Annotated in this window: 106 protein-coding genes and 3 tRNA genes (2 of these 109 only partly in view); 48 read left to right on the top strand and 61 right to left on the bottom strand. The window is 61.1% G+C overall.

What is annotated here, in order from left to right; genetic code table 11:
• Window positions 1-90, top strand: partial view of a cardiolipin synthase gene (gene cls, locus GC1_RS02190; RefSeq protein WP_019297818.1) — the 3' end only. Its footprint begins 1,326 nt before the window's first position; 90 of the gene's 1,416 nt are visible here — the last part of the coding sequence; its start codon lies off the left edge, out of view; its stop codon occupies window positions 88-90.
• Here the strand turns inward: cls and GC1_RS02185 are convergent.
• Window positions 87-536, bottom strand: coding sequence for a potassium channel family protein (locus tag GC1_RS02185; RefSeq protein ID WP_019297819.1), 450 nt, complete (start codon window positions 534-536; stop codon window positions 87-89). The two genes, cls and GC1_RS02185, sit on opposite strands and share 4 nt — an antisense overlap.
• A 195-nt stretch (window positions 537-731) precedes the next feature.
• Here GC1_RS02185 and GC1_RS02180 point away from each other — a divergent pair, with 195 nt between their 5' ends.
• Genes GC1_RS02180 through GC1_RS02170 form a run of 3 tightly spaced genes read left to right on the top strand, consistent with a single transcriptional unit; the run spans window position 732 to window position 4,841 of the window.
• Window positions 732-1,388, top strand: coding sequence for an ABC transporter ATP-binding protein (locus tag GC1_RS02180; protein WP_019297820.1), 657 nt, complete (start codon window positions 732-734; stop codon window positions 1,386-1,388).
• Window positions 1,385-3,802: an ABC transporter permease gene (locus GC1_RS02175; RefSeq protein WP_019297821.1), complete on the top strand. Its 2,418-nt coding sequence runs from the start codon at window positions 1,385-1,387 to the stop codon at window positions 3,800-3,802. Before GC1_RS02180 ends, GC1_RS02175 begins: the two co-directional genes overlap by 4 nt.
• Window positions 3,792-4,841 (top strand): lipocalin-like domain-containing protein, encoded by a 1,050-nt coding sequence (locus tag GC1_RS02170; RefSeq protein ID WP_019297822.1) that lies wholly within the window; start codon window positions 3,792-3,794, stop codon window positions 4,839-4,841. The genes GC1_RS02175 and GC1_RS02170 overlap by 11 nt, the downstream gene beginning before the upstream one ends.
• Window positions 4,842-4,868: 27 nt before the next feature.
• Here the strand turns inward: GC1_RS02170 and GC1_RS02165 are convergent, their stop codons facing one another.
• From GC1_RS02165 to GC1_RS02145, 5 genes are all read right to left on the bottom strand, one after another.
• Entirely contained in the window at window positions 4,869-5,300 is a 432-nt protein-coding gene (locus tag GC1_RS02165; RefSeq protein ID WP_019297823.1) for a universal stress protein, read from the bottom strand.
• Window positions 5,297-7,906 carry a TRAP transporter permease gene (locus GC1_RS02160; protein ID WP_019297824.1) on the bottom strand — a complete coding sequence of 870 codons (2,610 nt, stop codon included), beginning with the start codon at window positions 7,904-7,906 and terminating at the stop codon, window positions 5,297-5,299. Before GC1_RS02160 ends, GC1_RS02165 begins: the two co-directional genes overlap by 4 nt.
• Before the next feature lie 113 nt (window positions 7,907-8,019).
• Window positions 8,020-8,985: a TAXI family TRAP transporter solute-binding subunit gene (locus tag GC1_RS02155; RefSeq protein WP_019297825.1), complete on the bottom strand. Its 966-nt coding sequence runs from the start codon at window positions 8,983-8,985 to the stop codon at window positions 8,020-8,022.
• Window positions 8,986-9,772: 787 nt separating this feature from the next.
• The gene (locus GC1_RS02150) at window positions 9,773-12,898 is read right to left on the bottom strand and encodes an efflux RND transporter permease subunit (protein ID WP_019297826.1); all 3,126 of its coding nucleotides are present in this window, start codon (window positions 12,896-12,898) and stop codon (window positions 9,773-9,775) included.
• 3 nt (window positions 12,899-12,901) lie between these two features.
• Window positions 12,902-14,053 carry an efflux RND transporter periplasmic adaptor subunit gene (locus GC1_RS02145; RefSeq protein WP_019297827.1) on the bottom strand — a complete coding sequence of 384 codons (1,152 nt, stop codon included), beginning with the start codon at window positions 14,051-14,053 and terminating at the stop codon, window positions 12,902-12,904.
• Between the two features lie 313 nt (window positions 14,054-14,366).
• Here GC1_RS02145 and ypfJ point away from each other — a divergent pair, with 313 nt between their 5' ends.
• The 4 genes from ypfJ (at window position 14,367) to GC1_RS02125 (ending at window position 18,215) form a co-directional block, all read left to right on the top strand.
• The gene (gene ypfJ / locus GC1_RS02140; protein WP_029204983.1) at window positions 14,367-15,212 is read left to right on the top strand and encodes a KPN_02809 family neutral zinc metallopeptidase; all 846 of its coding nucleotides are present in this window, start codon (window positions 14,367-14,369) and stop codon (window positions 15,210-15,212) included.
• Window positions 15,213-15,351: 139 nt separating this feature from the next.
• Complete coding sequence (gene mtnA / locus GC1_RS02135; protein WP_019297829.1) at window positions 15,352-16,458, top strand: S-methyl-5-thioribose-1-phosphate isomerase; 1,107 nt, start codon at window positions 15,352-15,354, stop codon at window positions 16,456-16,458.
• A gap of 16 nt (window positions 16,459-16,474) precedes the next feature.
• Entirely contained in the window at window positions 16,475-17,140 is a 666-nt protein-coding gene (locus GC1_RS02130) for a class II aldolase/adducin family protein (protein WP_019297830.1), read from the top strand.
• Between the two features lie 28 nt (window positions 17,141-17,168).
• Window positions 17,169-18,215, top strand: coding sequence for a dipeptidase (locus tag GC1_RS02125; RefSeq protein ID WP_019297831.1), 1,047 nt, complete (start codon window positions 17,169-17,171; stop codon window positions 18,213-18,215).
• A 141-nt stretch (window positions 18,216-18,356) separates the two neighbouring features.
• Here the strand turns inward: GC1_RS02125 and GC1_RS02120 are convergent.
• Window positions 18,357-18,442: transfer RNA gene (locus tag GC1_RS02120), tRNA-Leu, on the bottom strand.
• A 163-nt stretch (window positions 18,443-18,605) separates the two neighbouring features.
• On the opposite strand from GC1_RS02120, the gene GC1_RS02115 reads away from it, so the two are divergent.
• Window positions 18,606-19,184: a YqaA family protein gene (locus tag GC1_RS02115; protein WP_019297832.1), complete on the top strand. Its 579-nt coding sequence runs from the start codon at window positions 18,606-18,608 to the stop codon at window positions 19,182-19,184.
• Window positions 19,185-19,186: 2 nt separating this feature from the next.
• On the top strand, window positions 19,187-19,654 hold the full coding sequence (locus GC1_RS02110) for a disulfide bond formation protein B (RefSeq protein ID WP_019297833.1): 468 nt from the start codon (window positions 19,187-19,189) through the stop codon (window positions 19,652-19,654).
• 60 nt (window positions 19,655-19,714) lie between these two features.
• On the opposite strand, the gene GC1_RS02105 is transcribed toward GC1_RS02110, so the two are convergent.
• Entirely contained in the window at window positions 19,715-20,140 is a 426-nt protein-coding gene (locus GC1_RS02105; RefSeq protein ID WP_019297834.1) for an Lrp/AsnC family transcriptional regulator, read from the bottom strand.
• A gap of 112 nt (window positions 20,141-20,252) precedes the next feature.
• Here GC1_RS02105 and rocF point away from each other — a divergent pair, with 112 nt between their 5' ends.
• From rocF to GC1_RS02090, 3 genes are read left to right on the top strand one after another with little or no spacing between them, the layout of a single operon-like run.
• The gene (gene rocF / locus GC1_RS02100) at window positions 20,253-21,179 is read left to right on the top strand and encodes an arginase (RefSeq protein ID WP_019297835.1); all 927 of its coding nucleotides are present in this window, start codon (window positions 20,253-20,255) and stop codon (window positions 21,177-21,179) included.
• A complete protein-coding gene (gene ctlX / locus GC1_RS02095; protein ID WP_019297836.1) occupies window positions 21,176-22,105 on the top strand; it encodes a citrulline utilization hydrolase CtlX in 930 nt (309 codons plus the stop codon). Before rocF ends, ctlX begins: the two co-directional genes overlap by 4 nt.
• Window positions 22,102-23,148, top strand: coding sequence for an ornithine cyclodeaminase (locus tag GC1_RS02090; RefSeq protein ID WP_019297837.1), 1,047 nt, complete (start codon window positions 22,102-22,104; stop codon window positions 23,146-23,148). Before ctlX ends, GC1_RS02090 begins: the two co-directional genes overlap by 4 nt.
• 191 nt (window positions 23,149-23,339) lie before the next feature.
• On the opposite strand, the gene GC1_RS02085 is transcribed toward GC1_RS02090, so the two are convergent.
• On the bottom strand, window positions 23,340-23,924 hold the full coding sequence (locus tag GC1_RS02085; protein WP_019297838.1) for an HNH endonuclease: 585 nt from the start codon (window positions 23,922-23,924) through the stop codon (window positions 23,340-23,342).
• Between the two features lie 230 nt (window positions 23,925-24,154).
• On the opposite strand from GC1_RS02085, the gene GC1_RS02080 reads away from it, so the two are divergent.
• Entirely contained in the window at window positions 24,155-24,808 is a 654-nt protein-coding gene (locus tag GC1_RS02080; RefSeq protein WP_036762531.1) for a pseudouridine synthase, read from the top strand.
• A 12-nt stretch (window positions 24,809-24,820) separates the two neighbouring features.
• Window positions 24,821-25,243 (top strand): VOC family protein, encoded by a 423-nt coding sequence (locus tag GC1_RS02075; RefSeq protein WP_019297840.1) that lies wholly within the window; start codon window positions 24,821-24,823, stop codon window positions 25,241-25,243.
• Between the two features lie 38 nt (window positions 25,244-25,281).
• Here the strand turns inward: GC1_RS02075 and GC1_RS02070 are convergent, their stop codons facing one another.
• Window positions 25,282-25,947, bottom strand: a complete 666-nt coding sequence (locus GC1_RS02070; RefSeq protein ID WP_019297841.1) for an alpha/beta hydrolase — start codon at window positions 25,945-25,947, stop codon at window positions 25,282-25,284.
• Entirely contained in the window at window positions 25,944-26,690 is a 747-nt protein-coding gene (locus tag GC1_RS02065) for a DNA-3-methyladenine glycosylase family protein (RefSeq protein ID WP_019297842.1), read from the bottom strand. Before GC1_RS02065 ends, GC1_RS02070 begins: the two co-directional genes overlap by 4 nt.
• On the opposite strand from GC1_RS02065, the gene GC1_RS02060 reads away from it, so the two are divergent.
• Window positions 26,691-27,908 (top strand): MFS transporter, encoded by a 1,218-nt coding sequence (locus GC1_RS02060; protein ID WP_019297843.1) that lies wholly within the window; start codon window positions 26,691-26,693, stop codon window positions 27,906-27,908.
• Between the two features lie 70 nt (window positions 27,909-27,978).
• Here the strand turns inward: GC1_RS02060 and GC1_RS02055 are convergent, their stop codons facing one another.
• From GC1_RS02055 to GC1_RS22660, 5 genes are all read right to left on the bottom strand, one after another.
• On the bottom strand, window positions 27,979-28,755 hold the full coding sequence (locus tag GC1_RS02055; protein ID WP_019297844.1) for a squalene/phytoene synthase family protein: 777 nt from the start codon (window positions 28,753-28,755) through the stop codon (window positions 27,979-27,981).
• Window positions 28,745-30,379: a citramalate synthase gene (cimA, locus tag GC1_RS02050; RefSeq protein ID WP_019297845.1), complete on the bottom strand. Its 1,635-nt coding sequence runs from the start codon at window positions 30,377-30,379 to the stop codon at window positions 28,745-28,747. The genes GC1_RS02055 and cimA overlap by 11 nt, the downstream gene beginning before the upstream one ends.
• Window positions 30,379-31,761: a cysteine--tRNA ligase gene (cysS, locus tag GC1_RS02045; RefSeq protein WP_019297846.1), complete on the bottom strand. Its 1,383-nt coding sequence runs from the start codon at window positions 31,759-31,761 to the stop codon at window positions 30,379-30,381. Before cysS ends, cimA begins: the two co-directional genes overlap by 1 nt.
• Before the next feature lie 302 nt (window positions 31,762-32,063).
• Entirely contained in the window at window positions 32,064-32,642 is a 579-nt protein-coding gene (locus tag GC1_RS02040) for an outer membrane protein (protein ID WP_019297847.1), read from the bottom strand.
• Between the two features lie 238 nt (window positions 32,643-32,880).
• Window positions 32,881-33,396 carry a hypothetical protein gene (locus GC1_RS22660; protein ID WP_019297848.1) on the bottom strand — a complete coding sequence of 172 codons (516 nt, stop codon included), beginning with the start codon at window positions 33,394-33,396 and terminating at the stop codon, window positions 32,881-32,883.
• 430 nt (window positions 33,397-33,826) lie between these two features.
• Here GC1_RS22660 and GC1_RS02030 point away from each other — a divergent pair, with 430 nt between their 5' ends.
• Window positions 33,827-35,377, top strand: a complete 1,551-nt coding sequence (locus tag GC1_RS02030) for a trimethylamine methyltransferase family protein (protein WP_019297849.1) — start codon at window positions 33,827-33,829, stop codon at window positions 35,375-35,377.
• 146 nt (window positions 35,378-35,523) lie between these two features.
• On the opposite strand, the gene GC1_RS22300 is transcribed toward GC1_RS02030, so the two are convergent.
• The gene (locus tag GC1_RS22300) at window positions 35,524-35,781 is read right to left on the bottom strand and encodes a hypothetical protein (RefSeq protein WP_152612401.1); all 258 of its coding nucleotides are present in this window, start codon (window positions 35,779-35,781) and stop codon (window positions 35,524-35,526) included.
• 221 nt (window positions 35,782-36,002) lie between these two features.
• Window positions 36,003-37,223, bottom strand: a complete 1,221-nt coding sequence (locus tag GC1_RS02025; RefSeq protein ID WP_019297850.1) for an acyl-CoA dehydrogenase — start codon at window positions 37,221-37,223, stop codon at window positions 36,003-36,005.
• 99 nt (window positions 37,224-37,322) lie between these two features.
• Here GC1_RS02025 and GC1_RS02020 point away from each other — a divergent pair, with 99 nt between their 5' ends.
• Window positions 37,323-38,234: a LysR family transcriptional regulator gene (locus GC1_RS02020; RefSeq protein WP_019297851.1), complete on the top strand. Its 912-nt coding sequence runs from the start codon at window positions 37,323-37,325 to the stop codon at window positions 38,232-38,234.
• Between the two features lie 72 nt (window positions 38,235-38,306).
• Here GC1_RS02020 and phoB read toward each other — a convergent pair whose 3' ends face one another.
• The 10 genes from phoB to GC1_RS01970 all read right to left on the bottom strand — a co-directional run bounded on the left by phoB (window position 38,307) and on the right by GC1_RS01970 (window position 47,968).
• Entirely contained in the window at window positions 38,307-38,996 is a 690-nt protein-coding gene (gene phoB, locus GC1_RS02015) for a phosphate regulon transcriptional regulator PhoB (protein WP_019296321.1), read from the bottom strand.
• A 3-nt stretch (window positions 38,997-38,999) separates the two neighbouring features.
• Window positions 39,000-39,710 (bottom strand): phosphate signaling complex protein PhoU, encoded by a 711-nt coding sequence (gene phoU, locus GC1_RS02010; RefSeq protein WP_019296320.1) that lies wholly within the window; start codon window positions 39,708-39,710, stop codon window positions 39,000-39,002.
• 16 nt (window positions 39,711-39,726) lie between these two features.
• Window positions 39,727-40,524, bottom strand: coding sequence for a phosphate ABC transporter ATP-binding protein PstB (gene pstB / locus GC1_RS02005; protein ID WP_019296319.1), 798 nt, complete (start codon window positions 40,522-40,524; stop codon window positions 39,727-39,729).
• A gap of 15 nt (window positions 40,525-40,539) precedes the next feature.
• On the bottom strand, window positions 40,540-41,904 hold the full coding sequence (pstA, locus tag GC1_RS02000; protein ID WP_019296318.1) for a phosphate ABC transporter permease PstA: 1,365 nt from the start codon (window positions 41,902-41,904) through the stop codon (window positions 40,540-40,542).
• Window positions 41,904-43,376: a phosphate ABC transporter permease subunit PstC gene (gene pstC, locus GC1_RS01995; RefSeq protein WP_019296317.1), complete on the bottom strand. Its 1,473-nt coding sequence runs from the start codon at window positions 43,374-43,376 to the stop codon at window positions 41,904-41,906. The genes pstA and pstC overlap by 1 nt, the downstream gene beginning before the upstream one ends.
• A 114-nt stretch (window positions 43,377-43,490) precedes the next feature.
• Window positions 43,491-44,546 (bottom strand): substrate-binding domain-containing protein, encoded by a 1,056-nt coding sequence (locus GC1_RS01990; protein ID WP_019296316.1) that lies wholly within the window; start codon window positions 44,544-44,546, stop codon window positions 43,491-43,493.
• Window positions 44,547-44,752: 206 nt separating this feature from the next.
• Window positions 44,753-45,793 carry a sensor histidine kinase gene (locus tag GC1_RS01985; protein WP_019296315.1) on the bottom strand — a complete coding sequence of 347 codons (1,041 nt, stop codon included), beginning with the start codon at window positions 45,791-45,793 and terminating at the stop codon, window positions 44,753-44,755.
• A 102-nt stretch (window positions 45,794-45,895) separates the two neighbouring features.
• Window positions 45,896-46,417, bottom strand: a complete 522-nt coding sequence (locus tag GC1_RS01980) for a gamma carbonic anhydrase family protein (protein ID WP_019296314.1) — start codon at window positions 46,415-46,417, stop codon at window positions 45,896-45,898.
• Entirely contained in the window at window positions 46,414-47,055 is a 642-nt protein-coding gene (gene gmk / locus GC1_RS01975) for a guanylate kinase (RefSeq protein WP_019296313.1), read from the bottom strand. Before gmk ends, GC1_RS01980 begins: the two co-directional genes overlap by 4 nt.
• A 16-nt stretch (window positions 47,056-47,071) precedes the next feature.
• Window positions 47,072-47,968, bottom strand: coding sequence for a YicC/YloC family endoribonuclease (locus GC1_RS01970; RefSeq protein ID WP_019296312.1), 897 nt, complete (start codon window positions 47,966-47,968; stop codon window positions 47,072-47,074).
• Window positions 47,969-48,207: 239 nt separating this feature from the next.
• On the opposite strand from GC1_RS01970, the gene GC1_RS01965 reads away from it, so the two are divergent.
• Window positions 48,208-49,023, top strand: a complete 816-nt coding sequence (locus GC1_RS01965) for a PAS domain-containing protein (protein WP_029204826.1) — start codon at window positions 48,208-48,210, stop codon at window positions 49,021-49,023.
• A 124-nt stretch (window positions 49,024-49,147) separates the two neighbouring features.
• Here GC1_RS01965 and GC1_RS01960 read toward each other — a convergent pair whose 3' ends face one another.
• Window positions 49,148-50,518: a class II 3-deoxy-7-phosphoheptulonate synthase gene (locus GC1_RS01960; protein WP_019296310.1), complete on the bottom strand. Its 1,371-nt coding sequence runs from the start codon at window positions 50,516-50,518 to the stop codon at window positions 49,148-49,150.
• 181 nt (window positions 50,519-50,699) lie between these two features.
• Between GC1_RS01960 and GC1_RS01955 the strand changes: the two genes are divergently transcribed.
• Window positions 50,700-51,704 (top strand): GlxA family transcriptional regulator, encoded by a 1,005-nt coding sequence (locus GC1_RS01955; protein ID WP_019296309.1) that lies wholly within the window; start codon window positions 50,700-50,702, stop codon window positions 51,702-51,704.
• 29 nt (window positions 51,705-51,733) lie between these two features.
• On the opposite strand, the gene GC1_RS01950 is transcribed toward GC1_RS01955, so the two are convergent.
• Both GC1_RS01950 and GC1_RS01945 read right to left on the bottom strand, forming a co-directional pair.
• On the bottom strand, window positions 51,734-52,150 hold the full coding sequence (locus GC1_RS01950; RefSeq protein ID WP_019296308.1) for a hypothetical protein: 417 nt from the start codon (window positions 52,148-52,150) through the stop codon (window positions 51,734-51,736).
• A gap of 57 nt (window positions 52,151-52,207) precedes the next feature.
• Window positions 52,208-53,311 (bottom strand): PQQ-dependent sugar dehydrogenase, encoded by a 1,104-nt coding sequence (locus GC1_RS01945; RefSeq protein ID WP_029204825.1) that lies wholly within the window; start codon window positions 53,309-53,311, stop codon window positions 52,208-52,210.
• Window positions 53,312-53,497: 186 nt separating this feature from the next.
• Between GC1_RS01945 and GC1_RS01940 the strand changes: the two genes are divergently transcribed.
• The 7 genes from GC1_RS01940 (at window position 53,498) to GC1_RS01910 (ending at window position 59,569) form a co-directional block, all read left to right on the top strand.
• Entirely contained in the window at window positions 53,498-54,691 is a 1,194-nt protein-coding gene (locus tag GC1_RS01940; protein ID WP_019296306.1) for an ABC transporter substrate-binding protein, read from the top strand.
• 97 nt (window positions 54,692-54,788) lie between these two features.
• Complete coding sequence (locus tag GC1_RS01935) at window positions 54,789-55,577, top strand: ABC transporter ATP-binding protein (protein ID WP_019296305.1); 789 nt, start codon at window positions 54,789-54,791, stop codon at window positions 55,575-55,577.
• Window positions 55,574-56,404: an ABC transporter ATP-binding protein gene (locus tag GC1_RS01930; RefSeq protein ID WP_019296304.1), complete on the top strand. Its 831-nt coding sequence runs from the start codon at window positions 55,574-55,576 to the stop codon at window positions 56,402-56,404. Before GC1_RS01935 ends, GC1_RS01930 begins: the two co-directional genes overlap by 4 nt.
• Before the next feature lie 2 nt (window positions 56,405-56,406).
• Window positions 56,407-56,811, top strand: a complete 405-nt coding sequence (locus GC1_RS01925) for a hypothetical protein (RefSeq protein WP_036761990.1) — start codon at window positions 56,407-56,409, stop codon at window positions 56,809-56,811.
• Window positions 56,811-57,821, top strand: coding sequence for a branched-chain amino acid ABC transporter permease (locus tag GC1_RS01920; RefSeq protein WP_019296303.1), 1,011 nt, complete (start codon window positions 56,811-56,813; stop codon window positions 57,819-57,821). The genes GC1_RS01925 and GC1_RS01920 overlap by 1 nt, the downstream gene beginning before the upstream one ends.
• Entirely contained in the window at window positions 57,818-59,140 is a 1,323-nt protein-coding gene (locus GC1_RS01915; protein ID WP_019296302.1) for a branched-chain amino acid ABC transporter permease, read from the top strand. Before GC1_RS01920 ends, GC1_RS01915 begins: the two co-directional genes overlap by 4 nt.
• A gap of 180 nt (window positions 59,141-59,320) precedes the next feature.
• Window positions 59,321-59,569: a hypothetical protein gene (locus GC1_RS01910; RefSeq protein ID WP_019296301.1), complete on the top strand. Its 249-nt coding sequence runs from the start codon at window positions 59,321-59,323 to the stop codon at window positions 59,567-59,569.
• A 31-nt stretch (window positions 59,570-59,600) separates the two neighbouring features.
• Here the strand turns inward: GC1_RS01910 and GC1_RS01905 are convergent, their stop codons facing one another.
• A complete protein-coding gene (locus GC1_RS01905) occupies window positions 59,601-61,145 on the bottom strand; it encodes a helicase HerA-like domain-containing protein (RefSeq protein ID WP_019296300.1) in 1,545 nt (514 codons plus the stop codon).
• 497 nt (window positions 61,146-61,642) lie between these two features.
• Between GC1_RS01905 and GC1_RS01900 the strand changes: the two genes are divergently transcribed.
• Window positions 61,643-62,299 carry an invasion associated locus B family protein gene (locus GC1_RS01900; protein ID WP_019296299.1) on the top strand — a complete coding sequence of 219 codons (657 nt, stop codon included), beginning with the start codon at window positions 61,643-61,645 and terminating at the stop codon, window positions 62,297-62,299.
• A 68-nt stretch (window positions 62,300-62,367) separates the two neighbouring features.
• Here the strand turns inward: GC1_RS01900 and GC1_RS01895 are convergent, their stop codons facing one another.
• The 4 genes from GC1_RS01895 to GC1_RS01880 are packed head-to-tail and all read right to left on the bottom strand — an operon-like array spanning window position 62,368 to window position 66,630.
• Window positions 62,368-63,576, bottom strand: a complete 1,209-nt coding sequence (locus GC1_RS01895) for a beta-ketoacyl-[acyl-carrier-protein] synthase family protein (protein WP_019296298.1) — start codon at window positions 63,574-63,576, stop codon at window positions 62,368-62,370.
• Between the two features lie 6 nt (window positions 63,577-63,582).
• A complete protein-coding gene (locus GC1_RS01890) occupies window positions 63,583-63,840 on the bottom strand; it encodes an acyl carrier protein (protein ID WP_019296297.1) in 258 nt (85 codons plus the stop codon).
• Window positions 63,841-63,888: 48 nt separating this feature from the next.
• Window positions 63,889-64,962, bottom strand: coding sequence for a UDP-3-O-(3-hydroxymyristoyl)glucosamine N-acyltransferase (gene lpxD / locus GC1_RS01885; protein WP_019296296.1), 1,074 nt, complete (start codon window positions 64,960-64,962; stop codon window positions 63,889-63,891).
• Window positions 64,963-65,001: 39 nt separating this feature from the next.
• A complete protein-coding gene (locus tag GC1_RS01880; protein ID WP_019296295.1) occupies window positions 65,002-66,630 on the bottom strand; it encodes a L,D-transpeptidase family protein in 1,629 nt (542 codons plus the stop codon).
• Between the two features lie 348 nt (window positions 66,631-66,978).
• On the opposite strand from GC1_RS01880, the gene GC1_RS01875 reads away from it, so the two are divergent.
• The 3 genes from GC1_RS01875 (at window position 66,979) to GC1_RS01865 (ending at window position 68,226) form a co-directional block, all read left to right on the top strand.
• Window positions 66,979-67,548, top strand: coding sequence for a YcbK family protein (locus GC1_RS01875; RefSeq protein WP_029204823.1), 570 nt, complete (start codon window positions 66,979-66,981; stop codon window positions 67,546-67,548).
• 166 nt (window positions 67,549-67,714) lie between these two features.
• Window positions 67,715-67,791, top strand: a tRNA-Arg gene (locus GC1_RS01870).
• A gap of 102 nt (window positions 67,792-67,893) precedes the next feature.
• The gene (locus tag GC1_RS01865) at window positions 67,894-68,226 is read left to right on the top strand and encodes a PilZ domain-containing protein (RefSeq protein ID WP_082020140.1); all 333 of its coding nucleotides are present in this window, start codon (window positions 67,894-67,896) and stop codon (window positions 68,224-68,226) included.
• A 14-nt stretch (window positions 68,227-68,240) separates the two neighbouring features.
• On the opposite strand, the gene GC1_RS01860 is transcribed toward GC1_RS01865, so the two are convergent.
• Window positions 68,241-69,119 carry a LysR family transcriptional regulator gene (locus tag GC1_RS01860; protein WP_019296292.1) on the bottom strand — a complete coding sequence of 293 codons (879 nt, stop codon included), beginning with the start codon at window positions 69,117-69,119 and terminating at the stop codon, window positions 68,241-68,243.
• A 99-nt stretch (window positions 69,120-69,218) separates the two neighbouring features.
• Here GC1_RS01860 and tmpA point away from each other — a divergent pair, with 99 nt between their 5' ends.
• From tmpA to GC1_RS01845, 3 genes are read left to right on the top strand one after another with little or no spacing between them, the layout of a single operon-like run.
• Entirely contained in the window at window positions 69,219-70,352 is a 1,134-nt protein-coding gene (gene tmpA, locus GC1_RS01855; RefSeq protein WP_019296291.1) for a 2-trimethylaminoethylphosphonate dioxygenase, read from the top strand.
• Window positions 70,353-70,355: 3 nt separating this feature from the next.
• Window positions 70,356-70,961: a (R)-1-hydroxy-2-trimethylaminoethylphosphonate oxygenase gene (tmpB, locus tag GC1_RS01850; protein ID WP_019296290.1), complete on the top strand. Its 606-nt coding sequence runs from the start codon at window positions 70,356-70,358 to the stop codon at window positions 70,959-70,961.
• A complete protein-coding gene (locus tag GC1_RS01845; protein WP_019296289.1) occupies window positions 70,958-71,623 on the top strand; it encodes an ureidoglycolate lyase in 666 nt (221 codons plus the stop codon). The genes tmpB and GC1_RS01845 overlap by 4 nt, the downstream gene beginning before the upstream one ends.
• Before the next feature lie 68 nt (window positions 71,624-71,691).
• Here the strand turns inward: GC1_RS01845 and GC1_RS01840 are convergent, their stop codons facing one another.
• The 10 genes from GC1_RS01840 to GC1_RS01795 form a co-directional block, all read right to left on the bottom strand.
• Window positions 71,692-72,912 carry a cysteine desulfurase gene (locus GC1_RS01840; RefSeq protein WP_019296288.1) on the bottom strand — a complete coding sequence of 407 codons (1,221 nt, stop codon included), beginning with the start codon at window positions 72,910-72,912 and terminating at the stop codon, window positions 71,692-71,694.
• The gene (locus GC1_RS01835; protein ID WP_019296287.1) at window positions 72,905-73,489 is read right to left on the bottom strand and encodes a YIP1 family protein; all 585 of its coding nucleotides are present in this window, start codon (window positions 73,487-73,489) and stop codon (window positions 72,905-72,907) included. Before GC1_RS01835 ends, GC1_RS01840 begins: the two co-directional genes overlap by 8 nt.
• A complete protein-coding gene (locus GC1_RS01830; protein WP_019296286.1) occupies window positions 73,486-73,971 on the bottom strand; it encodes a YIP1 family protein in 486 nt (161 codons plus the stop codon). The genes GC1_RS01835 and GC1_RS01830 overlap by 4 nt, the downstream gene beginning before the upstream one ends.
• A complete protein-coding gene (locus GC1_RS01825) occupies window positions 73,971-75,251 on the bottom strand; it encodes a SufB/SufD family protein (RefSeq protein ID WP_019296285.1) in 1,281 nt (426 codons plus the stop codon). The genes GC1_RS01830 and GC1_RS01825 overlap by 1 nt, the downstream gene beginning before the upstream one ends.
• On the bottom strand, window positions 75,252-76,007 hold the full coding sequence (sufC, locus tag GC1_RS01820) for a Fe-S cluster assembly ATPase SufC (RefSeq protein ID WP_019296284.1): 756 nt from the start codon (window positions 76,005-76,007) through the stop codon (window positions 75,252-75,254).
• A gap of 74 nt (window positions 76,008-76,081) precedes the next feature.
• Window positions 76,082-76,396, bottom strand: coding sequence for a heavy metal-binding domain-containing protein (locus GC1_RS01815; protein ID WP_008560327.1), 315 nt, complete (start codon window positions 76,394-76,396; stop codon window positions 76,082-76,084).
• Entirely contained in the window at window positions 76,393-76,725 is a 333-nt protein-coding gene (locus tag GC1_RS01810) for a hypothetical protein (RefSeq protein ID WP_019296283.1), read from the bottom strand. Before GC1_RS01810 ends, GC1_RS01815 begins: the two co-directional genes overlap by 4 nt.
• 3 nt (window positions 76,726-76,728) lie before the next feature.
• Window positions 76,729-78,252 carry a Fe-S cluster assembly protein SufB gene (gene sufB, locus GC1_RS01805; protein ID WP_019296282.1) on the bottom strand — a complete coding sequence of 508 codons (1,524 nt, stop codon included), beginning with the start codon at window positions 78,250-78,252 and terminating at the stop codon, window positions 76,729-76,731.
• Between the two features lie 14 nt (window positions 78,253-78,266).
• Window positions 78,267-79,310: a cysteine desulfurase family protein gene (locus GC1_RS01800; RefSeq protein ID WP_019296281.1), complete on the bottom strand. Its 1,044-nt coding sequence runs from the start codon at window positions 79,308-79,310 to the stop codon at window positions 78,267-78,269.
• Between the two features lie 129 nt (window positions 79,311-79,439).
• On the bottom strand, window positions 79,440-79,898 hold the full coding sequence (locus GC1_RS01795; protein WP_019296280.1) for an Rrf2 family transcriptional regulator: 459 nt from the start codon (window positions 79,896-79,898) through the stop codon (window positions 79,440-79,442).
• A 186-nt stretch (window positions 79,899-80,084) separates the two neighbouring features.
• Between GC1_RS01795 and GC1_RS01790 the strand changes: the two genes are divergently transcribed.
• Genes GC1_RS01790 through GC1_RS01780 form a run of 3 tightly spaced genes read left to right on the top strand, consistent with a single transcriptional unit; the run spans window position 80,085 to window position 82,149 of the window.
• On the top strand, window positions 80,085-80,738 hold the full coding sequence (locus GC1_RS01790; RefSeq protein WP_019296279.1) for an alpha/beta hydrolase: 654 nt from the start codon (window positions 80,085-80,087) through the stop codon (window positions 80,736-80,738).
• Window positions 80,738-80,983, top strand: coding sequence for a hypothetical protein (locus GC1_RS01785; RefSeq protein ID WP_019296278.1), 246 nt, complete (start codon window positions 80,738-80,740; stop codon window positions 80,981-80,983). Before GC1_RS01790 ends, GC1_RS01785 begins: the two co-directional genes overlap by 1 nt.
• Entirely contained in the window at window positions 80,980-82,149 is a 1,170-nt protein-coding gene (locus tag GC1_RS01780) for an HD domain-containing protein (RefSeq protein ID WP_019296277.1), read from the top strand. The genes GC1_RS01785 and GC1_RS01780 overlap by 4 nt, the downstream gene beginning before the upstream one ends.
• A 32-nt stretch (window positions 82,150-82,181) precedes the next feature.
• Here GC1_RS01780 and GC1_RS01775 read toward each other — a convergent pair whose 3' ends face one another.
• A complete protein-coding gene (locus tag GC1_RS01775) occupies window positions 82,182-82,964 on the bottom strand; it encodes a class II glutamine amidotransferase (protein WP_019296276.1) in 783 nt (260 codons plus the stop codon).
• A gap of 251 nt (window positions 82,965-83,215) precedes the next feature.
• On the opposite strand from GC1_RS01775, the gene GC1_RS01770 reads away from it, so the two are divergent.
• Together GC1_RS01770 and typA are read left to right on the top strand one after the other, a co-directional pair.
• Complete coding sequence (locus GC1_RS01770) at window positions 83,216-83,551, top strand: DMT family transporter (protein ID WP_019296275.1); 336 nt, start codon at window positions 83,216-83,218, stop codon at window positions 83,549-83,551.
• A gap of 93 nt (window positions 83,552-83,644) precedes the next feature.
• Window positions 83,645-85,465 carry a translational GTPase TypA gene (typA, locus tag GC1_RS01765; protein ID WP_019296274.1) on the top strand — a complete coding sequence of 607 codons (1,821 nt, stop codon included), beginning with the start codon at window positions 83,645-83,647 and terminating at the stop codon, window positions 85,463-85,465.
• A gap of 42 nt (window positions 85,466-85,507) precedes the next feature.
• Here typA and GC1_RS01760 read toward each other — a convergent pair whose 3' ends face one another.
• The 4 genes from GC1_RS01760 to recA form a co-directional block, all read right to left on the bottom strand.
• A complete protein-coding gene (locus GC1_RS01760) occupies window positions 85,508-85,990 on the bottom strand; it encodes an MOSC domain-containing protein (protein WP_019296273.1) in 483 nt (160 codons plus the stop codon).
• Window positions 85,990-86,277: a DUF1330 domain-containing protein gene (locus GC1_RS01755; protein WP_019296272.1), complete on the bottom strand. Its 288-nt coding sequence runs from the start codon at window positions 86,275-86,277 to the stop codon at window positions 85,990-85,992. The genes GC1_RS01760 and GC1_RS01755 overlap by 1 nt, the downstream gene beginning before the upstream one ends.
• 78 nt (window positions 86,278-86,355) lie before the next feature.
• On the bottom strand, window positions 86,356-89,007 hold the full coding sequence (gene alaS, locus GC1_RS01750; RefSeq protein WP_019296271.1) for an alanine--tRNA ligase: 2,652 nt from the start codon (window positions 89,005-89,007) through the stop codon (window positions 86,356-86,358).
• A 156-nt stretch (window positions 89,008-89,163) separates the two neighbouring features.
• Window positions 89,164-90,231 carry a recombinase RecA gene (recA, locus tag GC1_RS01745; protein ID WP_019296270.1) on the bottom strand — a complete coding sequence of 356 codons (1,068 nt, stop codon included), beginning with the start codon at window positions 90,229-90,231 and terminating at the stop codon, window positions 89,164-89,166.
• 192 nt (window positions 90,232-90,423) lie between these two features.
• Here recA and GC1_RS01740 point away from each other — a divergent pair, with 192 nt between their 5' ends.
• On the top strand, window positions 90,424-91,023 hold the full coding sequence (locus GC1_RS01740) for a hypothetical protein (protein WP_019296269.1): 600 nt from the start codon (window positions 90,424-90,426) through the stop codon (window positions 91,021-91,023).
• Between the two features lie 33 nt (window positions 91,024-91,056).
• Here the strand turns inward: GC1_RS01740 and GC1_RS01735 are convergent, their stop codons facing one another.
• The 3 genes from GC1_RS01735 to guaB form a co-directional block, all read right to left on the bottom strand.
• The gene (locus GC1_RS01735) at window positions 91,057-93,372 is read right to left on the bottom strand and encodes an ATP-binding response regulator (protein WP_019296268.1); all 2,316 of its coding nucleotides are present in this window, start codon (window positions 93,370-93,372) and stop codon (window positions 91,057-91,059) included.
• Window positions 93,373-93,466: 94 nt separating this feature from the next.
• Window positions 93,467-94,639: an RsmB/NOP family class I SAM-dependent RNA methyltransferase gene (locus GC1_RS01730; protein WP_019296267.1), complete on the bottom strand. Its 1,173-nt coding sequence runs from the start codon at window positions 94,637-94,639 to the stop codon at window positions 93,467-93,469.
• A 48-nt stretch (window positions 94,640-94,687) separates the two neighbouring features.
• Entirely contained in the window at window positions 94,688-96,136 is a 1,449-nt protein-coding gene (gene guaB / locus GC1_RS01725) for an IMP dehydrogenase (RefSeq protein ID WP_019296266.1), read from the bottom strand.
• Window positions 96,137-96,322: 186 nt separating this feature from the next.
• Here guaB and GC1_RS01720 point away from each other — a divergent pair, with 186 nt between their 5' ends.
• From GC1_RS01720 to GC1_RS01705, 4 genes are all read left to right on the top strand, one after another.
• The gene (locus GC1_RS01720; protein ID WP_029204822.1) at window positions 96,323-97,489 is read left to right on the top strand and encodes a CaiB/BaiF CoA transferase family protein; all 1,167 of its coding nucleotides are present in this window, start codon (window positions 96,323-96,325) and stop codon (window positions 97,487-97,489) included.
• Window positions 97,490-97,635: 146 nt separating this feature from the next.
• Window positions 97,636-99,681, top strand: coding sequence for an ASKHA domain-containing protein (locus GC1_RS01715; RefSeq protein WP_019296264.1), 2,046 nt, complete (start codon window positions 97,636-97,638; stop codon window positions 99,679-99,681).
• A gap of 73 nt (window positions 99,682-99,754) precedes the next feature.
• Window positions 99,755-99,828 (top strand) — tRNA-Gly (locus GC1_RS01710).
• Window positions 99,829-99,972: 144 nt separating this feature from the next.
• Window positions 99,973-100,455, top strand: a complete 483-nt coding sequence (locus GC1_RS01705) for a hypothetical protein (protein ID WP_019296263.1) — start codon at window positions 99,973-99,975, stop codon at window positions 100,453-100,455.
• A 44-nt stretch (window positions 100,456-100,499) separates the two neighbouring features.
• Here the strand turns inward: GC1_RS01705 and pgi are convergent, their stop codons facing one another.
• From pgi to zwf, 3 genes are read right to left on the bottom strand one after another with little or no spacing between them, the layout of a single operon-like run.
• Window positions 100,500-102,107 (bottom strand): glucose-6-phosphate isomerase, encoded by a 1,608-nt coding sequence (pgi, locus tag GC1_RS01700; protein WP_019296262.1) that lies wholly within the window; start codon window positions 102,105-102,107, stop codon window positions 100,500-100,502.
• Window positions 102,108-102,124: 17 nt separating this feature from the next.
• A complete protein-coding gene (gene pgl, locus GC1_RS01695) occupies window positions 102,125-102,796 on the bottom strand; it encodes a 6-phosphogluconolactonase (RefSeq protein ID WP_019296261.1) in 672 nt (223 codons plus the stop codon).
• Complete coding sequence (gene zwf / locus GC1_RS01690; protein WP_019296260.1) at window positions 102,793-104,268, bottom strand: glucose-6-phosphate dehydrogenase; 1,476 nt, start codon at window positions 104,266-104,268, stop codon at window positions 102,793-102,795. The genes pgl and zwf overlap by 4 nt, the downstream gene beginning before the upstream one ends.
• 140 nt (window positions 104,269-104,408) lie before the next feature.
• On the opposite strand from zwf, the gene GC1_RS01685 reads away from it, so the two are divergent.
• Both GC1_RS01685 and GC1_RS21820 read left to right on the top strand, forming a co-directional pair.
• Window positions 104,409-105,362: a radical SAM protein gene (locus GC1_RS01685; RefSeq protein ID WP_019296259.1), complete on the top strand. Its 954-nt coding sequence runs from the start codon at window positions 104,409-104,411 to the stop codon at window positions 105,360-105,362.
• Window positions 105,363-105,435: 73 nt separating this feature from the next.
• Window positions 105,436-106,989, top strand: coding sequence for a caspase family protein (locus tag GC1_RS21820; protein WP_052265104.1), 1,554 nt, complete (start codon window positions 105,436-105,438; stop codon window positions 106,987-106,989).
• Window positions 106,990-107,021: 32 nt separating this feature from the next.
• On the opposite strand, the gene GC1_RS01675 is transcribed toward GC1_RS21820, so the two are convergent.
• Window positions 107,022-107,291 (bottom strand): usg protein, encoded by a 270-nt coding sequence (locus GC1_RS01675; protein ID WP_019296257.1) that lies wholly within the window; start codon window positions 107,289-107,291, stop codon window positions 107,022-107,024.
• A 224-nt stretch (window positions 107,292-107,515) separates the two neighbouring features.
• Here GC1_RS01675 and gyrA point away from each other — a divergent pair, with 224 nt between their 5' ends.
• Both gyrA and GC1_RS01665 read left to right on the top strand, forming a co-directional pair.
• Window positions 107,516-110,224 carry a DNA gyrase subunit A gene (gene gyrA / locus GC1_RS01670; RefSeq protein ID WP_019296256.1) on the top strand — a complete coding sequence of 903 codons (2,709 nt, stop codon included), beginning with the start codon at window positions 107,516-107,518 and terminating at the stop codon, window positions 110,222-110,224.
• A 138-nt stretch (window positions 110,225-110,362) separates the two neighbouring features.
• Complete coding sequence (locus tag GC1_RS01665; RefSeq protein ID WP_019296255.1) at window positions 110,363-110,713, top strand: DUF6614 family protein; 351 nt, start codon at window positions 110,363-110,365, stop codon at window positions 110,711-110,713.
• A gap of 194 nt (window positions 110,714-110,907) precedes the next feature.
• On the opposite strand, the gene GC1_RS01660 is transcribed toward GC1_RS01665, so the two are convergent.
• Together GC1_RS01660 and ctaA are read right to left on the bottom strand one after the other, a co-directional pair.
• Window positions 110,908-112,377, bottom strand: coding sequence for a carboxypeptidase M32 (locus GC1_RS01660; RefSeq protein WP_019296254.1), 1,470 nt, complete (start codon window positions 112,375-112,377; stop codon window positions 110,908-110,910).
• A 3-nt stretch (window positions 112,378-112,380) separates the two neighbouring features.
• Window positions 112,381-113,343: the 3' portion of a heme A synthase gene (ctaA, locus tag GC1_RS01655; protein WP_019296253.1), read on the bottom strand. 183 nt of this gene lie beyond the right edge of the window; the window shows 963 of its 1,146 coding nt (coding positions 184-1,146); its start codon lies off the right edge, out of view — the gene reads right to left on this strand; its stop codon occupies window positions 112,381-112,383.

The raw sequence follows: 113,343 nt of genomic DNA, 5'->3' as shown, positions 1-113,343 counted from the left end.
GCAAAGGAACTCGCCGTTGGACTCGGCCAGCAAAATCAGCGGATCCGCCTGCTGGCCCCGATGGCCCGCCTGCTGGCACCGGTGCTTTAATCCCTGCCGCCAGTGTGTTGCCCATTAAAGGAAAACAGCCGCCCCATTGCGCTGACAAGGAAGGCGGTGCTTATGCCGAAGCCGAACAGCCCTGTAACCGCAGCAAGGGCAGCAAAAATCCTGAGCGCCGGGCCCAGAACCACATCGCCGTAGCCCAGCGTGGTATAGGTCACCAGCGAAAAATAGACGGACGTATTCCAATCCTCGATCGCGCCAACCATGACAAAGGCCGCGGACCAGATCCAAACCTGAGCGGTGTGGCTGCCAAGAATGATGAATATCGCCACAACGAGCATAAGACCCAATTGCCAGGGCCGGTAGGGTTTGGAAAACCGGCTGGACAACCGGTTCAGAACCGAGGCGCACCAGACCAGTATGGTGATTTCCAGGATCAGGCAAGTGCTGAGGTAGATTGATCCCCACAGTAGCTGGTTCCACAGCGTCACGCCGGACCTCCTGTTGTGAATTCGCTTTGGCAACCCTTGGCCGCACCATAGAAATCCTGCCCGCAATTGGCAATTGCATCATACCAGCCTGAAGCGCTGACCGCGCGGCACGAGCAGCGGTCTGGACATCCTTGGTGCTAGGGTATTGAGTGCCTTAGCAGCATGTGAAGGCCCAAGATGCAGAGGTTGCCGCATATGGTTCTGACAATCCGCAATGTAACCAAATGCTATCCGGGACAAACGGAGGAAACAGCTGTGCTGCGCGGCGTGTCATTGGATCTGGCAGCGGGCAGCAGCCTGGCTTTGACCGGGGAAAGCGGCTCCGGCAAAAGCACCCTTCTGCATCTGGCAGGGGCGCTGGATCAGTTCGACAGCGGAGAGATTGAAATTGCCGGAACCCGCCTGTCCGGGCTGAGCGACAGCCAGCGGGCGGCGCTGCGCCGGAACGATGTTTCTCTTGTTTTTCAGCAATTTAATCTGATACCTTCACTTGACACCGGAAAGAATATCGCGCTGCACGCCCGGCTGGGTGGCACGTGGGACGAGGGCTGGGGGATGCGGCTGACAGACCGCCTGGGCCTGTCCGGTCTTCTGGAACGCTATCCTGAGCAATTGTCCGGCGGACAGCAGCAGCGTGTGGCCATCGCCCGCGCTCTTGCTGTGCGGCCCAGGCTGCTGCTGGCGGATGAACCGACCGGCAATCTGGATGAAGCCGCCAGTGCCGCCGTAATGGAACTGATGCTGGACCTGGTGCGCGAAAGCGGCACCGCACTGTTTCTTGTCACCCATTCTGCAGCCATCGCGCAGTTGCTGGACCGGCGTCTGCATCTGCACCACGGCATGGCCAAATGACAGCCGCGGCGTTTCTGGCCATTCTGTCACATTGGCGGCGCCATCCGCTGCAGCTGGCAACCCTGATCGCTGGCCTGGCGCTTGCGGCTGGCTTATGGTCGGCAGTCCAAGCCATCAACGCCGAAGCCCGCGCGAGCTACGCCCGGGCAGCGGAACAGCTTGGCACCGCGGGTGTCGCCCGGCTGATCCCTGAATCTGGAACCATCTCCGTTGCCCGCTACGCCAGCCTGCGCCGTTCCGGTTGGCAGCTGGCCCCGGTACTGGAAGGCGTTATTAGGTTTGAGCGGCAAAACTTTGATATCATGGGAGTTGATCTTCTGCAGCACCCGCTGGCCCCGGCCCTAACCAAGGCCGCGGAAGCAGAGGCTGTTTCTCCGCTGGAGGCATTGCTGCCGCCCGGACGAATTTTTGCACACCCCGAAACGGCAGTGCATTTGGCCGCATCTCAGAATGTCCACCCGGTCACTGAAACGGAGGCTTTGCCGCCAGGAGTGGCCTTAGCGGATCTCAGCCTTGCCAGCCGGCTGCTGCGGCGCCCCGACAGCCTGAGCTACCTGTTGGTTCTACCGGACCAGGCCCAGGGGCTGAAACCTCTGAGCGACCTGGCGCCCGGCTTGACTCTGGTCCCTGCCAGCACAGCTGCCTCGGAGACGGCGCGGCTGACGGACAGTTTCCATCTGAACCTCACCGCCTTCGGCCTGCTGTCCTTTGCCGTTGGCCTGTTCATCGTCCAGGGCACCATCGCGCTGAGCCTTGAACAGCGTCGCGGTATGATCCGGACGCTGCGAAGCCTTGGAGTACCGATGCGGCTCGTGTCCGGCCTTATTGCTGCGGAACTGGCCTTCCTCGCGCTGGCCGCGGGCATTGCCGGGCTTGCAGGCGGCTATCTGGTGGCAGCCGTATTGCTGCCCGGCGTCAATGCCACCCTGGCCGGGCTGTATGGCGCGCCGGTGGATGGCAGCCTCTCCCTGCGTCCGGGCTGGGTTCTTTCAGGTTTGGCAATGACACTTGGCGGCACATTCCTGGCTGGTGCGCAATCCCTCTTTGCGCTTTGGCGTATGCCGTTGCTAGCAGCCCCCGCAACTCATGCCCGAGGTCAGAATGCCCGCCGTTCGCACTTGGCCGGAGCTGTGTGCGGAGTGGCTTCAATCGCCGGTGGCGTATTGATACTCACAATGTTTCAAGGGCTTATTTCCGGTTTTGCATTTCTTGGCGCCCTCATGCTAGGCGCCGCGTTGCTGCTACCGCTGCTGATTTCAACCGGGCTATCGCTTGGGGCGCGTTTAGCGAAGCGCCCCTTTGCTGAATGGTTATGGGCGGACACCCGGGCGCAGCTGCCCGGTATGTCACTGGCTCTGATGGCACTTCTGCTGGCGCTGGCTGCAAACATTGGCGTTGGCACCATGGTATCCAGTTTTCGTTTAACCTTCACTGGCTGGTTGGATCAGCGCTTGTTTGCAGAGGTCTACGTCACCACCGCAAGTGATGTTCAGGGTACTGAACTGGCGAGGTGGCTGGATGCGCAGGGCATCAAAGCTTTGTCACGCCGTTACCATGACACCCGTTTCAAAGGGGCGCCCTTACGCATTTACGGATTTGAAGACGATACTGCCTACCGCAGCAACTGGCCGCTGCTGGACGCGCTGCCGGACGTATGGGATCAGGCTGTCAGCGGGCAGGCCGTGCTGGTCAACGAACAGCTTGCGCGCCGCCATGGGCTGGCCCCAGGCGACCGCTTTGAACTTGAACCGGGATGGCAGCTGCCCATCGCCGGGGTTTACTCCGATTATGGCAATCCCCACGGGCAGGCAATGGTTTCCATGCCATCTCTTCTGGAGCATGCACCAGACATTCCCAACCGCCAATTCGGACTGCGCGTTGCTTCGCATGACATCTCTGGACTGATCAACTCAATTCGGGAAGAATTTGATATCCCAAGAAAAAACATCACCGATCAGGCCACTGCAAAAGCCCGGTCACTCGCCGTGTTCGACAGGACCTTTGTGATCACCGCTGCGCTGAACTTGTTGACGCTTGGAGTGGCAGGATTTGCGCTTCTGACCAGCCTGCTAACCCTTTGGAACCAGCGCCTGCCGCAGCTCGCGCCGGTCTGGGCGATGGGGCTCACCCGCCGTCAGCTGGCTTCTGCGGAAATCCTGCGCAGCCTGATTCTGGCGGCTTTCACAGCAGTCCTGGCCCTGCCGCTGGGACTGGTGCTGGCCTGGGCCCTCCTGTCGGTTATTAATGTAGAAGCTTTTGGCTGGAAGCTGCCGATGTATCTGTTTCCTCTGGATTGGCTGCGACTGTTCCTGCTGGCGCTTCTCGCTGCAGTGATTGCCGCAGCACTGCCAGCCCGGCGGCTCAGCCGGATCGATCCGGCGGAACTGCTCAGGGTATTTACCAATGAACGCTAGGATTGCCTTGTCTGCGCTGATTTGCGTCTGGGCCACGTCTGCTTTGCCGCAGGGTTATGCCGGGCTGGGAACAGTCGCGGAGGGTTTTGCCTTTCCGCAACAGGAAACCCGGTTGGAATTTCCTCTCGATCACGGCCCCCACCCGGACTTTCGTATTGAGTGGTGGTACTTGACCGCAAACCTTATGGGGGAAGATGGAGCCGACTACGGCATCCAGTGGACGCTGTTCAGATCAGCCTTGGCTCCTGGCGAGGCGGAAAGCTGGCAAAGTCCGCAAATCTGGATGGCGCACGCCGCAGTGACCAGCGAGGATCAGCATTTATTTGCGGAACGCATTGCCCGTGGCGGCGTGGGTCAGGCAGGTGTTCAATCTATGCCTTTTGAAGCCTGGATCGATAACTGGGTGATGCGCTCCTCCGATGAAACGATTGAAAAGATTTCTCTTTCTGCTGACGGGCGGAATTTTTCCTACGATCTGGCTCTTAGCGCTGACGGGCCGCTGATCCTGCATGGAGATCACGGGTACTCGGTCAAATCCGCCAGCGGACAGGCGAGTCATTACTATTCCCAGCCCCACTACCAGGTCTCTGGCACAATTGAGCTGCCCGACGGACCTGTGAAGATCACAGGCCATGGCTGGCTGGACCGGGAATGGTCAAGTCAGCCGCTGGCAGAAGATCAAAGCGGCTGGGACTGGTTCTCGCTCAGCTTTGGCAACGGTGAGAAGTTGATGGGGTTTGTTCTGCGCAGCGAAACCCGCGATTTTACATCCGGCACTTGGATTTCTGCTGACGGCACGGCTGAGCCGCTGACACCGGGATCATTTCAGGCGACCCCCTTGAAAACCAGCCATGTTAAGGGGCGAGAGATTCCCACACGCTGGCAAGTAAGCCTACCTGCCAAGAGGGTTTCCGTTGAAGTACAAGCGCTTAATCCGCAAAGCTGGATGGGTGCCTCGTTTTCCTATTGGGAAGGTCCGGTCACGGTGACAGGCAGCCACAGCGGCAAGGGCTACCTTGAGATGACGGGTTATGAGTAAGGGCGCCCGCAGGCGCCCTTATCTGGTTCAACGGACCACAAAGACCGAACAGTCCGAGTGGCGGATCACCCGGGCCGCGTTTGGCCCAAGCAGGTAATCCTTCAGATCCGGCTTATGCGCGCCGATCACGATCAGCCCGCTGCCTGCAGTTTCCGCGACCTTCAGAATCTCCTGATAAGCCGTCCCGGTCGCCACCAGATGGCGGACCTTGGCATTACGCTCCTTACCCAGAACGCTATCGCACAGGTCGGTCAGCCGTTGCGTGGTGTCCTTGACCGCCTTTTCGTGGTGATGCTCCTCGAAAAAGCCCGAGACCCAGCTCTCGCCAAAGTCAGGCAGCACGTTGACAACATCCAGCTGGGCCCCGTCCAGTTCGGCCAGTCGGGCAGCCTGGGACAGGACCTTTTCGTCCAGATTCTGATCGTTCAGCTCCAGAGCGCAAAGAACGGGTTTGTTCATGCTGTTACTCCTTCCTCTTCACGCGCGCGGCCGCGCTGCATCAGGGCAACCAGCGCCACCAGCAGCAGCGCCGGCAGGAACATCAGCTCCTTCGGCAACTGGCTGGCAGGCGCCTGGATCGCTACGATCTGCACCGGCTCGTCGGCGTAGAAATCAAAGCTTTCCAGGTTTGGCGCTGCCGGGGTGCCGAACATCGGCTCCTCTACCTTGACCACACTGTGCTCCTCCAGCAGCAGCAGGCCATAGGCATCCACCGCCGCCTGCCCGTCCGAACCATCAGCAGTCATGATCATCGTGGTGCTCTTGATTTCAGAGGTATCGAAATCAGGCCCCTCCACGGTGATCCGCAGCTCTGCTCCCGGTTCCACGTCACTCAACGCTTGCGCCAGCTGGGCCGGCGGCACCTGCGCATAGGGCGGCATCACCCGGTCCATGAAGAAGTCCGGCCTGAACAGCGCAAAGGCTGCAAAGATCAGCAGGATGCTTTCATAAATCCGGTTGCGGCTGACGAAATAGCCCATGGTGCCAGCAGTAAAGACCAGGATGGCGATAGTGGCTGATATGGCAACGAGTATGCCTTGCATCCAGTTCACATCAATCAGCAGCAGATCTGTATTGAAGATGAACACAAACGGCAGTGCCACGGTCCGCAAGCTGTAGAAGAAAGCGGTAAAACCGGTGCGGATCGCATCGCCGCCCGACACGGCCGCCGCCGCAAAGCTGGCAAGCCCCACAGGCGGTGTCACATCGGCCATGATCCCGAAGTAGAACACAAACAGGTGCACGGCGATCAGCGGCACGATCAGGCCGGACTGCGCGCCCAGTTCCACCACCACACCGGCCATCAGCGAGCTAACGACGATGTAGTTTGCGGTGGTAGGCAGGCCCATACCCAGAACAAGGGACAAGAGGCCGACCATCACCAGCATCAGGATCAGATTGCCGCCAGATACGAACTCGACCAGATCAGCCATCACCTGTCCCACACCAGTCAGCGTCACGGTGCCTACGATCACGCCTGCGGTGGCGGTTGCCAGCGCAATGCCAATCATGTTGCGGGCACCGTCGATCAGGCCGTTCCAGAGATCATGAACCCCTTCGACAAAGGCGTTTGCCATGTTGCTTTGGCCGCGGAAGATCGCCTTGAGCGGCTTCTGGGTCAGAAGGATCACAAACAGCAGTGCGGTGGCCCAGAAGGCCGACAACCCAGGCGACTTCTGCTCAATCATCAGGAAGTAGACCAGCACGATGATCGGCAGCAGGTAATGCAACCCTGCCTTGTAGATCTCGGCGACAACCGGCAGTTCCACCTCTTGCGCATTTGGGTCATCCGGCACCAGATCATCAACGCCGGAGGCCAGCCACAGCAGGGCAATATAAGCGGCGACAACAAGCGCAGACAGGGTAAGACCGGAGGCGCCCGGCATCGCAGAAACAATCCACTTCACCGGATACTGAACGCCATAGCACAGCGCCGCAAAGCCCGCGAAGAACAGGGCCATGCCGCCGATTGTGCGGCCCATGGAGACGACGCGGTTGCCCAGCGTCGGCATGTTCCGCTTCACCGCTTCCAGATGTACGATATAGACCAGCGCGATGTAGGAAATTGCGGCTGGCAGGAAGGCATGGGTGATCACCTCGACATAGGAGATGCCCACGTATTCTACCATCAGGAAGGCCGCAGCCCCCATCACCGGCGGCATGATCTGGCCGTTCACAGAGGATGCAACCTCGACCGAGCCTGCCTGCTCAGAGGTGAAGCCCACCCGCTTCATCAGCGGGATGGTGAAAGTGCCGGTGGTGACCACGTTGGCGATGGACGAGCCGGAGATCAGGCCGGTTGCGGCAGATCCCACAACAGCCGCCTTGGCCGGGCCGCCGCGCAGGTGGCCAAGTGCGCCAAAGGCCATCTTGATGAAGTAGTTGCCGGCGCCCGCCTTATCCAGCAGCGCGCCGAACAGCACAAAGAGGAAGACGAATTTGGTGGAGACACCCAACGCAATTCCGAACACGCCTTCGGAGGTGATCCACATATGACTCATTGCCTTTTTCAGGCTAGCGCCCTTCCAGCGAATGACTTCCGGGACGTACTCGGAAGAGCCGAAGAATACATAGGCCAGGAAGATCGTCGCGATGATCGCCATTGCCGGACCAAGCGCGCGGCGGGCGGCTTCGAACAGCAGGATCAGGCCAGCGAGGGCAAACCACTTGTCCATGTCGTCGGCAAGGCCGCCGGAATCAACGATTTTCTGATAGAAAATATAGCCGTACATCGCGATTGCAGTTCCGGCCAATGCGAAAATCCAATCCTGGACCGGGATGTAATTCCGCGGGCTGGATTTCAGCGCAGGATAGGCCGCGTAGGCCAGGAAAATAGCAAAGGCCAAATGGATTTGGCGTGAGTTGTTCACCACGCTGCCAGGCAGCAGCAGGTTGGCCACCGGCGAGGCCAGGATGACTTGGAACACGGACCAGATAACGGCGACGATTGCCAGGAACAGCCCCACGCTTCCCACCGGGTTGCGGGCGCCGGCGTCGGAGGACGCGACCAGTTCCTGAAGCTCTTCTTCGCTGAGCGGCCGATTTCCCTGAGCATCGGATGTCATGGATAATCTCCCCTGCGGCCGCCGTTTTCCGGGGCCGGAATAGTCAAGCCCGGGCCTTTGGCCTCAGGCAAAAACGGGGCGCTTGATGCGCCCCGTTCCTGTTGTCTGGCGGATTATTCGATCCAGCCTTTTTCTTTGTAGTACTTCTCTGCGCCCGGATGCAGCGGCGCCGACAGGCCGTCCGCGATCATCTCTTCCGGCTTCAGGTTGGCAAACGCCGGATGCAGCTTCTGGAAGGCTTCAAAGTTTTCGAAGACAGAGCTCACCACTGCATAAACCGCATCCTCAGACACGTCGGCGGAAGTCACGAAGGTCGCACCGACACCAAAGGTGTTGGTGTCATTGTCGGACCCGCGGTACATGCCGCCCGGGATGGTGGCGGTACGGTAGAAGGAGTTGTCGCCCACCAGTTTTTCCACGGCTTCGCCGTCCACGGTCACCAGAACCGAGTCACAGGCGGTGGTGGCTTCCTGGATGGAACCGGACGGGTGGCCAACGGTGTAGATCATCGCGTCGATCTGATTGTCGCACAGCGCTGCGGACTGTTCTGCCGCTTTCAGCTCAGTTGCCAGGGCGAAATCTTCCATGCCCCAGCCCTTGGCTTCCATCAGAACTTCCATGGTGCCGCGCTGGCCGGAGCCCGGGTTGCCGATGTTGACGCGCTTGCCCTTGAGGTCGTCAAAGGTGGAGATGCCTGCATCTGCACGGGCAACAACGGTGAAGGGTTCCGGATGCACGGAGAACACCGCGCGCAGACCTTCGAAGGGACCCGCTTCCTCGAACTTGGAGGACCCGTTGTAGGCATGATACTGCCAGTCGGATTGGGCTACGCCGAACTGCAGCTCGCCCTCGCGGATTGTGTTGATGTTGTAGACCGAGCCACCAGTGGATTCGACGGCGCACTTGAAGCCGTGCTCCTTGCGGCCCTTGTTCACCAGACGGCAGATGGCGCCGCCGGTCGGGTAGTAGACGCCGGTCACGCCGCCGGTGCCGATGGTGATGTATTCCTGAGCAAATGCTGCAGGCGCCGAAAAGGACGCCGCCACCAATGCACCGATAGCCAGCTTGGTGTGTTTCATGATCAAGTCTCTCCCACTTGTCTTATGAATTGCAGCTTGTTCGCGTCCGCCTGAAATACAATTCTGCGGTCGTCCCACAGCCGTTTGTTCTGGCTCGCAAAGCAAGCTGTGTGCGGATTATTTTGCACGCGCAGAAGGGTTCCACTGCCACCGTCGCAAGTCAAGACTGCTATTTATTGACGCACCCTCTTTGGCTCCTTTTTTCCCCTTATTGACGCTAGTTAGAGATTTTTCCCCGCAAACGCATGGCGCTTCATCACGGTCAAAGCGCAAAGTTTTTTCTTGCAGTGAAAGATCAGTTGAGCGCGATTCTTAATTGCCTCCCATTGAACCCGAAGACTTAAAATCGCTTATGCTGAAGTTTCCTGCTGCTTTACCCGCACGTAAAATCAACCGGTGACAAACCGCAGCAAGTTGGCTATGAAACAGCCCATAAAAAAATTTGAGCCACGGTTTAAGAAACGCCGGGGCCGTTACCAGCAATTGACAGGGAGCTTGCAGCTATGCTGCTGAGCCAAGTAATTTTCAGCAATCCGTCCCTGACGGACTTTTGGGCTTTGGAACGATGCGTTTCCGCCCAGGCCCGTCGGCTACCCCGAGAAATCAGCGCCCCGCTGACGTGTGATGTGGAGCCCGAATTCCGGTGCACGCCTCGCAAATGGGAGTTGATTCTCGCCGAAGCGCATGAGCGCGGCCTGAGAGCGCGGCAAGCAGCCTGACACTTCTTTGATCTGTGAAAATCTGAGATGGCGCCCCGGCTACCTGACGGCAGCCGGGGATATTTTGGTTACTCGGCCGCGCTGGTTTGGGACTCACCTTTGATACGCTCACGCATGGCTTGCATCATCGCGTAAAGCACAGGCACAACAATCACGCCGACAACAGTCGCCGCCAGCATGCCACCAAACACGGCAATGCCGATTGCCTTCTGGCTGGCAGCGCCGGCACCCGATGCAATCAGCAGCGGCACCACGCCCAGCAGGAAGGACAATGCAGTCATCATGACAGCGCGGAAGCGCTGCTTGGCTGCTTCATGCGCGGCTTCGCGGATGCTGAGGCCAGCGGCCCTCTGCTCCATAGCGAACTCCACTATCAGGATCGCGTTTTTGGAGGCCAGGCCGATCAGCATGATCATCCCGATTTGGGTGTAGAGGTTGATGTCATTGCCAGCAATCGCCACCGCAGCGACGGCCCCGAAAAGTGCAACAATCACCGACAGCAGAATGGCAACCGGCATCGTCCAGCTTTCGTATTGCCCAACCAGGAACAAGTAGCCGAACAGCACCGCCATCGCCAGGATCACTGTCACCAGCCCAGCCGAGTCCAACTGCTGCTGTGCGGTACCGGTCCACTCAAAAGCATATCCCGGCGGCAGCGCGGTAGCGGCCTCCTCCTGCATCACCCGGATCGCGTCGCCAGTTGACAACCCCGGTGCCGGAACCGCGGTAACGGTCGCTGAGCGGAAGATGTTGTGCCGCTTCAGAAGCACCGGCCCGAGTACGTTCTCTACGTCGATCAAAGTCGACAGCGGCACCATCTCACCCGACTGAGCCCGAACATACAGGCCGCCGATATCCTCGATCTTGTCGCGGTAGGACCCCTCTGCTTGCAGCATCACCTTGTAGACGCGGCCAAACAGGTTGAAGTCGTTGACGTAGTAGGAGCCCAGATGCGCCTGCATGGTTTGGAACACCTCAGCAATCGGCACGTTCAGCGTCTTGGCCTTTTCCCGGTCCAGATCGACGAACACCTGGGGCACATTGGCCCGGAAGGTGGTGTAGGACTGGGCAATCTCAGGCCGTTGGTTGGCTGAATAAACCAGCGAGCCGACCGATTGCGCCAGGTCTTGCGGGGTACCGCCTGCGGTCTGCTGCACCGCCATTTCGACACCGGCCGACATGCCCAGGCCGGAAATCGGCGGCGGGTTGAAGGCAACGATACTGGCCGCGGCCTCGCTGTTGGCAATGCCATAGATCTGGCCGAGTATTGCGTTGGGCTGCAGCGTCTCGTCTTGCCGTTCATCCCAAGGCGACAAGTTGGCGATAATCATCGCACCATTGGCGCTGGCGCCGTTCAGCAGGCTGAAACCGTTCACAAGCACGGTGCCTTGCACGCCAGGGATATCCCGGATCAGCTCGTCGATCCGGCGCGTCACCGTCTCTGTCCGCCCCAGCGCCGCCGCATCAGGCAGCTGAACATCAACAAACAGATAGCCGTTGTCCTCAGCCGGCAGAAAACCCTTGGAGGTCGAATTGAAGACCGCGCCGGTTCCCAAGGCCACCGCAGCGATGATTGCCAGCCCGATCACAGGCAGCCGCAGCAGCCGGGTCACGATGCTGAGGTACCCGCTGCGCACCCCGCCGATTGCATTCTCAAACATCGCCAGCAGACCCTTGGGCGGGCCCGAACGGGGTTTGAGCACAATGGCGCAAAGTGCCGGCGACAAGGTGAGCGCATTGACCGAGGAAATCACCACAGCAACGGAGATCGTCACAGCAAATTGCGAATAGAGCTTGCCGGTGATCCCGGGCATGAAGGTGACCGGCACAAACACCGCCAGCAGCACCAGCGTGGTTGCGATAACCGGGCCGGTGATCTGCCCCATCGCTTTGCGGGTCGCATCAGGCGGTGACAGCCCTTCCTCGGCAATGATGCGCTCGACGTTCTCAACCACCACGATGGCGTCATCCACCACGATGCCGATCGCCAGCACCAGCGCAAACAGCGAGATGGTGTTGAGCGACATGCCAAGCGCCAGCAAGAAGGCAAAGGTGCCGATCAGGGAAACCGGAATCGCCACGGCCGGAATGATCGTGGCGCGGAACGACCCCAGGAAGATGAAAACAACCGAAATCACCAGCACGAAGGTCATCATCAGGGTGGAAATCACATCGTTCAGTGATTGTTCGACGAAATCTGTGGTGTTGAATGGCACCGCGTAAGAAACGTCCTCGGGGAAATCCGCAGACAGGCGTTCCATTTCCGCAAGCACATTCTCCGACACCGCAAGCGCGTTGGCGCCCGGAGCCTGGTAGACCGCCAGAATGGTGGCCGGGACACCGTCAAAGAAGCCCGAAGAGCTGTAGTTCGAAGCGCCCAGTTCCACCTTGGCAATATCCCTCAGCCGCACGGTGCTGCCGCCGTCGCCAGTTCGAATGACGATATCTTCGAACTCGCTGACCTCAGTCAGCCGGCCCTTGGACTTGATCGTGTACTGGAACACCTGATCGCCTGGAACTGGTGGCGCCCCCACCTGCCCTGCCGACACCTCAATGTTCTGCTCCTGCACTGCGCTGACCACATCACCCGGCGAAATGCCCAGGCCTGCCATCTTGTTCGGGTCCAGCCAGACCCGCATGGCGTATTCGAAATTGGTCAGGATATCCGCCTTGCCGACGCCGTTCACACGCGCCAGCGCATCCTTGATGTTGATAGCGGCATAGTTTGACAGGAAGACGCTGTCATAGGACCCGTTGGGTGATGTCAGCGCCGTCACCAGCAGCATGTTGGAGGAGCTTTTCTGAGTGACAACCCCATTGGCGTTGACCTCAGCAGGAAGCGAAGCAGTGGCCTGTGCCACCCGGTTCTGCACGTTGACCGACGCGATATCGGGATCGGTTCCGACCTCGAAGGTTACCGCCAGCGAATAGCTGCCGTTGTCAGCTGAGGTTGAGGACATGTAGAGCATGCCGTCCACGCCATTGACCTGCGCTTCGATCGGCGCGGCGACGCTTTTTTCAACGGTTTCCGCATTGGCCCCGGTGTATGTGGCGGTGACATTCACCACCGGCGGCGTGATTTCCGGGAACTGCGCAACCGGCAGTGCGAAATAGCCGATGACGCCCATGACCGTCAGCACAAGGGAAATGACGATCGCGAACTTCGGCCTTGAGATGAAAGTTGAAGAGAACATTGCTTATTCTCCAGCCTGTGCTGCCATGACCGGATCCACCTCAACACCGGGACGGATCTTTTGCAGGCCTTCGACCACCACGCTCTCGCCTTTGGTCAGCCCGTCCAGCACAATAATTCCAGTGCCTTGCACGTCGCCGGTTGCAATATAGCGCTGCTGCACTTGGTTATTTTCATCCACAACCAGAACAAACGGCCCCTGCTGGTCGCGCTGGATCGCTGCCTGGCTGATAACAATCCGGTCGACGGCCTCTTGCGACTGTAGCCCGACGGTCAAAAAGGCACCGTCCAGAATGAGGCGGTTGTCGTTCTTGAATTCCGCCCGGACAGTAACGGCCCCGGTTGCCGGATCCACCCGGTTGCCTGCAAAGGCAATGCGTCCCTTTTCCTCCAGCTCAGCACCATTTGGCAGAACGACAAAAACTTCTGGCGCGGTTTCTGTGTTGCCGCGATCGATGCCCTCGGCTTCCAGCTCCTGCAGGATTTCTACGAATTGTTTTTCGTTCAGCGAGAAGGACACATAAACTGGTGCTTCACGCACAATATTCACCAGCGGCGATCCGCTGGGGCTGACCACATCCCCGATGCTAACCTCGACACGCCCTACGCGGCCGGAAAACGGTGCATGGATTTCAGTGTAGCTCAGATCCAGCTCTGCCTGCTGGATCGCTGCTGCTGCGGCTCTCACCTGCGCTTCGGCCACCAGTTCATTTGCGCGAGCGGTATCCCGGTCCGCTTCCGGAACCGAACCTCGCTCGAACAGTTCCTGCTTTCGCGCCAAATCCAGCGAGGCCAGCTCCAAATTGGCCTCTGCCTGCGCCAGCTCCGCCCGGCGACTCTCCAGCACAGCCTCATAGGCGCTGCGTTCAATCCGGAACAGAACATCGCCTTTCTCGACCTCGGCACCATCCTTGACCAGGACCTCCTCCAGGTAGCCGTTGACCCGGGCCATGATGTCAGCCTTGTCGATTGCCTCGCCCCTACCGATGAAGGTTGCGGTGTCTTTGATCGGTTTGATTACCGCCTCGGAGACCGACACTTTGGGCGCGGTCCCTTGCTGCTGTGCCAGAGCTGAGCCTGCGGCAGTCAAGCTTACAGCAGTAATAAATGCCAGCCCGGTCCGGCCGGTCAGGCCCCTGTTCCAGAAACACGTCATTCTTGAGCCTTTCAATTAAACAGAAAATTCAGCGCAGCCGCATTCCCGGTCTGCCGCCCTGTATCCAAATCGTTACCCTATTGAATACCTTCCCAGCGCACATCTGCAAGCTGCACACGCCTCGACCGCAAACTTCCGTCGCTGCCGGCCCGGCACGACCGCTTGTTCCGTAACGGAACCACAGGGCGCCGAAAGGCGTTAAAAATATGGAGCCTGCCGTTCAGTCACATCCGGTTCACGTCATTTGATAACCCGGGACGGGCCATTACTTTAACTCAGCAAAACCCTCTGGCTTGCAAGCAAGGAGACTGTCATGCGTTGGAGAGGACGGCGGGGAAGCCGGAACATCGAGGACCGGCAGGGCCGCCGAATGACAGGCAGAACCGCGGGCATAGGCGGCGCCGGGCTTCTGCTGGTCGTGGTCGCGGGTGCCTTTTTCGGGGTGGACCTGACGCCGCTGCTGCAAGGCTCCGCACCGCACAGCAGCAGCCCTGCCCCAATCACAGCAGCCGACCAGGAAGCCGCGGAATTCGTCAGCGTTGCCCTCGCCGATACCGAAGAGGTCTGGACCTCCATTTTTGAGCAGCAGCTCGGACGCCGCTACAGCCCGGCAGTTCTTGTGCTGTACAAAGGCGTCACACAATCGCCTTGCGGCGGGGCAAACGGAGCCACCGGCCCGTTCTATTGCCCGCTGGATGAAAAGGTCTATCTCGACACCTCGTTCTTCACCACACTCAGCCAACGGCTGGGCGCACGGGGGGATTTCGCAGCAGCTTATGTCGTTGCCCATGAGGTCGCCCATCATGTCCAGAACGAGCTTGGCATCCTGGGCGAAACGCAGCGCGTGCGGGCCCGCGTGAGCGACGTGGAGTCCAATGCGATTTCTGTCCGCACAGAACTGCAGGCCGATTGCTTTTCCGGGATCTGGGCCCGCTATGCACAGGACGCCCTGGGCACGCTGGAACCTGGCGACATTGAAGAGGCGATGAACGCAGCCAAGCAGATCGGCGATGATACGCTGCAACGCAATGCCGGGCAGGTACCGCAGCCGCATACGTTTTCCCATGGCACCAGCGCACAGAGGCAAGCTTGGTTTGCACGCGGGTTCCAATCCGGTGATGTGAAATCCTGCGATACGTTTTCGGCCGGTTCTTTGTGACACCTTGAGAACGCAGGCCATTGAAATCTCTTGAGGCTGATGTTTCTGTAGCCGCACAGATATCACCGCACCGGCCTTGCATGGCTGGCCGTTTCCGGCCGCTTGCGCAGTGCCACAGCAACCCAAGGGAGACAGCCTTATGAAAGTTGATGGGACGCACTACCGGTCTCTGTGGTGGGATCACGAGAAGGACGCTCTGCAGATCATCGACCAGCGCTGGCTGCCGCATGAATTTCGCATTCAGCCGGTGGAGACTCTGCAGGAATTTGCCGATGCCATTGTTGAAATGCGGGTCCGCGGCGCGCCCCTGATCGGTGCAACTGCCGCCTACGGCATGGCGCTTGCGATGCGGCTGGATCCGTCCGATACAGCGATGGACCAAGCTTGGAGTTTCCTCAACGCAACCCGCCCAACAGCGGTCAACCTGCGTTGGGCGCTGGACCGCTGCCGCACCCACCTGCGGCCGCTGGCGGAACCGGAACGCGCTGCCGCAGCCCTGCGGCTGGCACATGAAATTGCCGATGAAGACGTAGAAATCAACCGCTGCATCGGTGTGCACGGGCTGGAACTGATCCGGCAGATCGCTGCGGGTAAGCCTGCGGGCGAACCGGTCCGGCTGCTGACCCACTGCAACGCAGGCTGGCTGGCAACCGTGGATTGGGGCACCGCCACCAGCCCGATGTATCACGCGCATGAGGCCGGCATTCCTGTTCATGTCTGGGTCGACGAAACCCGCCCGCGCAACCAGGGCGCATTAACCGCATGGGAGCTGGGCAGCCACGGCATCAGCCACAGCTACATCAGCGACAACGCGGGCGGCCACCTGATGCAGCATGGCCAGGTTGATCTGGTGATCACCGGCACCGACCGCACCACCCGCCGCGGCGACGTCTGCAACAAGATCGGCACCTATCTGAAGGCGCTGGCCGCCAAGGACAACGGTGTGCCCTTCTACGTCGCCCTGCCCTCGCCGACTATCGACTGGACCGTTTCCAACGGTGTTGCCGAAATCCCGATTGAGGAACGCAGCGCGCGTGAGGTCACCCATGTTCAGGGCAAAACCGAAGACGGCGCAATCGGCGTTGTCCAAGTGACGCCGGACGGAACCCCAGGCGGCAACCCGGCATTTGACGTGACACCGAACCGTCTGGTGACCGGCCTGATCACCGAGCGCGGCATCTGCGCCGCATCCGAGGAAGGCCTGGCCGGCCTGTTCCCGGAGATGGCCGCGGCGAAATCCGCCTGATGCCGGACGCCGCGCCGTGAAGCCGCCGTATCACGACTCCACCGAACTCAGGCAGGCGGTGATTGACGCCTGCCTGGAAATGAACGCCGCGGGCATCAATCAGGGCACTTCCGGCAATATCTCAGTGCGGGTGGAAGATCAGATGCTGATCACACCGTCCGGCGTTCCATATGAGACTCTGCTGCCGGATGACCTTGTGCTGATGCCACTGGACTGCAGTCGCGCGCCGAAGGGGCCATTGCAGCCCTCAACTGAATGGCCCTTTCATCAGGCGATCCTTCAGGCAAAACCCGGCGTGAACGCCGTGGTCCACGCTCATCCCATCTATTGCAGTGCGCTGGCGATGAACCGCCAATCAATCCCGGCCTGCCACTACATGGTCGCGGCCTTTGGCGGCAGGGATGTTCCGGTCGCCGGTTACGCCCTGTTCGGAAGCGTGCAACTGTCCGAAAATATTCTACGCGCGCTGCAGCAACGCAGTGCCTGCCTTATGGCCAACCATGGCGCGGTTGCCACCGGCGACAGCCTGCCCCGGGCACTATGGCGCATGGTGGAATTGGAAGCACTGGCAAAGAGTTACGCAGTCAGCCTCACTATAGGTAAACCGCACATCCTGAGTGACGCTGAAATGGCAGAAGCCATTGCAGCTTTTGCTGACTACGGGCTGAAAGATAGCCGTTGATCTTGCGCACTCGCAAATAGGAGCTGAAATGAACTACCCGCTGATCTTTGACGGGCACAACGACCTTCTGCTGCAGATCCAGTCCGGGAATGTTGCCAGCGGCGAGCGCGGCTTTATGGGCTCTGGCGGCAATCATATCGACTTGTCAAAGGCGCAGTCTGGCGGATTTGCAGGCGGGTTCTTCGCGATCTTTGTCCCGGACGCAGGCAGCGCTTCCTTCATGGATGAAATGATGGCGGTCAGCTATGATCTGCCCTTGCCGCCGGCCCTGGATTGGGCCCGTTCGGCTCAGATCGCATTGGCCCAGGCAGCAATCCTGATACAGCTTGAGAAACACGGCGCGCTCAGGATCTGCCGCACCGCGGATGACATCCGCGGCGCCATGCGGGACGGCATCATGGCCGCCGTCATGCATATGGAAGGCGCCGAGGCAATTGACCCGGATTTCCACATGCTGGAGGTTTTGCACGCCGCTGGCCTCCGCTCGCTCGGTCCGGTCTGGAGCCGGCCTACAATCTATGGACACGGTGTTCCGTTCCGCTTTCCCTCCAGCCCGGATACCGGTCCCGGCTTGACAGCAGATGGCATGCGGCTGTTAAAAAAATGCAATGAACTTAAAATCCTGATCGACCTATCTCACCTGAACGAAGCCGGATTCTGGGATGTTGCCCGCCACAGCGGCCACCCCCTGGTCGCCACCCATTCCAATGCCCACGCCCTATGCCCGCACAGCCGCAACCTGACCGACCGGCAACTGCACGCGATCCGTGAAAGCGACGGGCTCGTCGGGCTGAACTTCGCGGTCGCCTTCCTGCGAGAAGATGGCCGGATGGACGCCGACACGCCGGTCAGCCGGATGATTGAACACCTCGACTATCTCATTGCCGAAATTGGCGAAGACGGGGTTGGCCTGGGGTCGGATTTCGACGGTGCAACGGTGCCCGAAGAAATCGGCAATGTCGCGGGACTGCCGCTGCTGCGGGAAGCGATGAAGGCGCACGGCTACGACGACACGCTAATGGCAAAGCTGTGCCACGGAAACTGGTTGCGCGTGTTGGAACGGACTTGGGCGTAACAACGCCAAGGCCAATAGCTGCTGCAAATTTTTTTTGTACGGAATAAGAACGAATTGAGTTTGCGCGCATCACCTCTAGGAGAGGGTCGCCCAAAAAACAAAGGCCTGCAGCAAGAACACACTGCAGGCCTTTGTTTTTATTGGTACCCAAGGCCGGACTCGAACCGGCACGCTGTCACCAGCGGGGGATTTTGAATCCCCTGCGTCTACCATTCCGCCACTTGGGCCACGCCCTTTTCCTAGCCAAGCTATCGGCCAAGGTCCAGAGGCAAAACGGTACTCCGCCGCTGAAAATCCTTCGCACTGCAAAATCAGCCGGCGCGCAGCTTGACGGAGCGACGCACGCATGCCACCTCCCTTGGCAAACGCTGATGAGGACGCAGGGCCAAAATGCTGAAACCGCTTTACGACCGGACGATGGCCCTGGCCGATCATCCCAAGGCGCTATGGTGCCTGGCCGTTGTCGCATTTGTCGAAAGCTCGGTTTTCCCAATCCCGCCGGACGTCCTGATGATCCCGATGATCCTGGCCCGCCCCTCACGCGCATGGCTGGTCGCACTGGTGGCTCTGATCGCCTCGGTGGCCGGCGGCGTTCTGGGGTACGCTATTGGCGCCTTCTTTTATGAAGGCATCGGCCAGCCGGTCTTGGAAGCCATGGGCAAGGGAGATGCCATGGCGGAGTTTAACACCCGCTTCAACGACTTTGGCTTTTGGGCCGTGCTGGGCGCAGGTGTCACACCGTTCCCCTACAAGGTGATCACCATCATGTCGGGCTGGACCGGGATGCCGCTTGGCACTTTCATTGCCACCTCTATCCTTGCACGCGCATTGCGTTTTTTCATCGTAGCGGGTCTTCTTTGGCAATTTGGCGCCCCGGTCCGCGATTTCATTGAACGCCGCTTGGGACTGGTGTTCACCGCATTCATGGTGATCCTGTTCGGCGGTTTCCTGATGGTGAGGTTCATCTGAACATGCACAGGTTTCTGATCGTTTTGGCCGCCGCCGGGTCCGCTGCACTTTTGCTGGGGGCGCTTGGGTTCCAGTACATTGGCGAAATGGCCCCCTGCAAACTCTGCTATTGGCAACGCTACCCCCATGCCGCTGCGGCTGGCATCGGCGTCCTTGCGCTGATCATCCCCGGCGCGCTGCTGCCGTATCTGGGTGCGCTGGCGGCGCTGGCGACCGCCGGAGTCGGCGCCTATCACACCGGGGTCGAGCGCGGCTGGTGGGAAGGCCCCTCCACCTGCACGTCCGGACCTATTGGCGGGCTGTCTCCGGATCAGCTGATGGAGCAGATCATGGCCGCGCCGCTGGTGCGCTGCGACGAGGTTCCCTGGGAAATGCTGTCGCTCTCCATGGCAAGCTGGAACGCCATCGCATCCTTCGGCCTCGCACTGTTGTGGATTGCCGCGGCCAACCACATCCGCAAACAGCGTTAAAGGTTCAGTAAGCTGCAATGCGGCCGCCAACATGCTGGCCGCATTGTAAAGACAGCGGCCTCAGGTATCTTTCTTGGTCGCCAGCAGCAGATTGGTTTCGCTGCTCACGACCCCTTCAAATGTCCGGATTTTGGCCAGGGCGGCATCCAGCGTTTCCAGCGTTTCCGTACCAAGTTCAATAATCAGATCCCAGCGCCCGTTGGTGGTATGAATAGCCCGCACTTCCGGCAGCCCCTGCAGCTGCCTAGTGATCCGGCTGGTGCCGCGGCCTTCGATCCCGATCATCATCAGCCCCCGCACCGGATCGCGCAGGACATCCTCTTTCAGAACGACAGTAAACCCCAGGATATCCCCCCGCGCCTGCAGACGTTCAATCCTTGCCCGAACGGTGGTCCGCGACAGGTTCAGCTCCAGCGCCAGATCCGAAAGCGACGCCCTGGCGTTGTGCCGCAAGGCTGACACCAGCCGCTCATCCGTTTTGTCCATACCTCACCCCGTTTTGATCAATTGCCCCTCATCATGGGCAAATTGAGAGCTGGATTCCATCACGTTTCGGAAGTTTCTAGTATTAAATCTGAATTTTTGGGAGAGCAAAACAGTGACCTCGCAACACTGCATCCTGATTGGCGCGCCGGTAGACAGCGGAAAACGCAGAGCCGGTTGCCTGATGGGCCCCGACGCCTACCGCACCGCGGGCATCACCGAAGCCCTGCAAAGCCTGGGCCACACCGTCGAAGACCTTGGCAACCTGTCTCCGGACACTCACGCCAAGGACACGAACGATGGGGTAGTCTATGCCCGCAACGAAACCATTGGCTGGACCTCCCGCCTGGCGCAGGCCGCCGAAGACGCCTTAGAGTGCGGCATGCCGGTCTTCCTCGGCGGCGACCACTCGCTGTCGCTTGGATCGGTTGCCGGGGCCGCAAACCATGCCGCCAAGGCAGGCCGGCCGCTGTTTGTCCTGTGGCTTGACGCCCACACCGATTTTCACACCCCGCAGACAACAGACAGCGGCAACCTGCACGGCACTCCAGTTGGATACTTCACTGGCCGCAATGGCTTCGATGGCTTTCCTGAAGTGACCAACCCGGTGCCGCAGGAAAACGTCTGCATGATCGGCCTGCGCTCTGTCGACACGCAGGAGCGGCTGGCGCTGGAAGGCAGCAGCATCCTCACCCATGACATGCGCCATATTGACGAAAACGGTATTGCCGGGCCGCTGAACCGTTTCCTGGAGCGGGTGGCAGAGGCCAATGGTATGCTGCATGTCTCGCTGGACGTTGATTTCCTGGACCCCTCGGTGGCCCCTGCGGTCGGCACCACCGTACCCGGCGGTGCCACCGTGCGCGAGGCGCATCTGGTCTGCGAAATCCTGCATGATTCCGGCCTGATGACTTCGCTGGACCTCGTGGAACTAAACCCCTTCCTGGACGAGCGCGGCCGTACCGCACATCTGATGGTGGACCTCTGCGCCTCAGCACTCGGTCGCCGCGTCTTTGACCGCCCGACACGGAGCTACCAGTGAGCAGCCTGCAAGCCCCCTCTGCTGTGGTGATGATCCGGCCCCACCACTTCTGCTCGAATCCGGAAACCAAGGGCGATAACGCCTTTCAAACGCTGGCAAACACCTCGGCTGAAGCAACCTCTGCCCAGGCGCTGACTGAGTTTGACGGCGCCGTGAAAACCCTGCGCGGTGCTGGCGTCACGGTGCATGTGTTCGACGACACCACCACCGAAACGCCAGACAGCGTGTTTCCGAACAACTGGTTCTCCACCCATGCCGGCGGCCACGTTGCGGTTTACCCGATGTACGCCGAAAACCGCCGCAAGGAACGCCGATGGGACGTGATCGAACTTCTGAAGCGCGACTACCGCGTGCAGGACGTGATCGACTATTCCGGCCTGGAACAGGACGGGCTGTCGCTGGAGGGCACCGGCGCCATGGTGCTCGACCACATCGGGCGGATTGCCTACACAGTGAAATCCAACCGCGCCGATCCGGTGCTGCTGGAACGGTTCTGCACCCATTTCAACTTTGAACCCATGGTGTTCGAAGCCAAAGATGACGCAGGCCGCGACGTCTATCACACCAATGTCCTGATGGGCATCGGCACCGAATACGCGCTGATCTGCCTGGACATGATCACCGATCCGGCCCGCCGCGCCGAGCTTGCCGCTCGGCTGGAGGAAACCGGGCGCCGGGTCATTGACCTGACGCCAGCGCAGATCTCCAGTTTTGCAGGCAACGCTTTGGAGCTGACAGGCCGCAAGCGCCTTTTGGCCCTGTCAGCTACTGCATTGCAAGCGCTGCGCCCTGATCAGATCGCCATCATTGAGCAGAGCGCTGAACTGCTTCCACTCACCATTCCCACAATCGAAACCGCCGGCGGGTCGGTGCGCTGCATGCTGGCAGGCATCCACCTCAGCCCCCGTGAAAGGAAAACCGCATGACACAGCCTTCGGATAAGGCCCTGGTGCCTTTTGTCAGCGTCGACAACATGATGCGCCTCGTTCATCACGTTGGCATCGAACAGATGCTGCGCGATCTTGCTGACTATGTGGAAGATGACTTCAAGCGCTGGGAACTGTTCGACAAGACCCCCCGCGTCGCCAGCCATTCCGACGTTGGTGTGATCGAGCTGATGCCAACCTCGGATGGTGAGGCCTACGGCTTCAAATATGTGAACGGCCACCCCAAGAACACTTCCGAAGGGCTGCAGACCGTCACCGCCTTCGGCCTGCTGGCGGATGTTTATACCGGTTACCCGGTGCTGCTGACCGAGATGACCATGCTGACCGCGCTGCGTACTGCTGCAACATCAGCAATGGCTGCCAAGTATCTGGCCCCCAAGGGCGCAACCACCATGGCGATGATCGGCAATGGTGCGCAGTCTGAATTCCAGACACTGGCGATGAAGGCGATTATCGACCTCAAGTCCGTGCGGCTTTATGACAAGGACGCCGCGGCGACCGAGAAATGCGCCCGCAACTTGCAGGGCCTGGGGATTGAGGTCGTCAGCTGCAAGACACCGGAAGAAGCCATTGAAGGCGCACAGATTCTCACCACCTGCACTGCCGACAAACAGTATGCCACTATCCTGACCGACAACATGGTTGGCAGCGGTGTGCATATCAACGCCATCGGCGGCGACTGCCCCGGCAAGACTGAACTGGCCGCGGGCATTCTCAGCCGCTCAGACGTCTTTGTCGAATACCCGCCGCAAACCAGGATCGAAGGCGAGATCCAGCAGATGCCGGAAGATTTTGCCGTGACCGAACTATGGGAAGTCATTGCAGGCAAGAAACAGGGCCGTACCGGCGACCGCCAGATCACCCTGTTCGACAGCGTCGGCTTCGCGATCGAGGATTTCTCGGCGCTGCGCTACATTCGCGACCGCATCAAGGGCACCGATTACTTCATCGACCTGGACATGCTGGCGGATCCGGATGACCCGCGCGATCTGTTCGGTATGCTTCAGCGCGCCAAAAACTGAAACCAGACAAACAGAATGCAAGGCGGTCCGTTGAAATGAGGCCGCCAGCACCTTCGGCCTTTTCACCTGCCCTTATTAACTGGGCTTGCACGCAGCATTCCTGGGGATCGGAACCGCTGCTCTCCCTCAGCGGGACGCCCTTTGCAGGTGGGAAGGCCGAAACTCTCCCGAAAGGCGCAATTCCAACGTTCTCAGGCGTCCAGCTCGGTATCCCAGTACAGGAAGTCCATCCAGCTTTCGTGCAGATGGTTTGGCGGAAATTTCCGGCCCGTATTCCGCAACTCTTCCGCCCCCGGCCGCCGCGGCGGCTTGCGCAGCGACATGCCCGCCCGGTGCAGCGACTTCGATCCTTTTTTAAGGTTGCAGGGACTGCAGGCCGCAACCACGTTTTCCCAGCTGGTCACACCGCCTGCCGCACGCGGCACCACATGGTCAAACGTCAGCTCGCCCTTGCTGCCGCAGTACTGGCAGCAGAATTCGTCACGCAAAAACAAATTAAAGCGCGTGAAGGCCACGCGCTTTTGAGGTTTTACATAATCTTTCAACACCACCACAGACGGTATTCGGATCTCGGTGCTCGGACTGTGCACCACCTCGTCATACTCGGCCACAATGGCCACCCGGTCCAGCCAGGCTGCTTTCACCGCATCCTGCCAAGACCAAAGAGATAAAGGGTAATATGAAAGCGGCCGGTAATCCGCATTCAACACCAGCGCGGGGTGCTGCTTCAGCGCCCCTGGAGATCTGACAAACTCTGCCCTGAAATCGCCATCCATTTTTGAACGTCTTCCTCGCCCTGATCTTCCGTTTCCCGGAACCAGAGCGGGGAACCCGCCCCAGCCTGACTTTGACTATATATCGTGGTTGGCACCTGACAAGCCCCAATGACCCACAATATGTCGCGAGCAAGCTGAGCTGATTCCATGACATGCCCGTGACAGTTATCCACAGGCTGGAACCGGGACATCCTCTTGCCCTGCCGTCACAGTCCGCCTATTTCGCAGCCATGACCCGTCTGATCCGTTTCAACAAACCCTTTGACGTGCTGCCCCAGTTCACCGACCGCGGCAGTTTGGACAGCCCGCGAGCGACCCTTAGCCAGTATATCGATTGCCCCGGCGTCTATGCCGCCGGCCGTCTAGACCGCGACAGCGAAGGGCTGATGCTGCTGACGGACAATGGCCGCCTGCAATCCTGGATCACCGATCCCAAGCACAAGATGGACAAGACCTATTGGGTGCAGGTGGAGGGCATTCCAAGCGCCGAAGCACTCATGCAGCTGGCGGAAGGCGTTGATCTGAAGGACGGAAAAACCCGGCCCGCCAAGGTGCAGGTGATCCAAGAACCGCCCGGGCTTTGGGCACGCACCCCGCCCGTCCGTGTGCGCAAGACGGTTCCCGACAGCTGGATCGCGCTGACCATCCGCGAAGGCCGGAACCGCCAGGTGCGGCGGATGACGGCGGCAGCCGGGCACCCGACCCTTCGGCTGATCCGCTACAGCATCGGCGCCTGGACGCTGGACGGGCTGGCACCGGGCGCCTGGGAGGATCTGGAGCCGCCCCGCGTGCCCGGACCGCCCAAACCTTCCCAGAAGCCGCCGCGCAGGCCAAAAGCCGCATCACCGCGCCCGGCAAATGGTGACAGGCCCCGCCGCCGCTGATAGCCTGCGGGCATGCTGCCCCAAGCCCCTGCCCCGCAAGCCATTCTCGAAGCCGCGCTCTACGTGGATGACCTGGACGCTGCAGAGGATTTCTATGGGCGCATTCTAGGCTTGCAGCGCATTCAGAAAGCGGCAGGCCGCCATGTTTTCTTCCGATGCGGGAGTTCCGTCCTGCTGCTGTTCATTGCGGCGGAAACAGCGAAGCCTCCAGGCAATCCGCGCTTGCCGGTCCCTCCGCACGGTGCACAGGGTCCGGGGCACGTTTGTTTCGCCCAATCCCGCAGCGAGCTGCTGGAGATGCGCGACCGGCTGCACGCAGCCGGTGTCGACATTGAGGCGGAGTTTGATTGGCCGCATGGGCCCCGGTCCATTTACTTCCGGGATCCAGCTGGAAATTCAGTCGAGATTTCCGAGCCGCATTTGTGGTCGTATTAAACCGCGGTCAGACAGAAAATCCATTCAACTGCAACCTGTTACAGGCTCAACTTGTCCCGCATGAAAGCCAAGGCGACACTCAACCCGTCCGGCGCGATGCCGTGGGCAGTGCCCTTTTGGATATGTGCAAACACATCCTGGAAACCGGCTTCCTGCAGCGCTTCGGCGGCCTCCGGCAGTGACTGCACCGGCACCACGTCGTCCTGATCGCCATGCACCAGCAGGACCGGCATCTTGGACACCGCCTCATCCTTCAGCAATTCAGGCGACAGCAGACGGCCGGAGAAGGCCACGATCCCGGCAACCGCATCTTCGCGCCGCGGCGCCACATGCAGGCTCATCATCGTCCCCTGGCTGAAGCCAAACAGAACCACCTGCTCTGGCAGCACGTCCTCGTCGACCATCAGCGCATCCAAAAAGGCGTTCAGATCCTCGACCGCAGCCTGCATTCCGCGCATGCTTTCTTCTTCGGACGAACCGTCAATCCACGGGATCGGGAACCATTGAAAACCAAACGGCGCACCGGCGCAGGCCTCAGGCGCGTCGGGTGCGACAAACAGCGTATCCGGCAGATGTTCGCCCAGCGGATCGGCCAGCCCCAGCAGGTCCGCGCCATTGGCGCCATAGCCATGCAAGAACACCACAACGGAGCGGGTTTCACCGGAGAGCGGCTCTTTGCGGCCGGCATTCAGTACACGAGTCATCGGATTCCTTCCCTGTCCTTCGCCACCCGGTAATAGGCCCACAGAATGCGCGCCGCAACCGACCGCCACGGAGACCAGGCCTCGGCGATTTGCCGCATCTCCCGCTCCTTGGGGCGTGCAGGCAAGTCAAACAACACCCGCGCGGCCTCTTGCAGGGCCAGATCGCCATGGGCAAACACATCCGCACGGCCCAGCGAAAACATCGCGTAAATCTCCGCGGTCCACACACCGATGCCCGGCACCTGAACCAGCGTGGCAATTACCTCCGCATCAGGCGCATTGCGCAACGCCTTGAAATCAATACGCGCCTCAGCCAGCGCCCGGGCATAGCGCATCTTTTGGCGGCTGAGGCCAGCTGCGCGCAGATCATCGTCCGTTGCCCATAGTATCTTGCGCGGTCCTGTCAGCCTTGCGTCCTTCATCCGTTTCCAGATCGCATTCGCAGAGGCCACGCTCACCTGCTGGCTGACAATTGCACTCAGCAACTCGGCGAACCCTTCGGGCTTGCGCCGCAACGGCAGCGGACCTGTCAGTTCCAGTGCACGGGCGAACCGGCTGTCACGCGCTGCCAGCCATTCAGCACCCTCAGTAACGCAATCGCCGCATTGAATGATCCGGCCCGCACCCGGCAGAAACTTTGGCAGATCTGACGCCACGTCACCCCCTTTGGCCGCGGCAAATGGGCCGCCTTCCAGCGTGGCAAGCGCCTTGCCCCGCACCCGGTTCACCGCTACGCATCCCATATGAGCATGACCATGACCACCCCCAGCGACGCGGTCGCCAAGAAAAACGTTGCCATCCTGGTTCTGGCCCAGGCGATCCTCGGCGCGCAGATGCCGATGATCTTTATCATTGGCGGCCTTGCGGGCCAATCGCTGGCGTCCAACCCCTGCTTTGCGACGCTGCCGATCTCGCTGATCGTGGGCGGCTCGATGCTGGCGGCCACGCCGATCTCAGCGATCATGCAGCGCTGGGGCCGCCGCGCCGGTTTCTTCACCGGCGCTGCTTTTGGCGCGCTGGGCGGCCTGGTTGGCGCTTACGGTCTGTATCTCGGCTCCTTTCCGGTCTTCCTGCTCGGCAGCCTGATGACCGGCGTCTACATGAGCGCGCATGGCTTCTACCGGTTCGCGGCGGCTGACACCGCTTCAGAAGCGTTCCGCCCCAAGGCGATTTCCTACGTGATGGCTGGAGGCCTTGCAGCTGCCCTGATCGGCCCACAACTGGTCAAGCTGACCAGCCAAGCCTTTGTAATTCCTTTTCTTGGAACCTACCTGACGGTTATTGCCGTCAACGTGTTCGGCGCCGCGCTGTTCCTGCTTCTGGATATTCCCAAACCACCAGCACCCAGCCATGACAGCCCCAAGGGGCGCAGCCGTCTTGAACTGCTGAAGACGCCGGTTATCGCCGTCTCGGTCATCTGCGCAATGGTTTCCTACGCATTGATGAACCTTGTCATGACATCGACCCCGCTGGCCGTGGTAGGATGCGGCTTCACTCAGGGCAATGCCTCCGATGTGGTGATGTTCCACGTTCTGGCGATGTATGTGCCGTCCTTCTTTACCGGCCATCTGATTGCCCGTTTCGGCGTGGAAAAGATCGTTGCCGCGGGCCTGATTATTCTCGCCGGTGCTGGCGCAGTTGCACTGCAAGGTGTTGAACTGGAAAACTTCTTCATCGCGCTTGTGCTGCTTGGTCTCGGCTGGAACTTCGGGTTCATTGGCGCAACCACCATGCTGGCCGGCGCCCATGACAGCCATGAGAAAGGCCGGATGCAGGGATTGAATGACCTGCTTGTCTTTGGCGGTGTTACCATGGCGTCGCTGGCCTCGGGCGGGTTGATGAACTGCTCTGGTGGCAATCCAGTGGACGGCTGGAACGCGGTCAACATGGCCATGGCACCCTTCCTGGTGCTGGCAGGTGGAGCACTGATGTGGCTGGTGATGCGGCCCAAGGAAGTCTGACCGTTTCCGCTTGAAAGCCAGAGTAATAAAGGCGCCCAGACGGGCGCCTTTATTATTTCACCTGAGTTCTTTACCAGCGCCCGGTGACTGCCCGGAGCATCAGCCCCGACCGGCGCCGGAACTCGCTTTGGCCAAGGGCGCCCTGCGCAACCCTCTCTGGTTCACGGACGGTCTGCTTCAGAACCGCCTCAGCCTGCCATCCCGCCAGCAGAGCAGCTCCGGAAGCTTTTGAAACATTAGCTCTTCGCTCTCGCGCTTTACTCATCTTTTCCAGCCCCTTACGAGCCAAAGCTTGCACGCCTTCCAAGGTTCCGTCCAGCAACGGAATCCGTTTCTGCGCTTCCAGCTCAGGGATTGCCCGCAGCCAATTGGCAACGCCTGCGCCATAGCCGAAATCCCTGACCACAGCCTCATCCGCCTGCCCCAGTGAAGCCGCAGCCATCCACATCAGCGATCCGCTGGTCCGGTCGATATAGCAGTCGAACTCAGCCTGATCCTCAAAGGGATCCTTGTAGATGTCCCAACGCCGCGCCTCGGCCATACCGTCGACACAGGCCGCCAGTTCCGGCTTCAGCAGCTTGGAGAGCGGCGTCGCAACATAGTGGCGGCGGACAGGCTTGCCCTCTGCGATCTCCGCCCCCACATCGCGCCACCATTGCACCCGCATCTCGGCAATCATGCTTTCCTGGCTGGCCCAGGGCGCCCGCGCCAGCTCAATATTGAAGGCATACAGCGCAAACAGCAGCGGCCGCGCCTGGACCGGCGCCGCCATGGTCGACAGAAACCGGGCCGGGTCGCTCTTCTGAACCAGCTCTGCGCAGGCCGTCAGGTCGGCGTCAAACTGCATCCGCCTGCCCGGCCCCGCTGTCATGGATCAGCTTCCAGCGGATGGCGTCCAGCAGCGCCTCGAACGAGGCATCTATTATGTTTGCGCTGACCCCGACGGTGGACCAGCGATGGCCCTGGCTGTCCTCGCTGTCGATGATGACCCGGGTAACAGCCTCGGTGCCGCCCTGGGTGATCCGCACCTTGAAGTCCACCAGCCGCATGTCCTCCAGCTGCGCGGAATAGCGCCCCAGGTCCTTGCTCAGCGCCCGTGCCAGCGCGTTCACCGGGCCGCGGTCGCTGCCGGTCTCATCCAGCGACTCGCTGACCGACAGGCGTTTCTCGCCATCGACCTTCACCACAACCACCGCCTCTGACAGGCTGACCATGCGGTTATACTTGTTCTTGCGCCGTTCGACGGTGACCTTGTAGCGCTTCACCTCAAAGAAATCCGGCAGCTGCCCCAGTTCCTTGCGCGCCAACAGCTCAAATGAGGCCTGCGCGGTATCATAGGAATAGCCTTCAGCCTCGCGCTCCTTGATCCGTTCCAGGATCCGCGCCAGCGCCGGGTTGCCGTTCTCAACGCTCAGCCCCGCATCGGTCAGCCGCTTACGCAGGTTCGACTGCCCGGCCTGGTTCGACATCGGGATCACCCGCGCGTTGCCAACCATGCCCGGCTCGATGTGTTCGTAAGTCGACGGGTCCTTCAGGATCGCACTGGCATGCAACCCAGCCTTATGGGCAAAGGCTGAAGCGCCCACATAGGCCGCCTGACGCACCGGGACCCGGTTCAGGATATCGTCCAGCATCCGGCTGGTCCGGGTCAGCCCCGCAAGCGCGTTCTGGCTCACGCCGGTTTCGAATTTGCTGGCGTAGGGTTCCTTCAGAAGCAGCGTCGGGATCAGCGCGGTCAGGTTCGCATTGCCGCAGCGCTCCCCCAATCCATTCAGCGTGCCCTGGATCTGCCGCGCCCCGGCATCAACCGCCGCGAGGGAGCACGCTACGGCATTTTCCGTGTCGTTATGGGTGTGTATGCCCAGTTTCTCACCCGGAACTCCGGCCGCCACAACTGCACCGACGATCCGGTGAACCTCTGCCGGAAGCGCGCCGCCATTGGTGTCGCAGAGCACAACCCAGCGTGCACCGGCCTCCAGCGCTGCACGGCAAGCCGCCAGCGCGTAGTCCGGGTTGTCCTTGTAGCCATCAAAGAAATGCTCTGCGTCAAACAGCGCCTCGCGCCCCTGTGCCACAATATGGGCCACCGAGGCGCGGATGTTCTCGAGGTTCTCCTCAAGCGTGATCCCCAGCGCATGGGTGACGTGGTAATCGTGGCTCTTGCCGACCAGACAAACCGCCTTGGTGCCTGCGTTCATCACCGCCGCCAGAACATCGTCGTTTTCCGCCGACCGCCCTATCCGCTTGGTCATGCCAAAGGCTGTCATGGTGGCGCCGGTTTGCGGCGCCTCCTCAAAGAACGCACTGTCGGTGGGGTTGGCGCCCGGCCAGCCGCCCTCGATGTAGTCGATACCCAAGGTGTCCAGTGCTGTGGCTATTTGCTTCTTTTCTGCAGTGGAAAACTGCACCCCCTGGGTCTGCTGCCCGTCCCGAAGGGTTGTGTCGTAAAGATAGAGGCGTTCTTTGGCCATCAAAGCGCCTCCAGCTTGGCGGGGTCAAAACCGGCACCCGGCACAAGTTCGACACCGGCCTTGCTCATGCGCACTTCCAGGCCAGCCGCGACAAAGGCCGCTTTCAGCTGATCAACTTCCGAGAAATCCTTGCTTTCCATGGCCTTCTGCCGCGCATCAAACAGCTGCTCTTCGTAGGCAGACAGGTCAATCGAGGGGGCAGACGCCCAGGCGCCCATCTCTTCCGTCAGCAAACCCAGAATCTGCGCCGACGCCAGAAGCCCGGCAGCATCACCCGCTGCGGCCAGCTTGTGCAGCTCAGCAATAGCGCCTGCGGAATTGAGGTCATCCGCCAGCGCGTCCAGGACCGCGGCAGCAGCGCTGGACGCGGGTTCGATGCCCGCGGTCAGCGCCCGCCATTTGCGCAGCGTCGCCTCTGCTTCCTTGGCCTTCTTGTCGGTCCAGTCCATCGGCTTGCGGTAATGGGTCTGCAGGAACACCAGCCGGATCACCTCACCCGGATACCCTTGATCCAGCAGATCGCGCACGGTGAAGAAGTTGCCCAGAGACTTGGACATCTTCTTGCCTTCGACCTGCAGCATCTCGTTGTGCAGCCAGTAGCGTGCAAAGCTGTCATCGCCATTTGCGCAGCAGCTTTGCGCAATTTCGTTTTCGTGGTGCGGGAACATCAGGTCGTTGCCGCCGCCGTGAATGTCAAATGTCTCGCCCAGCAGCTCATAGGACATCGCCGAGCATTCGATATGCCAGCCCGGCCGCCCGCGCCCCCAAGGGCTGTCCCAGCCCGGCAAGTCGTCGCTGGACGGCTTCCACAGCACAAAATCCATCGGATTCTTCTTATAGGGCGCAACCTCAACCCGGGCGCCTGCAATCATGTCATCCACCGAACGGCCTGACAGTTTGCCGTAAAGCTCTTTCCAGCTGTCGACAGCAAACAGCACATGGCCCTCAGCGGCATAGGCGTGCCCTTTGGCGATCAGATCCTCGATCATCGCCACCATCTGCGGAATGTACTGGGTCGCACGCGGCATGTGGTTCGGCTCCAGCGCGCCGAGTTCCCCCATGTCGTCCAGGAACCATTGCGTCGTCTCGGCTGTGATGTCGCCAATCGGCCGTCCGCTTTCCGCCGCGCGGGCGTTTATCTTGTCGTCAACGTCGGTGAAGTTCCGGGCGTAAGTCACTTTTTCTGCGCCATAAACCTCGCGCAGAAGGCGGTAGAGAACATCAAACACCACCACCGGACGGGCATTGCCCAGATGCGCCCGGTCGTAAACCGTGGGGCCGCAGACATACATCCGCACGTTTTCGGCGTCGATCGGCTCAAAGACCTCTTTCTTGCGGGTCTTCGTGTTCTGCAGCTTGATCACTCTGTCCATGGTTCCCATGCCCGGTTCCTTTCGCATGCCCAGCCATTAGCAGCAGGCACTACCCAATGCGCGCAGCGCGGGCTTAGCAACTTGTCAGGGAAATGAAAACGACAGAAACCAGCCCGCTGATATGTCAGCAGGTAATGCAGCAGATAATGGTGGTGCAATTCTGGTTCATGCAGGCTGCTTAGCACGCGCCAGCAGCTCCGCCAAGCTTTTTGGATGCCGGAAACAGCAAAGGCCGCCCGCCTGCCTTGGGTACAGTCCGGGCGGCCAGCGGCGCGGCGGAACAAGCGTGCCGCGCCGGTGTTTGTATCAGCTTAGAATTTGAAGGACGCCCGCAGCGACACAGAGGTAGCATCAGAACCAACGCCCGAGGTGCCGAACTGATCGAAATCATGCTCCAGCACTTCACCGCCGACCTGCCACTGGTCGGTCACCTGGTAGGCTACGCCAACGCCGTAGAAGTCGCCGGTTTCGCTGCCCAGCGAGCTGTCGGCCTCGGCCACACCACCGGTCACATAGGCCAGCACCCGGCCAAAATCATAGCCAGCCTTCAGCTTGGCGCGGGCCACCGAGTCGACGGTTGCGCCGCCGCCCAGATCCAGGTCGGTTGCGTCATAGTCCAGTTCGCCGCCCAGCACGAAACGACCGAAATCATAATTGTAGCCGCCGTGGATACCGTATGCGGCATCATCACCCGAGGCACCGTTGCTGGCATCCGCGTCCAGCTGGCCTACCTGGCCACCCAGATAGAAACCGGTCCAATCGCCGCCCTCATTGACCACAACCGGCGCCGGAGCCGGCGCGGGTTCGACCACCGGCTCAACCAGGTTGCCGGCAAAGGCCGCACTGCCCATTACGGTTGCGATGGCCGTCATAGCTACGAAACGAGTCATTCAGACTTCTCCTTTTGCAGTCCCGGCGCAAGCTGTGCGCCGTTGACGCTTACAAAAGGTCTTTGGCTGGCAGTTTCCAGTGCTGCTCAGCTCACAGCCCCTGAATTGGCGGTGACTGGCCTAAATCCCGTTCCAGCCCGCGCCTTTTTGCCGGAAACCGCAGGCGGAAATCTGCCAACCTATTGAAATCCCGCCCGCTTTGACTAGCGGCGATTAAGCATCCAGCCTCAAAGAACTATTAGAAACGGAAAGCAGCGCTCACAGCCAAGGTTTCACCGCGCGGGCTTGCGCTCCCGTCAGTGGGCCCGGCCTCATGATGCAACAGTTCTCCAGTCAATTGCAGCGCACGGTTCAGGGACACCCGCATCCCAAAGCCAAACAGCGATCCGTGGCGCCGGCCGCTGGATGCCTCGGCCTGAAGCCCGCCTACAGTTACAAAGCCAGTAGCCGGACCAAAGTCGTAACCTGCCTGAAGGCGCAGCTGGTGTGTTTCCTCAGCCTGCAGGGCGCGTGTCAGCGGACCGGTCTGCCCTGTTGACAGGCTGCCGCCGAAAATCAGGCCATCCGCCCCTAATCCGTAGCCGAACTCAATGGTGCGAGCTTCTCCCCCTGTTGTTCCGTGCTCCGCAAGTAAAGAGGTATTGGATTGAAGGCGGCCATATTCTTCAGCAAAGGCAGAATGGCCTTGGACAGCAGTACTGGCGAGCACTACGGCGAGCGTTTGGCAGAGTTTGGTCTTCTGAACCATCGGCATATGGCTGTGCCTTCCTGCAATGCACCATTCAGCGTGCCATCCCCCATGGCCCCAGTATCTGCATTAATGCTTAATATTTCGTTCCCTGACCCAGACTGCCAACAACTAGGCTGTGCGGAAACCGTTAAAAATGCACTCTGCATCATTAAAAATAGTGAAATTTAGTAAACTCCAACGGTGGAAGTCAGCGGCAAGAACACCCGTGAAAAAAGTGTCGCAAATTTCACTGAGGTCGTTATCGTGCTAGAAACTTCGCAAACGCATGCCAAACTGCCGGAAAGTCACAGGAGACCGCATGCAGGAAGAACGCAGCCTTGTCAGCCTCATATACCGCACCATCGGTGCGGCGCGCGGGCGTGCAGCCAGGGGCCGGCCGCACTGAGTTGAATTTTCACACGTTTCAACTCACACTTCCTGAAAGGCTCCCTGAATGAACGACCAAGCCTCCTCCACCCGCGCAGCCCGCAGCGGCGGCCGCAACGCACGCCGTGCCGCCCGTGCCGCAGCCCTGCCGGAACACCTCCGCCCAGTCCGTCCCGGCATGGAATCATCCGCGCTGAAACTGCTCAGCCAAGCAGACATGGAAAAAATCCATGAGGCCGCGCTCACCGCTCTCGAAGAAATCGGTCTGGCCGACGCCCCGCCAAGCGGCGTCGACTATTTGACCGCGGCAGGCTGCATTCTGGGGGATGACGGCCGGATCCGGTTCCCCCGCGCACTGGTTGAGGATACCATCGCCAAGGCGAACCGCTCTGTCACGCTCTTCAGCCGGGATGGCAAGACGGACCTGCAACTGTCCGGAGGCCGCGTGCACTATGGCACCGCTGGCGCTGCAGTCAGCATGGTGGACGTGAATGGCCGTGAATACCGCGACTCCACGGTTCAGGACCTCCATGATGCCGCCCGTATCTGCGATCAGCTGGACAACATCCACTTCGTGCAGCGCCCGATGGTCTGCCGCGACATTCCCGACAACCGCGAAATGGACCTGAACTCCATCTACGCTACCTGTGCCGGGACCACCAAACATGTCGGCGTTTCCTTCACTGAACCTGATTTCGTGAAGCCCGGCCTGGAGCTTTTGCACATGATTGCCGGAGGCGAGGACAAATGGCGCGAACGGCCGTTTGTGTCGAACTCCAACTGCTTCGTCGTTCCGCCGATGAAATTCGCAACCGAATCCTGCGAAGTGATGGAGGAATGCATCAAAGGCGGCATGCCGGTGCTGCTGCTTTCGGCAGGCATGGCGGGTGCTACGGCGCCGTCGAGCATTGCCGGCGCGATCACCCAGGCGGTTGCTGAATGCCTCGCCGGACTGGTTTATGTAAACGCCGTAAAGCCTGGTGCGCCAGCGATTTTCGGCACTTGGCCTTTCGGCTTGGATCTGCGCACCGGCGCGATGACTGTTGGTTCCGGCGAACAGGCCTTGCTGTCCGCTGGCTGCGCGCAGATGCACAAGTTTTACGATCTGCCTGGTGGCGCCGCTGCTGGCGCCTCGGATTCCAAATTGCCGGACATGCAGGCCGGCTGGGAACAGATGTGCTCTGCAGTTATGGCGGGCCTGTCCGGCCTCAACATGGTCTATGAAGCCGCAGGAATGCATGCCTCGCTGCTCGGCTTCTGCCTGGAATCTCTGATCCTCGACAATGATTTGCTGGGCCAGGCGCAACGCTGCGTCCGCGGCATCGAGGTGAACGACGAAACCCTGGCACTGGACCAGATGCGCGCTACCTGTCTGGGCGGACCCGGCCACTACTTGGGCACCGATCAGACCCTCAGCCGGATGCAGGTGGACTATGTCTACCCAGCCCTCGGCGACCGCACCTCCCCAAAGGAATGGGTGGAGCGCGACAAACCCGATCTGATTGCCAAGGCAACCGCGAAGAAGGAAGAAATCCTGTCGCAGCGGTCCGCCGCCCGGTTCGATGCGGAAACGGATATGGCAATCCGCCAGAAGTTCAACATTCACCTGCCCGCCTGAGGCGGCACAGATCAAACTTGCAGCGGGCCGGATACTCCGGCCCGTTTTCTTTTGGAAACCGGCTGCCGGTTCCGGAAAATCCGCCCCCCATGTTTCTGAAAATTTTCTTAACTTCCACCTTGAAGGTTTCAGCCTGTCAAGTTAACCTATTGTAAACAGGCAAATAAATGCAAAGACCTGCGAATGCTCAGGCAATCTGGGCTGCAAAAACACACCTGTAAAGGCGCAATACTGGAATGCAATCCTGCAAAGCTCGCCAACTTTTTCAGAACCATCCAAGGCGCGCTTTGCAATAATGCAGTGCGATGGGTGTGGTTGGCCGCCTTAGTGATGATTTGCGTTTTTGCATGTCGAAAATCAGAAATGATGCGCACAGTCGCCGATACCTGCAAAGCAAAAGACATGCGTTAACTGTCCACCCGGCATCGCAGCGCAGCCAGTTTGACTATTCGAAGCCTCAGGCGGTTGTTACGTTAACCAGGCTTCTGGCGCTTCATCGGCATTCAGCCGAAAGCAGCAGCGCCTTTTTCTTTGCAGAATTCACGGTCCGGCCCCTGAGGGCAATATTGCAAAGCAATCTTGCATAAACGCAGCGCGAAGCGGACTCCGCGCTGCTGCTTGGCATTCAGAAAAAGGCCTGCAATCCCGTCTGAGCCCGGCCCAGGATCAGCGCGTGGACGTCATGGGTGCCCTCATAAGTGTTCACGGTCTCCAAGTTCACCATGTGGCGGATCACGTTGAACTCCAGGCTGATGCCGTTGCCGCCGTGCATGTCGCGCGCCATCCTGGCAATTTCCAGCGCTTTGCCGCAATTGTTTCGCTTGATGATCGAGATCATCTCCGGAGCGGCATTCGCCTCATCCATCAACCGGCCAACACGCAAGGACGCCTGCAGACCCAGGGTGATTTCGGTCTGCATGTTTGCCAGTTTCAGCTGGAACAGCTGCGTGTTCGCCAGCGGTCGGCCGAACTGTGTGCGGTCCAGCCCATATTGGCGGGCAGCGTGCCAGCAGGCCTCCGCCGCGCCCATAGCACCCCAGCTGATACCGTAACGCGCACGGTTCAGACAGCCGAACGGCCCTTTCAGCCCTTCAACATGGGGAAGCAACGCGTCCTCACCGACCTCAACGCCATCCATCACGATCTCACCGGTGATCGACGCCCGCAAAGAAGCTTTGTTTTCGATTTTCGGCGCGCTGAGGCCCTTCGCGCCCTTGTCCAGCACAAAGCCGCGGATCTTGCCGCCATGGGCTTCGGACTTGGCCCAGACCACAAACACATCGGCAATCGGTGCATTGGAGATCCACATCTTGGACCCCTTAAGCCTATAACCGCCATCAATTTTTTCGGCGCGGGTTTTCATGCTTGCAGGGTCGGAGCCGGCATCCGGTTCCGTCAGGCCAAAGCAGCCGATCCACTCACCAGAGGCCAGTTTCGGCAGGTACTTCTGGCGCTGCTCCTCGCTGCCGTATGCGTAGATGGGATACATCACCAGCGAGCTTTGCACCGACATCATCGAGCGGTAGCCGCTGTCCACGCGCTCCACCTCGCGGGCCACCAGGCCATAGGACACATAACCACCGCCAAGCCCGCCGTATTCCTCTGGAATGGTGGTGCCAAGGAGGCCCATCTCGCCCATTTCGCGGAAAATCTCCGGGTCGGTTTCCTCGTTTTCATAGGCACTTAGCACACGCGGCTGAAGTTTTTCCTGAGCATAGGCACGGGCCGAGGCGGAGATCATCCGCTCATCCTCGGTCAGCTGGTCCTCCAGACGCAGGGCGTCTTCCCAGTTAAAACGGCCCAGATCCGGGGCATCCTTGGCGCGCAGGGCAGGTTTGTCGGTCATCTTGTCACCTCAGTGGTTCGCGATTTGGCCAGACCCTAACGGGAGGTGAACGGAAAAAACAGCGAGACTTTGGCAACAAAGCATGACAAACACTCATACATGACAGTGCCTCGCAAGTTCCTGCCCTCGATTTCCTCCCTGCGCGCCTTGGAGGCGCTGGACCGGCTTGGCAGCGCCTCTGCCGCCGCGGATGAGCTGGCGCTGACGCAGGGCGCCGTCAGCCGCCAGCTGCAGACGCTGGAGCGGCAATTGGGGATGGAGCTGGTGCAGCGCGACCAAAAGAGGCTGGCGCTGACAACGGAGGCGCAGGATTACGCTGCGGAGATCCGGCAGGCCTTGAACCAGATCGTGCAATCCACCTTGCGTTTGCAGGCCGCACCGCTGGCCGGGACGCTCAACCTGGCGATCCTGCCAGCCTTCGGGATGCGCTGGCTGATGCCGCGGCTGCCGGAGTTTGCCCGGCTTCATCCGGATGTGACCATCAACATGGCCACCCGTCTGGAACCATTCAATTTTGCTACAGAACCCTTTGATGCCGCGATACATTTCGGAAACGCCGAGTGGCCGGGCACGCAATCTCTGCTTCTGAAGCACGAGCAGCTGCTGCCCGTCTGCGCACCGCAGCTTCTGGAGGGGCGTATAGTAGACGAGCCGAAGGACATTCTGAAGCTGCCTCTGCTGCATATCCAGACGCGGACAACCGCTTGGAAAGACTGGTTTGAGCAGCAAGGCATTGAGGCTGCCGCGGGATTAAGTGGTACAATCTATGATCAATTCGCAACCATCACCCAGGCGGCCCTGCATGGGCTGGGCGTTGCGCTGATGCCGGATTACCTGGTGGAGCAGGACTTGGCGACAGGCCGACTGGTGGCGCTGCATCCAGAGCCGGTTGAGACTGCAGGCGCCTATTACCTGATCTGGCCGGAGCGAAAATCAGACGCACCGGCGCTGATGAAATTCCGCACCTGGCTAGCTGGCAAGGCGCAGCCAGAGGACCCGCTGCCGCGGTAAAAATCAGGGGGTGACATGCGTGCACCCCCTGTACACCCCTTGTGCACCCCCCGGTGCAGTTTCAGCCAGGCTTCAGCCCAAGGCGTAGCCGGCGCCGCGCACAGTGCGGACGGGATCGTCGCCGCCATGCTGGGTCAGAGCCTTGCGCAAACGTCCGATATGAACGTCGACGGTGCGGGTGTCGACATAGATGTCGCGGCCCCAGACCCGGTCCAAGAGCTGTTCCCGGCTCCAGACCCGGCCCGGTTTCTCGATGAAGGTGGAGAGCAGCCGGAATTCGGTTGGCCCTAGCTTGAGCTGGTTGCCGCCCCGGCTGACCTTGTGGGTCTCGGCGTCCAGAACGATGTCGTCGTATTCCAGCCGCACCCCGACTGTGGAGGGCCGGACCCGGCGCAGCTGGCTGCGCACGCGGGCCATCAGTTCCACCACCGAATAGGGTTTCACCACGTAATCATCGGCGCCGGTTTCAAGGCCACGCACCTTGTCCACTTCCTCGGACCGGGCGGACAGCATGATCACCGGGATATTGCGGGTTTCAGCGCGGGTCTTGAGGCGGCGGCAGACCTCGATGCCGCTGAGGTTGGGCATCATCCAGTCAAGGATGATGATATCCGGCATGTCCTCCTCGACCACCAGCAGCGCTTCCTCGCCGTCCTTGGCCTTGAGCACGCGGAAGCCGTCAGCTTCGAGATTGTAAGCCAGCACTTCCCGCTGCGCCATTTCGTCTTCTACAACCAGAACGGTGGGCTGGTCGGCAGCCATCGGTCAGATCTCCTGCGGTGTGGTCGAGGTGGTGTCGGCTTTCTTGCGGTCTTCTTCCGGCTTCTCGCCGGTGACCAGATAGATCACCTGCTCGGCGATCGCAGTCACATGGTCACCCATGCGTTCGGTGTTTTTTGCTATGAAATGCAAGTGCATACAGGCGGAAATGTTGCGCGGGTCCTCCATCATGTGGGTCAGGAATTCGCGGAACAGGGCGTTGTACATCTGATCCACGTCACGGTCGCGCTCGATCACATCGCGGGCCAGTTCCACATCGCGCTGAATATAGGAATCAAGCGCGTCCTTCAGCATCCGCTCCACCTCGCGCGCCATGCGGCGCAGGGCAGAGGTACCCTCGCTGATGTTCGGACCCTGGGCCAGAACACCGGTGCGCTTGGCCATGTTTTTTGCATAGTCGCCAATGCGCTCCAGGTTGACGGCAATCTTCATCACCGACAGCACCAGCCGCAGGTCGGAAGCGGCAGGCGCGCGCAGGGCGATCAGGCGGGCGGTTTCCTCGTTGATCAGCTCTTCCAGCCCGTCGATGGCCTTGTCGCCCTGGCGCACGGTCAGGGCCAGTTCCTCGTCGCGGGTTTCCAAGGCACGCGCGGCTTCGCGGATCGCGTCCTCGACCAGACCGCCCATTTTCATGATCCGGGCTTGAATTGCCTCCAGATCGCGGTCGAATGCAGATGCAATATGCTGTGCAGTCATTTGTTTTTCCTAGAAATCAGCCGATCCGGCCGGTGATATAGCTTTCGGTGCGCGGATCTTCGGGGTTGGTGAAGATCTGGCCGGTGGGGCCGAATTCAACCAGGTTTCCGAGGTGGAAGAAGGCGGTCTTCTGGCTGACCCGCGCGGCCTGCTGCATCGAGTGGGTGACGATCACCACGGAATACTGGCTGCGCAGTTCGTCGATCAGTTCCTCAACCTGCGCAGTGGCAATCGGGTCCAGCGCCGAACAGGGTTCGTCCATCAGCAGCACCTCAGGCTCCGTCGCAACAGCGCGGGCGATGCACAGGCGCTGCTGCTGGCCGCCGGAGAGGCCGGTGCCGGGCGCATCAAGGCGGTCTTTCACCTCATCCCAGATGGCGCCGCGGCGCAGGGATTTTTCCACGATTTCATCCAGTTCCGCCTTGTTCTTGGCCAAACCGTGGATGCGCGGGCCATAGGCCACGTTGTCATAGATCGACTTGGGGAACGGGTTCGGCTTCTGGAACACCATGCCCACCTTGGCGCGCAACTGCACCGGGTCGACGCGCTTGTCGTAGATGTCCTCACCGTCCAGCAGGATGTCACCCTTCACGCGGCAGATGTCGATGGTGTCGTTCATCCGGTTCAGGCAGCGCAGGAAGGTCGACTTGCCGCAGCCGGAGGGGCCGATGAAGGCGGTGACGGTGTTGTCCTCGATCTCGACGTTCACGTCTTTGATCGCGTGGCTGTCGCCGTAATAGACGTTCACGTCCTTGGCGGCGATTTTGATGTTCTGGGTTTCCACGGTCTTATCCATCACGGTCATGTCGTTCATTGCACTATGCCCCTTTTACCAGCGGCGTTCAAAGCGGCGGCGCAGGATCACGGCAAGCGTGTTCATGGTCACCAGGAAGAGAAGAAGGATGATGATGCCGCCCCAGGCGCGTTCGTAGAATGCGGGGTCGGCGCGTTTGGCCCATTCGTAGATCTGGGCAGGCATGGCGGAGTTCGGCGCCAGCAGCCCGTCAGCCAGAGTTTCCGGCGCGTTGGAGGCGATGAAGCCGACCATGCCGATCAGCAGCAGCGGCGCGGTTTCCCCCAGCGCCTGTGCCAGGCCGATGATGGTGCCGGTCAGGATGCCGGGGGCGGCCAGCGGCAGCACATGGTGGAACACCGCCTGCATTTTCGAGGCACCGACGCCCAAGGCCGCGTCGCGGATCGACGGCGGCACCGATTTCAGCGAGGCGCGGGTGGAGATGATGATGGTCGGGAGCGTCATCAGCGTCAGCACCAGGCCGCCCACCAGCGGCGCCGAGGTCGGCAGGTGCATGTAGTTGATGAACACCGCGAGGCCCAGGATGCCGAAGACGATGGAGGGAACGGCTGCGAGGTTGGAGATGTTCACCTCAATCAGGTCCGTCAGCCAGTTCCGCGGCGCGAACTCCTCGAGATAGATCGAGGCGGCGACGCCGATCGGCAGCGCCAGCGCCAGCACCACAAACATCATGAACAGCGAGCCCAGCATGGAGACGCCGATACCAGCTGCCTCCGGGCGGGCGTCGGAGGCATCCGCGCCAAAGATGAAGTCGAGGTTGAAGGTCTTCTCCAGCACCCCGGCAGCGGCCAAGGCGTCAACAAGATCAAGCTGTTCCGCAGAGATGTTCTTGTCGTTGACGATGCTTTCCCGGGTGACGCGGCCCTTCAGGTAGCCATCGACACGGCTGGAGGCGAGGAAGCGGAACTCCACCGTCTGGCCGATCTGGTCCGGGTTGGCGATCACGTAGTCGCGCAGCTGAGCGGCGACGTCCTTGGACAGGATACCAGCCAGGTCCTTGGCCTTGAGGCCGGTTTCGATACCCAGCTCCTCGACCACAGCCGTCATCGCGCCCTTGATGATCGGGGCATAGCCGAAGGTGGTGACCTTCTTGATGTCCTCGATGTTGCGCTCGCCCTTCTTGTCGAGCTTGGCTTCCAGCAGTTCGACATTCAGAGTGACAAAAGTCTGCTGGAAGGCGCCGGTGCCCTTGCCGACGATGGTGGTCACCAGGATCACCAGCATCACCAGGCCTGCGGCGATGGCTGCGATACCGTAGCCGCGGAAGCGCTTTTCAGCAGCGTTACGGCGTTTGGTGCGCGGTGTCTGCTCCAGCAGCGAGCCGCCGTGTTTGCGGGGCTCCGGTGCGGTGCCAGCGGGGGATTGGGTCAGGTCAGTCATTACTCATACTGCTCCCGGTATTTGCGCACGATGTAGAGCGCCAGGACGTTCAGGCCGAGTGTCAGGACAAACAGGGTCAGACCCAGGGCAAAGGCAACCAGCGTTTCGGGGCTGGCAAAGTCGGTGTCGCCGGTCAGCTGGCTGACGATGCGGGTGGTGATGGTGGTCATCGATTCCAGCGGGTTGGCGGAGAACTTGGCAATTGCGCCCGCCCCCATCACCACAATCATGGTCTCGCCAATGGCGCGGGAGGCGGCCAGCAGAACCGCACCGACGATGCCCGGCAGGGCTGCAGGCATCACAACCTGGCGCACGGTCTCGGACTTGGTGGCGCCAAGGCCCAGAGAGCCGTCGCGCATGGCCTGCGGCACTGCGTTGATGATGTCATCGGACAGCGAGGAGACAAAGGGGATCAGCATGATGCCCATCACGAGTCCCGCGGTCAGAACAGAGGTGGCGCCGGCCATCCATTCGACGCCCAGCAGGCCGCCCTTGCCGAAGAGGTCCGCCAGCGCGGGGCCAACAGTCAGCAGCGCAAACAGGCCGTAGACGATGGTGGGAATACCCGCGAGGATTTCCAGCAGAGGCTTGGCAAAGGCACGCACGGCGCCGCTGGCGTATTCCGACAGGTAGATGGCGGCAAACAGGCCAACCGGAACCGCCACCAGCAGGGCGATGAAGGAGATATAGAGCGTGCCCCACAGGAGCGGCAGGATCGACAGCTCACTGCCGCCGCGGAAGTTCGGCGCCCAGGTGGAGCCGAAGAAGAAGTCGGTCCAGCTGTGCAGGCCAAAGAAGTTCTTGGTTTCAAACAGCATCGACAGGACGATGCCAACGGTGGTCAGGATCGCCAGCGAGGCGGCCAGGATCAAGAGCGCCAGCACTGCGCGCTCCACCACGTTGCGGGCGCGGAAATCCTTGTGAGTGCGCGCATAAGCGAAGGCAAAGCCGCCAAGCGCCAGCAGCGCCACAACGGCGGTCATGGCGTTGCGGCCGGTGTGCGACAGGTTGCGGTAGGCCTGGGCGGCCTCCAGCACCTCCGGGCGCACCTTGGAGCCGAGAGCCACGCCAACTTCGCCCATCAGGGCGCGCAGGTCCTGCTCGCCTGCGATGGCATTGCGGGCCTCCCGGGCGGTCAGCAGCCCCTGCTCCACCGCCAAGTCCAGCCCTTCAGCCACCCGGCGCACGTCGCTCATCACCAGACCGATGGAGGAGCTTTCCGGGATCGCCTCTGCCGGGATCATGCCGGAGACGCGGGTCTCGATGAACATCGGCTGGGCCAGCAGCCAGATCGCCAGCGCGCCGATGGCCGGCACAAAGGCAGCAAGAGCCACGTGGTAGCCGTAATATGATGGCAGCGAATGAAGGTCTTTGACATTGCCCGCAGCGGTGGCGATCGCACGGCGGCGGCCGCCGTAGTAACCCGCGGCAGAAAGCGCAAGCAGGAGGGCAACAAGCCAGAAAGTGGGCATGAAAAGCTCCGGTTTTGGCGGTGTCTTTTATGGTGCGGCAGCCCTGCCGCGGAAGAAGCGCCGGGGCGGAGGTAGGCTCCGCCCCGGCAAGGATCAGATCACAGGCAGGACAGCTTAGGAGTTGCCGCCCATCACGGCTTCGTTGGCAACTGCTTCCTGGGTGTCCGCCAGTTCCGGGTCGGCAACCAGACCGTATTCGGCCAGCGGGCCGTCTTCGCCGGCAACTTCGTCTGCGACGAAGAATTCAGCGTATTCCTTCAGGCCCGGGATCACGCCGATGTGGGCTTTCTTCACGTAGAAGAACAGCGGGCGGGAGACCGGGTATTCGCCGGTTGCGATGCTCTCGGTCGAGGGAACGATACCGGACATGGTCGCAACCTGCAGCTTGTCGGTGTTGTTCTCGTAGAACGCCAGGCCAAAGACGCCGATGCCGTCCTTGTTGCTTTCGATGCGGGCCAGGGTCTCAGTGTAGTCGCCGTCGATGTCGACCGATTTGCCGTCGGTGCGCAGGGCGATACAGGCTTTCTCAGCCGCTTTCTTCTTGGCTTTGTCGCTGTCGCCTTCGGCGTGGGCCAGCAGATGCTCAAACGCGCCGGTGGCTTCACAGCCGGCCAGGATGACCTTGTCTTCGAACACTTCGCGGGTGCCGTGCTTGGTGCCCGGAACGAAGGCTTGGATGTCAACGGCCGGGAAGTCGGCGTTCACGTCGGCCCAGGTGGTGTTCGGGTTGTCGACCAGTTCGCCGTCAACCAGAACCTTGTCGGACAGGGCCAGGAACCAGTCGGTCGGGGTGAACTCAAAAGAGTTGGCGCTGCTGTCGGAAGCAAACACGATGCCGTCATAGCCGATGCGGACTTCGATGATGTCGGTCACGCCGTTTTCGGCACAAGCGGCGATTTCCTTGTCCTTGATTTTGCGCGAGGCGTTCGCGACATCGATGGTGTTTTCACCCACGCCTTCGCAGAAACGCTTGAGGCCAGCGGAGGAGCCGCCGGATTCCACAACCGGGGTCGGGAAGTCGAAGTTTTCGCCAAAGGCTTCTGCCACGATGGAGGCGTAGGGCAGAACGGTGGACGAACCGGCAACCTGCACCTGGTCGCGCGCAGCAGCAGCGGTTGCGGAAACGGCGGCGATTGCCAGGGTAGATGCGGTCAGTTTCACAAAGGACATTTGTGTCTCCAAGAGTTTCATAGGTCGATCACCCCCTCGATGATCTTGCCGCCTCTCCTATGGGGTGCTGATGAGGCTTTTGTGACAGGTGTGTAACAGCTGTATGACAAAGCCGGTTTTTGACGAAAAATTTCCGTCACAAATGAAAAACTGCCGGTCATGGGATCGGCAGCGTTCTTTGACGGCATGGTCGACGGCACAGCTGCCTACTCTGGAAGAATGACGGTGAATACAGACCCTTGCCCCAGGTCGCTTTCAACTCGCAGCCTTCCGCGGTGGCGGTTGATGATGTGTTTTACGATCGCCAGGCCAAGTCCGGTGCCGCCCAGTTCGCGGGACCGGTGGCTGTCCGCGCGGTAGAAGCGCTCCGTCAGCCGCGGCAGGTGAACGGGATCGATTCCCGGGCCGTTGTCGATCACCTGGACCCGCGCGGCAGGCGCGCGCACCGACGGGTCGCGGTCAGTATGGGTCAGCACAACACGCACCTGATCGCCGCCGTATTTCACCGCGTTTTCAACCAGGTTGGTGAACACTTGCTGCAGCTGATCCGGGTCGCCGGTGACACAGACCGGGTCCTCCGGTGCCTCAAGTGTCATCGCAGCGCCGCGGGCCTCTGCCACTGGCGCCAGCGTTTTGAGGGTGGAGGCCAGATGCGCGGTCAGATCCACCTGTTCCTTTGGGCGGACCCGTTCTTCGCTTTCCACGCGATTGAGCGACAGAAGGTCCCCGACCAGGCGGTTCATCCGGCTGGCCTCGCCCTCCATGATCGTGAGGAACCGGTCGCGAGCGGCAGCGTCATCCCTGGCCGGGCCGCGCAGGGTTTCGATGAAACCGATCAGCGCCGTCAGCGGCGTGCGCAGTTCATGGCTGACGTTGCCGACGAAATCGCGGCGCATCTGGCTGGCTTGCTCGCGTTCGGTGATGTCGTCGAAACAGGCCAGTACCGCGCCGCCGCCCACCGCGCCGATGCCGGGCACATAGCGGAGTGTCACCGTGTAAGTGGTGTCCTGCGCGCCGTCGTTGGACAGGTGCCGTGCGGTGCGGGGTTGCTTGTCGTGCAGGCAGGCCTCGATCGCGGTGGCAACGCTGGGCTGGCGCAGGATGGTGGCGAAGTGGCGGCCCTGCACGCCCTGCCCCAGCAGCGCCTCCGCACCGCTGTTTACGGCGATGAAACGTTCGGTCTGATCCACCATCACCGCCGGCAGCGGAATGGCCGCCAGAAATCCTTCTATTAGATCAGTCGTCATATGTTCCCCGCTGTTGACCAGTCCGGCCTGCCTACTGCCCCAGTGTGAACCTGTTGTGGCAGCAACCGTTCAAGCAGCGCAAAACCGCCCGGGTTGCGCCGGTTACAGCGGTTTCAGCTCCGCCCGGAAGCGGCGCATGTTGTCCTGATAGAGCAGCGCGCTTTGGGTGAGTTTTTCAGCCAGCGCCGCGTCCACCTCCCGCACTACCTTGCCGGGGCTGCCCATCACCAGGGAGTTGTCGGGAATTTCCTTGTTCTCGGTGATCAAGGCCCCTGCCCCGATCAGGCAGTTCTTGCCGATCTTCGCACCATTCAGAATGGTAGCTCCCATGCCTACCAGGGAATTCTCGCCAATGGTGCAGCCATGCAGCATTGCCTTGTGGCCAATGGTGCAGTTCTTGCCGATGGTCAGCGGGTAGCCTGCATCAATGTGCATCACCACGTTTTCCTGCACGTTGGTGCCCTCGCAGATGCGGATTTCCTCGTGGTCGGCGCGGATGGTGACTCCGAACCAGACTGAGGACCCTGCCTCCATCACCACCTTGCCGATCAGGTTGGCATCGGGGGCGACCCAGGTGTCCTCATCGATTTGCGGCCGGTGAGCGCCAAGAGCAAAAAGGGTCATGACTGTTCCTCGAACTGGGTTTGCAGGGCGCGGACGTGATCCTGCAGCTTCGGCTGCTGGATGCGGCGCATGCGCTCGGCCTCGACGATGGTTTTCAGCTTGGCCTCTGTCTCGTCCAAGTCGTCGTTGACCAGCACGTAGTCATAGTAGCCCCAGTGGCTGATCTCATCCCAGCTTTTCATCATCCGCTTGGAGATCACCTCGTCGCTGTCCTGCGCCCGGGTTTCCAGACGGCGGCGCAGTTCGGTGATCGAGGGCGGCAGGATGAAGATTGACAGCGCGTGCTTGCCCAGATCGGAGTTGCGGATCTGGATCTCACCCTGCCAGTCGACGTCGAACAGCACGTCCTGACCGGCCTCGATGGTGTCCTTCACCGGGCCAGCGGGCGAGCCGTAGAAGTTGCCGAAGACGTGGGCGTGCTCCAGCATGCCGCCCTCAGCCACCTTCTGCTTAAACTCGTCTTCGGACATGAAGTAGTATTCGCGGCCGTGCTCCTCACCCGGGCGCGGGGCGCGGGTGGTGGCGGAGACCGAGAAGGCAAGGCCCGGGTCCCAGGCCATCAGGCGGCGGGCCAGGGTGGATTTACCTGCGCCCGAAGGCGATGAGAGGATGATCAAAAGGCCGCGGCGGTCCGCCATCAAAGCACTCCTTTTCTTATTCTATGTTCTGCACCTGCTCGCGCATCTGGTCGATCACGGTTTTCATCTCAAGCCCAACTGCCGTCAAGCCGGCATGCTGCGCCTTAGAGCAGAGAGTGTTGGCCTCGCGGTTGAACTCCTGCATCAGGAAATCGAGTTTGCGGCCCACAGCGCCGCCCTTCAGCAGCAGATCACGGGCAGCAGCCACATGGGCGCCAAGGCGGTCCAGTTCCTCGGTCACGTCGGCTTTGACCGCAATCAGCGCCAGTTCCTGCGCCACCCGGTCAGGGTCGGCGCCATCGGCGTTATCCATGACACGCGCCAGATTGGCCCGGAGCGTTTCGGCCATCTTGGCCTTGCGCTCTTCGGCGCGCTCTGCCGCTTGCGCGGTCAGCGCGGCGACCTGCTCCAGCTGGGTGTTAAGGATTACGGCAAGCGCCGCGCCCTCGGCCTCGCGCATCTGCACGAATTCCGCCACAAGGGTTTCCAGTTCCTTGGCAAGCGCGGCAACCAGCGGCGCCGGATCATCGTCGCCCGCGGACTGTTCCAGCACGCCTTTGAAGGACAGAAGCTCTGCAGCTGATGCCGGACGCACCTCCACCCGGTTCTGCTTGGCGAGCGACTGCGCCTCTCCCAGTGCCTTCACCACGGATTTCAAAACCGCGGCGTTGACTTGCACCTGCCCGGCGCCGTCCTCAGTCCTAGTGATCCGGAGTGTCAGCGAGACATTGCCCCGCGCCAGAGCTTTGGACAGGGCGGAACGGGTCAGGTTTTCAAGGCCTTCCAGCCAATCCGGAACCCTAAGCCGGATATCCAGCCCCTTGGCATTGACCGACCTGAGCTCCCAGCTCCAGCTGTGCTGATCGGAGCTGCCCTGTGCCGAGGCAAAGGCGGTCATGCTGCGGATGGTCATAAGAAAGCCCCCTGTTCGCTGGTGATTAAACTGCTCTACTGTCTTGAAACTACAGGGTGCAAGCGCAATTGCAAAAACGGGCGCAAGCGAAGGCGTTAACCATTGCTTTAAGATTTAGTCCAAATTTGAATTAGATTGTGTCATCTTAACTTCAGGGTAACCATACCGGCCCTAAGTCTTAAGGCAGCAAGGAGCTGCGCGGGGACCACGGGATGTCCGGTGTTGCAGGGGATAATGAGATGATTTTTGGCAGCCGCAGTGGAGATGGCCTGTCTGACGGACAGGGAAACGTTGTATCCATGAACCGTTTCCGCAAGGGCGGCGCACTGTCGCCGCTGCGTCAGGCGGAAGCCTATTGGACCGCGCTGCGCCGTGGAGACGATGTGCCCAGCCGGTCGCAGATTGATCCGCGCGGTCTGGAAAACATCCTGAGCAACACCTTCATTCTGGAACGGATTGCGCCGGGCATCGCCCGTTTCCGTCTGGCCGGTTCGCTGGTCAATGAAATGGCGGGCATGGAAGTGCGCGGGATGCCGGTCACGGCGTTTTTCACCACAGATGCACGCAAGCAGCTGAGCAATGCGATGGAGCATATGTTCGACACGCCCGCGGTTGTGGAACTGGAGCTGCAGATTGAGGCGCCGCGCCTGAGCAAACCGCGCGAGGCCCGCATGCTGCTCCTGCCGCTGCGCAGTGATCTGGGCGATATCAGCCGGGTGCTGGGGGTTCTGGTGGCAGACGAGGCCGCTTCGGTCACATCGCAGCGGTTCTCGATCACCTCGATCGAAATGCGTGCCGTTGGCAAGCCTTCGGGCGCCGCGGAGTTCAAGGCTAAGCCGCGGGAAGACGCGAAGGAAGACCATGCAGATGTGAACCAGCCCAATCCCGGCTTTGCCGAGGTTCAGGCCCGTTTCAAGCCGGAGCGGTCGCTGCTGGAAGAGGCCAAGGCGCTGCTGGACCGCAGCCGGGCCGGCAAAGCGGCCGAACCGGCGGACCCTGCCGCTGCCAAGCACAAGGGCGCACCGCATCTGCGGCTGGTGGTCAGCCGCGACTGATCCGGTGCCGGCACTGGAAGATTTCTGAATTCAAGTACAAGGTCATAGCTGCTTGAATTGACTGCGCCCCGGAGGAGAACCTCCGGGGCGCCTTTTTGTTTGCCGGCAGCTGTCGCAGGCGGCCTTAGCCCGCTTGGCGCGCAGACTGCTCTGCGCGCAGGGCGGACAATTCCTCTGCCACCAGGAAGGCCAGCTCCAGCGACTGGCTGGCATTCAGGCGCGGATCGCAGGCGGTGTGGTAGCGGTCGCTCAGGTCTTCCTCGGTCACCGCGCGGACGCCGCCGGTGCATTCGGTCACGTCCTGGCCGGTCATTTCGAAATGCACGCCGCCGGGGATGGTGCCCTCAGCCTTGTGAACACCGAAGAAGTCGCGCACTTCGCGCAGCACGCTGTCGAAGGGCCGGGTCTTGTAGCCGGTGGAGGACTTGATGGTGTTGCCATGCATCGGGTCGCAGACCCAGGTGACATTAGCACCCTCTTCCTTCACGGCCTTGACCAGCCGCGGCAGATGCTCCCCTGCCTTACCGGCGCCAAAACGGGCAATCAGGGTCAACTTGCCGGCCTCGTTGTCCGGGTTGAGGCGTGACATCAGCACCTTCAGATCCTCGGCGCTGGTGGTCGGGCCGCACTTGAGGCCGATCGGGTTCAGCACGCCGCGGCAGAATTCCACATGGGCGCCGTCGGGCTGGCGTGTGCGGTCGCCGATCCAGATCATGTGGCCGGAGCCGGCCAGCCATTTGCCGGAGGTCGAATCGAGGCGGGTCAGCGCCTCCTCGTATTCCAGCAGCAGGCCTTCGTGGCTGGTGTAGAATTCCACGGTGGAGAATTCATGGGTGGTGTCGGCGGTGATGCCGGCGGCGCTCATGAAGTCGATGGTGTCCTGAATGCGGGTTGCGATCTCGCTGTACTTCTGGACTTCCTGCTCATCGGTGAAGCCGAGGGTCCAGGAGTGCACCCGGCTCATGTCGGCGAAACCGCCGGTGGAAAAAGCGCGCAGCAGGTTCAGCGTTGCAGCCGCCTGGGTGTAGGCCTGCAGCATCTTCTGCGGGTTCGGGATGCGGGCATCGGGTGTGAACGCCAGTTCATTGATGATGTCGCCGCGATAGCTGGGCAGTTCCACGCCATCAATGGTTTCGGTCGGCGCACTGCGCGGCTTGGCGAACTGGCCCGCCATGCGGCCAACCTTCACCACCGGCACCTTGGCACCATAGGTGAGCACCATGGCCATCTGAAGCATCACCTTGAAAGTGTCGCGGATGCCGTCGGCGCTGAACTGGTCAAAACTCTCGGCGCAATCGCCCCCCTGAAGCAGGAATGCCTCGCCGCGGCCAGCCGCGCCCAGGTGCTGTTTCAGGCGGCGCGCTTCGCCGGCAAAGACCAGCGGCGGATACTTGGACAGCTGAGCCTCGACAGCGTTCAGCGCTGCGGCATCGGTGTAGTCCGGCATCTGCACCCGCGGCTTGTTGCGCCAGTCCGATTTTTGCCATTCGCTCATGACTTTATCTCCGCATCAGAGGTCTTTAGAATATGTTGTGTGCTCTATACAAAATCCGCCGGGGGGAGACCAGTTTAGAATTGCGGAGACTTGACCCCGCGTCCAAGCTGTGAGCACGGTTTTCCGACCTGCCGCGGAGCGTGCTCCCGCGGCCCGACTTGTTTCTTGAAGGACGCCCGCCATGCAGACGCCACGCAAGCCTGCTGTTTCAGGAGTAGCCACCGGCCAGCCGAAAAGGTTTGTCTTTGTGCTCCTCGACAAATTCACCCTGCTTTGCTTTTCGGCCGCCATGGAGTCGCTCCGGATCGCAAACCGGATGGCTGGGAAAGAACTGTATACCTGGTCCGTGGTGGGCGAAGGCGGCGAAACGGTAACCTGCTCCGCGGGCACCGTCTTTCAGCTTGATTCGGATCTGGACGAACTGCAGCGCGACGATACCATCATGCTGTGCGGCGGTATTGATGTGCAGGACGCCTCCACCAAGAAAGTCCTGTCCTGGCTGCGCCGCGAAGCCCGCAAAGGACTGATGGTCGGCGGGTTGTGCACGGCGTCCTACACCCTGGCCAAGGCCGGGCTGCTGGACGGCAAGCGGGCGACCATCCACTGGGAAAATGCCGACAGCTTCAGCGAGGAATTCGATGAGGTGGAGCTGGCGAAATCTGTGTTCGTCATCGACGGCAACCGGTTGTCGACCGCAGGCGGCACCTCCTCCATCGACCTGATGCTCAAGCTGATTGCCAATGACCATGGCGAGGAGCTGGCCAATTCGGTGGCAGATCAGCTGATCTATTCCTCGATCCGGACCGACCAGGATACCCAGCGGCTGTCGATCCCGACCCGCATCGGGGTCCGCCATCCCAAGCTGTCGATGGTTATCCAGATGATGGAAGCCAATATCGAGGAGCCGATCAGCCCGTCGATCCTGGCCCAGGATGTGGGCATGTCCACCCGCCAGCTGGAGCGCCTGTTCCGACGCTACCTTAACCGCTCCCCCAAGCGCTATTACATGGAGCTGAGGCTGCAGAAGGCGCGCAACCTCTTGATGCAGACGGATATGAGCGTGATCAACGTGGCGCTGGCCTGCGGCTTTGCCTCGCCCTCGCATTTCTCTAAATGCTACCGGGCCCATTACGACACCACCCCCTACCGCGAGCGCGGCAGCAAGGCGGCGGCGTATAAGACCTAGGGAGCCTAAGGAACTGGTTCGGGAAGCTTTCAAAGCTTCCCGAAAACAACATCTGAGTTTGTGTTGAGGTCAAATTTCAGCACCACGATGCTATCGCCGCGGTCGTGAATAAAGGCATAATAGTAGCAGTAGTTCAGCACGTCCTCATTCCAATAGATCCGAACCTCCTTCTTGAAGCCGTTCATCAATTCCTTGCGTGCCGCTACGCTGCCGCCGGTAAAGCCGTGCGGGTAAATTGCCGCCAATTGCTGCTGCGCGCTTTGCAATTGCTCGGGGGTGTATTCGTCACGGCCGCCCAGCCGGGTAATCAGCTGTTTGAAGTCACGTTGCTTGATGACTGTATCCACAAAGCGTTCATATGCTTCATACGAACTGAATACGCTGTCCTGCGCCAGAGCGGTAGCTGGAAGCAGCGCAATCAGCGCCGCGGCGAGAAATTTCCTCATATCAATCTTCCTGTTTTAGCTATTTTAAACGTGTGTCTCAGTTTTCGGGTGGCGCGGTTAATTGGAGATGCGAAACACCGCCCCTTCGCTCTCTGATGCGAACCAGATGCTGCCATCGGGCGCTTCCTGAACATCGCGGATGCGCCCGGTTTCGCTGCTGCGTATCTGCTCCACCTCTTTAAGGGGGGATCCGGATAGGCGGGAGATGTAGTCGAACTTGAGAGAGCCGACGAAAATATCGCCCCGCCACTCAGGCCACATCCGCCCGGAATAGATCATCATGCCCGACGGTGCGATGGACGGATCCCAGTACCACGCGGGCTGCTCCATGCCTTGTTTCAACGTGCCCTCGCCGATTTTTGCGCCTGAGTAATGCCGGCCGTAGGAGATCACCGGCCAGCCGTAGTTGGCGCCTTTGCGGACCCGGTTCACCTCATCGCCGCCCTTGGCGCCATGTTCCGCCACCCAAAGACTGCCCTGCAAATCAAGCGCCATTCCCTGCGGGTTGCGGTGGCCGTAGGACCAGATTTCCGGCTGGGCATCCGTGCGGCGGACGAAAGGATTGCTGCCTGGCACGGTGCCCTCCCTGTTGATCCGCACCACTGACCCCTGATGCAGCCGCAGGTTCTGGGCGCTGGGACGGTCGCCGCGCTCGCCCAAAGAAATGAACAACGTGCCATCCCGCGCCTCTACCACGCGGGAACCGAAGTGGCGGCCGCCGGTGGCGCCGGGCGCTGCCTCAAACAGGATGCGCAGGTCCGTCAGAGACCTGTTGTCCGCGCTGAGCCGGCCTGCGGCCAGGGCAGTGCCCGCGCCGCGCCCCTGCCGTTTGGCGAAGGTCAGGAATATCTCCCGGCTGGTTGCAAAATCGCGCGGCACCATCACGTCCAACAGGCCGCCCTGCCCCTCGGCAACAACGGCAGGCGTGCCGCCTATGCGATTCTTTTTTCCGTCCCGCACATGGAAAAGCGCGCCATCCCGTTCCGTCACCAGAACCGCGCCGTCCGGCAGAAACGCAAAGGCCCAGGGCACATCGAAGCCGCCTGCCATCTTCGTCACGCGAAGCTGACCCAGGCTGCTGTTCATCGTATCCGCTTGAACTGTCGGAGAAAACGGCAGCAGCAGAAGCACAGCCGTCAATATGCGTAACCAATGCAACATTTCCGCTTCCCCTTCTGTTACTTTAAGCTTAAATTAAACTCAGCTCCGCACCACATGACCTGATAATAGCGGAGAACAACGGGACGGACTCTTTGCTATCTCACGCCTCAACGGGACTTTTCTTTTCCAAACGGCTTGCCTAGGGTCCGATGTGAACATTTTTGTTCCAACAATGGGAGTTCTCAAATGAAGAAACTGCTGATGGCCACCGCGGCCGCTGCGCTGACGGCTGGCACCGCATATGCCGGCGGCCATGCCAAGGAAGTGAAACTGGGCGTTCTGTTCGGCTTCACCGGTCCGATTGAATCGCTGGCACCGGCCATGGGCGACGGCGCCGAGCTGGCCATGGAAGAAGTCACCAAATCCGGCAAGCTGCTGGACAGCGCCACCGTGACTTCCGTGCGCGCTGACACCGGCTGCATCGACAACGGCCTGGCCGTGGCAAACGGCGAGAAACTGGTAGCCGAAGGCGTGAACGGCATCATCGGCGGCGACTGCTCCGGTGTGACCGGCGCGATCCTGCAGAACGTGGCGATCCCGAACGGCATGGTGATGATCTCGCCCTCCGCAACCTCGCCCGGCCTGTCGACCATGGAAGACAACGGACTGTTCTTCCGCACCTCGCCGTCGGACGCACGCGAAGGCCAGGTGATGGCCGAGATCCTGAAAGAGCGCGGAATCAACTCAATCGCCCTGACCTACACCAACAACGACTACGGCAAGGGCCTGGCGGACGCGATCCAGTCCTCGTTCGAGGAAGTTGGCGGCGAAGTCACCATCGTGACTGCGCATGAAGACGGCAAAGGCGACTACTCCGCGGAAGTCGGCGCGCTGGCCTCCGCTGGCGGCGATATCCTGGTGGTTGCAGGTTACCTGGACCAGGGCGGCCTGGGCATCATCCAGGGATCGCTGGACTCCGGTGCGTTTGACACCTTCGGCCTGCCCGGCGGCATGATCGGCGACAGCCTGCCCGCAAATGTTGGCGCGGACCTCGACGGCTCCTTCGGCCAGATCGCAGGTTCCGACAGCAAGGGCGCGGAAATCTTTGCCGAAATGGCAAAAGAACGCGGCTTTGACGGCACCTCGGCCTATGCGTCTGAATCCTATGACGCGGCAGCGCTGTTCCTGCTGGCGATGCAGGCCGCCAACTCCACCAACCCGGCGGATTACGTCGGCAAGATCCTGGACGTGGCAAACGCCCCGGGCGAGCCGATCAACCCGGGTGAGCTGGGCAAGGCGCTGGAAATCCTCGCCGCTGGCGGTGACATCGATTATCAGGGCGCAACCGGCGTTGAGCTGATCGGCCCGGGTGAGAGCGCAGGCTCCTACCGCGAGATCGAAGTGAAGGACGGCAAGAACGAAACCCTTCGCTTCCGCTGATAAGCATCTGAAAAGCAACCAAGATAGGCCAGCCCGGGTTTTCCCGGGCTGTTCTAAATTAAAAACGCCGCGAAAACGCGGCAGGGGATGAAATGACATGATCGTCGTCGAGGACTTGCACAAGCACTTCGGCGGGTTCCACGCGGTTGACGGCGCCTCGCTGGAAATCGCCAAGGGGTCCATAACCGGTTTGATCGGCCCGAACGGGGCTGGAAAGACCACACTTTTCAACGTTATCGCTGGCGTTCTGGAGCCAACTTCGGGCCGGGTCACCATGGATGGTGAGGATATCACCGGCCTGCCGCCGCATGAGCTGTTCCACAAGGGGCTCTTGCGCACCTTCCAGATTGCGCATGAGTTCTCTTCGATGACGTGCCGGGAAAACCTGATGATGGTGCCGGGCGCGCAATCGGGCGAGACGCTGTGGAACACCTGGTTTGGCCGCAAGCGGATCGCTGACGAGGAACGCGCACTGCGGGCCAAGGCCGACGAGGTGCTGGAGTTCCTGACCATCAGCCACATCGCGGACCTGAAGGCAGGCCAGGTATCGGGCGGCCAGAAGAAGCTGCTGGAACTGGGCCGCACCATGATGGTGGACGCCAAGATCGTCTTCCTCGACGAGGTCGGCGCCGGTGTGAACCGCACCCTGCTATATACCATTGCTGACGCCATCAAGCGCCTCAACGAGGAGCGCGGATACACTTTTGTCGTCATCGAGCACGACATGGAATTCATCGGCCGCCTGTGCGACCCGGTGATCTGCATGGCCGAGGGCAAAAAGCTGGCCGAGGGCACCCTGGACGAAATCAAGGCAAACGAACATGTGATCGAGGCCTATCTGGGCACCGGTCTGAAAAATAAAGACAAACTGGAGGCGGGCGCATGAGCGACAACCCCTACCAGGACGATCATGGCAACAAGGATGCCTCGATCACCAACACGAAAGGCATCGGCACGATGCAGCCCGCCCATCTGAAAAGCGGCCCCACCCACAAGGTCGAGGGCGGCCCGTTCCTGATCGGCGACACCATGACCGGCGGGTACGGCAAGGGTCCGGACATCCTGCATGACTGCACTATCGCCGTCGACAAGGGCGAGATCGCTGTGATCGTCGGCCCCAACGGCGCCGGCAAGTCGACCGCGATGAAGGCTGTGTTCGGGATGCTGAACGTGCGCTCCGGCGCGGTGCGGCTGGACGGCGAGGACATCACCCAGCTGACCCCACAGGACCGGGTGGTCAAGGGCATGGGTTTTGTGCCGCAGACCAGCAACATCTTCACCTCGATGACGGTGGAGGAGAACCTGGAAATGGGCGCCTTCATCCGCACCGATGATTTCCGGGACACGATGGAGCAGGTCTATGATCTGTTCCCGATCCTGCGCGACAAGCGCAACCAGCCCGCCGGCGAGCTGTCCGGCGGCCAGCGCCAGCAGGTGGCTGTGGGCCGCGCGCTAATGACCAAGCCCAAGGTGCTGATGCTGGACGAGCCGACAGCGGGTGTGTCCCCCATCGTGATGGATGAGCTGTTCGACCGCATCATTGAGGTCGCCCGCACCGGGCTGCCGATCCTGATGGTGGAGCAGAACGCCAAGCAAGCGCTTGAGATCGCGGACAAAGGCTATGTTCTGGTGCAGGGGCGCAATGCCTATACCGGCACCGGCAAGGAGCTGCTGGCCGATCCCGAAGTGCGCAAGTCGTTCTTGGGGGGGTAGTCATGGCTGTAAGCTTTTCGAAAGCCTCCCAAGTTGGAAGTCTTGCCGTTACATCGTTGTTGGCCGCGCTTTCCGCATCACCGGCTCTAAGCGCGCCAATACTGGCGAATTGCGATTTCGTAAGGGATTGCGAACCCGTTTCCGGTGTCCGGTTCGAAAACTGCACTTCAAAAGAGATCGAAGTTCAGATTAGGCCAGAACAGAACCGTCTGACTTTTGGCGGAGCCAAGTTCGAACTGGCTAATTCTTCTATCAAGAACGGCGGGGAGCGGAGTTTTCTCGCAACCCGCGGTTCGGAAGAGGTTCTTGTTACCTACGATTCCTCCGGAGCGAACATGTTTTACTGGAAAGACAAACATGAGGACCTGTCCTTCATGCACTATGGCCGCTGCACGGAGGTAAACTAATGGATCTTCTCAACGCCCTCGTGGCGCTTACCAATTTTGTTGTTGTTCCCGGGCTGGCCTATGGCAGCCAGCTTGCGCTCGGCGCGCTGGGGGTGACGCTGATCTACGGGATCCTGCGGTTCTCGAACTTTGCCCATGGCGACACCATGGCGTTTGGCGCGATGGTCACCATCCTGATCACCTGGGCGTTCCAGTCCATGGGGATCAGCGCAGGACCGCTGCCAACCGCACTGCTGGCCCTGCCCTTTGGCATCCTGGGCACCATCGGCCTGGCGCTGCTGACCGACCGGACCGTTTACCGGTTCTACCGCCAGCAGAAGGCAAAGCCGGTGATCTTTGTCATGGTCTCGCTGGGTGTGATGTTCATGATGAATGGCATCGTGCGTTTCATCATCGGCCCCGGCGACCAGCGGTTTGCCGATGGCGAGCGGTTCATCATCAAGGCACGCACCTTCAAGCAGATGACCGGCTTGGACGAAGGCCTGGCAATCAAGACCACGCAAGGCATCACCGTGATCACCGCGATCATCGTGGTGGCGGTGCTGTTCTGGTTCCTGAACAAGACCCGCACCGGCAAATCCATGCGGGCCTATTCTGACAACGAAGATCTGGCGCTACTGTCGGGCATCAACCCGGAGCGCGTGGTGATGTACACCTGGATGATCGTGGCGGCGCTGGCGACCATTGCGGGTGTGCTTTACGGTCTCGACAAGTCGTTCAAGCCGTTCACCTATTTCCAGCTTCTGCTGCCGATCTTTGCCTCCGCCATCGTGGGCGGCCTCGGCAACCCGATCGGGGCCATTGCCGGCGGGTTCATCATCGCCTTCTCCGAGGTGACAATCACCTATGCCTGGAAAAAGGTGCTGACCTACGGCCTGCCGGACAGCCTGGCGCCTGACGGGCTCGTTCAGCTCCTCAGCACAGACTACAAGTTCGCGGTCTCCTTCGCGATCCTGATTGTCGTCCTCCTGTTCAAGCCTACCGGCCTTTTCAAAGGGAAAGCGGTATGACCGAGACCATGAAACATACCCTTCTTTTCGTCTTTGTCGGCGTGATGATCCTCGCAGAAGGCATGACCGACTTCCTGTTCTTCTCTGGCTCCTGGAACTCGGCGCTGGTGATCCTGAACATGGGGTTGATTTCGGCCATCATGGCCATCGGGGTCAACATCCAGTGGGGCTTTGCCGGTCTGTTCAACGTCGGCATCATGGGCTTCACCGCGCTTGGCGGGCTGGCCGTGGTTCTGGTGTCGACCCCAGTGATCCCGGCGGCCTGGTCGTCCGGAGGTGTCAGCATCGTGATGGCATTGGTGATGGGCGCGCTGACAGTTGTGTCGGCGGTGATGATCACCAAGTTCATGCCAGGTGGCAAACTGCGCACCGTTGTTCTGCTCGCTGTGCTCATCGTGGGCTTCTTTGTCTACCGTGCAATCTTTGATCCCGCTGTCGGTTCGGTCGAGGCAATCAACCCGGCGCTGCAGGGCAATATCGGCGGCCTTGGCCTGCCGGTGCTGCTGGCCTGGCCCGCAGGCGGCCTGCTGGCTGCCGGTGCTGCCTGGCTGATTGGCAAGACCGCACTGGGCCTGCGCTCCGACTATCTGGCGATTGCCACGCTGGGCATTGCCGAGATCATCATTGCGGTCCTGAAGAACGAGGACTGGCTGTCGCGCGGCGTGAAGAACGTGGTCGGCCTGCCCCGCCCGCTGCCCTATGAGGTGGATCTGCAAAGCGATCCGTCCTTTGTGGAGCGCGCGGCCAGCTGGGGCATGGACCCGGTCACCGCCTCCACCGTCTACGTCAAAGCCGGTTATGCGCTGATGTTCACTGTGGTGCTGCTGGCGCTTCTGTGGATGGCGCAGATGGCGCTGAAAAGCCCCTGGGGCCGGATGATGCGCGCGATCCGCGATAATGAGGTTGCGGCAGAGGCAATGGGCAAGGACGTGACCCGCCGCCACCTGCAGATCTTTGTGCTGGGATCCGCCATCTGCGGCATTGCCGGGGCGATGATGACCACGCTCGACAGCCAGATGACACCGGGCACCTACAACCCGCTTCGCTTCACCTTCCTCATTTGGGTGATGGTGATTGTTGGCGGGTCCGGCAACAACTTCGGCGCGGTGCTGGGCGGCATGCTGATCTGGTTCTTCTGGATCAAGGTGGAGCCCATGGGTATCCTGCTGATGGAGCTTGTCACCTCCGGCATGGCAGAAGGCAGCGCGCTGAAGGCGCATCTCTTGGAAAGCGCCTCGCACATGCGGCTGTTCACCATGGGGCTGATATTGCTCCTGGTGCTCAGGTTCAGCCCGCGCGGCCTGATCCCGGAGAAATAAGCGCCGCTTTGCTGGAAAACAGCATTTTGCGTGAAAAATTGACTGCCGCTCAGGACGCCTTGGGCGGCAGTTTTCTTGCCCGCCTATACGCTCGGTGCTCTGCCGTGGAACCCGCGGGTTTTAATGATTTATTTCCCCTCTCGCGATATTCGGAGGAAAACCGACCGAGGTGAGCCAGTTATGAAAACCAAGTCCAAGTTAATAAAACTTACGGCCGTTGCGGCAGCCTTGAGCGGCTGTGTCAGCCCGGAGAATTACGAAACAACCCCAGTGCAGCTGCAAACCAGCAAGGGCATTGTCACCTGCCAGCTCTACACCAAGGAGCGGGTATTGTGGGACCGTTCCATCGACAGGCCCGCTACCATGTCCGTGCAAGAGGCTGATGCAATCTGCAAGCAGGAAGGCCAGCGGCAGAAAGACGGCGGCTGACGCCGCTGCCGTTTCTGACACCGGCTGCGCCCTAACGCCCCTTGAACAGGCTGCCGAGAATTCCGCGGACAATACGCCGCCCGGTGGTGCCTTTCAGCTCCTTGATCACGGCTTCTGACATCGCAGAAGTGAACGTATCCTTTTGCCAGTACGAGCGGGAAGAAGAGCGGCTGACCCGTGAGCCTGAGTAACGGCGGCCGGCGTTGAACTCGCGTGCCGCTGGTTCCTGGGCATCCTCTGCTGCCACTTCTGAGGCTTCGGCTTCCTGAGCCGCAGCCGCTGTCCGCTGCGCGAGGATCTCATAGGCAGAGCGCCGGTCCACCGGATTGTCGTATTTCCCGGCCATGTCAGAGGCTTTGAGCATCTCCTTGCGCTCGCCGTCTGTAATCGGTCCCAACTGCGTGCTGGGCGGCCGGATCAGTGTGCGCTCCACCACGCCGGGCACGCCTTTTTTCTGCAGCATGGAGGTCACCGCTTCACCAACGCCAACCTCGCGGATGGCGTCTTCGGTCGAAAACCGGGGATTCTCGCGGTAGGTTTCAGCCGCCAGCCGCAGGTTCTTGCGGTCCTTGGCAGTAAAGGCGCGCAGCGCGTGCTGAATGCGGTTGCCGAGCTGGCCCAGAATGTCCTCCGGCACATCGGCCGGGTTCTGGGTGATGAAATAGATCCCAACCCCCTTGGAGCGGATCAGCCGGGCGACTTGTTCCACCTTGTCGGTCAGCGCCTTCGGCGCGTCTTCAAACAACAGATGCGCTTCATCAAAGAAGAAGACCAGCCGCGGTTTGTCGGGGTCTCCAACTTCGGGCAGTTCCTCAAACAGTTCGCTGAGCAGCCATAGCAGGAAGGTCGAATAAAGCCCCGGCGCTGCCATCAGCTTGTCCGCGGCCAGAATGTTGACCATGCCCTTTCCGGACGCATCGCAGCGCATCAAATCGCTGAGCGCCAGGGCCGGTTCGCCGAACAGCCCGGCGCCGCCCTGGTTCTCCAGCACCAGGAGACGCCGCTGGATGGCCCCAATTGAGGCCGTTGATACATTGCCGTAGCGCAGCGAAAGCTGGCTGCGGTTTTCGCCGATCCAGACCAGCAACGCCTGCAGGTCTTTCAGATCCAAAAGCGGCAGCCCTTCCTCGTCAGCGAGCCGGAAGGCGATGTTCAGAATACCCTCCTGCGCCTCGCTCAGCTCCAGCAGCCGTGCCAGCAGCAGCGGCCCCATCTCGGCTACGGTGGTGCGCACCGGATGGCCCTGCTTGCCATAGAGATCCCAGAAGGTCACCGGGCAGGCATGGTAAGTGTAACCGGCAAAACCGATTTTACCCGCGCGGGAAGTGAAGGCCTCATGCAGCTTGTGGCTTTCCGTGCCCGCCTTTGCCAGCCCTGACAGATCCCCCTTCACATCCGCCAGGATCACCGGCACGCCCGCGTTGGAAAACCCCTCTGCCAGGATCTGCAGGGTGACGGTCTTGCCGGTGCCGGTAGCACCCGCAATCAGCCCATGGCGGTTGGCATATTTCAGGCTCAGCCCCTGCGGCTCGCCATATTCTTCGCCGCCGCCGCCAATGAATAAGCTATCTGCCATCTCTGCCCTGCCCGTTCTTTTTCCTGTGGATAACAATACAAAGTTAACTTTTGAATGCGATAGTCAATCTTGCCCGCCCCAGCACAATGCGGTTGCCGTGGCGGACATTCCTCCCTGTCAGACTGGGCCGTGCCTCGCGCACGGCCTTCTTTTTGGGCAAATACTGCCTGTAAAACGGGCATCCTCAGCCATAAACTCATCCCGCAGCCTGCAATTTTCATGAATTGCAGGCCGTCCTTATTTTTTTTGAACTTGCATGTTGACCGATGGCCAACCCTTTCGTAACGTCCTACGCAATAACTAAGTCGGCCAGTCCGACGGGGAGAAACAAATACGAAAAAGGGAACCATCGGGTTCCCTTTTTTGTATTTTATCAGCATCTTCCAAGACTGAAGCGCTGTGCGCGGATTTCCCCGCTATTCCTTTGTTATTGGCCTGACACTGCCGGGACAGCGTGCTAAACGCGTTGGCAGCGTCTTTAGAAAAATGAGGCATTCATGTTGAAGTCCCTGACCCCGATCACGCTTGCCGCGGTGCTGGCGATGACCGCGCCGCTGGCGGCGCAGGAAACCGCCGCCGAAGAAACCGGCACCACCGAACAGGCCGCCGGGGCGGAAACCACAGAGCAGGCAGACCAGGCGGAATCGACCGCAGACCAGCTGCTGGACCTGGGGGAACCGGTCAATGACGGCCCCAAGCTGGGTGAACGCTACTCCAAAGAAAAGCATGGCGACTGGGATCTGGCCTGCATCAGGACCGAGGCCGAAAACGACCCTTGCTCGCTGCTGCAGGTTCTGAACGGCCCGCAAGGCAACCCGATGGCAGAAGTATCGATGTTCCGTATCGACCAGCAAGGCGGCCAGGCCGTTGCAGGCGCGACCGTGATCGTGCCGCTGGAAACCCTGCTTCCTGCCGCGCTGACCATCTCCATCGATGGCGCGCCAGCCAAGCGCTACAACTATTCCTTCTGCAATCAGCTGGGCTGCGTTGCGCAGATCGGCCTGACCCAGGGCGACATCGACGCCTTCAAGAAGGGCAAGGAAGCCGTGCTGTCGCTGCGTCCGGCGCCGGCACCGGATCAGGTTGTTTCGATGAAGCTGTCGCTGAGCGGCTTTACCGCGGGCTATGACGTCGTGGATGTCGTCAAGCAGTAAGCTCTGCAATCAGCTGAAAGAAAACGCCGCGCGCCCCAAGGGCCGCGGCGTTTTTTCTTTAAGTGCGGTCAGACCCTGCGCAGAGCAAGCACCGCATTCAACCCGCCAAAAGCGAAGGCGTTTGACAGGGCAACATCGACCCTGGCTTCGCGCGCCTCATTCGGGACCACATCCAGCGCGCATTCCGGGTCCGGTTCCTCATATCCGATGGTCGGCGCAATCACCCCGTCGCGCAACGCCATGATACATGCCAGTAGCTCCACCGCACCGGTGCCGCCGATCAGGTGACCGTGCATGGATTTGGTGGAAGAAATCATCAGACTATCAGCATGCGGGCCGAACACATCCGCCACAGCGGCGCATTCGGTCTTGTCATTGGCTGCAGTGCCAGTGCCATGGGCATTGATGTAACCGACCTCGGAGGCATCTAGGCGCGCATCCTGTAGCGCGCCGGCAATGGCCCGCGCCGCGCCCTGCTTGCTGGGCATCACAATGTCCGCTGCATCAGAGGACATGGCAAAGCCAATCACTTCGCAGAGAATTTCTGCTCCGCGGGCCTTGGCGTGCTCATACTCTTCGAACACGAAGATACCTGCGCCTTCCCCCTGAACCATGCCGTTGCGGTTGGCACTGAACGGGCGGCAGGCGTCCTTGGACATAACCCGCAGCCCTTCCCAGGCCTTGACCCCGCCAAAGCACAGCATGGATTCGGAGCCGCCGGTGACCATTACCGGGCTCATCCCGGAGCGTACCATCTGGAACGCCTGTGCCATCGCGTGATTTGACGACGCGCAGGCTGTGGAGACGGTAAAGCTTGGGCCTTTGAGGTTGAACTGCATCGACACATGGCCGGCTGCGGCATTGTTCATCAGTTTGGGCACCACAAACGGATGCACCCGGTTTTTGCCGTCCTCGTAGACGCTGCGGTAATTCTCATCCAGCGTCTGCATTCCGCCGCCGGAATTGCCCAGGACGACGCCAGCCTTGGCCGACAGTTCGCCGTGGAATTCCAGGCCCGACTGCTCAATCGCTTCCTTGGCGGCGGTCAGGGTGAATTGGGTGAAACGGTCATACAGGCTCATCTGCTGACGGTTGAAGCGGCCCTCAGCCTCAAAGCCGCGGACTTGGCCGCCGATCTTGATCGCCAGCCGCTCCACATCGCGGAAATCCAGTTCGCCAATCCCGCACTGGCCCGTGCGCATAGCGGCCAGAGTTTCGGGCACCGAATGACCCAGGGCGTTGATGGTTCCCGCCCCGGTGATGACAACGCGTTTCATGGAGCTTTACGCTTTTTCCAGGATCAGCTTGTCGATCCCGGCGACGATTGCCGCGACATTGGAAATGTCAAAATCACTCTTTTCCGGCTCATTGGCATTAAAAGGAATCGAAATGTCGAACTCTTCCTCGATCGCAAATATGCTTTCGACCAGTCCCAGGCTGTCGATGCCAAGATCCTCCAGCGTGCTATCCAAGGTCACGTCTGAAGGCTCCAGAACCGCTTGTTCTGCAATGATTGCAATGACCTTGTCCTGCGTGCTCATGTATGGATCCCCGATTTTCTGCCTGAGGCTGATGTAGGTATTCGGCGGTTACTTGAAAACAGCCTTTTTTAACAATTCGATGTCACGCATCAAACGCGGCAGGCGGCGCTGTGCTTTATACATCTCGGTGTGGGTTTCCATTTTCACACCAGGGTAGCCCATGATCACGCGGCCGGCAGGCACGTTGGACAGGATCTTGGTGCCGCCGCCGGCAATCACCCCGTCACCGATGAAGATATTGTCGACCACGCCGCACTGGCCGCCCAGCACAACGTTGTTGCCGATATCGACTGATCCGGACACACCTGTCTGCCCGCAGAGCAGGCAGTCGTTGCCGACGCGGGTGTTGTGGCCGACATGCACGAGGTTATCGAGCTTGGTGCCATCGCCGATCACTGTGTCACGGATGGTGCCATTGTCGATGGTGCAGTTAGAGCCGATCTCGACATCGTCACCGATCGTAACAGCGCCCAGAGAGTGGATGCGAATCCAGGATTGCGCCTTGGCCTCTCCCTGATCGCCCATGGTCTTGCGCACGTTCTCAGCCCCGGACACCTCAGGGGTTACATAGGAGAAACCATCGCCGCCAACCCGTGCACCAGGCTGAGCGCGGAACCGGTCGCCAATGGTGGCCCGGGCCCCGATCGAGACCATCTCGCGCAGGTGAGCGTCTTCGCCGATCACAGCGTCAGAGCCGACATAGCAATGCGGGCCAATCACCGAGCGGGCACCGATCCTGGCACCGGCCGCAACCACGGTCAGCGGACCAACCGAAACGCCTTCTCCCAGTTCTGCGGAAGGATCTATGACGGCAGACGGGTGGATGCCTTCAGCAAACCCCTGGCCGCGGTCCAGCATTGCGGTGACGCCGGACATGGTCATCCGCGGGCGCGGAGCAAAGATTGCAGCCTTAAGGCCAAAGGATTGCCAGTCAGCCCCTTCCCACAAAATCGCAGCAAGTGCCTTGCCTGCCTTCAGTCCGTCGGCATATTTCGGCGCCATCGCCATGGCGAGCTGATCAGCCCCGGCATCCTGCGGTTCAGCAGCACCTGCAACTTGCAGATCCAGCTCACCCTGGGCCTCGGCGCCCAAGGACTCGGCGATCTGGCGGATTGTGAACATGGCAGGCCCTTTCAGAATAATCCTGTATGGGCCTGACATTTACCCCTGAACGCTGGGCAGCACCACCCCTGCCCGTTCCAGAGCGGCCCAGACCTTGGCGTCGCGGCCGTAGACATCGCGGCGGAATTCTGCGCGGCCTTTACCGGACACAACAGCGGTGCGGTAAATGATATGCACCGGCACTTTCTGCTCCAGTTCAACCTTGGTTTCCCTGCCCGAATTCAAAATGCGGTGGAAGAACTCCTTGGGGTTTTCGGTCTGCTTAGCCAGCAGCGCGTAGGCAAACTCGAACGGCTGGGCCAAGCGGATGCAGCCATGCGAGAAGGCGCGCACTTCGCGGGCAAACAGGCTCTTCTGCGGGGTGTCATGCAGGTAGATGTTGTACTTGTTCGGGAACATGAACTTGACCAGCCCCAGCGCATTGCGGCTGCTGGGCGGCTGGCGCATGGAGAACGGGAAGTTGCGTGCCGTGTACTGCGAAAAATCAGCGGAACCGCGGTTCACCACCCGGCCGCGCCGGTCAGTGATCTGGATATGGCCGACAGCATTGGGATTGCTCTGCAGCTTGGGCAGATATTCCTTGGTGATGATCGAGCGCGGCACATACCAGCTCGGATTGATCACCATATGCTCCATCTCGTCCGAGAATTCCGGGCTGCGGCGGTCGTGGGTGTTCTTGCCGATAACCGAACGGGTCTCAAAGGTCACGTCGCCGTTGTCGACGATCTTGGCGGTGAAATCGGTCTGGTTGACCAGAATATGCCGCTCACCGCGATCCGGGGTCAGCCAGCGCTCCCGCTCCATCGCGATGATGATGGACTTCAGACGCGCGCTCACCGGCTTGTTGATCTCATCAATTGTGCCGGGACCAGCCACGCCATCAGTTTCCAGGCCGTGATCGGATTGGAAGCTCTGCACCGCCTTCTCAAGTGCCGCGTCATAGGTTCGGGTGGCGCTGCGCGGCAGGTAGCCCATCAGCATCAGCCGGTTGCGCAGCGCAATAACGGCCGGGCCCTGATCACCCGTCTCCAGTTTCTTGGCATTCACGGCCGGACCCCAGCCGCCAGCTGCCATGATCTGCTCCAGCCGCAGCTTTTCCCGCATCAAACCGCGGTACTGCGGCGATGCCGGAACCAGGCTGCGCATATAGGCATAGGGCTGGGTATCACGGATTCCAGCCAGGAAGCTTGCCCCGTCGACCGTATGCTTTTTACGCACCATGCCGTCATCAATCCGCGACGGAACCAGCAGGCCGGTCTGCAGGTCAGTGGCGTAGTCCACCAGTGCCTGGCTCAGCGCCGCCTCGACATTGCCGATGTCGCGGGTCGTCTGCACGTCGCGCATTTGCTGCATCAGTGCAGCAACTTCGGCTGAACGGTCCGGCAGCCCATGGGCCTGGGTCTCGTTCAGGGCCGCAAGCAATGCATTGCGGCGCTGGCGCGAGGCCTCATCCTGACCGGTCCAAATCGCCTGGTAACCGTTTTCGCGATAGAACTGCGCAACAGCCTCGCTGCCATAGGCGGCTTCAGCGACCGCCTGGCGGAAAGCCGCCGAAACCTCAGCCTGTGCCGAACCGGAAACCGCCCCGGCTGCCAGTCCGCCCAGTGCCAAGGCGAACAGCCCGGCCTTGAATCCCGGCAAGAAGTTTCCTGCAAAAGCACGCGTCATAATTTCCGGTCCTTGCGCCGATTTTTGTCAATTCTGGCAGTGCCTACCTGAAATTCTGGTAAATGCCAGCCGCTGTTGTCCATTCACAATTGCGAAAAGTCAGCTTTGATGCAGCAAAGCCGCGTCTATGAAACCCGGCTGCAACAGTCGCGGGGAAAAGTTCCATGCGCCTCCCCTTATGCGCAAGAAATCGCCGAAAACCGGGATATCCGTTACAGCGCGGCAAAGAAATGTTGGATCAGGATTCTCTGTGTGCCATACATGCCGCACGTTAACTTCAATTGTTAGCGAGCCCGTAACATCGGGCGACTAGGCAGGACTAAAAGCGTACGGGACGGCGCAGTGACAATGGCAAAAACCACGGGCACGGGGATTTCCCGGCGTTCTCTCTTGGGTGTATTTGCTGCAACCGCAGTGGCAGCAGCCCCAACATTCTCCAATGCAGCAGGTTTCCTTCGCGGCGGCGGAGACATCCGGCGCATCCGCATGTATTCAGGCCGCACCGGCGAACGCCTGGATATGGTATACTGGATCGACGGCGACTACATCAAAGACGCTGTTAAGGAAATCAACCACTTCATGCGGGATTGGCGCACCGATGAAGTCAAGAATATGGATCTGCGCACCATCGACATCATGGCGGCGTCCCACAATCTTCTGGATGTGAATGAGCCCTACATGCTGCTGTCCGGCTACCGCAGCCCCAAGACCAACGCCATGCTGCGCAGCCGCTCGCGCGGGGTTGCAAAAAACTCGCTGCACATGCGCGGCCAGGCTGCCGACCTTCGCCTGGCGTCCCGCTCGGTCTCGCAAATGGCGCAAGCGGCTGAAGCGTGCCACGCCGGCGGTGTTGGTAAATACCACCGTTCGAATTTTGTACATATGGATTGCGGTGTTGTCCGCTCCTGGCGCGGCTAACCCTGCCCTCCATTGCAAGAATGCAAGCCTGCCCAATGGTGCAGGCTTTTTCTTTTCTGGGCATCCGGCCGCAGCCGCAATTTCCTGACCGCCTCAGGAAATTGGAAACAGGCAGTTTTTCCCGTTGCAGAGGCAACCAACCGCGGGTATACCCCGGCATAACAACGCACCTGTAGCTCAGCTGGATAGAGCGCTGCCCTCCGAAGGCAGAGGCCAGAGGTTCGAATCCTCTCAGGTGCGCCATATACACCTTAAAATTCAAAGCATTGTAAGCTCTTAAAGCTATTTAAAGAGTCCGCCGCTAGCTACTCTGCCTATACTTCTTAATGCGACGATAGAGGCAGAATGGTACAGACCAACTCCATTTTCCGGACAGCGAAACCAACAGAACCCCGGCTTCGTCTGAATTTGCCCTGCACTGTCAATTTGTCCGGATCTGTGCGGGAAGCCATTGTTTACAACATCAGCTACAGTGGGTTTGCCGTCCGCCTGCCAGAGGGGCAAAACAATTTTACCCTGGCAGAGCTGAAATCTGTCTCCATCGAAGACATCGCAGAGTTTGAGGTTCGAACCCGCTGGCGGAAGGACACGAGAATTGGCTTCGCGTTCCTCAGCAAGCGCGGTGCACGGCCAATATTGGATGCTTATTTTGCCAAGATCGGCGAGTTCCCGACCTGAAAAGCAACCCCCTCTTACGCCAGATCAGCGCTTAGCGCCTTGGTGAGCGCCTTCAGGACGTCACTTTGCCGCTTTGTTTTCCCTAGTTCCGGCGGCCAAGTCAGCCAATAGCCATCAATCGTGGCCAATTCGGCGGCTGGCAGACTGATCAATTGCCCGGTCAGCAGCAAATTGGCCGCCAGAGCCTTGGATCCCAAGACCACCCCCATTCCAAGCCGGGCCGCCCTCAGGGCATGGGCCATGGAATCCACCGAAACCGGCCCGGCCTCTGGCGCCGGCTCACCGGTCACCCGCGCCCACTCGCTCCAGCCCGGCCGTTCTCCGCGCAGCTCAATGGCCGGCAATTGGCACCAGTCCGCAGTATGGTCCGGGGCCGCCATCGGTTGAAGAACCTCATTGGCCAGCAGGACTCCGTCGCGCCCCTGCCAGCTGCCGCGCCCGTAGCGGATATGCAGCGCACCATCCGCCGCCTCGAAATCCAGCCGTTTGGGCACCGTTTCGGTAACCAGCCGCAGCTCGGGGTGACTTTCAGAAAATGCCGCAAGCCTAGGCAATAAAAGCATTTCCAGATGCGATGGCTGGGCAGCGATCCGCAGCTCCCGAACACTGTGGCCAAACAGGTTTTCAGTGCCCTGCTCAAGCGCGCGAAGGGAATCATGGACCAGCGGCAGGTAGCTTTCGCCATCCACCGTCAAAGTCACACCACGTGCTGAACGGATGAACAATTGCCGCCCCAGCCAAGCTTCCAGGTTGCGGATCCGCTGGCTCACGGCGGCCTGCGTTGCCCCAAACTCCTCCGCAGCGGCGGTGAAACTGCCATGACGGCCTGCAGCCTCGAACACTTTGAGCCAGTCCAGCGGCGGCAAGCCTTGTTTGGTAACTTTCTTGGGCATTAGAAAACCTAACTCTCAAACCCCAATTTCCGTAGTTCTCTTGATGGCTCACCAGCGGTAGCAAGGCAAGTAAGAACCAGGCCAACCGGAGACACTCTCATGCCCCGTTCCGTAACTGCTGACGCATCCGGCAGCTTTCTGACCCTGACATTCGAAGACGGCCTCGAAAGCCGCTTTCATGCGATCTGGCTGCGCGACAACGCGCTTGACCCGGAAACACGCGCCCCTGGCAACGGCCAGCGGCTGATCACCATTGGTGACATTCCCGCAGACACCAAGATCAGCACCGCACTGGTAGAAGACGGCGCACTGACTGTGACCTTCGCACCGGAAGGCAAGACCGTGGCCTTCCCGGGCACCTGGTTGAAGGCACACGCCTATGATGTTGATCAGGCAAGTGAATTTGGCCGCATGGCACCGGGCATCGAGACCTGGAACAGTGGCCTGCCGGCCCCCACGTTCGATTGGAACAAAGTGCAGTCCGACCCAAGCGTCAAAAGCGATTGGCTGAACGCGATCGCCCGTCTGGGTTTCGCCAAGCTGGTGAACGGCCCGGTCGAAGAAGGCGCCCTCATCGAGAACGCTGAAATGTTCGGTTTTGTGCGCGAAACCAACTACGGCAAGTACTTCGAAGTCCGCACAGAGGTGAACCCGACCAATCTGGCCTTCACCGGGCTGGGCCTGCAAGCACATACCGACAACCCTTACCGCGACCCGGTGCCCAGCCTGCAGATCCTCTATTGCCTGGAGAACTCTGCAGAAGGCGGTGACAGCATTGTGGTGGACGGTTTCCGCGCCGCCGAACGGCTGAAGGCGGAAAACCCCGAAGGCTTTGCCCTGCTGGCAGGCTACCCGGCCCGGTTTGAATACAAGGGGTCCGACGGTGTGCATCTGCGCTCCCGCCGACCGATGATCGAGCTGTCACCTGATGGCGAGATGATCGGGATGCGCTTCAACAACCGATCCTCTGCCCCGTTTGTCGACATTCCCTTTGACAAGATGGAGGCCTACTACGCCGCCTACCGGCGCCTGGGTGAATTCATCGACGATCCGGACATGGGCGTCTCCTTCAAGCTGGAGCCGGGCGAAAGCTTCATCGTCGACAACACCCGGGTGATGCACGCTCGCCTCGGCTACTCCGGCTCCGGATCGCGCTGGCTGCAGGGCTGCTACGCGGACAAGGACGGGCTGCTGTCGACCCTGAACGTGCTGAACGCGCAGCTGGAGAGCTGAGACATGAGCAAGCCAGACGTCAGCCAGCTGAACCGGGACAATATCGTCGACTTCATCGGCGGCATCTTTGACCGCCGCGGCGATGAGGAATACCTGGGCGAACCGGTCACCATGGCCGAACACATGCTGCAAGGCGCCACCATCGCTGAGCAGAACGGCCAGCCGGAAGAGATCATCGTGGGGGCGCTCCTCCACGATATCGGCCATTTCACCAGCGAATTCGGAACATTCTCCATGGACGACACCGAGGACCGTTACCATGAGGAAGCCGGAGCCGAGGTGCTGGAGCAGTTCTTCCCCTCTGTGATCACCGACTGCGTCCGTTATCACGTGGCTGCCAAGCGCTATCTCTGCGCCACCAAGCCGGAATATTTCAACCGTTTGTCAGAGGCTTCGATCCATTCCCTGAACCTGCAGGGCGGACCGATGAATGCAGAGGAAGTTGCCGAGTTCGAGAAGAACCCGAACCTGAAGCAGATCATCGCGGTGCGCTATCTGGACGAGGCCGGAAAGCGGGACGACATGGACACTCCGGATTACTGGCACTTTGCGCCGATGGTCCAGCGGATGGTGGACAAGCACATGGGAACGGGAGGTTCCGCAAAATGAGCGCGCCCGAGTATATCTTCGAGGCCAGCACCAAACCTTCGCTGCCCTGGCATGAGGTTCCGCTGATCCGGGCCACCGAGGAAAGCGTCGAGGGGTATGGCTGCCTGGTGGACGATCCGGAAAGTTTTGAGATCGAAATCGTGCAGTGGCCCGCGCAAGGCTGGCGGCCGATTGACGAAGGCACGGGCGACGAGGCCGGCTGGGTCGAGGGCACTTTCCGCGGCGACTGGCGCGGCGATGTGCTCTATGGCGAGAACGAAGCGGTCAACGGCAACTATGTTCTGGGCTGGTCCACCGACCCGCAGAAGGCACAGGTGGAGGCGCAGAGTGCTCCGCGGGATCAGGTTCTGCTATGGCACATGAACTATCACCCCGACGGCGGCCAGTTGTTTTATCCGCTGGACAACAAACCCTTCATCATTCCCGCGGCCTTACCGGGAGATGATCTGAAGCCTGAAAAGGTCGTGGCGTTCTGGTGTGACGGGTCCAAGGGGCTCTATATCCACCCCAATATCTGGCACGAGGGGATCTTTCCGGTGCAAGACAGCCAACGGTTCCTCGACCGGCAGGGCAAGGTGCACGCCAGGGTCAGCTGCGATGTGGGCCAGGAGTTCGGCGTTTACCTGTCCTGCCCGCTGCGCGAAGACAAGATCCAGAGCTAAAGCCTGAAAGAAAAAGAAAAAACGGCGCCTTCCACGGGCGCCGTTTTTTTGACTATCAGGTGAAGAGCTTAAGCAAAAAGCTCATGCGCCAGTTCCAGCGCGTCGACCAGGGTGTCGACTTCTTCCTTGGTGTTGTAGAGGCCAAAGGACGCCCGGCAGGTGGCGGATACCCCCAGATGGTCCATCAGCGGCCCGGCGCAGTGGTGGCCGGCGCGCACCGCGACACCCTTCTTGTCGAGGATGGTGGAGATATCGTGGGCGTGTGCCGCACCTTCCATTGTGAAGCTGAAAATTGCAGCCTTGCCAGATGCTTGCCCCTGCACATTGATCCAGTTCAAGCCGGTCAACCGCTGCATCGCATAGTCGCGCAGGCCGCCCTCATGCTTGGCAATATTTTCCATGCCAAGATCCATCATGTACTCCAGCGCCACACCCAGGCCGATGGTCTGCACGATGCCCGGCGTGCCGGCCTCGAACTTCATCGGCGGATCGTTGTAGATGATCCCTTCTTTAGAGACTTCCTTGATCATATCGCCGCCGCCGATGAAGGGGCGCATCTCCGCCATGCGCTCCGGCTTGATATAGATCGCACCAGACCCGGAGGGGCCATAGAGCTTGTGCCCGGTAATCGCGTAGAAATCGCAGCCGATATCCTGCACATCGACCGGCATATGCACAGCGCCCTGCGAGCCATCGACAAGAACCGGCACCCCCTTGGCATGGGCGCCCTGGGTGATCGCCTTTACATCCACAACGGTGCCCAGCACGTTGGAGCACTGGGTGACGGCCACCAGCTTGGTCTTGGGGCCAATCGCATCAACGACCTTCTGCGGGTCGAGACTGCCATCCGCAGCGGTGTCCACCCATTTCAGCACCACGCCCTGACGTTCGCGCAGGAAGTGCCAGGGCACGATATTCGCGTGGTGTTCCATCACCGACAGGACGATCTCGTCGCCTGCTTCAAATCGTGGCATCGCCCAGCCGTAGGCAACCAGATTGATGCCCTCGGTGGTACCGGAGTTCAGTACAATGGTGTTCTCGTCGCCGGCATTCAGGAACCGCGCTATGATACCGCGGACAGCTTCGTATTTCTCAGTTGCGAGGTTGGAAAGAAAGTGCAAGCCGCGGTGAACGTTGGAATATTCCTCTGCATAGGCTTTGGTTACAGCGTCGATCACCGCCTGAGGCTTCTGGGCCGAGGCACCGTTGTCGAGATAAGTCAGCGGTTTGCCGTTCACCTCCCGCGACAGGATCGGAAAGTCGGCACGGATTTTTTCCAGGTCATACATTTTCGGGAAGTCCCAGATTGGCTGGGCCGATCAGACCCACGATAAAGAGAAGAGCAAAGACCAGGATCATGCTGGCCATCAAAACCACCCCCAGCGAGCGCCAAACGGAACCAAAACGGTGCGCCGCGTTTACGAAATGCAGGAGGATGAAGAACACAACGATATTGGCCGCAATATTCAGCAGTGCGGCCAGGGAAGGCATCACCAGAAACACAACCACGATGGCACCGTTCAGCCCCGCCTGCAGCAGCTGCAGCCAAGTGATCAGCGCCAGCAGCGCGGGTAGATTGCCCTGCCCGCCCAGCCAGCGGCCGGTTGAGGACAGCATGGCGATAAAGCAGAGCTGCAGGATCAGCACCATGGCGAAGTAAACGCCTGGCGAGAAACGCGGCAGCAGAACCTCTGGCGGCAGCGGGAACAGGATTTTCTGAACCGTGTAGACGCAGGTGTTCAGCACCACCGACAGCAGGAAGGCGGTCCACAGTGCCTCCCGCGGCCAATCCCGCACCAGAATCTGATGCGCAGCATCGCGCGGTGACTTGAGCGTCAAGAGGGCAAAGGAGGCCAGCGCATTCATGGTTTGGCCCAATAGCCCTGGATCATGCCTGACACCCAGAACCAGAAAAACACGGCGCACCACAGGATGCCCACCAGGGTCAGGGCCGGACCGGGGCCGATGAATCCGGCCACCAGCCCGTTCAACAGCATCAGCGGGCTGGCTGCCAGAAAGGCCCAGAACAGGGCCAGCCGCGCACGGTAGGCGTCTCCCTGCCCGCCCATGGCGCGGGCGATCCAATGGGCTACCAGCGCCAGAACATACAGCAGCAGCGGCGCGATAAAGACCAGCGCCAGCAGCGATCCGCCCAGCAGCATGTTCAGCTCCTGGCCGGTCAGATGCGCCTCGCGCGCCAGTTTCGGCATCTGCGCGACAAAGGTCAGCACGCAGCCCGCGAGCAGAAACACCAGCAACCGGTCCTCGCGGGCGCCCATGCTCAGAAGCCGCGCAAACACCTTGCGCGGCCCCTTGTAGGTTGCCGGGATATCCGTTGTGACGGACATCAGCGGCGCCGGGCCAGCCAGCCTTCGAGGCGGGAGACGATATCGGCGGCGATCTCCGCGTCCTCGATCTCATCCACCGCTTCAGCCAGGAAGGCCAGTGTCATCAGGTCGGTTGCCTCCGCATGCGGGACACCACGGGAGCGCAGGTAGAACAGGCCTTCCTCGTCGATCGCACCAGAGGTGGAGCCGTGCGAGCAGGCCACGTCGTCAGCATAGATCTCCAGCTCGGGCTTTGCCAGGAACTGGCTGTCGTCGTCCAGCAGCAGAGACTGGGAAATCTGATACCCGTCGGTCTTTTGCGCGCCTTCCTTCACTAGGATCTTGCCCTGGAAAACGCCTGTGGCACCGTTGCGCAGCACCTTTTTGAACACCTGGCGGCTTTCGCAGTTCACCGCGTCATGGGTGATAAAGACGGTGTCGTCGTGGTGGAAGTCGCCGTCGCCCACGCAGGCGCCTGCGATATGGGCCACAGCGTCGTCGCCGGTCAGCTCAATCACCGCCTCGTTGCGGGTCAGCACACCGTTCACGGTCAGGGTGAAGGACTTGAAAACCGACTCGGTGCCGAGACGCGCAAACAGATGGGTCGCCGCACGGCGCTCGTGGTCGCGGCCCTGGGCGCGCACCAGATGCATCGTGCCGCCATCGGCAATGTCGATCTCCATGCATTTGTTGAAGCGCGACGCAGCCGGGCCGTTCTCCAGAACAGTCACCTCGGCACCGCTTTCCACGCGGATCACATGGTGCAGGATCGCGTCAGAGTTTTCGTCCGAATGCACATAGGTGAAGTTCAAGGGCTTGGAGACCTTGCCGGTCACCCGGATCGCCACGCCATCACTGGCAAAGGCGGTGTTCAAAGCCGCCAGCGGACGTTCCACCGGGGTCTGGCCGCGCGCCTCAAGAACGCCGTACAGATCTTTGGCCCAATGGATATCCTTGCAGCAGATATCCTCGATCCGGTCGATGGTCAGGCCTTCCAGTTCCAGGTCGTCAGAGGCTTCCGCGTCAAAAACGCCATCCACAAAGACAATGTTCAGGCGCTCAAACGCATTGAACATCGGCACTTCGTCTGCGTGGAACACGGCTGCCTTGGGCGCATCCGCCTGCACCAGCGTGTCCGGCTTGGTGTACTTCCAGTATTCATCGCGGCGCGACGGCAGGCCCATGGTCTGGACCCGCGACAGCGCTGCCTGGCGGGCCGCCTTGAGGCAGCCGCTTTCGGGCAGGGTCAGCGCCGACAGCCGCGCCTCGGTTGCGCTTTGCTTGACTTCGGGCAGGGCCATTTACGCCTCCTCTGCCAGGATGCCGGCGTAACCGTTGTTCTCGACTTCCAGCGCCAGCTCGGGGCCGCCGGTCTTGACGATGCGGCCACCCGCCAGGATGTGCACCACGTCGGGTTTGATGTGGTCCAGCAGGCGCTGGTAGTGGGTGATCACCAGAAAACCGCGGCCCTCGTCACGCAGGGCGTTGACGCCTTCGGCCACCAGCTTCATCGCGTCCACGTCGAGGCCGGAGTCAGTCTCGTCCAGGATGCACAGCTTCGGCTCCAGCATCGCCATTTGCAGGATCTCGTTGCGCTTCTTCTCACCGCCGGAGAAGCCGACGTTGACCGGGCGCTTCAGCATTTCGGCGTCGATCTTGAGGGTCTTCGCCTTGGCGCGCACTTCCTTCAGGAAGTCGGAGGCCGACAGCTCTTCCTCGCCGCGCGCCTTGTGCTGTGCGTTCACCGCGGTGCGCAGGAAGGTCATGTTGCCGACGCCGGGGATTTCCACCGGGTACTGGAACGCCAGGAACATGCCCGCCGCAGCGCGCTCTTCCGGCTCCATCTCCAGAATGTCTTCGCCTTCCAGCTCAGCCGAGCCTTCAGTCACTTCATAGCCGTCACGGCCCGACAGCACATAGGACAGAGTGGATTTGCCCGAACCGTTCGGCCCCATGATCGCATGCACCTTGCCGGCTTCGACCTTCAGATCGACACCTTTCAGGATCTGCTTTTCCTCGTCTTCCAGTTTGACGTGCAGGTTCTTGATTTCGAGCATTTTTTCCTCGTCTCACATGTCTTGCAGGCCTGCGGCCCGCGATATTCCCATGGCCCATCGGGGCCGTTTCATTCTTATCCCAGCACCACTGCGGTGCCGCTGGCCGAGACCATCAGCATGGACTGCCCGACCACTTCGTAATCCAGATCGACGCCCACCACGGCGTTGGCGCCCTTGGCCCGGGCGCGGTCTTCCAGCTCTGCCAGCGCGGTTTCGCGCGCATCCTGCAGTTTGCTTTCATAGGCGCCGGAGCGGCCGCCGACGATGTCGGTGATCGAGGCAAAGACATCGCGCACCACATTGGCGCCCATGATCGCCTCACCCACCACGATGCCCTTGTATTCGGCAATCTGGTAGCCTTCGACGTTTGGTGTGGTTGTGACGATCATTTCTTGTTTGCCTTTCTGAATTCGTCGAGCTGCCTTTCAGTTTCAAGCTTTCGCAAATCCCTGAACTCGTCGGCCTCCCTTTCAGCCTTCTTGGCAACCCATCTTTGGATCGCAAAACCAAAAGCCGCACCAATTGAACAACTCACGATGATGGAGATAACAAAGCCAGCAGTTGAGGACATCAAAGGACTGGTTCTGCTAAGCTGTACTGCAACAGAGATGGTGCACAGAATGACCGCAACAACCGCTCCGCTCCGCAGTCCCCAATCGGTTCGCGGGTACCGCAGATCGTTCAGCGTTGAGTGTGCATCCATCTCATTGCCGACCATAACTTAACCCACAGACCCTTCCAGCGAGATCGCAACCAGCTGCTGGGCTTCCATGGCAAACTCCATCGGCAGCGCCTGCAGCACGTCCTTGCAGAAGCCGTTGACCACCAGGGCCACCGCCTCTTCCTCGTCCATGCCGCGCTGGCGGCAGTAGAACAGCTGATCGTCGTCCACCTTCGATGTCGTCGCCTCATGCTCCACGCGGGAGGAGTTGTTCTTGACCTCGATGTAAGGCACCGTGTGCGCCCCGCATTTGTCACCGATCAGCAAGCTGTCGCATTGGGTGTAGTTGCGCGAATTCTTGGCCTTCGGGTGCATCGACACCAGACCGCGGTAGGTGTTCTGCGCCTTGCCTGCGCTGATGCCCTTGGAGACGATGCGCGACTTGGTGTTCTTGCCCAGATGCACCATCTTGGTGCCGGTATCGGCCTGTTGCATGTTGTTGGCAATCGCGATCGAGTAGAACTCGCCCTGGCTTTCCTCGCCGCGCAGGATGCAGGAGGGGTATTTCCAGGTCACGGCAGAGCCGGTCTCTACCTGGGTCCACATCACCTTGGCGCGGTCGCCGCGGCAGTCGGCGCGTTTGGTCACAAAGTTGTAGATGCCGCCTTTGCCGTTCTCGTCGCCCGGATACCAGTTCTGGACGGTGGAGTATTTCACCTCGGCGTCTTCCTCGATGATGATCTCCACCACAGCGGCATGCAGCTGCGCGGTGTCGCGTTGCGGCGCGGTGCAGCCTTCGAGGTAGGAGACATAAGAGCCCTTGTCAGCAATGATCAGGGTGCGCTCGAACTGGCCCGTATTTTCCGCGTTGATGCGGAAATAGGTCGACAGTTCCATCGGGCAGCGCACGCCCGGCGGCACGTAGACAAAGGAACCGTCAGAGAACACGGCAGAGTTCAGCGTCGCATAGAAGTTGTCGGAGACCGGAACAACGGAGCCGAGGTATTTCTTCACCAGCTCGGGATGCTCGCGGATGGCTTCGGAGATCGAACAGAAGATGACGCCCGCCTCTTTAAGCTCCTTCTGGAAGGTGGTGCCGACGGAAACGGAGTCGAACACCGCGTCCACGGCAACCTTGCGGCCTTCTTCCGGGGTCTCGCCCGCGCCTTCGACGCCGGCCAGAATCATCTGTTCTTTCAGCGGGATACCGAGCTTTTCGTAGGTCGCCAGCAGCTTGGGGTCGACCTCATCCAGCGACTTGGGCTTGGTTTCCATCGACTTGGGACGGGCATAGTAGTACTGGTCTTGGAAGTCGATTTCCGGGTAGCTGACCATCGCCCAGTTCGGCTCGTCCATCTGCTCCCAGCGTTCGAAAGCCTTCAGGCGCCATTCGGTCATCCACTCAGGCTCTTCATTCTTTTCCGAGATCAGCTTGACGATATCGGGGTTCACGCCCTTGGGCGCGTATTCCATCTCGATATCGGTTTCCCAGCCGTATTTATAAGCACCGCCGACCTCGCGCACCGCATCCACGGTCTCCTGGTCAACACCTTCCTTGACTTGGGTCTGGTCCAAAGCGGCCATTGTCATCTCCTCACTCACGCCGCGCGGGCGCGATGTTTCTTTTCTTTCTGCAGCCACGCCTCGGCAAAGCGCAGCACGTCTTCTTCCGTTGTCTCCGGCCCCAGCGACACCCGTACGGCGCCTTGGGCTGTGGCCTCGTCATATCCCATTGCGGTCAGCACCGCGCTGGCGCGCACCTTGCCGCTGGAGCAGGCGCTGCCGGCGCTGATGGCAAAACCTGCAAGGTCCATCTGCATGACCTGGGTTTCGCCCTTCCAGCCCGGCGTTGTGAAACACAGGGTGTTCGGCAGCCGCTTCTGATCCTTCCCGACAAAAATAGTATGGCTTACGCCAGACACAAGCGCCTTTTCTAGAATATTTCTAAGTTCTGCAACCCTGTCCCAGACACCATTTGCCAAATCTTTTGCAGCTGCTTCAGCTGCGGCGCCGAAGCCCGCGATTCCAATGATATTTTCGGTGCCGGAGCGGCGCCCCATTTCCTGGCCGCCGCCCTTGATCTGGGCCGGCAGATCTGTGCCGCGTTTCATCACCACGGCGCCGATGCCCTTGGGGCCACCCAGCTTATGCGCTGAAATCAGCGCCATTTGCGCGCCCAGCCAGTTGAACGCCACCGGCAGTTTGCCAAAGGCCTGGGTGGCATCGGTGACGGCCAATCCCTCTGGCAGTGTCTGCACAATGCCGGTTTCGGAGTTGGCCAGCTGAAGTGTGGATTGCGCCGGATCGTTGATCTGAACCGCACCGTCACCAGTGACCAGCAAGTCCTCGACGGACCAGGCGCGCACGGCATCATGCTCCACCGGCGCGCCATGCAACCCGCGGCCGGCCAGCGCCAGCGCTGCGCCTTCGGTTGAGCCGGAGGTGAACACGATATCCGCCCCGTCCGCACCAAAGGCTGCACCCACCTGCGCCCGCGCCTTCTCCACCAGCGCCTTGGCGGCCCGGCCTTCGGCATGCACCGACGACGGGTTGCCGCAGACCTCCATCGCCGCAATCATCGCCGCCTTCGCCTCAGGCCGCAGCAGGGCGGTGGCATTATGGTCGAGGTAAACACGTTTCATAGAGTCATCTTTTCGCGGGCAGCTGCCGCGTCATAAGCTGCCGTGCAGCAATTGGCAAAGCTTCCGCGCAGATTTTCCGCGGAATACACACTATCCGGGCTGATTGCTTCGGATACGGCGCACTCCACGTCAGTCATCCACCACCGCAAACAGGCTGGGCACAGCCGGGCAAGGAGCCAGATCGTTCTTGATCACATCCGACAGACGGGTCTGGTGCAGGAACACATAGACGTGCGCGCTCAAGCCCTCCCACAGGCGGTTGGTCAGCGATTGCGCGCGGCTGCCCGACAAAGCGCCGGATGCCCCTGCCCCCTTGTGCATGGCGTCTACGGTTTCATCCACAGCCGACAGCACATCCACCACCCGCACCTCGGATGGAGGCATCGCCAGACGGTAGCCGCCGCCCGGGCCACGGACCGACTCGACCAGGCCGGCGCGGCGCAGTTTCACAAACAGCTGCTCCAGATAGGGCAGCGAAATGTCCTGACGCTTGGAAATGTCGCCCAGCGGCACCAGATCGCCCTGCGGCTGCAGCGCGATATCCGCCAGCGCAACCATCGCATAGCGCCCTTTGGTGGAAAGCTTCATAATTTACCCCTCGAAACCAGGGCGCGAGTGCGAAAACATTGACCTTCCCTCCGACTGTGCGTATCTCAGCCTGACGGTGTATGGCGAGGCCAGCGCCCGTGATTAGAACTGTTCTAAGATGCCTGACCGAACCCGTCAAGTATTCTGCCGGCAGACCCGACAACGAGAGTAGGATTTTAACCGCCCATGCCCGAGGTCATCTTTCCTGGACCCGAAGGCCGCCTCGAAGGCCGCTACCACCCGCAAAAAGAAAAAGACGCCCCGATCGCCATCGTGCTGCACCCGCATCCGCAGTTTGGCGGCACCATGAACAACAAGGTGGTCTACAACCTCCACTATGCGTTCTACAACATGGGCTTCACGGTTCTGCGGTTCAATTTCCGCGGCGTCGGCCGCAGCCAGGGCGAATACGACCAGGGCGTCGGTGAGCTGTCCGATGCCGCCTCGGCGCTGGATTACCTGCAGTCGATGAACTCCAACTCCAAGCATTGCTGGGTTGCGGGATTCTCCTTCGGCGCCTGGATCGGCATGCAGCTCTTGATGCGCCGCCCGGAGATCACCGGCTTCATCTCTGTTGCGCCGCCGGCCAATATGTATGACTTCTCCTTCCTGGCGCCCTGCCCGTCCTCGGGCCTGATCATCAATGGCACCGCTGACCGTGTGGCCCCGCCCGCGGACACTGCCAGCCTGGTCGGCAAGCTGCATGAGCAGAAGGGCATCACCATCACCCACACCGAGGTGGAGGGTGCGGATCACTTCTTCCAGGAGCCGCATATGGACACGATGATCGGCACTGTTTCCGATTACGTGAAACGCCGCCTGACGGAGAACACCCGCTGATGAGCGGCACCATCGAAACGCTGGCCCAGAAACTGGCGGTCGATACCCTCAAGGTGCAGGACGCCAGTGGTGAAGAGCGGTTTTATGTGGAGGTGGGCCAGGTTCTCGGCGCCGCCTCCCAATCGCTCGAAGAAGCGTTTCTAACCGAAATCCGGGTACGCCTGGCAGAACGCAAAGCGCGCGACTTTCTCAACAAGAAAGTCGCCGAGCTGCAGGCACAGGTCAGCGCCAAAGGTGAGGCGTGAGTGCCCGCCTGGAGGCTCAGTTTGCCTTTCTGCTGGAAGCTGACAAGCTTCGCCGGATTGAGCGCCAGAACCTGATCATCGATTGCAGCCGCTGCGAAAACTCCGCCGAGCACAGCTGGCACTTGGCGCTTTATGCTCTGGTCCTTTCTCCCTTTACAGCGCCTGAAGTGGATGTATTCCGCGCCATCCGCATGCTGCTTCTGCACGATCTGGTTGAGATCGACGCAGGCGACCACCCGATTACCGATGAAGTCGACTGGGAAGCCGTTGCAATGGCTGAACAGGCTGCTGCGCAGCGGCTGTTTGGACTGTTGCCAGCCGACCAAGGCACTGAATTCTTGTCCCTGTGGCACGAGTTCGAAGCCGCCGAGAGCCCCGACGCACAATTTGCCAAGCGGGTGGATCACTGCCAGCCGATCTTTCAGACGCTCTATGGTGCCGCACCGCTGGACTGGCATGTAGATGTGGTCCGGCAGAACCTGTTTGGCGGCAGGGCGGCAGCTCTGGAGCAACAACTGCCAGAGGCATTCCACCACGCGCTGTCGCTGCTGGGGGAAGACACAGGGCACAATTGCAGCCGCCTGACCGCCCGCCTGCCCTTCCTGAATGAGGCGGACAAGCTGAAACTGGTGACCCGTGCCTCCAAACTCGGGGACGGCTCACGGCATGAAAATTCGGCAGAGCACAGCTGGCACATCATGCTGTATGCTTGGGCGCTGGCGGAGCACAGCACTGAGTCAATTGATGTGGATCGTGTCCTGCAGATGCTGCTGCTGCACGATCTGGTGGAGATCGACGCCGGCGATGCGCCGATCCACGGGGTGATTGATCCTTCCGCCCTTGCAGCGCTGGCTGCCAAGGAAGAAGCAGCTGCAAACCGGCTATTTGGAATGCTGCCCGCGGAGCAAGGCAAGCCCATGCGGGCAATCTGGGAAGAGTTCGAGGCCGCGAACAGCCCCGATGCCGTATTTGCGAAATCAATCGACCGAGTGCAGCCGGTGCTGTTGAACCTGCTGAACGGCGGCGGAAGCTGGGTCGATTATGACGTCAGCCTGCCGCAGCTCGATGCCCGGGTCGGCGGCAAGGTCAGCCGTGGCGCGCCGGATGTCTGGACCTATGTGCGGGCGCAGATCGAGCCCTGGTTCCGCGAAGCAGGCCGCTTGTAGACATTTGAGCAGCCCCGCCGCGGGGCTGCACTTCACTCCAGAAACGGTTGAAACGGCTGGGTTTCCGCGCCCTTGGGCGTCAGCGTTAAAAACTCGCCCGGCTGCAGTTCGTTCCACGCCTCTCCGGTGTCTTCCAGCGGCTCCGACACCACCGCCCAGCCCTGCATGCTTTGGCTCCAGCGATAGTAGACGGACGGCGCGATGCTGTCGGAAGAATAACGCGCGGCATACAATGCCTGCCCATTCGACATCGCCACTGACAGCCGCATGTGCGGTGTGGTGCCCCGCGCCCGCGACAAGCCTTCCATCCGGGCCACCGCGCGTTCCAGCGACCCTTTGGGGTCCTCGTCCAGCCCCTCACAAAGTGCCAGCAGAAACAGAACCTCACTATCGGTCGCGCCTCTGCGATGCTCATACAGCTCGTCCGGGATGCACATATCGGCATGGCGGCGGAACTTCTCGAAACCTCCGACCTGGCCATTATGCATAAAGCTCCACTTGCCTGCGGTAAACGGATGGCAATTGTTGCGGCTGGTCGCAGACCCGGTGGAGGCCCGCACATGCGCCAGGAATAGCCGGGATTGCACCTGATGAACCAGCGCCCGCAAGTTGCAATCCGACCAGGCCGGGTAAACATCACGGTACAGCCCAGGCTCAGCCCGCTGGCCATACCAGGCAATCCCGAACCCGTCGCCATTGGTGGCAGTCTTGCACTCCACCGCCTTTTGGCTTTGCGCAATCAGCGAATGCGCAGGTGTTGATATGATGTCCTCCAGAAAGACGTCGGCACCTGTGTAGGCAGCCCAGCGGCACATGCGGCAATCCCCATTCCGTTTCCGGGAATCAGATCAGTGTTTCAATCCGATCCCAATTATTGGAACAAGCTCCTAAGAATTTCCCAATTCACAGTCCAGTGTGCCTGCGCACAATGACGTGTTCATTCTGCGCTCCTTGCGGAATCCGCCCTGCCGCTGCCGCATCGGGACTTTCCTGGCACGCATAGATCGGATAGGCGGGAGATCAGGCCTGCGGGTTTACTTGAGGCAAGCGTTTGAGGGAGGCTGAGATGCCGGTTCACTACGTCTACCTGATCATTGCGGTGGCAGCAGAAACCATCGGTACAACGGCCCTGCAGGCCAGCCAGCAGTTCAGCAAGCTTGGCCCCTCGCTGATCGTGCTGGTCGCCTACGCTTTCTCTTTCTACATGATGGGGCTCACGCTCAAATTCATGCCGGTTGGCATTGTCTATGCGATCTGGTCCGGTCTCGGCATTCTGCTGATCGCGGTCATCGCTTTCATCGTTTTCGGGCAAAAGCTGGATCTGCCTGCCGTGATCGGCATGGGTCTGATCATGTCCGGCATCATTATCATTCACCTGTTTTCCAAGACTTCAGGCCATTGATCCGCATTTGCGGGGCTTCCGGGCGGTTTTCCTCTGGCCTTTGTGCGGGGTTCGGGCTATGCGCGGCCCAACTTCCTTACAAAGGCGAACGTCATGGACTTGCGCAACATTGCGATCATTGCTCACGTTGACCACGGCAAAACCACGCTTGTGGACGAGCTGCTGAAACAATCCGGCGCCTTCCGCGAAAACCAGGCTGTGGCGGAACGCGCCATGGACAGCAACGATCTGGAGCGCGAACGCGGCATCACCATTTTTGCCAAGCCGACTTCGGTCGAGTGGAACGGCACCCGCATCAACATCGTCGACACCCCCGGCCACGCCGACTTTGGCGGCGAGGTGGAGCGGATCCTGTCGATGGTCGACGGCGTGGTGCTGCTGGTGGACGCCGCCGAAGGCCCGATGCCGCAGACCAAGTTCGTGACCTCCAAGGCGCTGGCCCTGGGTCTGCGTCCGATCGTGGTGCTGAACAAGGTCGACAAACCGGACGCCGAGCCTGACCGCGCGCTGGACGAATGCTTTGACCTCTTTGCCTCGCTGGACGCCACCGAGGATCAGCTGGACTTCCCGCATATGTATGCGTCCGGCCGTTCCGGCTGGGCCGATGCAGAACTGGATGGCCCGCGCAAGGACCTGCACGCGCTATTCAACCTGATCGTGAACCACGTGCCGGAACCCAAGCAGATCAAGCGCCAGGACGAAGATTTCCGGATGCTGGCCACCACCCTGGGCAGCGACCCGTTTGTGGGCCGCCTGCTGACCGGCCGCGTCGAATCCGGCAAGCTGAAGGTCGGCGCCACCGTGCAGGCGATTTCCCGCATCGGCCAGAAGATCGAACAGTTCCGCGTGACCCGCATCCAAGCCTTCCGCGGCCTAGCCCAGCAGGACATCGAAGAGGCCCAGGCAGGCGACATCGTTTCCATCGCCGGTATGTCCAAGGCCACCGTGGCCGACACCATCTGCGCCCTCGCCGTGGATGAGGCGCTGGACGCCCAGCCGATCGACCCGCCGACCATCACCGTGACCTTCGGCATCAACGACAGCCCTCTCGCTGGCCGCGACGGTAAGAAAGTGCAGTCCCGCGTGATCCGCGACCGGCTGATGAAAGAGGCCGAAAGCAACGTTGCCATCAAGATCCAGGACACCCCCGGCGGCGAGGCGTTCGAAGTCTCCGGCCGCGGCGAACTGCAGATGGGCGTCCTGATTGAAAACATGCGCCGCGAAGGGTTCGAACTGTCGATCTCCCGTCCGCAGGTGATCATGAAGGAAGTCGACGGCGTCCGCATGGAGCCGATCGAAGAAGCCACCATTGACGTGGATGACGAATACTCCGGCGCAGTGATCGAGAAGCTGACCGGCGCCCGCAAGGGTGAACTGGTCGAGATGAAGCCCGCAGGCGCAGGCAAGACCCGGATCATCGCCCACGTCCCCTCGCGCGGCCTGATCGGCTATCACGGCGAGTTCCTGACCGACACCCGCGGCACCGGCGTGCTGAACCGCGTTTTCCACGGCTGGGCTCCGCACAAGGGCGCGATCCCGGGCCGCCGCGCCGGCGTGCTGATCTCGATGGAGAACGGCCAGTCCGTGGCTTACGCGCTGTGGAACCTGGAAGAGCGCGGCAAGATGATGATCGGCGCCCAGGCCGACATCTACACCGGCATGATCATCGGTGAGCATTCGCGCGACAACGACCTGGAAGTGAACCCGCTGAAAGGCAAGAAGCTGACCAACGTGCGGGCGTCCGGCACCGACGACGCCGTGCGCCTGACCACTCCGATGACGCTGTCGCTGGAAGAGGCCATCGCCTATATCAACGATGATGAACTTGTTGAGGTGACGCCGAACAACGTGCGCCTGCGCAAGCGTTACCTGGACCCGCATGAGCGCAAGCGGATGTCCAAGGCAAACGCCTAATGAACAGAAGACGGCGGCAGAGACATCTGCCGCCGTTGTTTTTCATTCTGAGACGGTTAAAAGCGTAACCCTGTCTCCCAAGGCCACCCTGCCCGGTTCCAGCACTTCGGCATACCAGCCGCCATGGCCGCGCATCGCATTGTAACCGCCGTGGCCCAGCACTTCCTCCATCCGCGAACACGGTGGACAGGGACCGGTGACACGCAGCACCGCACTGCCGACCCGCAGCGAAGCTTTGCGCAGGGCTGCAAGGTTAATACCTGAAATCACAAGATTTCGGCGAAGCTGGGCAGGCGTCACCGTCTCCAACCCAGCAAGGGCCGCGATGACCGGTAGATGTTCAGCCTGAATCAGCGTCACGGCGCGTTTCCCAGGCTTGGCGTGATCGCCGGTAAAACCAGCTGAACCCAGTTCGGAACTATCAGGTGTCAGAACCTCTTCCCGGCGCCCGGGACGCACACCAATCCACGCCACCAGGCCCGGGGCCGCGTGGCGTTTCAGCATTTCCGCAAATGCGGTGACCATTACTCGGAAGTTTCCACCACCATCAGCTCGCGCTCAGACGCGCCGCGCGCGTGGTTCAGGGCTTCCTGGTATTCGGGGCTGTGATAGCAATCCACCGCCGCTTCGACACTGGGGAATTTCGCAACCACGTTGCGCGGGCGCTCCTTGCCCTCCAGCTGCACGAACCGGCCGCCTCGGGCAATGAATTCCCCGCCGTGCGCGGCGATGGCCGGGCCTGCAAGCTCAGCGTATTTGCCATAGGCATCGGCGTCGGTGACGGTCACATGTGCGATCCAGAGTGCGGGCATCAGAGCCTCCCTTAGTGATGATCTTTCCGGCAGCTTAGGCAGTTTGCCGGAAAGACCAAGCATTTTTTGACCAATTGGTCAGCCCGCCAGCAAAGCTTCTGCTGCCTTGATGGCTTCCTCGGCGCCGGAGAAGTCCTTGCCGCCGCCCTGGGCCATATCAGGACGGCCGCCGCCCCCCTTGCCGCCCACAGCAGGAACCGCGGCCTTCAGCACGTCAACGGCAGAAATATCGCCGGTCAGATCATCGGTGACGCCAGCGGCCACGGCCACCTTGCCGTCGTCCTCCGCGATCAGCAGGATCACACCGGAGCCGATGTTCTGCTTGTGCGCATCAATCAGCCCGCGGAGATCTTTGCCGGAAACCCCCTGCAGAGCCTGGGCCAGGAACTTCTTGCCATTGACGTCCTTGGCCTCAGCGCCGCCACCGGAGCCGCCGCCCATGGCAATCTGCTGCTTGAGGTTGGAAATCTCGTTCTGCAGCGCTTTGCGCTCTTCCATCATTGCCTTGAGGCGGTCCAGAACCTCCGCAGGCTGCGCCTTCAGCGCACCAGCGACCTCAGCCATGCGGCCTGCCTCGCGCTCCAGATGCTCAACCGCCGCGGCACCGGTCAGCGCCTCGATCCGGCGCACCCCAGCAGAGGACGCGCTGTCGCCCAGGATAACAAATGTGCCGATGTCGCCGGTCTGCTTCACATGGGTGCCGCCGCACAGTTCGATCGAATAGGTATCGCCATCGTGGCCTTTGCCGGTCGGTGCACGGCCCATGGAGACAACGCGGACCTCTTCGCCGTACTTCTCGCCGAACAGCGCCTGGGCGCCAAGCTCGCGTGCATCATCCGGGGTCATGATCCGGGTGGACACGGGTGTGTTCTGACGAATGAAATCATTCACTTCCGAGCCGACCTTGGCGAGCTCATCTGCGCTCATCGCCTTGTTGTGGCTGAAATCGAACCGCAGGCGGTCCTCAGCATTCAAAGAGCCCTTCTGCGCCACATGTTCACCCAGCGCGTTGCGCAGCGCCTCGTGCAGCAGGTGAGTGGCCGAATGGTTGGCGCGGATCTTGCTGCGGCGCGCGTGATCCACTCCCATCGCCGCGCCCTTGCCAACGGCAATTTCGCCCTCGGTCACTTCGGCGATGTGCAGGAACAGGCCCTCCACCTTCTTGGTGTCGGTGATACGTGCCGCGCCGCCTTCAACGGTCAGCACGCCGGTGTCACCTACCTGGCCGCCGCTTTCGCCATAAAACGGCGTCTGGTTCAGGATCACCTGCACCGTGTCGCCCTTGGCCGCGGACTGCACCTGCGCGCCGTCCTTGACGATGGCTACGATCTGGCCCTCGGCCTTCTCGGTCTCATAGCCTAAGAAATCAGTGGTGCCGGCTGCGTCCACGATGTCGAAGTAAACCTTCACATCCGCGGCTTCGCCCAAACCAATACCGCCAGCGCGGGATTTCTCTTTCTGCTCTTTCATCGCAGCGTCGAACCCATCGGTGTCGACCTCGATTTCCTTGGCGCGCAGGGCGTCCTGCGTCAGGTCGAGCGGGAAGCCGTAGGTGTCATAGAGCTTGAATGCAGTTTCGCCTGGCAGCACGTCGCCCTTGTCCAGATCGGCAGAGGCTTCGTCCAGCAGCTTCAGGCCGCGGTCCAGGGTCTTGAGAAAGCGGGTTTCTTCCTGTTCGAAGGTTTCTTCGATCAATGCCTGGCCCTGGCCGAGCTCCGGATAGGCCGCGCCCATCTTCTGAACCAGCGACGGCACCAGCTTGTGCATCACCGGATCGGTGGCACCCAAAAGCGACGCATGACGCATCGCCCGCCGCATGATCCGGCGCAGAACATAGCCGCGGCCCTCGTTCGACGGCAGCACGCCTTCGGCAATCAGGAAGGAGCAGGAGCGCAGGTGATCGGCGATCACCCGGTGATGCACGTTCTGATCGCCAAACGGATCGGTGTTGGTGACGTTCGCCGAGGCTTCGATCAGCGACTTGAACAGATCGGTCTCATAGTTGTCGTGGGTGCCCTGCAGCAGCGCCGCGATCCGCTCCAGCCCCATGCCGGTGTCGATGGACTGCATCTCCAGATCCACCATCGAGCCGTCCGCGAACTTCTCGTTCTGCATGAAGACGAGGTTCCAGATCTCGATGAAGCGGTCGCCATCTTCCTCCGGCGAGCCCGGAGGGCCGCCCCAGATGTGGTCGCCATGGTCATAGAAGATCTCGGTGCAGGGGCCGCAGGGGCCGGTATCGCCCATCTGCCAGAAATTGTCCGAGGTGGCGATACGGATGATCCGGTCCTCCGGCACGCCGATCTTTTTCCAGATGTCAAAGGCTTCGTCATCGGTGTGATAAACGGTGGTGTAAAGCCGGTCCTTCGGAACCTCGAGTTCCTTGGTGATCAGCTCCCAGGCAAAAGGGATCGCCTCATGCTTGAAGTAGTCGCCAAAGGAGAAATTACCGAGCATTTCGAAAAACGTGTGGTGGCGCGCGGTGTAACCGACGTTGTCGAGGTCGTTGTGCTTGCCGCCGGCCCGCACGCATTTCTGCGAAGTGGTGGCGCGCTTGTAGTCGCGTGTTTCCACTCCGGTGAAACAGTTCTTGAACTGAACCATGCCCGAGTTGGTGAACATCAGGGTCGGGTCATTGCGCGGCACCAGCGGGCTGGAGTCGACCACCTCATGCCCCTGTTTGGCAAAGTAGTTCAGAAAGGTTGAGCGGATATCGTTGAGCGTCGGCATATGCGGGATCTCTTGCGGGCTTTTCTAAGCGTTCCGGGCAGGTTTAACCCCGCACCAGGGCGCTGTCCACAGCGGGAAGCGGCGTCACCCCGCGAAAAAGGGCGCAGCTCGCGCCACGCCCTAAATGTTTCGGGATTTGATCAGATTTTCCGGCGTTTAGGCCTCAAGGATATCGTCCGCGTCGTCTGTCGCCGGGCGCTCGAATTCCAGCCCGTGGGAGGCGCGGATCTTGTCCTCAATGTCAAAGGCAACAGACGGGTTTTCCTTCAGAAAGGTCTTGGCGTTTTCCCGCCCCTGCCCGATCCGTTCATCCCCGTAGGAGAACCAGGCGCCGGACTTGTTGACGACACCGGCCGCCACGCCCAGATCCAGCAGTTCGCCCATCTTGGAGATGCCTTCGCCATACATGATGTCAAACTCAACCTGCTTGAACGGCGGCGCCACCTTGTTTTTCACCACCTTGACGCGGGTTGCGTTGCCTACCACCTCGTCCCGGTCCTTGATCGCACCGATGCGGCGGATGTCCAGACGGACGGAGGAGTAGAATTTCAGCGCGTTGCCGCCGGTGGTGGTTTCGGGGGAGCCGAACATCACGCCGATCTTCATGCGGATCTGGTTGATGAAGATCACCATGCATTTGGAACGGCTGATGGAGCCGGTCAGCTTGCGCATCGCCTGGCTCATCAGGCGGGCCTGCACGCCGACGTTGCTGTCGCCCATGTCGCCCTCAAGCTCCGACTTCGGGGTCAGTGCTGCCACCGAGTCGACGATCACCATGTTGACCGCTCCAGAGCGCACCAGGGTGTCGGTGATTTCCAGCGCCTGTTCGCCGGTGTCGGGCTGCGAAATCAGCAGCTCATCCAGATCAACGCCCAGCTTGGCCGCATACTGCGGGTCCAGCGCGTGTTCCGCGTCGACAAAGGCGCAAACGCCGCCCTTCTTCTGCTGTTCTGCAATGCAGTGCAGGGTCAGCGTTGTCTTGCCGGAGCTTTCCGGGCCGTAGATTTCAATGATCCGCCCCATCGGCAGGCCGCCGATACCCAGCGCGATGTCGAGCCCCAGAGAGCCGGTCGAGCTTGCCTCGATCTCCTGCAGAGCAGTGCCATCGCCGAGCTTCATGATCGAGCCTTTGCCGAACTGCCGCTCAATCTGGGCAAGCGCGCTGTCGAGCGCCTTTTGCTTGTCACCGCTTACTTTATTTTTCATGGTCAAAAGATCCGCCATAGTCCCTTGTCCTTTTCTATGTGTCACACACCGGGGCGCGCGGCAATCACTGCTTTGTTCACCTCTTGTTCCTTATGAGATCAAAAAGAGAACATTGCAACAAGTTTCTGGTGTACCCACTTCGGGACCGGGATGTTAAAGATTGGTTTATGGTTAATCGGCAGCAAGATTATTTACCGGGCAGTTAACGGAATGATGATATTTTTCAAGGAACGGCTGGCGCTTCTCTCCGTTCCCAAAACCGGAACCACCGCGTTTCAGGCGGCCTTGCGCGACCGCGCCGATCTGGTGATTTCCGATCCTCCTGAGCTGAAACACGCGCCGCTCTACCGCTACAACCGCTGGATCCGGCCGATGTTCGAGAAGGTCTGCGGTGCTGAACTGGAGGTTGCGGCCGTCGTGCGCGAACCTGTCAGCTGGCTGGGCAGTTGGTACCGCTACCGGCAGCGGGCAGCGCTGGACGGCAAACCCAACTCAACTAAGGGGATCAGCTTCGACAATTTCCTGCACGCCTATTGCAAGGGCAAGCCGCCTGCCTTTGCCAACGTCGGCAGCCAGGTAAAATTCCTGGAAGCGCAGCCAAACGGCTGCAAAGTCAGCCATCTGTTCCGATACGAGGATCAGGACGCGCTGAAAGGGTTTCTTGAATCCCGTCTGGACACCGAAATCCGCCTGGACCGCAAAAACGTCAGCCCTCAGGCGCCTCTGGATCTCAGCCCTGAAGCTGAGGCGCACCTGCGGCGCAAGCGCGCGGCTGAGTTCGAATTATACAGCAGCATTCCGGTCCGCTGAAAGAAAACCCGCCGGAACCGGCGGGTTGTCAGGTCAATGCAGCTGCGCGTGCACTGTCTCGGTCAACTGGTTGAGAGAGAAGGGTTTTGGCAGGAAGACAGAGTTCGGCACGTCCGGCTCTGCCTCGCCAAAGGCGCCCTCTGCATAGCCGGAGACGAACACCACGCGGGTATCCGGGCGCTCCTTCAGTGCTTCCCGTACCCAGCTGGGGCCGTCCATGCCCGGCATCACCACATCGGTCACGAACACGTCTACCGTCAGACCCGGATCTTCCAGCGTGCGCAGGGCATCCTCAGCCGACTCCGCCTCCAGCACCGTGTAGCCGCGCATCCTGAGCGCACGGGAGGCAAAGGCACGCACCGGCGCCTCGTCCTCGACCAGCAGCACCACACCCTCCCCATGCTGTGCAGCAACAGTTTTATCTTCCGCCGCTTCCGGCTTCTCAGCGGCCATCTGCTCTGATTGCTGCTTATAGACCGGGAAGAACAGAGTGAACTGGGTGCCGTGCCCCTTTACCGAATCGACAAAGATATAGCCGCCCGTCTGCTTGATGATGCCATAGGCCGTGGACAGGCCCAGGCCGGTTCCTTCACCCGTGCGCTTGGTGGTGTAAAACGGCTCAAAGACCTTCTGCAGCTTATCCGGTGCAATTCCGACGCCCTCGTCAGAAACCTTCACCGTCACCCAGTCGCCAGCAGGCACCGTAGCCCGGTTCCGCTCCAGCGGCTTATCGAGAGAGATGACCTCTGTTTCGACCCGGATCTCGCCGCCTTGCGGCATCGCATCGCGGGCGTTCACAACCAGGTTCATCAGCACCTGTTCCAGCTGCCGCTTGTCGGCTCGGATCGACTTCATCACCGGATCGTGGCTGAGGGTCAGGGTGACCTTTTCCCCCACCAGACGGTTCAGCAGGTGGGTCAGGTCCGACAGCGTATCCCGCACATCCAGGGTCTCCGGCTGCAATGTCTGCTTGCGCGAGAACGCCAGCAGCTGGCTTACCAGCGAGGCCGCCCGGTTGGCGTTTTCATGGATCTGGATCAGATCGCCGTAATCCTGATCTCCCTGATCATGGCGCAGCAGCAGCAGGTCGCAATGGCCGGAGATCGCTGTCAGCAGGTTGTTGAAGTCATGCGCAACCCCACCCGCCAGCTGGCCGATCGCCTGCATCTTCTGGCTTTGCACGAACTGAGCTTCCAGCGTCTTCAGCTCAGTTGCGTCATTCAGAACCGCAATCAGCAGCGGCGTGCCGTCTTCAACCACGCGGGTCAGCGTGACCTGGACAAAAACCTCCTTGTCCGAGCGGGACAGCCGCAGGAATTCCGACTTGTTGGGTGCCAGCCCGTCCGCGGTATCGCGCAGCCAATCCGACATCGGGCGCCCCAGGCCCTCCATCAGCTGGCCAAGTTTGAGATTGGCGCAGTTATCGACGCCAAGCAGCCGCAGCGCCATCCGGTTGCTGCTCAGGATCTCACCCGTCGGCGCCACCTTCAGGAAAGGAACCGGCAACGCCTCAAACCCGGCCTGGGCAGAGTCGAAACTGCTTTCGTCCACCTCCATCAGGAACAGTTCACTGCGGCCCTGAGTGCGGTTTTGCTCGCTGACCAGAACCTGCTTCGGTCCTTCCTTGGTGCTGAGCGTGTTGATCTGACCCGGCAGCACCGGCAGCGCCGGAAACAGGCGGTCAGTGGATTTCACCCGCTCACCAATCAGGCTGCGGGCGGCTTCGTTCATGAACAATACCGCGCCGGTGCGGCCTACCGTGATCATCGGAACCGGCAGCGCATCGGCGCCGCGGCCATTGCCGCCGCGGTCCAGAATATCCTCGACCCGCCACAGGAAACTGCCGCCGCTCATCTGGTGCACGGCCAGCCGCACATGGCCCCGGCGGGTCACGATATCCTCACGCGCCGCGCCATCAACGCGAGCCCGGCTCTGCAGCCGGTAGAGCACTGCGGAAGGGTTCGCCAGGATCGAGCGCAAAGTGCCCGCCAGAGTATCGCGGCTGGCATCCTGAAACCGCTTGACCGCGGCACCGTTGCAGGCATGGATCATTCCGTCACCGTCGGTGACAAAACTGGGCGTAGCATCTTTTTCGATAAAACCGGTCAATAGCTCTGCCGCCATCGACCGTGCGTTCAGGCGCATCCGGGTCTGCACCACAAGCAGCACTGCCACGGCCGCCAGCGTCAGCCCGACCATGACAAAACCACGTCCCATCCAGTCCGGCAGCGGCAGCATCAAAGGCCCAGCCATCAGGATCACCGCCAGCAGCAGTGTCGCCGCCAGCCTGGCGTGCTCAGGTGCGTAAACTCGCAGTTCCGGAACGGAGGTGTCTTGGCGACCGGACATTACGGCTCCATGGTCAGTAGAGAATGCCGCCATAACGCGGCGGTTTAGGTTAAAACCACGTTAAGAAACACAAAGGTTTTCAGCCAAAACCCTATCAACCGCGTTTCGCGCGCGTCAACACAGCAACATAAAAGCCGTCGGTGCCATCCTGCACCTGCCAGCCGTTTTGATCGGCTAGATCCCAGCCGGGATTATCATCCATAAACCGTTGAACCTGCGCGATGTTTTCACCATCCAGCATGGAGCAGGTCGCATACGCCAGCACACCATCCTGTGAGACCAGCCCGGCGGCCTTGCGCAGGATTTCACCCTGGATGCGTTGCAGATCCGCCAGCCCTTCGGCAGTCAGACGCCATTTACCTTCCGGCGCCCGCCGCCAGGAACCGGAACCGGAACAAGGCACATCGCATAAAACCAGGTCAAACGGCCCGGAGCTTGCCAGATCCGCAGTCGAAAGCAGCGAAACCTTTGCCCCGGCACGCGCGGCGCGCGCCGGAAGGTCCTTCATCCGCCGCGGCTCGGCGTCATGCGCGAAACTCTGGAGGCTGGCTCGGGCCGCCATGGCGAGCGTCTTGCCGCCGCCGCCGGCGCAATAATCCAGGACCTTCATGCCGTCCGTCAGCGGCAGACGGTCCGTCACGGCTTGGCTGGCCGCGTCCTGCAGTTCTACCAGTCCATCCTGATACGGTTTGGCGTTGCGCAATTTCCGCGCGCCTTCGGTCACCTCCAGCGCGGTTGCCGCTGCCGGATGCGGTTCAGCAATGATGCCTTCCGCAGCCAATGCTTGCACCGCCTGTTCAACAGTTCCGCGCGCGCTGTTCACCCGCAAATGCACCGGCGCCCGGCTGCGCATCGCCAGCGCAGCAGCCTCAGCCTGATCCCCCAGGCTGGCAGCGAAATCCGGCCACAGCCAGTCAGGGATATCCAGCGCCTCCGCCCCGGCAGGCGCGGACGGCAGTTCCCGTTCCCCGTCCGTCAGAGGTGCGGGCGCATGGCCCTGGCCGGTGAACACCTCATCCGGGTTCTGCCCTGCCTCGCGCAGCGCACCCAGGATCAGACCGCGGCCGCTGCGGCTTCCGCCAAGGGCAGTATGCGAGCGCAGGCAGCGTACCGCGTCAAACACATGATCGCGCACTGCCGCCCGGTCCTTTGACCCGGCAAAACGGCTGCGGCGTCCCCAGGAAGTCAGCGCCTTCTCGGCGGGTTCCCCTGCCAGCACCTGATCCAGGATTTCGATGGCCGCCTGCAGGCGGGCGGCAGGGGTCATGCCCCTGCCCCGTATTCCGCGTTCTTTTCACAAGCGGCCATCATGGTCTCAGCCCACCCGGTAGTTCGGCGCTTCGCGGGTGATCTGCACGTCGTGGACGTGGCTTTCCTTCAGCCCGGCGCCGGTGATGCGGACAAAATTGCAGTTCTTGCGCATCTCATCGACGGTGGCGCAGCCGGTATAGCCCATCGCCGCCCGCAGGCCGCCCACCAGCTGGTGGATGACTGCGTTTGCACCGCCTTTATACGGCACCTGGCCTTCGATCCCTTCCGGCACCAGCTTGTCGCTGGCGGCATCCTTCTGGAAATACCGGTCGGCGGAGCCACGCGCCATGGCGCCCATGGACCCCATGCCGCGGTAGGATTTGAAGGAGCGGCCCTGATACAGGATCACTTCTCCAGGGCTTTCATCGGTGCCGGCAATCATCGAGCCGACCATGGCGCAGGAGGCACCCGCTGCAATCGCCTTGGCGAAATCACCCGAGAACTTGATGCCGCCATCCGCGATGACCGGCACATCGCCCGCAGCTGCGGCGCAGTCCATGATCGCGGTCAGCTGCGGCACGCCAACACCCGCCACCATGCGGGTGGTGCAGATGGAACCCGGACCGATGCCAACCTTGACCGCATCGGCGCCTGCGTCGATCAGCGCTCGCGTTGCCTCACCGGTGGCCACATTGCCTGCAATCACCTGAATATTGCTGTACTGCGCCTTGATCCGCTTCACCGCGTCGATCACGCCAGCGGAGTGGCCGTGCGCAGTGTCCACCACCACCACGTCCACACCTGCATCAATCAGCGCCTCAGAACGCTCATAACCACTGTCCCCGACAGAGCTGGCAGCCGCAACGCGCAGACGGCCCAGCTCGTCCTTGCAGGCAGTGGGGTTCAGAACCGCCTGCTCGGTGTCTTTGAGGGTCAAGAGACCCGTCAGCTTGCCGTCCTTGTCAGACACCAGCAGCTTTTCGATCCGGCGCGCCTTCATCAGCGACTTGGCCTCTTCCAGATCGGCCGGTTCCTGCAGCATCGCCAGGTTGTTCGAGGTCATCATCACCGAAACCGGCGTGCTGGCATCATTGGCAAAGCGCATGTCGCGGTTGGTGACGATGCCAACCACGCGGCCAGAGCCATCAACCACCGGGAAGCCGGTGACGCGGTAGCGTTCCTGCAGCGCCTGGGCATCGGCCAGGGTCTGATCCGGGGTCAGGGTAATGGGGTTGTAAACAATGCCGGACACGAACCGCTTGACCCGGCGCACTTCGCGGGCCTGTTCCTCGGTGTTCAGGTTCTTGTGGATCACGCCCATGCCGCCGGCCTGCGCCATCGCAATCGCCATCCGTGCCTCGGTCACGGTGTCCATTGCCGAACTCAGCAGCGGAATGTTGAGGGCGATCGACTGGGTCACCCGTGTGCGCGTATCCGCAGTGTTGGGCAGAACGCTCGACGCGCCTGGCACCAGTAGAACATCATCAAAGGTGAGAGCCTCACGAATCTGCATTGGTCGTCCTCATGCATAACCCCGTTTGGCGGTGACCCTATGGCACAGAAGCTTGCGGGTGGAAAGAGGCCGGCGCCAAGAATTCCTGCAGCGCAGCAATTCTTTGGCAGCAGGCTGATCTGGGTCAATGCGCGCGGCACTGCTGCGGTTATCAGTAAAGCTGCAGAAATGATGCAGGATTTTGCCATGTCCGCCCCCTTGGAAAACATCACCATTCTGGACCTGACCCATGTTCTGGCAGGCCCCTATTGCTCGATGATCCTGTCAGACCTCGGCGCCAGGGTGATCAAGGTGGAACGGCCCGGCACCGGCGACGACACCCGCGCCTTCCCACCCTTCAAACACGGCAGCAGCGCCTATTTCGCAACCATCAACCACGGCAAGCGAAGCATCGCATTGGACCTAAAGGCACCGGAGGACCGTAAAATCTTCGAACGCCTGCTAGGTCAGGCGGACGTGCTCCTGGAAAACTACCGGCCCGGGGTGATGCAGCGGCTGGGCTACGGCTGGGAAGACCTGCACGCCCGGTTCCCCCGGCTGATCTACGGTGCGGTCTCGGGCTTCGGGCACACCGGCCCGGACGCGTTGAAACCGGCCTATGACATGGTGGTTCAAGCCCGTGGCGGGGTCATGTCGATCACCGGAGAGAAAAACCGCGAGCCGGTCCGGGTCGGCGCCTCCATCGGGGACATCGTTGCGGGCATGTTCCTCGGCCACGGCATTCTCGCAGCACTTCTGGACGTCCAGAAAACGGGCAAGGGCCGGTTCATCGACGTTGCGATGCTGGACAGCCAGCTGGCCCTCTTGGAACACGCCATCGCCATCACCTCCGTCACCGGCGAAGCACCGCAACCCTCCGGTGCGCGGCATCCGTCAATCACCCCGTTTGAGACCTTCCACGCTGCGGACGGGCTGTTCGTGATCGCGGCCGGCAATGACGCGCTGTTTACCCGGCTCTGCGAAGCTCTGCAGCTGCCGCTGGCCGCGGACCCGCGCTTTGCCACCAACCCGGCGCGCTGCGAAAACGCGCGCCTTCTGAAGCGCTTGATCGAAGCAATTACTCTGGATCAGCCCAAAGCCCACTGGATCGCCGTGCTGAGCGAGGCCGGCGTTCCCACCGGCCCGATCCAGACCGTGGATCAGGTGCTGCGCGACCCGCAGATCCTGGCCCGCAACATGGTTGTCGATGTGCTGGGCAAGGACGGCCGCCCGGAAAACCTGTCCGCCGGCAACCCGATCAAGATGAGCGGCCTGCCGGACCCGGATACCCGCCGCCCAGCCCCGCAGCTCGACGGCAACCGGACTGAGATTCTGGCGTGGCTTGAGGACGTTGAGGCACAGGCGGGCGGCTAACCTAAAGCCGGGCCATAAATCGCATTTCAAACACATCAATTCTTCAAAAATGGCGCCCGCAGACGGGAAAATGCCGCCCATTGCCTTTCGCTTGCCGCAAAAGCCCATATGCTCCGCCTAAATTGCGGAATGAGAAGGCCACAGGCATGACTGACGAACCCCTCGTTGTGTTTACCCCCTCCGGCAAACGCGGGCGTTTCCCCGCGGGCACGCCGATCCTGACAGCCGCCCGGCAGCTCGGTGTCGATCTCGACTCGGTCTGCGGCGGCCGCGGCATCTGCTCCAAGTGCCAGATTACGCCCTCCTACGGCGAATTCCCGAAGCACGGTGTGACCGTGGCCGAGGGCGCGCTGAGCGAGTGGAACAAGGTCGAGCAGCGCTACAAGGACAAGCGCGGCCTGATCGACGGCCGCCGCCTGGGCTGCCAGGCCACCGTTCAGGGCGACATCGTGATCGACGTGCCGCCGGAAAGCCAGGTCCACCGCCAGGTGGTGCGCAAGCGCGCCGAGGCCCGCGACATCACCATGAACCCCTCCACCCGGCTGTACTATGTCGAGGTGGAAGAACCCGACATGCACAAGCCCACCGGCGATATGGAGCGGCTGATTGAGGCGCTGGACGCCCAGTGGAACCTGAAAGGCGTCAAGACCGACCTCCATATCCTGAGCGTGCTTCAGCCTGCCCTGCGCAAAGGAGGCTGGAAGGTCACCGTGGCCGTGCATCTGGGTGACGAAAACCACCCGCCCAAGATCATGCACATCTGGCCCGGCTTCTATGAGGGCTCGATCTACGGCTTGGCGGTCGACCTTGGCTCCACCACCATCGCCGCGCACCTCTGCGACCTTCAGACCGGCGAGGTCGTGGCCTCCTCCGGCATCATGAACCCACAGATCCGTTTTGGCGAAGACCTGATGAGCCGGGTCTCCTATTCGATGATGAACAAGGGCGGCGACCAGGAAATGACCCGCGCGGTGCGCGAGGGCATGAACGCGCTGTTCACTCAGATCGCGGCTGAGGCAGAGATCGACAAAGCGCTGATCGTGGATGCGGTCTTTGTCTGCAACCCGGTGATGCACCACCTGTTCCTCGGGATTGACCCGTTCGAGCTGGGCCAGGCGCCCTTTGCGCTGGCGACCTCCAATGCGCTGGCGCTGCGCGCTGTGGAACTGGACCTGAACATCCACCCCGCCGCCCGCGTCTACCTGCTGCCGTGCATTGCCGGCCACGTCGGCGCCGATGCTGCTGCGGTGGCGCTGTCGGAAGCACCCGACAAATCCGAAGACCTGGTGCTGGTCGTGGACGTTGGAACCAATGCCGAGATCCTGCTGGGCAACAAGGAAAAGGTTCTCGCCTGCTCCTCCCCCACCGGCCCGGCGTTTGAGGGCGCGCAGATCTCCAGCGGCCAACGCGCCGCCCCCGGCGCCATCGAACGCGTTGAGATCAACCCGGAGACCAAGGAACCGCGCTTCCGGGTGATCGGCTCTGACGTCTGGTCGGATGAGGACGGCTTCTCGGAATCCATCGCCACCACCGGTATCACCGGAATCTGCGGCTCCGGCATCATTGAGGCGATTGCCGAGATGCGCCTGACGGGTGTTCTGGATGCTTCGGGCCTGATCGGCTCGGCAGAGCAGACCGGCTCCGCCCGCTGCATCGCGGACGGGCGCACCAATGCCTATATGCTGTGGGACGGCTCCGCCGAGGGCGGCCCAACCATCACCGTCACCAACCCGGACATCCGCGCGATCCAGATGGCCAAGGCGGCGCTCTACTCCGGCGCGCGCCTCTTGATGGACAAGTTCGGCGTTCAAAACGTCGACCGCGTAGTGCTGGCCGGCGCCTTTGGCGCGCATATCTCAGCGAAACACGCGATGGTTCTGGGCATGATCCCCGATTGCGTGCTGGAGAAGGTCACCTCGGCCGGCAACGCCGCGGGCACCGGCGCCCGTATTGCGCTTCTGAACACCGAAGCGCGCGGCGAGATTGAGGAAACCGTGCGCCGGATCGAGAAGATCGAGACCGCCGTCGAACCCCGCTTCCAAGAGCATTTCGTAAACGCCTCGGCAATCCCGAATTCGGCGGAACCCTTCCCGATCCTGGAAACCGTGGTGACCCTGCCGCAGGTGAATTTCAACACCGGCGGCGGTGACGGCGACGGCGCAGGCGGGCGCCGCAGACGCCGCCGCGGCTGATCCTGCCCGGCTGAAAATTCCGCTGCGGCGCCCTTGACCTTACCGGCGCCGCAGCATAATCCTGCCCTCACGAGCGGGTATGGTGAAATGGTATCATGCGAGCTTCCCAAGCTTAAGGCGCGGGTTCGATTCCCGCTACCCGCTCCAGCCTTCCATATTTTTCAAATACTTGCCGAACGCTCTCACGGCGCAGCCCTTTGACCGCCAAGGTCAAGCACCTGCTGCCTGTTTGTGCTAAACTGCCCCGGCACGCCCGCTTGTTAAGGGCGGCCAGTTTGGGAGGGTACCAGTATGACACGTCACTATTTCGCCGCCGCACTTCTGTGTGCATTCAGCGCCGGAACCGCAGGTGCGGGCACAACCTGGGAACAGGGCGGCACCGGAACAGGCATCGCCAGCAACACACCTACTGAGATTGCAGACGGCCATATGGTGATCCAGACCAGCAGCTCTTACGAAAATGTCGAGATGGAAGACGCCGATCATCCGATGAACGGCGCCGCCGGGCCGTGCTTTGGCGCGGTTGAGGCCGCACCATCCGGTGTCACCGGCGGCGGCATCTGCGCCTTCACCGACAAGGCCGGCGACAAGGTGGTGCTGCATTGGCATGCCGAAGGCATGGATGCCTCCGGCGCCCTAACCGGCAGCTGGAAACTGAGCGGCGGAACCGGCCCCTGGGCAACAGCTGAGGGCGGCGGCAAGTTTTCTTCGCTCACCGATCCGGCAAGCGGTAACTTCGTCAACACGATCACCAGCAGCGTAACGCTGCCCTGATCATTGCCGCGGGGCGTTTCCGCCCCGCGGGTATACTGTGAACGTTAGCCACCGGCGCCGCGCACATAATCCAGCAAAGCGCGGGTTGAGCCGTCTTTGCCGTCTGCGCTCTTCTCCCCCGCGAGCAGCGGAGCCAGCGTGTTGGCCAGTTCCTTGCCCAGCTCCACCCCCCATTGGTCAAAGGAGTTGATCCCCAGGATCACCCCCTCGACAAACACCCGGTGTTCATAAAGGGCAATGATCTGGCCCAGCACATACGGGGTCAGTTTCGGGTAGACCAGCGTTGTCGAGGGCCGGTTGCCCGGAAACACCCGGTGCCGCGCCTGACGTTCCAGCTCAGCACCCTCATAGCCTTTGGCCCGCATCAGTGCGCAGGCTTCCTCCAGACTGCGGCCGCGCATCAGCGCCTCAGACTGGGCCAGGCAGTTCGCCACCAACAGCTTGTGGTGATGTGCCAGCTCCGGCTCATGCCCTTGGGCGGCCACCAGAAACTCGGCAGGAATAACCGACGTGCCCTGATGCAGCAGCTGATAAAACGCGTGCTGGCCGTTGGTGCCGGGTTCCCCCCAGACCACCGGGCCGGAGGGATATGGCAGCGCCGTACCATCCATCGCCACCATCTTGCCGTTTGACTCCATCTCCAATTGCTGCAGATAGGCCGGCAGCCGCCGAAGCCGCTGGTCATAGGGCAGCACCGCGCGGGTCGGATGGCCGCAGACCTGCCGGTGCCAGATCCCGGTCAACGCCAGCATTACCGGCATGTTCTGCTGCCAGGGCGCGCTGCGGAAATGGTCATCCATCGCCTTGGCGCCGGCCAGAAAGGCGCGGAAATTCTCCGGCCCGACAGCCAGCATCAGGCTCAGTCCGATCGGCCCCCAGACCGAATAGCGCCCGCCAACCCAGTCCTCAAACCCGAACACATGCTTGCGCGGAATGCCAAAGGCGGCTGTTTCCTCCTCAGAGGTCGACAGGGCCAGGAACTGCTGAGCAGGATCGCCGCCGCCCGCCTCAACCCAGCGCCGCGCCGTCGCCGCATTGGTCATGGTTTCAATGGTGGTGAAGGTCTTGGAAGCAACGATCACCAACGTTGTTTGGGGATCAAGCCGTTGCAGGATGTCGTGAATATGCGCGCCATCCACGTTGGACACAAAATGGCAGCGCGGCCCGTCATGATAGGGTGCCAGCGCCAGCGTCGCCATGACCGGCCCCAGGTCTGAACCGCCAATGCCGATGTTGACCACGTCGGTAAACGTGCCGCCCGGCCCCTGCATAACGCCAGAGCGGACATCGGCGGCCAATTTCTCCATCCGCTCAAGCGTCTGGCGCAGGGGCGCCCGGATATCTTCACCGTCAACCAGCAGCTCCGGTCCGTCGGGATCGCGCAACGCCGTGTGCAACACGGCCCGCTGTTCGGTTTCGTTGATTTGCCCGCCCTCGAACATCGCTTCGCGCTTGGCGGCAACTTTCCGGTCTTCGCACAGGCCCGTCAGAGCGGTGCGGACTTTGGCAGAAATCCGGGTTTTCGAATAGTCAAACAGCAGGGTTTCAAACCGCACGCTGAAATCTTCGGCCCGGTCCGGGTTTTTCTTAAACAGATCAACAATGTCTTCGCCGCAAACTTCGGAATGCAGCGTCTTCAATGCAGTGAACATTTCTACCTTTCCTGAGTTCAAGGCGCCCAATGGACGGACGTCTCGGACAGAACTGCCTGAATTGGCGCCTCTTCCGGCGGCAGCGTCATTGCCTTTTCCAATGCCTTGCGCTTGGCATCGCCGAAGATCACCAGATGCTTGGCAATCGCTCCGTCCAGCACCCGCGCAGTCAGGCTGATCCTCGCTTCGGGCTGGCTGTCCGGCCGCATCACCGCCAGCGGCGGTGCGTCAGCCGCCAAAACCTCTTCAATTCCGGCCGCACCTGGGAACAGCGAGGCCGTGTGCATGTCCTCACCCATGCCCAGCAGCAGCACCGACAGCGGCAGCTCCGGAACCACCCGGCTTTCAAGCTCCGCCAGCACCTCCTCCGGTTCCCGCTCCGGCACATGAAACGGCAGGAACTGTGCCCCCGAGGCCCGGTTCTGCAGCAGCCGCTTGCGGATCATCGCCGCGTTGGAGCGGGCATGCTCCTGCGGCACCCAGCGCTCATCCGTCGCCAGGACATGCACCCGGTCCCATTCGATGTCTGCAGCACAGAGATCATCAAAGATAAGCCCTGGCGAGGTGCCGCCCGCAACCGCAAAGGACGCCGCATCATGATGCAGCAGATGGGTCTTCAGATCCCCAGCGATTTCATTCGCAACTTCGATCGCCAGCATGTCCTGATCAGGGTATTCGTTGAATTTCATGGGTTGATCCCCCTCCATTCACGCCCGTCGCGGCGCATCAGCAAATTGGCATCCTCCGGACCGGTGGTACCGCTAACGTAGGGTTTAGGCACATCGCCGCGGGATTTCCAGCCCTCAATTACCGGATCGGTCCAGGCCCATGCGGCTTCTACCTCGTCACCCCTCATAAACAACGTCTGGTTGCCGCGCACAACATCCATAATCAAACGCTCGTAGGCATCCGGCGGATCACCGCCCTCCGGCCCCAGCGCCTCGGCAAAGCTCATGTCCAAGGGCACGTCTATCAGCCGCATCCCGCCCTGCCCCGGTTCCTTGATGGTCACGCTCAGCGTAATGCCTTCATTGGGCTGCAGGCGGATCTTCAGATGGTTGGCGTGCCGCCCGGCCTCGGCCCCGAAAATCGAATGCGGCGCGTCCTTGAACATCACGTTGATGACGGAGGACCGGTTCACCAAACGCTTGCCCGTGCGCAGGTAGAACGGCGTGCCCGCCCACCGCCAATTGCTGATATGCGCCTTCAGCGCAACATAGCTCTCCGTGGTGCTGCGCGGGTTGCCAACCAGCCCGCGGTAGGAGGGATGCGGCGCCTCCGGGTCCAGATTGGCCTGATACTGGCCGCGCACGATGTGATGCGGCTCCACCGGGTCCAGCGCCCGGATCACCTTCAGCTTCTCATCGCGCACCGCGTCCGGGTCGAATTTCGCCGGCGGCTCCATTGCAATGAGGCACAAGAGCTGCATCAGGTGGTTCTGCATCATGTCGCGCATCGCGCCTGCGCGCTCGTAATACTCCTCGCGCCCTTCCACCCCGACGGTTTCCGCCACGGTGATCTGGATGTGATCGACATACTGGCTGTTCCACAATGGCTCAAACAGCATATTGCCGAACCGGACCGCCATCAGGTTCTGCACCGTTTCTTTGCCCAGGTAATGGTCAATCCGGTAGATCTGGCCTTCGTCAAAGTGGCTGGCCAGGGTGCGGTTCAATTCCCGCGCAGTCTCCAGATCGCGGCCAAAGGGTTTCTCCACCACGATCCGCGTGTCCGCATTGGCCAGCCCGTGCCGGTGCAGACGTTCTGCCAACGGCCCGAACAGACCGGGGCCGACCGAAAAATAAAACATTCGGATCGAGACGCTCTCCGGCGGGCGCAGCTGCTGGCTCAGCTCCTGCCAGCCCTCCTCGCCCAACGCGTCCAGCGCCACATAGCTCACCCGCTCCAGAAACGCCTCCAGCGCACCGCCGCCGCAGGCCTTGGGTCCCGCATGCGTGCGCAGGGCTTCCGCCACGACTGTCCGGTATTCGTCACTGGTCAGGCTGGTGCGCGCAGCGCCTATAATACGCTCATCCCCGGTCAGCTGGCCGGCGCAATGGCGGCGGAACAGCGCGGGCAGGATCTTGCGCTGCGCCAGATCGCCAGTGCCGCCAAAAATCACCAGGTCAAACGGATCGACCGGTATCACACGCGAAACCATTCTTGTTCATCCTGTCTCGGCCGGTGCAGGCGCGGCACACTGCCGCTCACATCCCTGTCATGTGCCTGCCCGGCTGCTTTCAATTCGTTCCCAGTATAAGGTAGCTTGCCGCGAAAGGAACTGCCCCGAAGGACATCCGCATGAAAGACCTGCAAAAATCTGCCGCCAACCTAGGCAAGTTCCAAGACGCCTTTGTGACGGCAGACGGTCAGCAGCGCGCCTCTGTGCCGCTCAGCCATCCGGAGACCCTTTGGTTCAATACCGGCACTCTGTGCAACATCGAATGCAGCAACTGCTATATTCTCAGCTCCCCCAGCAATGATGCGCTGGTCTATCTGACTGCAGCGGAAGTGCAGGACTACCTGGAGCAGATCGCGGACCGGAACTGGCCGATCCGGGAAATCGGCTTCACCGGTGGCGAGCCCTTCATGAACCCGGACATGATCCCAATGGCCCGCGCCGCGCTGGAGCGCGGGTTCGAGGTGCTGATCCTCACCAACGCCATGCGCCCGATGATGCGCAAGACGGTCAAGGCGGGCTTGCTGGCCCTGCTGGAAGACTTCGGGGACAAGCTGACCCTGCGGATCTCGGTCGACCACCACAGCGCCGAACTGCACGACAAAGAACGCGGTGCGGGCAGCTTTGCCAAGACCATCGAAGGCATGGAATGGCTGCGGGACAACGGCTTCCGCATGGCCGTCGCAGGCCGCACCGTCTGGGGCGAGACAGATGCCGAGGCCCGCGTGGGGTACGCCGCGCTGTTTGCCGAATACGGCTTTGCCATCGACGCGCAGAACCCCGGCCAGACCGTGCTGTTCCCCGAAATGGACGAAACTGTCGAAGTCCCTGAAATCACAACCGCTTGCTGGGGCATCCTGAACAAATCGCCCGACAGCGTGATGTGCGCCTCCTCCCGCATGGTCGTGAAGCGCAAAGGCGCGGATACTCCCGCCGTTCTGGCCTGTACCCTGCTGCCGTATTCCCCTGAGTTCGAAATGGGCGCGACCTTGGCGGAAGCCGAACGCCCTGTGCAGCTGAACCACCCCCATTGCGCAAAATTCTGCGTCCTCGGCGGCGCCAGCTGTTCGGCCTGAGTGCTCAAGACGCTTTGACCTGTGCACGGCGGGATGGCACCATGGTGCCATATTGTCTGCCGGGTGTTGTGTCATGCGTTTCCTCAGTGTTCTGTTTCTTTGTCTCCTGCCCATCGCCGCAGCCGCACAGAACCGGATGGCACTGGTCATTGGCAATAACAGCTATTCCGACGTTCCCGTTCTGGCCAAGGCCCGCGCAGACGCGCAGTCTATTGGCACAAAACTGAATGAGCTGGGCTTCACCGTCACCACAGCGCTGGACCAGGACCGACGCGGGCTGAACAAGAAGATTTCTGAGTTCACCGCCCGGCTGGAACCCGGTGATGCGGCCTTTGTCTTCTTTGCCGGCCACGGGGTGGAAATCGACGGCGAGAATTACCTGCTGCCCACTGACATCGCCGCCCCCAGCGCGGGCGGCAGCGATTTTGTGAAATCCGAATCCATCGCCCTGTCCGACCTCTTGGACCGCGTCCGCAAGACTGGTGCACGCTCCGCCGTGGTGATTATCGACGCCTGCCGCAACAACCCGTTCGAACTGGTCGAGGGCCGCAGCATCGGCACCACCCGCGGGCTGGGACGGATCGCAGCCCCGCAAGGCACGTTCGTGATCTTCTCCGCCGGCGCAGGCCAGCTGGCACTGGACCGTCTGAACGAAGACGACACGGCGGAAAACTCCGTCTTCACCCGCGCGCTGCTGCCGCTGTTGTCCGAACCGGGGCTTGAGCTGCGCACGCTGGTTGCGGGCCTCCGGCGCGAGGTGCGTGACTTGGCGCTGACCGTCCAGCACCGCCAGGTGCCTGCTTATTATGATGAAATGCTGGGGGAATTCTATTTCACCCAGGCCGCCCTGCCCGCTGAACCTGCGCCCTTGCCTGCAAGTACAATGCAAACGGATTTTGAGGTCGCCCGTTCGATGGGAACCCCGCAGGCCCTCGATAGCTTTCTGGAACGCTACACAGGCCGCGAGGACGAATACACCTACACAGTTGCCTTGCAGCTAAGGCAGGGACTGGAAACTGAACAGGCGCAGGCGGAGCCACCTGCCCGGGAAACGCCCGGAACCCCTGACGTTCCGGTCATCCCGGACTCCAAGGCGGTGATGCGGGACACACAGGCGGCGCTGAACGAAATCGGCTGCCAGGCCGGCCGCCCGGACGGAATTGCCGGCCCGCGCACCCGCAGCGCCTTTGCAGCCTACCTTGCGGCGTCGGACAGCACCCTCGGCGCCGATGATCTGGGCACCGCCCACGCACTGGAGGAACTGCGCCAAAAGTCGGGGGAAATCTGTAAATCTGCGCCCAGAACTGCCTCCGCCCCGGCACCTTCTCCAACAAAAGCCGCTGCGCCGCTGGCAGGCGCCTGGAAGTTCAAGGCCACCTGCGCCTTGGTGGTCAAGGTCACGGGGAACGTCCATTACACCCATGCAGGCGGCAACAAATACCACGGGCGGCTCAGCGATTCACTGGGCCAGAACGCCAACACAGAAGTCTACCTGAACGGCCAGCAGATCAGCGGCACGGACTACTTTCCCGGCATCACCGTCACCTGGCGCGGCCGCCTGGCGGCGGACGGGCGCAGTTTCACCTCCAGCGGCTCCACCGGCTGCGCGGTCTATGCCTGGCGCTGATCCGACACAATGGATTTAGTCAGTGGGTCTGGTCAGTGGATCTGGAACTCTCCGACCACGTTGCGCCATTCGCCGGGGCCGATCATCTTACGGTGATTGAACCGCACCGAATGCAGCGGCCCCTCAATCTCGCGATGCCAGAATTCGATGAACTCAAACAGCCGCGGGTGGTCCGGCGCAAGGTCGTATTCCTGCCAGACAAAAGTGTTCAATACATGGATGTGGTCCGGCATGTGATAAGTGAATTCCGCCGTGGTCAGCCCGTATCCCTTGAGCATCAGCTCGGTCTCGCTGGTCTCCATCTCTAGCCTCCAATTCTTACCCCCTCTGATTGATGCTAGGGTGCAATTGGTTAATTTCCTCAAAAACAGTGCGTTACCGATGCGTGAACGGCCAGAATCCGGCTTTCGGGGGCTGTGTGCTTGCGCCCCATATACGGTCTCTGATAGGGTGCGAACACAATATATAGACCCAGAAGAAAGAGCGGGCAGCCAACGTGAGCGATACGCCGGAAACTCCTGAAAACATGGACGAAAACCTGCCGGAACGCCCGGCCTATGACGGGCCGACCGTTTCCATCGAAGCCGAGATGCGCAACTCGTATCTCGACTATGCGATGTCGGTCATCGTCAGCCGTGCAATTCCGGACCTGCGGGACGGTCTGAAACCGGTTCACCGCCGCATTCTCTATGCAATGCACGAATCCGGCAACACCCATGACAAGGCCTACCGCAAGTCGGCCCGCCCGGTCGGCGACGTAATGGGTAAATACCACCCGCACGGCGACAGCGCGATCTATGACGCGCTGGTGCGGATGGCGCAGGACTTCTCGATGTCGCTTCCGCTTCTAGACGGTCAAGGCAACTTCGGCTCGATGGACGGCGACAACCCGGCGGCCATGCGTTACACCGAGGTCCGCATGGACAAGCCCGCCGCAGCGATCCTGGCAGATATCGAGAAAGAGACCGTCGATTTCCAGGACAACTACGACGGCAAGGACCGCGAGCCGACCGTGCTCCCGGCCCGCTTCCCGAATATGCTGGTCAACGGCGCTGGCGGCATCGCGGTCGGCATGGCCACCAATATCCCGCCGCACAACCTGGGCGAAGTCGTCGATGCAACGCTGGCGCTGATCGAGGACCCGGATCTGACCAGCGAACAGCTGATCGACTATATCCCCGGCCCCGACTTCCCGACCGGCGGCGTCATGCTGGGCCGCTCTGGCGCCCGCAAGGCCTATCTGGAGGGCCGCGGCAGTGTGATCATCCGCTCGAAAACCCGCGTCGAGGAGATCCGCAAGGACCGCTATGCCATTGTCGTGGATGAGATTCCCTATCAGGTGAACAAGGCCGCGATGATCGAAAAGATCGCCGAGCAGGTCCGCGAGAAAAAGATTGAGGGCGTCGCCCATGTGCAGGACGAATCCGACCGCAACGGCGTCCGGGTTGTCGTTGAACTGAAACGCGACGCAACGCCTGAGGTGGTGCTGAACCAGCTGTTCCGCTTCACCCCGATGCAAACCTCTTTTGGCTGCAACATGCTGGCGCTGAACGGCGGCCGTCCCGAGCAACTGACGTTGCGCCGGTTCCTGACCTCCTTCATCGACTTCCGCGAGGACGTGGTCGCCCGCCGCACAGCTTATGAGCTGCGCAAGGCCCGCGAACGCAGCCACATCCTCTGCGGACTCGCGGTTGCCGTCTCCAACGTCGATGAAATCGTCGCCACCATCCGCTCCTCCGCCGACGCGGCTGAGGCGCGTGAAAAGCTGATGACCCGCCGCTGGCCGGCCGCCGACATCGCGGACTACATCCGCCTGATCGACGACCCGACCCACACCATGAACGACGACGGGACCTATAACCTGTCGGAGACCCAGGCCCGCGCCATTCTGGAGCTGCGCCTGCAGCGCCTGACCCAGATCGGCGTCAAGGAGGTTACCGACGAGCTGGAAGAACTGGCCCGCAAGATCAAGGAATACCTTGAGATTCTGTCCTCGCGCGAGCGCATCATGGGCATCATCAGCGACGAGCTGCGCGAAGTGCGCGACAACTTCGCCGTGCCGCGCCGCACCGAGATCGTAGACTGGTCCGGCGACATGGAGGACGAGGACCTGATTGAGCGCGAGGACATGGTGGTGACCGTGACCTCCGGCGGCTACATCAAGCGCACGCCGCTGGCCGACTTCCGCGCCCAGAAGCGCGGCGGCAAAGGTGTCTCGGGCATGCAGACCAAGGAAGAGGATGTGATCACCACCCTCTTCGTGGCCAACACCCACACCCAGCTTCTGTTCTTCACCACCGACGGCATGGTCTACAAGCTCAAGACCTGGCGCCTGCCGCAGGGCGGCCGCACGTCCAAGGGCAAGGCAATCGTCAACATCCTGCCGATCCCGACCGGGGTTTCCATCGCTGCCATCATGCCGGTCGATGTGCCGGATGAGGAATGGGAAAACCTGCAGGTGGTCTTTGCGACCTCCGGCGGCGACGTGCGCCGTAACCGTCTGTCGGACTTCACCAACGTCCGCCGCAACGGCAAAATCGCGATGAAGCTGCCGGAGGACGGCTCCGTCAAACTGGTGAACGTGCGCATCTGCTCCGAAGACGACGACGTGATGCTGTTCACCAATTCGGGCCGCGCCATCCGCTTCCGCTCCACCGATGTGCGCGTGTTCAACTCGCGCGAATCCACTGGTGTCCGTGGCATCAAGCTGACCGGTGAGGACGATGTGGTCTCGATGTCGGTGATCCGCCACTCCAAATACACCCCGGAGCAACGGACCGCTTACCTCAAGATGCGCCGTGCCATGGCCGGTCTGACCGACGACGCCGATGCTTCGGATGAGGACGCGCCCGAGGATCCGAACTTCTCGACCGAGCTTTATGCAGAGATGTCGGCAGCCGAGAACCTGATCCTGACCATCACCACCGGCGGCTCTGGCAAATTGTCGTCCTCGCACGACTACCCTGTGCGCGGCCGCGGCGGCATGGGCGTCACAGCGATGGACAAGGCGATGCGCGGCGGCGAGATCGTGGCCTCCTTCCCGGTGGAAATGGACGACCAGATCATGCTGGCCACCTCCAAGGGGCAGTCGATCCGGGTTCCGGTCGATGGCATCTCCTTCCGCTCGCGTTCTGCCGGCGGGGTGCGGGTGTTCAACACCGGAAAGGGTGAAGAAGTGGTCTCCGTCGCCTGGATTGCCGAGAACGGCGAGGAAGAGGACGGCGGCGAAGAATAAGCCCCCTCTCACACCAACCCATTGAAAACATTGAACGCCGTCCCGTTGCCGGGGCGGCGTTCGCTTCGTTAACGGCCCCCTAACGGATCTTAGGTAGTGTTACGGCAAGTTCTGATTTCTCATGAAGGGAATACCCCAATGAACTTGTACCACTGCTCCATCGACCTGCATCACGAGGCCAAGGCGCTCACCTTTGCCAGCGCGGTCGATCAATGGATGGGCTATCTGCACGAACGCGGCGTGATCCAAAGCTGGCGGCTGCTGCGCCGCAAACTGGACATGGCCAGCGACACCTGCCGCGACTTCCTGCTGGAAATCGAATTCAGGGACATGACCCAGCTGGATCAGGCGTTCCGGGTGCTGGGCGAACATGACGAGGAAGTGGAGAAACTCTACTCCCACGTCAGGACGCTGATCGCCGCCGCGGACATCGGCCTCTACCGGCCCTTCCCGGATCCGGAACGGGCGGAGCGGATGGCTCTGATCTGACGGGCAGATGCCTCAGACCAGGGTGGTTCCCAGCACATAACTGGCAAAGATCAGGTAGGCGACGGCTGTATGCATCACATTACTCTCTTACTCACACCCCCAAGGATTAAGAGAATACTGTTAAAATGCGGCATTTCCGGGGCAGCGGGTTTTCCGCTGCCGCCAGAGGGCCTTAGCCGTGATGCACTGCCGACTCAGAGATCGTAAAGCAGGCTGAACTTCTCTTCGAGATAGGCCAGCAGCGGCGCGTGGCCCGGCTCCATGCCGGAGGCGTGCCTGATGGTCTCACGCGGGCTGCGCAACCCGCCATGCTGCTGCAGGTTTTCCTTCAGCCAGGCGGTAGCGCCTTCTGTGTTGCCCTCAGCCAGTTCTGCATCCAGCCCCGGCACATCCCGGCGCAGCGCCTGATACAGGCAACCGGCATAGACATTGCCCAGCGTGTAGGTCGGAAAATAACCGAACAGGCCCACCGACCAGTGCACATCCTGCAAACAGCCGTTGGAAGGCTTGTCCACGGCATAGCCGAAGTCCGCCTCGAACCGGTCGTTCCAGGCCGCTTCCAGATCCTTCACTGCCAGATCGCCGCTCATCAGCGCGCGCTCCAGGCCGAACCGCATCATGATATGGAGGTTGTATTGCAGCTCATCCGCTTCTGTCCGGATATAGCCCTTATGCACCGCATTGACGGCCGCATAGAAGGCATCCGCATCCGCAACACCAAAGTCGCCAAAGGCGTCTTTCATCTCCTCAAACAGCCAGCCGGTAAAGGCGCGGCTGCGGCCGATCTGGTTCTCATAGATCCGGCTCTGGCTTTCATGCACCCCCATCGACACGCCGCTGCCCAGCGGCGTCAGCAGGTAGTCTCGGCTGATGTTCTGCTCATAGGCCGCGTGGCCGACTTCATGGATGGTCGAGTAGAAGCAGTTGAACGGGTCGGTTTCGCTGGTCCGCGTAGTGATCCGCACGTCCAGCCCCGCGCCGGAGCAGAACGGATGCACCGCCTTGTCGACCCGGCCATGGGACATGTCATAACCGAACTGTTTGGCGAGCTTGCGGGTCAGCTTCATCTGCGCGGCTTCATCGAAACTGCCGGTCAACCCCGTCGGCGCGGGTTTCTCCAGCACCTTGGCGCGCAGCTCCACCAGTCCGGGGCGCATGGCATCAAAGATTTCCGCGATCGCGGCCCCGGTCATGCCGTGCTCATAGTCCTCGACCATGGCGTCATAAACATCACCGCCCGCGGCCAGCGCCAGGCCTTCCTCGCGTTTCAGTGCGACAACTTCCTCCAGCACCGGCACAAAGGCCGCCACATCCTCATCCGCCCGCGCCGCAGCCCACTGCCCCTGCGCGACAGACGTGACCTGAGCGATCTTCTTGGCCAGATCGGCGGGCACCTTGACGGTGCGTTCATAGCTGCGGCGGATCTCGCGCAGCTGGGCTTCACCCGCCTCATTCGGGGCAACCGCCTGTTCCAGCCACTCCGCCACCCGCGGGTCGCTGCGGCGGGCGTGCAGCACCGCCTCCATCGCAGCCATCTCCTCGCCCCGTTGCGGTGCAGCCCCGCGCGGCATCATGGTTTCCTGATCCCAGCCCAGACGGCCCGCAATCTGCCCCAGCGCCTGGGTTTCGCGCTGGAAGGCCATCAGTTCGTCAAATGCGCTCATAGGTCAGTGATCCTTGATCGAGGTTGCAATGGGGTAGGCAGACAGGAAGCGGGCGCGCAGGATCAGTGCCCAGACACCAATTGCCACCAGCTGATGGGTGATCGCGGCGTGAAGCGGCGCGGCGTATACCACAGTGATGATCCCCAGCAGCACCTGCACGGAGAGCGCTGCAAAAACAGCATTGAAGGCAAAGCGGGTGCGCGCATGGGCAGAGCCGCGCCCGCGCAGCCAGGCCACCGCGCCAAAGGCAAACAGCAGATAACCCGCAACCCGGTGGATGAATTGCACCAACCCGGGGTTTTCAAAGAAGTTCTTCCAGACCGGCTCAATCATGAAGGGGTTTGGCGGGATCACCTGCCCGCCCATCAGCGGCCAGTCAGTATAGGAGCGGCCCGCGTCAATGCCCGCCACCAGCGCGCCCAGCAGGATCTGCAGGAAGGCGAAATGCATCAGGCCAGTAGACAGGCTGAACAGCTTGGCCTCCTTGGCGCGGCGCGCCTGCATCAGCTCGCGCTCCTCGCGGCCCAGCATCAGCACATACCAGGCGATAAATCCGAGGATCACAAACGCCAGCCCCAGATGGGTGGCCAGCCGGTAAGAGGCAACAGCGGTCATCCCCTCTCCCTGGGTCACGCCAGAGGCCACCATCCACCAGCCGATGGCGCCCTGAACGCCACCCAGGACACCGGGCAGCAGCAGCCGGCCAGCCCAGCCTGCCGGGATCTTGCGCGCGGCCAGAAAGCCCAGGAACCCAAGCGCCCAGACCACGCCGATGAAACGGCCCAGCTGGCGGTGGCCCCATTCCCACCAGTAGATCGATTTGAAATCAGACAGTTCCATCCACTGGTTCTGGATGCGCCACTGGTCGATTTCCTTGTACTTATCAAACTCGGCCTGCCACTCCGCCTCCGACATCGGCGGGATCGCCCCGGTCACGGGCCGCCATTCGGTGATCGACAAGCCGCT

Source organism: Leisingera sp. ANG1, assembly GCF_000203975.2.
Taxonomy (GTDB): Bacteria; Pseudomonadota; Alphaproteobacteria; order Rhodobacterales; family Rhodobacteraceae; genus Leisingera.
The sequence above is the reverse complement of the archived record's forward strand: the minus strand, read 5'-3'. Positions and strand labels throughout refer to the sequence as shown.

Bases quoted from the DNA above. Each gene is read 5' to 3' on its own strand.
- GC1_RS02165 (WP_019297823.1), bottom strand. From the start codon at position 5,300: ATGAACAAACCCGTTCTTTGCGCTCTGGAGCTGAACGATCAGAATCTG.
- guaB (WP_019296266.1), bottom strand. From the start codon at position 96,136: ATGCAGATTCGTGAGGCTCTCACCTTTGATGATGTTCTACTGGTGCCA.
- GC1_RS01880 (WP_019296295.1), bottom strand. From the start codon at position 66,630: ATGACGCGTGCTTTTGCAGGAAACTTCTTGCCGGGATTCAAGGCCGGG.
- GC1_RS02160 (WP_019297824.1), bottom strand. From the start codon at position 7,906: ATGACATCCGATGCTCAGGGAAATCGGCCGCTCAGCGAAGAAGAGCTT.
- GC1_RS01790 (WP_019296279.1), top strand. From the start codon at position 80,085: ATGCCCGAGGTCATCTTTCCTGGACCCGAAGGCCGCCTCGAAGGCCGC.
- GC1_RS01935 (WP_019296305.1), top strand. From the start codon at position 54,789: ATGATCGTCGTCGAGGACTTGCACAAGCACTTCGGCGGGTTCCACGCG.
- GC1_RS01730 (WP_019296267.1), bottom strand. From the start codon at position 94,639: ATGACCCCTGCCGCCCGCCTGCAGGCGGCCATCGAAATCCTGGATCAG.
- GC1_RS01660 (WP_019296254.1), bottom strand. From the start codon at position 112,377: ATGAGCGCATTTGACGAACTGATGGCCTTCCAGCGCGAAACCCAGGCG.
- GC1_RS02105 (WP_019297834.1), bottom strand. From the start codon at position 20,140: ATGGACAAAACGGATGAGCGGCTGGTGTCAGCCTTGCGGCACAACGCC.
- gyrA (WP_019296256.1), top strand. From the start codon at position 107,516: ATGGACGAAAACCTGCCGGAACGCCCGGCCTATGACGGGCCGACCGTT.
- GC1_RS02110 (WP_019297833.1), top strand. From the start codon at position 19,187: ATGCACAGGTTTCTGATCGTTTTGGCCGCCGCCGGGTCCGCTGCACTT.
- GC1_RS02085 (WP_019297838.1), bottom strand. From the start codon at position 23,924: ATGGATGGCGATTTCAGGGCAGAGTTTGTCAGATCTCCAGGGGCGCTG.
- GC1_RS02115 (WP_019297832.1), top strand. From the start codon at position 18,606: ATGCTGAAACCGCTTTACGACCGGACGATGGCCCTGGCCGATCATCCC.
- GC1_RS01830 (WP_019296286.1), bottom strand. From the start codon at position 73,971: ATGTCCGTCACAACGGATATCCCGGCAACCTACAAGGGGCCGCGCAAG.
- sufC (WP_019296284.1), bottom strand. From the start codon at position 76,007: ATGCTCGAAATCAAGAACCTGCACGTCAAACTGGAAGACGAGGAAAAG.
- GC1_RS02155 (WP_019297825.1), bottom strand. From the start codon at position 8,985: ATGAAACACACCAAGCTGGCTATCGGTGCATTGGTGGCGGCGTCCTTT.
- GC1_RS01735 (WP_019296268.1), bottom strand. From the start codon at position 93,372: ATGTCCGGTCGCCAAGACACCTCCGTTCCGGAACTGCGAGTTTACGCA.
- GC1_RS02075 (WP_019297840.1), top strand. From the start codon at position 24,821: ATGCTGCCCCAAGCCCCTGCCCCGCAAGCCATTCTCGAAGCCGCGCTC.
- GC1_RS02145 (WP_019297827.1), bottom strand. From the start codon at position 14,053: ATGACGTGTTTCTGGAACAGGGGCCTGACCGGCCGGACCGGGCTGGCA.
- GC1_RS01800 (WP_019296281.1), bottom strand. From the start codon at position 79,310: ATGAAACGTGTTTACCTCGACCATAATGCCACCGCCCTGCTGCGGCCT.
- GC1_RS01675 (WP_019296257.1), bottom strand. From the start codon at position 107,291: ATGGAGACCAGCGAGACCGAGCTGATGCTCAAGGGATACGGGCTGACC.
- mtnA (WP_019297829.1), top strand. From the start codon at position 15,352: ATGAAAGTTGATGGGACGCACTACCGGTCTCTGTGGTGGGATCACGAG.
- GC1_RS01960 (WP_019296310.1), bottom strand. From the start codon at position 50,518: ATGAGCGAATGGCAAAAATCGGACTGGCGCAACAAGCCGCGGGTGCAG.
- pstA (WP_019296318.1), bottom strand. From the start codon at position 41,904: ATGACTGACCTGACCCAATCCCCCGCTGGCACCGCACCGGAGCCCCGC.
- GC1_RS01970 (WP_019296312.1), bottom strand. From the start codon at position 47,968: ATGACCATCCGCAGCATGACCGCCTTTGCCTCGGCACAGGGCAGCTCC.
- GC1_RS01930 (WP_019296304.1), top strand. From the start codon at position 55,574: ATGAGCGACAACCCCTACCAGGACGATCATGGCAACAAGGATGCCTCG.
- sufB (WP_019296282.1), bottom strand. From the start codon at position 78,252: ATGGCCGCTTTGGACCAGACCCAAGTCAAGGAAGGTGTTGACCAGGAG.
- pstB (WP_019296319.1), bottom strand. From the start codon at position 40,524: ATGAACGACATGACCGTGATGGATAAGACCGTGGAAACCCAGAACATC.
- GC1_RS01955 (WP_019296309.1), top strand. From the start codon at position 50,700: ATGCAGACGCCACGCAAGCCTGCTGTTTCAGGAGTAGCCACCGGCCAG.
- GC1_RS02065 (WP_019297842.1), bottom strand. From the start codon at position 26,690: ATGGGATGCGTAGCGGTGAACCGGGTGCGGGGCAAGGCGCTTGCCACG.
- GC1_RS01985 (WP_019296315.1), bottom strand. From the start codon at position 45,793: ATGACGACTGATCTAATAGAAGGATTTCTGGCGGCCATTCCGCTGCCG.
- GC1_RS02175 (WP_019297821.1), top strand. From the start codon at position 1,385: ATGACAGCCGCGGCGTTTCTGGCCATTCTGTCACATTGGCGGCGCCAT.
- phoU (WP_019296320.1), bottom strand. From the start codon at position 39,710: ATGACTGCACAGCATATTGCATCTGCATTCGACCGCGATCTGGAGGCA.
- phoB (WP_019296321.1), bottom strand. From the start codon at position 38,996: ATGGCTGCCGACCAGCCCACCGTTCTGGTTGTAGAAGACGAAATGGCG.
- GC1_RS01815 (WP_008560327.1), bottom strand. From the start codon at position 76,396: ATGATCGTCACAACCACACCAAACGTCGAAGGCTACCAGATTGCCGAA.
- GC1_RS01890 (WP_019296297.1), bottom strand. From the start codon at position 63,840: ATGAGCACGCAGGACAAGGTCATTGCAATCATTGCAGAACAAGCGGTT.
- GC1_RS01720 (WP_029204822.1), top strand. From the start codon at position 96,323: ATGTCCGCCCCCTTGGAAAACATCACCATTCTGGACCTGACCCATGTT.
- GC1_RS02125 (WP_019297831.1), top strand. From the start codon at position 17,169: ATGAACTACCCGCTGATCTTTGACGGGCACAACGACCTTCTGCTGCAG.
- GC1_RS01775 (WP_019296276.1), bottom strand. From the start codon at position 82,964: ATGTGCCGCTGGGCTGCCTACACAGGTGCCGACGTCTTTCTGGAGGAC.
- GC1_RS01685 (WP_019296259.1), top strand. From the start codon at position 104,409: ATGAAAGACCTGCAAAAATCTGCCGCCAACCTAGGCAAGTTCCAAGAC.
- GC1_RS01940 (WP_019296306.1), top strand. From the start codon at position 53,498: ATGAAGAAACTGCTGATGGCCACCGCGGCCGCTGCGCTGACGGCTGGC.
- GC1_RS21820 (WP_052265104.1), top strand. From the start codon at position 105,436: ATGCGTTTCCTCAGTGTTCTGTTTCTTTGTCTCCTGCCCATCGCCGCA.
- pgl (WP_019296261.1), bottom strand. From the start codon at position 102,796: ATGAAATTCAACGAATACCCTGATCAGGACATGCTGGCGATCGAAGTT.
- tmpB (WP_019296290.1), top strand. From the start codon at position 70,356: ATGAGCAAGCCAGACGTCAGCCAGCTGAACCGGGACAATATCGTCGAC.
- GC1_RS01920 (WP_019296303.1), top strand. From the start codon at position 56,811: ATGGATCTTCTCAACGCCCTCGTGGCGCTTACCAATTTTGTTGTTGTT.
- GC1_RS01705 (WP_019296263.1), top strand. From the start codon at position 99,973: ATGACACGTCACTATTTCGCCGCCGCACTTCTGTGTGCATTCAGCGCC.
- zwf (WP_019296260.1), bottom strand. From the start codon at position 104,268: ATGGTTTCGCGTGTGATACCGGTCGATCCGTTTGACCTGGTGATTTTT.
- GC1_RS02030 (WP_019297849.1), top strand. From the start codon at position 33,827: ATGAACGACCAAGCCTCCTCCACCCGCGCAGCCCGCAGCGGCGGCCGC.
- GC1_RS02080 (WP_036762531.1), top strand. From the start codon at position 24,155: ATGACCCGTCTGATCCGTTTCAACAAACCCTTTGACGTGCTGCCCCAG.
- tmpA (WP_019296291.1), top strand. From the start codon at position 69,219: ATGCCCCGTTCCGTAACTGCTGACGCATCCGGCAGCTTTCTGACCCTG.
- GC1_RS01845 (WP_019296289.1), top strand. From the start codon at position 70,958: ATGAGCGCGCCCGAGTATATCTTCGAGGCCAGCACCAAACCTTCGCTG.
- GC1_RS01945 (WP_029204825.1), bottom strand. From the start codon at position 53,311: ATGTTGCATTGGTTACGCATATTGACGGCTGTGCTTCTGCTGCTGCCG.
- GC1_RS02180 (WP_019297820.1), top strand. From the start codon at position 732: ATGGTTCTGACAATCCGCAATGTAACCAAATGCTATCCGGGACAAACG.
- GC1_RS01835 (WP_019296287.1), bottom strand. From the start codon at position 73,489: ATGAATGCGCTGGCCTCCTTTGCCCTCTTGACGCTCAAGTCACCGCGC.
- GC1_RS01980 (WP_019296314.1), bottom strand. From the start codon at position 46,417: ATGACCCTTTTTGCTCTTGGCGCTCACCGGCCGCAAATCGATGAGGAC.
- GC1_RS22300 (WP_152612401.1), bottom strand. From the start codon at position 35,781: ATGTCTTTTGCTTTGCAGGTATCGGCGACTGTGCGCATCATTTCTGAT.
- GC1_RS02020 (WP_019297851.1), top strand. From the start codon at position 37,323: ATGACAGTGCCTCGCAAGTTCCTGCCCTCGATTTCCTCCCTGCGCGCC.
- GC1_RS01825 (WP_019296285.1), bottom strand. From the start codon at position 75,251: ATGGCCCTGCCCGAAGTCAAGCAAAGCGCAACCGAGGCGCGGCTGTCG.
- GC1_RS01990 (WP_019296316.1), bottom strand. From the start codon at position 44,546: ATGTCCTTTGTGAAACTGACCGCATCTACCCTGGCAATCGCCGCCGTT.
- GC1_RS02150 (WP_019297826.1), bottom strand. From the start codon at position 12,898: ATGTTCTCTTCAACTTTCATCTCAAGGCCGAAGTTCGCGATCGTCATT.
- GC1_RS02055 (WP_019297844.1), bottom strand. From the start codon at position 28,755: ATGCAGTTTGACGCCGACCTGACGGCCTGCGCAGAGCTGGTTCAGAAG.
- GC1_RS01840 (WP_019296288.1), bottom strand. From the start codon at position 72,912: ATGTATGACCTGGAAAAAATCCGTGCCGACTTTCCGATCCTGTCGCGG.
- GC1_RS01965 (WP_029204826.1), top strand. From the start codon at position 48,208: ATGATTTTTGGCAGCCGCAGTGGAGATGGCCTGTCTGACGGACAGGGA.
- GC1_RS01865 (WP_082020140.1), top strand. From the start codon at position 67,894: ATGGTACAGACCAACTCCATTTTCCGGACAGCGAAACCAACAGAACCC.
- GC1_RS01760 (WP_019296273.1), bottom strand. From the start codon at position 85,990: ATGGTCACCGCATTTGCGGAAATGCTGAAACGCCACGCGGCCCCGGGC.
- GC1_RS02040 (WP_019297847.1), bottom strand. From the start codon at position 32,642: ATGACTCGTTTCGTAGCTATGACGGCCATCGCAACCGTAATGGGCAGT.
- GC1_RS02170 (WP_019297822.1), top strand. From the start codon at position 3,792: ATGAACGCTAGGATTGCCTTGTCTGCGCTGATTTGCGTCTGGGCCACG.
- GC1_RS01795 (WP_019296280.1), bottom strand. From the start codon at position 79,898: ATGAAGCTTTCCACCAAAGGGCGCTATGCGATGGTTGCGCTGGCGGAT.
- pstC (WP_019296317.1), bottom strand. From the start codon at position 43,376: ATGCCCACTTTCTGGCTTGTTGCCCTCCTGCTTGCGCTTTCTGCCGCG.
- GC1_RS01905 (WP_019296300.1), bottom strand. From the start codon at position 61,145: ATGGCAGATAGCTTATTCATTGGCGGCGGCGGCGAAGAATATGGCGAG.
- GC1_RS01950 (WP_019296308.1), bottom strand. From the start codon at position 52,150: ATGAGGAAATTTCTCGCCGCGGCGCTGATTGCGCTGCTTCCAGCTACC.
- ypfJ (WP_029204983.1), top strand. From the start codon at position 14,367: ATGCGTTGGAGAGGACGGCGGGGAAGCCGGAACATCGAGGACCGGCAG.
- GC1_RS01715 (WP_019296264.1), top strand. From the start codon at position 97,636: ATGACTGACGAACCCCTCGTTGTGTTTACCCCCTCCGGCAAACGCGGG.
- alaS (WP_019296271.1), bottom strand. From the start codon at position 89,007: ATGCCGACGCTCAACGATATCCGCTCAACCTTTCTGAACTACTTTGCC.
- recA (WP_019296270.1), bottom strand. From the start codon at position 90,231: ATGGCGGATCTTTTGACCATGAAAAATAAAGTAAGCGGTGACAAGCAA.
- cimA (WP_019297845.1), bottom strand. From the start codon at position 30,379: ATGGCCAAAGAACGCCTCTATCTTTACGACACAACCCTTCGGGACGGG.
- GC1_RS01665 (WP_019296255.1), top strand. From the start codon at position 110,363: ATGAACTTGTACCACTGCTCCATCGACCTGCATCACGAGGCCAAGGCG.
- GC1_RS01785 (WP_019296278.1), top strand. From the start codon at position 80,738: ATGAGCGGCACCATCGAAACGCTGGCCCAGAAACTGGCGGTCGATACC.
- GC1_RS22660 (WP_019297848.1), bottom strand. From the start codon at position 33,396: ATGCCGATGGTTCAGAAGACCAAACTCTGCCAAACGCTCGCCGTAGTG.
- pgi (WP_019296262.1), bottom strand. From the start codon at position 102,107: ATGTTCACTGCATTGAAGACGCTGCATTCCGAAGTTTGCGGCGAAGAC.
- GC1_RS02070 (WP_019297841.1), bottom strand. From the start codon at position 25,947: ATGACTCGTGTACTGAATGCCGGCCGCAAAGAGCCGCTCTCCGGTGAA.
- cysS (WP_019297846.1), bottom strand. From the start codon at position 31,761: ATGGGAACCATGGACAGAGTGATCAAGCTGCAGAACACGAAGACCCGC.
- GC1_RS01895 (WP_019296298.1), bottom strand. From the start codon at position 63,576: ATGAAACGCGTTGTCATCACCGGGGCGGGAACCATCAACGCCCTGGGT.
- GC1_RS02060 (WP_019297843.1), top strand. From the start codon at position 26,691: ATGAGCATGACCATGACCACCCCCAGCGACGCGGTCGCCAAGAAAAAC.
- GC1_RS02090 (WP_019297837.1), top strand. From the start codon at position 22,102: ATGACACAGCCTTCGGATAAGGCCCTGGTGCCTTTTGTCAGCGTCGAC.
- GC1_RS01925 (WP_036761990.1), top strand. From the start codon at position 56,407: ATGGCTGTAAGCTTTTCGAAAGCCTCCCAAGTTGGAAGTCTTGCCGTT.
- gmk (WP_019296313.1), bottom strand. From the start codon at position 47,055: ATGGCGGACCGCCGCGGCCTTTTGATCATCCTCTCATCGCCTTCGGGC.
- GC1_RS01900 (WP_019296299.1), top strand. From the start codon at position 61,643: ATGTTGAAGTCCCTGACCCCGATCACGCTTGCCGCGGTGCTGGCGATG.
- lpxD (WP_019296296.1), bottom strand. From the start codon at position 64,962: ATGTTCACAATCCGCCAGATCGCCGAGTCCTTGGGCGCCGAGGCCCAG.
- GC1_RS01740 (WP_019296269.1), top strand. From the start codon at position 90,424: ATGATGATATTTTTCAAGGAACGGCTGGCGCTTCTCTCCGTTCCCAAA.
- GC1_RS01755 (WP_019296272.1), bottom strand. From the start codon at position 86,277: ATGCCCGCACTCTGGATCGCACATGTGACCGTCACCGACGCCGATGCC.
- GC1_RS01910 (WP_019296301.1), top strand. From the start codon at position 59,321: ATGAAAACCAAGTCCAAGTTAATAAAACTTACGGCCGTTGCGGCAGCC.
- GC1_RS01915 (WP_019296302.1), top strand. From the start codon at position 57,818: ATGACCGAGACCATGAAACATACCCTTCTTTTCGTCTTTGTCGGCGTG.
- GC1_RS01860 (WP_019296292.1), bottom strand. From the start codon at position 69,119: ATGCCCAAGAAAGTTACCAAACAAGGCTTGCCGCCGCTGGACTGGCTC.
- typA (WP_019296274.1), top strand. From the start codon at position 83,645: ATGGACTTGCGCAACATTGCGATCATTGCTCACGTTGACCACGGCAAA.
- GC1_RS01810 (WP_019296283.1), bottom strand. From the start codon at position 76,725: ATGGTCGGCAATGAGATGGATGCACACTCAACGCTGAACGATCTGCGG.
- GC1_RS02025 (WP_019297850.1), bottom strand. From the start codon at position 37,223: ATGACCGACAAACCTGCCCTGCGCGCCAAGGATGCCCCGGATCTGGGC.
- GC1_RS01770 (WP_019296275.1), top strand. From the start codon at position 83,216: ATGCCGGTTCACTACGTCTACCTGATCATTGCGGTGGCAGCAGAAACC.
- GC1_RS01875 (WP_029204823.1), top strand. From the start codon at position 66,979: ATGGCAAAAACCACGGGCACGGGGATTTCCCGGCGTTCTCTCTTGGGT.